Annotated in this window: 103 protein-coding genes and 1 pseudogene (2 of these 104 running past the window's edge); 49 read left to right on the top strand and 55 right to left on the bottom strand. The window is 61.8% G+C overall.

The annotated features are described in order from the left end of the window. The 5 genes and pseudogenes from HBN63_RS04575 to HBN63_RS04595 form a co-directional block, all read right to left on the bottom strand. Positions 1-995: pseudogene (locus tag HBN63_RS04575) on the bottom strand (DUF1329 domain-containing protein); it reaches 357 nt to the left of the window's first position. A gap of 183 nt (positions 996-1,178) precedes the next feature. Further along, positions 1,179-1,898, bottom strand: coding sequence for a tRNA (guanosine(46)-N7)-methyltransferase TrmB (gene trmB, locus HBN63_RS04580; protein WP_170048569.1), 720 nt, complete (start codon positions 1,896-1,898; stop codon positions 1,179-1,181). Between the two features lie 146 nt (positions 1,899-2,044). Beyond that, complete coding sequence (locus HBN63_RS04585) at positions 2,045-2,839, bottom strand: thiazole synthase (protein WP_090250159.1); 795 nt, start codon at positions 2,837-2,839, stop codon at positions 2,045-2,047. Between the two features lie 57 nt (positions 2,840-2,896). Then, positions 2,897-3,097: a sulfur carrier protein ThiS gene (gene thiS, locus HBN63_RS04590; protein ID WP_160085807.1), complete on the bottom strand. Its 201-nt coding sequence runs from the start codon at positions 3,095-3,097 to the stop codon at positions 2,897-2,899. A gap of 102 nt (positions 3,098-3,199) precedes the next feature. Then, positions 3,200-3,586, bottom strand: a complete 387-nt coding sequence (locus tag HBN63_RS04595) for a DUF423 domain-containing protein (protein WP_170048570.1) — start codon at positions 3,584-3,586, stop codon at positions 3,200-3,202. A gap of 67 nt (positions 3,587-3,653) precedes the next feature. Here HBN63_RS04595 and mtgA point away from each other — a divergent pair, with 67 nt between their 5' ends. Next, positions 3,654-4,391, top strand: coding sequence for a monofunctional biosynthetic peptidoglycan transglycosylase (mtgA, locus tag HBN63_RS04600; RefSeq protein WP_170048571.1), 738 nt, complete (start codon positions 3,654-3,656; stop codon positions 4,389-4,391). Position 4,392: 1 nt separating this feature from the next. On the opposite strand, the gene HBN63_RS04605 is transcribed toward mtgA, so the two are convergent. The 5 genes from HBN63_RS04605 to ftsY all read right to left on the bottom strand — a co-directional run bounded on the left by HBN63_RS04605 (position 4,393) and on the right by ftsY (position 9,220). After that, positions 4,393-5,004 (bottom strand): hypothetical protein, encoded by a 612-nt coding sequence (locus HBN63_RS04605; RefSeq protein ID WP_170048572.1) that lies wholly within the window; start codon positions 5,002-5,004, stop codon positions 4,393-4,395. A gap of 135 nt (positions 5,005-5,139) precedes the next feature. After that, positions 5,140-5,994 carry an RNA polymerase sigma factor RpoH gene (gene rpoH / locus HBN63_RS04610; protein ID WP_160012860.1) on the bottom strand — a complete coding sequence of 285 codons (855 nt, stop codon included), beginning with the start codon at positions 5,992-5,994 and terminating at the stop codon, positions 5,140-5,142. Between the two features lie 112 nt (positions 5,995-6,106). Continuing rightward, complete coding sequence (ftsX, locus tag HBN63_RS04615; RefSeq protein WP_090250169.1) at positions 6,107-7,126, bottom strand: permease-like cell division protein FtsX; 1,020 nt, start codon at positions 7,124-7,126, stop codon at positions 6,107-6,109. Beyond that, positions 7,123-7,791: a cell division ATP-binding protein FtsE gene (gene ftsE, locus HBN63_RS04620; RefSeq protein ID WP_090250172.1), complete on the bottom strand. Its 669-nt coding sequence runs from the start codon at positions 7,789-7,791 to the stop codon at positions 7,123-7,125. The genes ftsX and ftsE overlap by 4 nt, the downstream gene beginning before the upstream one ends. Before the next feature lies 1 nt (position 7,792). Beyond that, on the bottom strand, positions 7,793-9,220 hold the full coding sequence (gene ftsY / locus HBN63_RS04625) for a signal recognition particle-docking protein FtsY (RefSeq protein ID WP_170048573.1): 1,428 nt from the start codon (positions 9,218-9,220) through the stop codon (positions 7,793-7,795). 204 nt (positions 9,221-9,424) lie between these two features. Here ftsY and HBN63_RS04630 point away from each other — a divergent pair, with 204 nt between their 5' ends. The 4 genes from HBN63_RS04630 (at position 9,425) to HBN63_RS04645 (ending at position 13,979) form a co-directional block, all read left to right on the top strand. Further along, positions 9,425-10,780: a pitrilysin family protein gene (locus tag HBN63_RS04630; RefSeq protein ID WP_170048574.1), complete on the top strand. Its 1,356-nt coding sequence runs from the start codon at positions 9,425-9,427 to the stop codon at positions 10,778-10,780. Beyond that, complete coding sequence (locus tag HBN63_RS04635; RefSeq protein ID WP_170048575.1) at positions 10,773-12,254, top strand: pitrilysin family protein; 1,482 nt, start codon at positions 10,773-10,775, stop codon at positions 12,252-12,254. Before HBN63_RS04630 ends, HBN63_RS04635 begins: the two co-directional genes overlap by 8 nt. Beyond that, complete coding sequence (gene rsmD / locus HBN63_RS04640; protein ID WP_170048576.1) at positions 12,254-12,862, top strand: 16S rRNA (guanine(966)-N(2))-methyltransferase RsmD; 609 nt, start codon at positions 12,254-12,256, stop codon at positions 12,860-12,862. Before HBN63_RS04635 ends, rsmD begins: the two co-directional genes overlap by 1 nt. A gap of 121 nt (positions 12,863-12,983) precedes the next feature. Then, a complete protein-coding gene (locus HBN63_RS04645; protein ID WP_170048577.1) occupies positions 12,984-13,979 on the top strand; it encodes a hydrolase in 996 nt (331 codons plus the stop codon). 2 nt (positions 13,980-13,981) lie between these two features. Here the strand turns inward: HBN63_RS04645 and HBN63_RS04650 are convergent, their stop codons facing one another. After that, entirely contained in the window at positions 13,982-14,641 is a 660-nt protein-coding gene (locus HBN63_RS04650; RefSeq protein WP_170048578.1) for a TetR/AcrR family transcriptional regulator, read from the bottom strand. Between the two features lie 235 nt (positions 14,642-14,876). Between HBN63_RS04650 and HBN63_RS04655 the strand changes: the two genes are divergently transcribed. The 6 genes from HBN63_RS04655 to ggt all read left to right on the top strand — a co-directional run bounded on the left by HBN63_RS04655 (position 14,877) and on the right by ggt (position 21,293). Then, positions 14,877-16,319 (top strand): coniferyl aldehyde dehydrogenase, encoded by a 1,443-nt coding sequence (locus HBN63_RS04655; RefSeq protein ID WP_170048579.1) that lies wholly within the window; start codon positions 14,877-14,879, stop codon positions 16,317-16,319. A gap of 52 nt (positions 16,320-16,371) precedes the next feature. After that, entirely contained in the window at positions 16,372-16,917 is a 546-nt protein-coding gene (locus HBN63_RS04660) for a twin-arginine translocation pathway signal protein (protein WP_170048580.1), read from the top strand. Positions 16,918-16,960: 43 nt separating this feature from the next. Beyond that, complete coding sequence (locus HBN63_RS04665) at positions 16,961-18,556, top strand: GMC family oxidoreductase (protein ID WP_170048581.1); 1,596 nt, start codon at positions 16,961-16,963, stop codon at positions 18,554-18,556. Between the two features lie 122 nt (positions 18,557-18,678). Then, positions 18,679-19,158: a pantetheine-phosphate adenylyltransferase gene (gene coaD / locus HBN63_RS04670; protein ID WP_170048582.1), complete on the top strand. Its 480-nt coding sequence runs from the start codon at positions 18,679-18,681 to the stop codon at positions 19,156-19,158. Between the two features lie 174 nt (positions 19,159-19,332). Then, the gene (locus HBN63_RS04675) at positions 19,333-19,584 is read left to right on the top strand and encodes a YfhL family 4Fe-4S dicluster ferredoxin (protein ID WP_090250215.1); all 252 of its coding nucleotides are present in this window, start codon (positions 19,333-19,335) and stop codon (positions 19,582-19,584) included. Further along, positions 19,581-21,293: a gamma-glutamyltransferase gene (ggt, locus tag HBN63_RS04680; RefSeq protein ID WP_170048583.1), complete on the top strand. Its 1,713-nt coding sequence runs from the start codon at positions 19,581-19,583 to the stop codon at positions 21,291-21,293. The genes HBN63_RS04675 and ggt overlap by 4 nt, the downstream gene beginning before the upstream one ends. A gap of 81 nt (positions 21,294-21,374) precedes the next feature. Here ggt and HBN63_RS04685 read toward each other — a convergent pair whose 3' ends face one another. The 4 genes from HBN63_RS04685 to HBN63_RS04700 form a co-directional block, all read right to left on the bottom strand. Further along, the gene (locus HBN63_RS04685; RefSeq protein ID WP_170048584.1) at positions 21,375-21,713 is read right to left on the bottom strand and encodes a multidrug transporter; all 339 of its coding nucleotides are present in this window, start codon (positions 21,711-21,713) and stop codon (positions 21,375-21,377) included. 76 nt (positions 21,714-21,789) lie between these two features. Then, positions 21,790-22,368 carry a lysophospholipid acyltransferase family protein gene (locus tag HBN63_RS04690; protein WP_170048696.1) on the bottom strand — a complete coding sequence of 193 codons (579 nt, stop codon included), beginning with the start codon at positions 22,366-22,368 and terminating at the stop codon, positions 21,790-21,792. Between the two features lie 82 nt (positions 22,369-22,450). Further along, on the bottom strand, positions 22,451-23,263 hold the full coding sequence (gene mutM / locus HBN63_RS04695; RefSeq protein WP_170048585.1) for a bifunctional DNA-formamidopyrimidine glycosylase/DNA-(apurinic or apyrimidinic site) lyase: 813 nt from the start codon (positions 23,261-23,263) through the stop codon (positions 22,451-22,453). A 79-nt stretch (positions 23,264-23,342) separates the two neighbouring features. Beyond that, complete coding sequence (locus HBN63_RS04700; RefSeq protein WP_167144312.1) at positions 23,343-24,155, bottom strand: HDOD domain-containing protein; 813 nt, start codon at positions 24,153-24,155, stop codon at positions 23,343-23,345. A gap of 185 nt (positions 24,156-24,340) precedes the next feature. On the opposite strand from HBN63_RS04700, the gene HBN63_RS04705 reads away from it, so the two are divergent. The 6 genes from HBN63_RS04705 (at position 24,341) to ilvD (ending at position 32,318) form a co-directional block, all read left to right on the top strand. Continuing rightward, positions 24,341-25,537, top strand: coding sequence for a class I SAM-dependent rRNA methyltransferase (locus HBN63_RS04705; RefSeq protein WP_090250228.1), 1,197 nt, complete (start codon positions 24,341-24,343; stop codon positions 25,535-25,537). A 274-nt stretch (positions 25,538-25,811) separates the two neighbouring features. Next, entirely contained in the window at positions 25,812-26,927 is a 1,116-nt protein-coding gene (locus tag HBN63_RS04710; protein WP_170048586.1) for an ABC transporter ATP-binding protein, read from the top strand. A 37-nt stretch (positions 26,928-26,964) separates the two neighbouring features. Beyond that, entirely contained in the window at positions 26,965-28,038 is a 1,074-nt protein-coding gene (locus HBN63_RS04715) for an ABC transporter substrate-binding protein (protein WP_170048587.1), read from the top strand. A 54-nt stretch (positions 28,039-28,092) separates the two neighbouring features. Next, positions 28,093-29,325, top strand: a complete 1,233-nt coding sequence (locus tag HBN63_RS04720; protein ID WP_170048588.1) for an ABC transporter permease — start codon at positions 28,093-28,095, stop codon at positions 29,323-29,325. Positions 29,326-29,335: 10 nt separating this feature from the next. Continuing rightward, positions 29,336-30,190 carry an ABC transporter permease gene (locus HBN63_RS04725; protein ID WP_170048589.1) on the top strand — a complete coding sequence of 285 codons (855 nt, stop codon included), beginning with the start codon at positions 29,336-29,338 and terminating at the stop codon, positions 30,188-30,190. A gap of 280 nt (positions 30,191-30,470) precedes the next feature. Beyond that, positions 30,471-32,318 (top strand): dihydroxy-acid dehydratase, encoded by a 1,848-nt coding sequence (gene ilvD / locus HBN63_RS04730; protein ID WP_170048590.1) that lies wholly within the window; start codon positions 30,471-30,473, stop codon positions 32,316-32,318. A gap of 49 nt (positions 32,319-32,367) precedes the next feature. Here ilvD and HBN63_RS04735 read toward each other — a convergent pair whose 3' ends face one another. The 3 genes from HBN63_RS04735 to HBN63_RS04745 all read right to left on the bottom strand — a co-directional run bounded on the left by HBN63_RS04735 (position 32,368) and on the right by HBN63_RS04745 (position 34,934). Beyond that, a complete protein-coding gene (locus HBN63_RS04735) occupies positions 32,368-33,015 on the bottom strand; it encodes a YitT family protein (RefSeq protein WP_170048591.1) in 648 nt (215 codons plus the stop codon). Between the two features lie 167 nt (positions 33,016-33,182). Continuing rightward, the gene (locus HBN63_RS04740) at positions 33,183-33,695 is read right to left on the bottom strand and encodes a dihydrofolate reductase (RefSeq protein WP_170048592.1); all 513 of its coding nucleotides are present in this window, start codon (positions 33,693-33,695) and stop codon (positions 33,183-33,185) included. Positions 33,696-33,758: 63 nt separating this feature from the next. Next, positions 33,759-34,934, bottom strand: a complete 1,176-nt coding sequence (locus HBN63_RS04745) for a GGDEF domain-containing protein (RefSeq protein ID WP_170048593.1) — start codon at positions 34,932-34,934, stop codon at positions 33,759-33,761. Between the two features lie 159 nt (positions 34,935-35,093). Here HBN63_RS04745 and HBN63_RS04750 point away from each other — a divergent pair, with 159 nt between their 5' ends. Next, positions 35,094-36,500, top strand: a complete 1,407-nt coding sequence (locus tag HBN63_RS04750; RefSeq protein WP_170048594.1) for a DUF2868 domain-containing protein — start codon at positions 35,094-35,096, stop codon at positions 36,498-36,500. Continuing rightward, on the top strand, positions 36,493-37,860 hold the full coding sequence (locus HBN63_RS04755; RefSeq protein ID WP_170048595.1) for a GTPase/DUF3482 domain-containing protein: 1,368 nt from the start codon (positions 36,493-36,495) through the stop codon (positions 37,858-37,860). The genes HBN63_RS04750 and HBN63_RS04755 overlap by 8 nt, the downstream gene beginning before the upstream one ends. A gap of 35 nt (positions 37,861-37,895) precedes the next feature. Here the strand turns inward: HBN63_RS04755 and HBN63_RS04760 are convergent, their stop codons facing one another. The 3 genes from HBN63_RS04760 to HBN63_RS04770 are packed head-to-tail and all read right to left on the bottom strand — an operon-like array spanning position 37,896 to position 40,283. Further along, a complete protein-coding gene (locus HBN63_RS04760) occupies positions 37,896-38,690 on the bottom strand; it encodes a thymidylate synthase (RefSeq protein ID WP_170048596.1) in 795 nt (264 codons plus the stop codon). Continuing rightward, positions 38,687-39,490 carry a prolipoprotein diacylglyceryl transferase gene (lgt, locus tag HBN63_RS04765; RefSeq protein WP_170048597.1) on the bottom strand — a complete coding sequence of 268 codons (804 nt, stop codon included), beginning with the start codon at positions 39,488-39,490 and terminating at the stop codon, positions 38,687-38,689. The genes HBN63_RS04760 and lgt overlap by 4 nt, the downstream gene beginning before the upstream one ends. Positions 39,491-39,500: 10 nt before the next feature. Further along, positions 39,501-40,283, bottom strand: a complete 783-nt coding sequence (locus HBN63_RS04770) for a sulfite exporter TauE/SafE family protein (protein WP_160085845.1) — start codon at positions 40,281-40,283, stop codon at positions 39,501-39,503. Positions 40,284-40,404: 121 nt separating this feature from the next. Between HBN63_RS04770 and HBN63_RS04775 the strand changes: the two genes are divergently transcribed. Next, complete coding sequence (locus tag HBN63_RS04775) at positions 40,405-40,773, top strand: hypothetical protein (RefSeq protein WP_090250277.1); 369 nt, start codon at positions 40,405-40,407, stop codon at positions 40,771-40,773. A gap of 2 nt (positions 40,774-40,775) precedes the next feature. Further along, the gene (locus tag HBN63_RS04780) at positions 40,776-41,522 is read left to right on the top strand and encodes an NRDE family protein (protein WP_160085846.1); all 747 of its coding nucleotides are present in this window, start codon (positions 40,776-40,778) and stop codon (positions 41,520-41,522) included. A 6-nt stretch (positions 41,523-41,528) separates the two neighbouring features. On the opposite strand, the gene HBN63_RS04785 is transcribed toward HBN63_RS04780, so the two are convergent. The 3 genes from HBN63_RS04785 to HBN63_RS04795 are packed head-to-tail and all read right to left on the bottom strand — an operon-like array spanning position 41,529 to position 45,189. Continuing rightward, positions 41,529-42,398 (bottom strand): hypothetical protein, encoded by an 870-nt coding sequence (locus tag HBN63_RS04785; protein WP_170048598.1) that lies wholly within the window; start codon positions 42,396-42,398, stop codon positions 41,529-41,531. 13 nt (positions 42,399-42,411) lie between these two features. Then, a complete protein-coding gene (gene ptsP / locus HBN63_RS04790; RefSeq protein WP_090250284.1) occupies positions 42,412-44,691 on the bottom strand; it encodes a phosphoenolpyruvate--protein phosphotransferase in 2,280 nt (759 codons plus the stop codon). Between the two features lie 18 nt (positions 44,692-44,709). Beyond that, the gene (locus tag HBN63_RS04795; RefSeq protein ID WP_090251327.1) at positions 44,710-45,189 is read right to left on the bottom strand and encodes an RNA pyrophosphohydrolase; all 480 of its coding nucleotides are present in this window, start codon (positions 45,187-45,189) and stop codon (positions 44,710-44,712) included. A 155-nt stretch (positions 45,190-45,344) separates the two neighbouring features. On the opposite strand from HBN63_RS04795, the gene HBN63_RS04800 reads away from it, so the two are divergent. After that, on the top strand, positions 45,345-45,998 hold the full coding sequence (locus HBN63_RS04800; RefSeq protein WP_170048599.1) for an HAD family hydrolase: 654 nt from the start codon (positions 45,345-45,347) through the stop codon (positions 45,996-45,998). Between the two features lie 57 nt (positions 45,999-46,055). Here the strand turns inward: HBN63_RS04800 and HBN63_RS04805 are convergent, their stop codons facing one another. Both HBN63_RS04805 and ilvA read right to left on the bottom strand, forming a co-directional pair. Further along, positions 46,056-46,496, bottom strand: coding sequence for a DUF2269 family protein (locus tag HBN63_RS04805; RefSeq protein WP_160085849.1), 441 nt, complete (start codon positions 46,494-46,496; stop codon positions 46,056-46,058). A gap of 26 nt (positions 46,497-46,522) precedes the next feature. Next, positions 46,523-48,037: a threonine ammonia-lyase, biosynthetic gene (ilvA, locus tag HBN63_RS04810; RefSeq protein WP_170048600.1), complete on the bottom strand. Its 1,515-nt coding sequence runs from the start codon at positions 48,035-48,037 to the stop codon at positions 46,523-46,525. A 159-nt stretch (positions 48,038-48,196) separates the two neighbouring features. Here ilvA and rpiA point away from each other — a divergent pair, with 159 nt between their 5' ends. Both rpiA and HBN63_RS04820 read left to right on the top strand, forming a co-directional pair. Further along, on the top strand, positions 48,197-48,871 hold the full coding sequence (gene rpiA / locus HBN63_RS04815) for a ribose-5-phosphate isomerase RpiA (protein WP_170048601.1): 675 nt from the start codon (positions 48,197-48,199) through the stop codon (positions 48,869-48,871). Between the two features lie 117 nt (positions 48,872-48,988). Continuing rightward, the gene (locus HBN63_RS04820) at positions 48,989-50,773 is read left to right on the top strand and encodes a GspE/PulE family protein (protein WP_170048602.1); all 1,785 of its coding nucleotides are present in this window, start codon (positions 48,989-48,991) and stop codon (positions 50,771-50,773) included. Positions 50,774-50,789: 16 nt separating this feature from the next. Here the strand turns inward: HBN63_RS04820 and HBN63_RS04825 are convergent, their stop codons facing one another. After that, positions 50,790-51,458, bottom strand: a complete 669-nt coding sequence (locus HBN63_RS04825; protein ID WP_262498882.1) for a murein L,D-transpeptidase catalytic domain family protein — start codon at positions 51,456-51,458, stop codon at positions 50,790-50,792. Positions 51,459-51,618: 160 nt separating this feature from the next. Between HBN63_RS04825 and HBN63_RS04830 the strand changes: the two genes are divergently transcribed. The 3 genes from HBN63_RS04830 (at position 51,619) to HBN63_RS04840 (ending at position 54,700) form a co-directional block, all read left to right on the top strand. Continuing rightward, positions 51,619-53,205 (top strand): L,D-transpeptidase family protein, encoded by a 1,587-nt coding sequence (locus HBN63_RS04830; RefSeq protein ID WP_170048604.1) that lies wholly within the window; start codon positions 51,619-51,621, stop codon positions 53,203-53,205. 124 nt (positions 53,206-53,329) lie between these two features. Continuing rightward, positions 53,330-54,250, top strand: coding sequence for an SPFH domain-containing protein (locus HBN63_RS04835; protein ID WP_090250305.1), 921 nt, complete (start codon positions 53,330-53,332; stop codon positions 54,248-54,250). A gap of 3 nt (positions 54,251-54,253) precedes the next feature. Then, entirely contained in the window at positions 54,254-54,700 is a 447-nt protein-coding gene (locus HBN63_RS04840) for an NfeD family protein (RefSeq protein ID WP_170048605.1), read from the top strand. 59 nt (positions 54,701-54,759) lie between these two features. Here HBN63_RS04840 and HBN63_RS04845 read toward each other — a convergent pair whose 3' ends face one another. From HBN63_RS04845 to HBN63_RS04885, 9 genes are all read right to left on the bottom strand, one after another. After that, positions 54,760-55,665 (bottom strand): amino acid ABC transporter substrate-binding protein, encoded by a 906-nt coding sequence (locus HBN63_RS04845; RefSeq protein WP_170048606.1) that lies wholly within the window; start codon positions 55,663-55,665, stop codon positions 54,760-54,762. A 35-nt stretch (positions 55,666-55,700) separates the two neighbouring features. Beyond that, entirely contained in the window at positions 55,701-57,029 is a 1,329-nt protein-coding gene (gene potE / locus HBN63_RS04850) for a putrescine-ornithine antiporter (RefSeq protein WP_167143571.1), read from the bottom strand. Positions 57,030-57,102: 73 nt separating this feature from the next. Further along, positions 57,103-59,403, bottom strand: coding sequence for an Orn/Lys/Arg decarboxylase N-terminal domain-containing protein (locus HBN63_RS04855; protein WP_170048607.1), 2,301 nt, complete (start codon positions 59,401-59,403; stop codon positions 57,103-57,105). 38 nt (positions 59,404-59,441) lie between these two features. After that, a complete protein-coding gene (locus HBN63_RS04860; protein ID WP_170048608.1) occupies positions 59,442-61,748 on the bottom strand; it encodes an Orn/Lys/Arg decarboxylase N-terminal domain-containing protein in 2,307 nt (768 codons plus the stop codon). A gap of 329 nt (positions 61,749-62,077) precedes the next feature. Continuing rightward, positions 62,078-62,467: a glycine cleavage system protein GcvH gene (gcvH, locus tag HBN63_RS04865; protein ID WP_090250315.1), complete on the bottom strand. Its 390-nt coding sequence runs from the start codon at positions 62,465-62,467 to the stop codon at positions 62,078-62,080. 142 nt (positions 62,468-62,609) lie between these two features. After that, positions 62,610-63,692 carry a glycine cleavage system aminomethyltransferase GcvT gene (gene gcvT / locus HBN63_RS04870; protein ID WP_170048609.1) on the bottom strand — a complete coding sequence of 361 codons (1,083 nt, stop codon included), beginning with the start codon at positions 63,690-63,692 and terminating at the stop codon, positions 62,610-62,612. A gap of 170 nt (positions 63,693-63,862) precedes the next feature. After that, positions 63,863-65,479 (bottom strand): iron ABC transporter permease, encoded by a 1,617-nt coding sequence (locus tag HBN63_RS04875; RefSeq protein ID WP_170048610.1) that lies wholly within the window; start codon positions 65,477-65,479, stop codon positions 63,863-63,865. 210 nt (positions 65,480-65,689) lie between these two features. Beyond that, complete coding sequence (locus HBN63_RS04880) at positions 65,690-66,691, bottom strand: extracellular solute-binding protein (RefSeq protein WP_170048611.1); 1,002 nt, start codon at positions 66,689-66,691, stop codon at positions 65,690-65,692. A 111-nt stretch (positions 66,692-66,802) separates the two neighbouring features. Beyond that, positions 66,803-68,452, bottom strand: coding sequence for an acyl-CoA synthetase (locus HBN63_RS04885; protein ID WP_170048612.1), 1,650 nt, complete (start codon positions 68,450-68,452; stop codon positions 66,803-66,805). A gap of 242 nt (positions 68,453-68,694) precedes the next feature. Here HBN63_RS04885 and HBN63_RS04890 point away from each other — a divergent pair, with 242 nt between their 5' ends. Then, positions 68,695-70,605: a beta-ketoacyl synthase gene (locus tag HBN63_RS04890; protein WP_170048613.1), complete on the top strand. Its 1,911-nt coding sequence runs from the start codon at positions 68,695-68,697 to the stop codon at positions 70,603-70,605. 48 nt (positions 70,606-70,653) lie between these two features. Here HBN63_RS04890 and cysQ read toward each other — a convergent pair whose 3' ends face one another. Together cysQ and nudE are read right to left on the bottom strand one after the other, a co-directional pair. Continuing rightward, the gene (gene cysQ, locus HBN63_RS04895; RefSeq protein ID WP_170048614.1) at positions 70,654-71,475 is read right to left on the bottom strand and encodes a 3'(2'),5'-bisphosphate nucleotidase CysQ; all 822 of its coding nucleotides are present in this window, start codon (positions 71,473-71,475) and stop codon (positions 70,654-70,656) included. Positions 71,476-71,495: 20 nt separating this feature from the next. After that, the gene (nudE, locus tag HBN63_RS04900; protein ID WP_170048615.1) at positions 71,496-72,062 is read right to left on the bottom strand and encodes an ADP compounds hydrolase NudE; all 567 of its coding nucleotides are present in this window, start codon (positions 72,060-72,062) and stop codon (positions 71,496-71,498) included. 133 nt (positions 72,063-72,195) lie between these two features. Here nudE and yrfG point away from each other — a divergent pair, with 133 nt between their 5' ends. The 5 genes from yrfG (at position 72,196) to HBN63_RS04925 (ending at position 77,643) form a co-directional block, all read left to right on the top strand. Beyond that, positions 72,196-72,858: a GMP/IMP nucleotidase gene (gene yrfG, locus HBN63_RS04905; protein ID WP_170048616.1), complete on the top strand. Its 663-nt coding sequence runs from the start codon at positions 72,196-72,198 to the stop codon at positions 72,856-72,858. Positions 72,859-72,899: 41 nt separating this feature from the next. Further along, positions 72,900-73,793: a LysR family transcriptional regulator gene (locus tag HBN63_RS04910; RefSeq protein WP_170048617.1), complete on the top strand. Its 894-nt coding sequence runs from the start codon at positions 72,900-72,902 to the stop codon at positions 73,791-73,793. A 120-nt stretch (positions 73,794-73,913) separates the two neighbouring features. Further along, positions 73,914-74,756 carry a formate dehydrogenase accessory sulfurtransferase FdhD gene (fdhD, locus tag HBN63_RS04915; RefSeq protein ID WP_170048618.1) on the top strand — a complete coding sequence of 281 codons (843 nt, stop codon included), beginning with the start codon at positions 73,914-73,916 and terminating at the stop codon, positions 74,754-74,756. Continuing rightward, positions 74,753-77,074, top strand: coding sequence for an FdhF/YdeP family oxidoreductase (locus tag HBN63_RS04920; protein WP_170048619.1), 2,322 nt, complete (start codon positions 74,753-74,755; stop codon positions 77,072-77,074). The genes fdhD and HBN63_RS04920 overlap by 4 nt, the downstream gene beginning before the upstream one ends. Positions 77,075-77,217: 143 nt before the next feature. Next, a complete protein-coding gene (locus tag HBN63_RS04925; RefSeq protein ID WP_090250346.1) occupies positions 77,218-77,643 on the top strand; it encodes a hypothetical protein in 426 nt (141 codons plus the stop codon). 104 nt (positions 77,644-77,747) lie between these two features. On the opposite strand, the gene HBN63_RS04930 is transcribed toward HBN63_RS04925, so the two are convergent. From HBN63_RS04930 to HBN63_RS04945, 4 genes are all read right to left on the bottom strand, one after another. Continuing rightward, positions 77,748-78,191, bottom strand: a complete 444-nt coding sequence (locus tag HBN63_RS04930) for a thioesterase family protein (RefSeq protein WP_170048620.1) — start codon at positions 78,189-78,191, stop codon at positions 77,748-77,750. A gap of 28 nt (positions 78,192-78,219) precedes the next feature. Beyond that, complete coding sequence (locus HBN63_RS04935; RefSeq protein WP_170048621.1) at positions 78,220-79,383, bottom strand: iron-containing alcohol dehydrogenase; 1,164 nt, start codon at positions 79,381-79,383, stop codon at positions 78,220-78,222. A 71-nt stretch (positions 79,384-79,454) separates the two neighbouring features. Further along, positions 79,455-81,245, bottom strand: a complete 1,791-nt coding sequence (locus tag HBN63_RS04940) for an acyl-CoA dehydrogenase C-terminal domain-containing protein (protein ID WP_170048622.1) — start codon at positions 81,243-81,245, stop codon at positions 79,455-79,457. Next, positions 81,242-82,495, bottom strand: a complete 1,254-nt coding sequence (locus HBN63_RS04945) for a 3-hydroxyacyl-CoA dehydrogenase (protein WP_170048623.1) — start codon at positions 82,493-82,495, stop codon at positions 81,242-81,244. The genes HBN63_RS04940 and HBN63_RS04945 overlap by 4 nt, the downstream gene beginning before the upstream one ends. Before the next feature lie 120 nt (positions 82,496-82,615). Between HBN63_RS04945 and HBN63_RS04950 the strand changes: the two genes are divergently transcribed. The 3 genes from HBN63_RS04950 to HBN63_RS04960 all read left to right on the top strand — a co-directional run bounded on the left by HBN63_RS04950 (position 82,616) and on the right by HBN63_RS04960 (position 86,618). Then, positions 82,616-83,515 carry a LysR family transcriptional regulator gene (locus HBN63_RS04950; protein WP_090250359.1) on the top strand — a complete coding sequence of 300 codons (900 nt, stop codon included), beginning with the start codon at positions 82,616-82,618 and terminating at the stop codon, positions 83,513-83,515. Between the two features lie 68 nt (positions 83,516-83,583). Further along, entirely contained in the window at positions 83,584-84,228 is a 645-nt protein-coding gene (locus HBN63_RS04955) for a methylamine utilization protein (RefSeq protein ID WP_170048624.1), read from the top strand. Then, positions 84,225-86,618: an EAL domain-containing protein gene (locus tag HBN63_RS04960; protein ID WP_170048625.1), complete on the top strand. Its 2,394-nt coding sequence runs from the start codon at positions 84,225-84,227 to the stop codon at positions 86,616-86,618. The genes HBN63_RS04955 and HBN63_RS04960 overlap by 4 nt, the downstream gene beginning before the upstream one ends. Here the strand turns inward: HBN63_RS04960 and HBN63_RS04965 are convergent. From HBN63_RS04965 to HBN63_RS04980, 4 genes are all read right to left on the bottom strand, one after another. After that, positions 86,575-87,078 (bottom strand): hypothetical protein, encoded by a 504-nt coding sequence (locus tag HBN63_RS04965; RefSeq protein WP_170048626.1) that lies wholly within the window; start codon positions 87,076-87,078, stop codon positions 86,575-86,577. The two genes, HBN63_RS04960 and HBN63_RS04965, sit on opposite strands and share 44 nt — an antisense overlap. A 213-nt stretch (positions 87,079-87,291) precedes the next feature. Then, the gene (locus HBN63_RS04970; protein ID WP_170048627.1) at positions 87,292-87,462 is read right to left on the bottom strand and encodes a hypothetical protein; all 171 of its coding nucleotides are present in this window, start codon (positions 87,460-87,462) and stop codon (positions 87,292-87,294) included. A 182-nt stretch (positions 87,463-87,644) separates the two neighbouring features. After that, a complete protein-coding gene (locus HBN63_RS04975; RefSeq protein ID WP_170048628.1) occupies positions 87,645-89,135 on the bottom strand; it encodes an NAD(P)/FAD-dependent oxidoreductase in 1,491 nt (496 codons plus the stop codon). Between the two features lie 175 nt (positions 89,136-89,310). Continuing rightward, on the bottom strand, positions 89,311-89,913 hold the full coding sequence (locus HBN63_RS04980) for a nitroreductase family protein (protein WP_090250373.1): 603 nt from the start codon (positions 89,911-89,913) through the stop codon (positions 89,311-89,313). Positions 89,914-90,064: 151 nt separating this feature from the next. On the opposite strand from HBN63_RS04980, the gene HBN63_RS04985 reads away from it, so the two are divergent. After that, complete coding sequence (locus HBN63_RS04985) at positions 90,065-91,003, top strand: class I SAM-dependent methyltransferase (protein WP_170048629.1); 939 nt, start codon at positions 90,065-90,067, stop codon at positions 91,001-91,003. 88 nt (positions 91,004-91,091) lie between these two features. Continuing rightward, positions 91,092-91,745, top strand: coding sequence for a DUF3313 domain-containing protein (locus tag HBN63_RS04990; RefSeq protein ID WP_170048630.1), 654 nt, complete (start codon positions 91,092-91,094; stop codon positions 91,743-91,745). An 11-nt stretch (positions 91,746-91,756) separates the two neighbouring features. Here HBN63_RS04990 and HBN63_RS04995 read toward each other — a convergent pair whose 3' ends face one another. Next, positions 91,757-92,098, bottom strand: coding sequence for a cupin domain-containing protein (locus HBN63_RS04995; RefSeq protein WP_090250378.1), 342 nt, complete (start codon positions 92,096-92,098; stop codon positions 91,757-91,759). A gap of 189 nt (positions 92,099-92,287) precedes the next feature. Between HBN63_RS04995 and HBN63_RS05000 the strand changes: the two genes are divergently transcribed. Genes HBN63_RS05000 through HBN63_RS05025 form a run of 6 tightly spaced genes read left to right on the top strand, consistent with a single transcriptional unit; the run spans position 92,288 to position 97,197 of the window. Beyond that, positions 92,288-93,214: an exopolyphosphatase gene (locus HBN63_RS05000; RefSeq protein WP_160085892.1), complete on the top strand. Its 927-nt coding sequence runs from the start codon at positions 92,288-92,290 to the stop codon at positions 93,212-93,214. Positions 93,215-93,274: 60 nt separating this feature from the next. After that, positions 93,275-94,420: an ABC transporter permease gene (locus HBN63_RS05005; RefSeq protein WP_160085893.1), complete on the top strand. Its 1,146-nt coding sequence runs from the start codon at positions 93,275-93,277 to the stop codon at positions 94,418-94,420. After that, positions 94,417-95,205, top strand: a complete 789-nt coding sequence (locus HBN63_RS05010) for an ATP-binding cassette domain-containing protein (protein ID WP_160085895.1) — start codon at positions 94,417-94,419, stop codon at positions 95,203-95,205. The genes HBN63_RS05005 and HBN63_RS05010 overlap by 4 nt, the downstream gene beginning before the upstream one ends. Then, positions 95,206-96,123 (top strand): MlaD family protein, encoded by a 918-nt coding sequence (locus HBN63_RS05015; protein WP_170048631.1) that lies wholly within the window; start codon positions 95,206-95,208, stop codon positions 96,121-96,123. It abuts the gene before it with no gap. Further along, a complete protein-coding gene (locus HBN63_RS05020; RefSeq protein WP_170048632.1) occupies positions 96,120-96,731 on the top strand; it encodes an ABC-type transport auxiliary lipoprotein family protein in 612 nt (203 codons plus the stop codon). The genes HBN63_RS05015 and HBN63_RS05020 overlap by 4 nt, the downstream gene beginning before the upstream one ends. Before the next feature lie 28 nt (positions 96,732-96,759). Then, complete coding sequence (locus tag HBN63_RS05025) at positions 96,760-97,197, top strand: nucleoside deaminase (RefSeq protein WP_170048633.1); 438 nt, start codon at positions 96,760-96,762, stop codon at positions 97,195-97,197. Between the two features lie 3 nt (positions 97,198-97,200). Here HBN63_RS05025 and HBN63_RS05030 read toward each other — a convergent pair whose 3' ends face one another. The 3 genes from HBN63_RS05030 to hslO all read right to left on the bottom strand — a co-directional run bounded on the left by HBN63_RS05030 (position 97,201) and on the right by hslO (position 102,501). Beyond that, complete coding sequence (locus HBN63_RS05030) at positions 97,201-99,129, bottom strand: RecQ family ATP-dependent DNA helicase (RefSeq protein ID WP_170048634.1); 1,929 nt, start codon at positions 99,127-99,129, stop codon at positions 97,201-97,203. Positions 99,130-99,891: 762 nt separating this feature from the next. Continuing rightward, positions 99,892-101,433, bottom strand: a complete 1,542-nt coding sequence (locus HBN63_RS05035; RefSeq protein WP_090250397.1) for a phosphoenolpyruvate carboxykinase — start codon at positions 101,431-101,433, stop codon at positions 99,892-99,894. Between the two features lie 180 nt (positions 101,434-101,613). Beyond that, positions 101,614-102,501, bottom strand: a complete 888-nt coding sequence (gene hslO, locus HBN63_RS05040; RefSeq protein WP_090250400.1) for an Hsp33 family molecular chaperone HslO — start codon at positions 102,499-102,501, stop codon at positions 101,614-101,616. A 216-nt stretch (positions 102,502-102,717) separates the two neighbouring features. Between hslO and HBN63_RS05045 the strand changes: the two genes are divergently transcribed. Beyond that, a complete protein-coding gene (locus HBN63_RS05045; protein ID WP_170048635.1) occupies positions 102,718-103,512 on the top strand; it encodes a phosphatase PAP2 family protein in 795 nt (264 codons plus the stop codon). 68 nt (positions 103,513-103,580) lie between these two features. On the opposite strand, the gene HBN63_RS05050 is transcribed toward HBN63_RS05045, so the two are convergent. Continuing rightward, a complete protein-coding gene (locus HBN63_RS05050; protein ID WP_170048636.1) occupies positions 103,581-104,015 on the bottom strand; it encodes a S4 domain-containing protein in 435 nt (144 codons plus the stop codon). A 131-nt stretch (positions 104,016-104,146) separates the two neighbouring features. Here HBN63_RS05050 and HBN63_RS05055 point away from each other — a divergent pair, with 131 nt between their 5' ends. Beyond that, positions 104,147-104,581: an ATP-dependent zinc protease gene (locus HBN63_RS05055; protein WP_256665692.1), complete on the top strand. Its 435-nt coding sequence runs from the start codon at positions 104,147-104,149 to the stop codon at positions 104,579-104,581. Then, positions 104,578-105,483 carry a 30S ribosomal protein S6--L-glutamate ligase gene (gene rimK, locus HBN63_RS05060; RefSeq protein WP_160085908.1) on the top strand — a complete coding sequence of 302 codons (906 nt, stop codon included), beginning with the start codon at positions 104,578-104,580 and terminating at the stop codon, positions 105,481-105,483. The genes HBN63_RS05055 and rimK overlap by 4 nt, the downstream gene beginning before the upstream one ends. An 84-nt stretch (positions 105,484-105,567) precedes the next feature. Here the strand turns inward: rimK and HBN63_RS05065 are convergent, their stop codons facing one another. The 4 genes from HBN63_RS05065 to ompR all read right to left on the bottom strand — a co-directional run bounded on the left by HBN63_RS05065 (position 105,568) and on the right by ompR (position 111,884). After that, positions 105,568-109,338, bottom strand: coding sequence for an EAL domain-containing protein (locus HBN63_RS05065; RefSeq protein WP_170048637.1), 3,771 nt, complete (start codon positions 109,336-109,338; stop codon positions 105,568-105,570). Between the two features lie 67 nt (positions 109,339-109,405). After that, complete coding sequence (locus tag HBN63_RS05070; protein ID WP_090250417.1) at positions 109,406-110,719, bottom strand: ATP-binding protein; 1,314 nt, start codon at positions 110,717-110,719, stop codon at positions 109,406-109,408. Beyond that, a complete protein-coding gene (locus tag HBN63_RS05075) occupies positions 110,716-111,123 on the bottom strand; it encodes a hypothetical protein (protein ID WP_170048638.1) in 408 nt (135 codons plus the stop codon). Before HBN63_RS05075 ends, HBN63_RS05070 begins: the two co-directional genes overlap by 4 nt. A 26-nt stretch (positions 111,124-111,149) precedes the next feature. Next, the gene (gene ompR, locus HBN63_RS05080) at positions 111,150-111,884 is read right to left on the bottom strand and encodes a two-component system response regulator OmpR (protein ID WP_090250422.1); all 735 of its coding nucleotides are present in this window, start codon (positions 111,882-111,884) and stop codon (positions 111,150-111,152) included. Between the two features lie 225 nt (positions 111,885-112,109). Between ompR and HBN63_RS05085 the strand changes: the two genes are divergently transcribed. Together HBN63_RS05085 and gshA are read left to right on the top strand one after the other, a co-directional pair. Continuing rightward, positions 112,110-114,434 (top strand): Tex family protein, encoded by a 2,325-nt coding sequence (locus HBN63_RS05085; RefSeq protein ID WP_170048639.1) that lies wholly within the window; start codon positions 112,110-112,112, stop codon positions 114,432-114,434. Between the two features lie 215 nt (positions 114,435-114,649). Then, on the top strand, positions 114,650-115,343 hold the start of the coding sequence (gshA, locus tag HBN63_RS05090; protein ID WP_170048640.1) for a glutamate--cysteine ligase. 887 nt of this gene lie beyond the right edge of the window; only the first 694 of its 1,581 coding nucleotides appear in the window; its start codon is at positions 114,650-114,652; its stop codon lies off the right edge, out of view.

Genomic DNA, 115,343 nt, shown 5'->3' on the forward strand with positions numbered 1-115,343 from the left:
CACGGTATTGCTACGCAGAATGTTGTCGTATGGGATGCCTTTCTGGTGCACGGCGTAGCTGTTGTAAGGCACCAGCATTTCCTGCTTGCCTACCAGGTTCCACTCATAGCGGTCAGGTGCACCGTTGTAGGAGTCGACCACGTCGGCGGTGGCCATGCCGTTGGTGTCCGGCTGCAGGGTGTCGTAGGCCAGCATCGGCAGACGGCGCACGCGGCGCTCGCCACGGTTGAAGCGCCAGGCCTTGCGGATCGCCAACACTTGATCGAGGGTCTCCTGCACCACCAGCGCCGAACCGGCCAGCTTGGCCGGCGCGACCACCTTGTACTTGTAGTAGAACAGGGTGTTGTCCAGGTCCTGCGGGCTGACACCTTCACGGCCGTAGAGGAAGTAGATGTCACGTTCCAGTTTGAGCAGGTTATAGGCACCGTTGCTCAGTACCGCTGCCTGGTTGGTGACAAAGCTGATCTGATCGCCACGGTAACGCATGATGTGGTTCCAGATAACTTCCTGGCCGGTTTTCGGCAGCGGGAAAGGGATACCAGCAGCAGCACCATCAACACCGTTACCGCCGGAAATCAGCTCTGCGGTCTGCGCGTTGAAGCGCGTAGCATCATAGATACGCTGCGGCGCTGCGGCGCTGCGGCGCTGCGACGGGTCGGGAATACCCGCAGAAAGTAATCCGGATTTTTCTCCAGCAACGCCTTCAGGCCCGCCGGCAGCTGCGCCTGGTACTGTGCCAGGTTTTGGCTGTTGACCTGGTACAAGGGCGCATCGGCGCTGTAAGGGTCAGGGTGATGCATGCCCGGCTGGTAGTTGGCTGGCGGTTGCGCCAGGCCACCGTCCCAGGCTGGAATGGTGCCGGCGGCATTGCCCGCGCGCTCACCGCCCAGTGGCGTCAGGTCCTGGCCCAGGCGCGCAGCCTGGGTACTGTCGACTTTGGCCTGTGCCTGTAGCGCGCACGTAGCCAGCAGCAGAATTGAAAGCGTTCTCAACACAGCGATCTCCTCGCAGCCTGGCCTGAGGCAGGGCTGCTGTTTTTATGACCGGGGCAGTGCTGCCCGGGTTTATGTGCCGTCTTGGTGAGGAGCCGTCCTGGCGGGCGTCGGATTATTCCGATCTTGTGCAGTCATCCTTGTGCTTATGGTCTTGCTGCGCCGATACCTCAGCGCGTGGATCAATCAGTCAATGCGCTGGAACTTCAGATCCCATACGCCATGCCCAAGACGCTCGCCGCGACGCTCGAACTTGGTGGTCGGACGCTCCGTTGGCCGCGGCACATACTGGCCGTCTTCGGCCTGATTCTGGTAACCGGGCGCGACATTCATCACTTCCAGCATGTACTCGGCGTAAGGTTGCCAATCGGTGGCCATGTGCAACACGCCGCCGACCTTAAGTTTCTGTCGCACCAGCTCTGCAAACGCCGGCTGCACGATACGCCGCTTGTTGTGCTTGGCCTTATGCCAGGGGTCCGGGAAGAATAGCAGCACCCGATCCAGGCTGGCGTCGGCCACACAGTTGCGCAGTACGTCCATCGCATCGCAGCTGTAGACGCGCATATTGCTGAGGTTCTGCGTCATCAGACCGTTGAGCAGTGCGCCAACACCCGGACGGTGTACTTCCACCCCGATAAAGTCCTGCTCGGGCGAAGCGGCGGCCATTTCCAGGGTGGAGTGGCCCATACCGAAACCGATCTCGAAGGTGCGCGGCGCCGTGCGGCCGAATACCTGATCGAAGTCACGCAGGCCGCCCTCCAGTTGCAGGCCAAACTTCGGCCAGCCCTGATCGAGGCCGCGCTGCTGGCCTTCGGTCATACGCCCGGCACGCATCACAAAACTCTTGATCGCACGGTGCTTGGAGGTGTCTTCAGCCGGCTCAGGCTGTTGCTGCAATTCAGTCATGCTGTGCTCTTAAAGTGCTTTTACGATTTCGCGAGCTAGAGCTATGCAAGGCAGAAACAGGCGAGGAAGCGGAGTGTACTTTTGTACATGAGCATTCCGAGCCTGTTTCTAACGCAGCAGGGCCGACGCGCAGCAAATCGTAGTCCTTACTTGATTAGGCCATCCAGCGGCGAAGAAGCGCTGGCATAGAGTTTTTTCGGCATGCGCCCAGCCAGGTAGGCCATGCGCCCGGCGATGATCGCGTGCTTCATCGCCTCGCCCATCAGAATCGGGTTCTGCGCGTGGGCAATCGCGCTGTTCATCAGCACCGCCTCGCAGCCCAGTTCCATGGCAATGGTGGCATCGGACGCAGTGCCCACGCCGGCATCGACCAATACCGGAACGGTAGCCTCTTCCAGGATGATGCGCAGGTTGTACGGGTTGCAGATACCCAGTCCGGTGCCAATCAGGCCGGCCAGCGGCATCACCGCGATACAGCCCATGGCCGCCAGCTCGCGGGCAATGATCGGGTCATCGCTGGTGTACACCATCACGTCGAAGCCGTCCTTGACCAGCACTTCGGCGGCCTTGAGGGTTTCGATCACATTGGGGAACAGGGTCTTTTGGTCCGCCAGCACTTCCAGCTTGACCAGCTTGTGGCCGTCGAGCAGCTCACGGGCCAGGCGGCAGGTACGCACCGCCTCGACGGCGTCATAGCAGCCGGCAGTATTCGGCAGGATGGTGTACTTGTCCGGCGAGATCACATCCAGCAAGTTCGGCTCGCCTGGGTTCTGCCCGATATTGGTCCGGCGCACCGCCACGGTAACGATCTCGGCACCCGAAGCTTCGATGGCCAGGCGGGTTTCTTCGAGGTCCTTGTACTTGCCGGTACCGACCAGCAGACGCGACTGGTAGGTACGACCGGCCAGGGTAAAGGGCTTGTCGCTGGGCGCATGGCTCATGGGTAATCCTCGTGAAAGTGGGCGGCTGTCTGAACGCGATAAACCGATGAGCGGGGATCAACCACCGCCAATGGCGTGGACCACCTCAACCTGGTCACCCTCACGCAAAGCGGTGGTGGCGTGCTGGCTGCGCGGCACGATATCCAGATTGAGTTCGACCGCCACGCGCCGTCCGGTCAGGTCCAGACGCTCGATCAACCCGGAGACGGTTTCCCCGTCGGGCAATTCGAATGCTTCACCGTTTAACTGAATACGCATGACGGCTCGGTCACAACTGAGAAAAGGGCCGGCATTCTAGCCTGATCATGGGCGTTGACCAAGGCTGAAGGCTACCGCCCGCCCTACTTTCTGACTTATGGGTCAGGCGATACCGCGCGCGCCCAGCTTCCAGGCCGCTATGCCTAGGCATAGCCAGCCCGCGAGAAACGCCAGGCCACCGAAAGGCGTGACCATGCCCAACGCACCGATGCCGCTCAAGGTCAGGGCATACAGGCTGCCGGAGAACAGCACGATGCCCAGGGCAAACAACGCACCAGCGCAATTGACCAGTGGCGCCGGCCGTAGCAAGGCCAGCAGACCAACACCGAGCAGCGCCAGCGCGTGAATCAGTTGGTAGTGAGCACCGGTCTGGAATACCGCGAGATAGGCCGGTGTCAGCTGACTCTTCAGGCCATGCGCGGCAAAGGCACCCAAGGCGACACCGGTAAAACCGGCGCAGGCGGACAGCAATAACCACAGACGAGCCATGCATCACTCCAGCTATAAAGACAGGGCTGGCTATAATGGCCGGCAAATTCATCCCGGCCAAGCACGCATGTTTCGATCCCTCTCCCGTCGACTGCTCAAACTCCTGCTCTGGCTGAGTATCGGCTCTGTTCTGCTGGTGCTGCTATTCCGCTGGGTACCACCACCCGGCACCGCGCTGATGGTCGAGCGCAAGATTGAGTCCTGGATCGATGATCAACCCATCGATCTGCAACGCAGCTGGCGTCCCTGGAGCGAACTGCCGGATGACCTGAAGATGGCGGTGATCGCCGGCGAGGATCAGAAGTTCGCCGAACACTGGGGCTTCGATGTCGCGGCTATCCAGGCAGCTCTGGAACACAACCAACAAGGCGGTTCTCTGCGCGGCGCCAGTACCCTCAGCCAGCAAGTGGCGAAGAACCTGTTTCTCTGGTCTGGGCGCAGTTGGCTGCGCAAAGGTATGGAAGTATGGTTTACCGGCCTGATCGAACTGCTCTGGCCCAAGCAACGGATTCTTGAGGTGTACCTCAACAGCGTCGAGTGGGGCGATGGCGTGTTCGGTGCCGAAGCAGCCGCGCGGCATCATTTCAAGGTCGGCGCGCCCTACCTGTCACGCCAGCAGAGCAGCCTGCTGGCGGCCGTGCTGCCCAACCCACGCGAGTGGAGCGCCAGCCGCCCGAGTGCACACATCAGCCGCCGGGCCAACTGGATTCGCCAGCAGATGTGGCAACTGGGCGGCAGCCACTACCTCAACCGCCTGCAACCCAACCGCCCCGACTGGTGGCCGGGCTGGTTAAAGGGCGTTTAGCTCAGCGCTGTTTCAGCAGATGCCGCGGCACGGCATAGAGGAAGTACAGCTCGTCGTCCTGCAGGTGCGCGGTCATGCCCAGCTCGGGGTACACCCAGGCCTGCCCCTCGGCCAGCTCCAGGGTCAGACGCGGCTGACCGATGCTGGCAGCTAATCGCGCAACATCCAGCGGTTCCGGTGGTAACAGGGTCAAGGCAATAATCGGACGATTGGCCAAGGGCACCAGCAATTGGCTGCCCAGCGGCTGCTCCTTGTCCGTTGGTTTTAACCCTGCAGCGGCCAGCAAGCTTTCGCGCTCGCTCTTATCCAAACCGACTTCCGCCTCCAGCGACCACTTTTCATCGCCGTCCGGCAGCTCACCGCGATACAGCAGGCGTGCGCCTTCCAGATTCGGCTGCAGCCATAGCTCGCCATCCAGAGCGTCATGCAAGTGCACCAGGCTCAGGCGATCATCGGCCAGCGGCGTAAGCACCTTGGTTTGCCATTCTGCCAGCCAAGGCAAGGGTTGCGCGACCGGCTGCGGGCGCATCAGCCACGCGCCCCAGGCAAAGAATAGGGCGGCGACCACGGCAAAGATCAGCCAGTGCTGCAGACGTATGGGCGGCAATTTCATCGAGTTATTCCTTGATCAGAAAAATCGCCGGCCGCGATTTTTAACACCGAGCAGCGGCTGCCCGAAGGGTGGCCACCAGCTATGGCAAGCCATAAAAAAGCCGCACCTGGGTGCGGCTTCTGACGGTAGCGCGATTTACGCAGCGATTGAGCCCTTGAGCTTATTCATCGCGTTCTTTTCCAGCTGACGGATGCGCTCGGCCGAGACGTTGTACTTGGCGGCCAAGTCATGCAACGTGGCTTTCTCCTCGGCCAGCCAGCGCTGGTAGAGGATGTCACGGCTGCGTTCATCCAGGCCTTCCAGCGCTTCGTGCAGATTGGCGGTGGAGCTGTCGCTCCAGTCGGAATCTTCCAGCTGACGCGCCGGGTCGTAGCGGTGGTCTTCCAGGTAATGCGCCGGCGACTGGAAGGCGCTTTCGTCATCCGCTTCGGCAGCCGGATCGAAGGCCATGTCATGGCCAGTCAAACGGCTTTCCATCTCGCGCACTTCACGCGGCTCAACGCCAAGGCTTTCGGCCACGGCATGCACTTCGTCGTTGTTCAGCCAGGCCAGACGCTTCTTCTGGCTGCGCAGGTTGAAGAACAGCTTGCGCTGCGCCTTGGTGGTGGCGACTTTGACGATGCGCCAGTTTTTAAGGATGAACTCGTGGATCTCGGCGCGAATCCAGTGCACGGCGAACGACACCAGGCGCACACCCATTTCCGGGTTGAAGCGCTTGACCGCCTTCATTAGGCCGACGTTGCCTTCCTGAATCAGGTCGGCCTGGGCCAGGCCATAACCGGAGTAGCTACGGGCGATATGCACAACAAAACGCAGGTGAGCCAGCACCATTTGCCGGGCGGCTTCGAGGTCTTGTTTGTAGAAGAGACTTTCCGCCAGTTCACGCTCCTGCTCAGGGGTCAACAGCGGGATGCCGTTTACCGCATGCACGTATGCTTCTAGGTTGGCACCCGGAACCAGAGCATGAACAGGTTGCAAAGAAGTGGACATTTGAATCCTCCGACTTACGAATCGTGGAGCAGTCTAGCACTGCTCCTTGGGACTTTATACCGAGGTACAAGTTCCCTTACACATAGTCAATATCAAGCAAAACAATAACTTACTACCTAGGGGCCAGTTCGCTCAAGTGCCTTGCGACCGCCAGCCAGGCGCCAATATAGCCCAACAGGACCGCGCCGAGCAGCAGGGATAGACCATCGGCTATCGGCACACCCGCCAGGGCGAAGTCGCTGCCGTACAAACCGGCCAAGCGCACCACAGCGTCGTTCAGCCAGCCAAGGCCATAAGCCAGCAGCAGCCAGGCCAGCAGCCCAGCGCCCAAACCATACAGCGTGCCCATATAGAGGAAGGGGCGACGCACATAGCTGTCGGTACCGCCAACCAGCTTGATCACCTCGATCTCGGTGCGGCGGTTCTCGATATGCAGGCGAATGGTGTTACCGATCACCAGCAGCAACGCCATCACCAACAGTAAGGTCAGGCCAAAGACGAAGCGCTCACCCAGCTTGAGCATGGCGCTCAGGCGCTCGACCCAAAGCAGGTCCAGCTGCGCCTGCTGAACCCGTGGTAGTTCGGCCAACCGCAGCCTTAGGGCCTCCAGAGCGACCTTATCGACCTGCTGCGGTGTCACCACAATCACCCCAGGCAACGGGTTATCCGGCAGCTCCTTGAGCGCTTCGCCAAGGCCAGACTGTTGCTGGAACTCACTCAAAGCCTGCTCGCGGCTGATCCACTCGGCCTCTTCCACATCGTCCATCGCGGCGATCTGCTCACGCAATGCCTGACCTTGGGCGTCCGTGGCATCGATCTGCATAAACAGTGAAATCTGCGCCGCACGCTGCCATGACACCCCCAGGCGCTCAACATTATCCAGCAGCAAGGCCAAGCCCATCGGCAGACTGAGGGCCACGGCCATCACCAGGCAGGTAAAGAAGCTGCCAATCGGCTGTTTGGCCAGACGGCGCAGGCTGTCGACCAGGCTGGCGCGGTGGTTTTCCAGCCAGGCGTGCAGCTGGTGGGTAAAGCTTGGGCCATCGTCGCCCGGCGTTGGCGACTCGGATTTCTTCGGTGCGGCACCGACGCGCTGCGCGGGCTGAGGAGGCGGCATGCGAGTGGCGCTCATGCGGCCTCCCCGTCGCCGATCAGGCGGCCGCGCTGCAGGGTTAACATGCGGTGGCGCATGCGCGCGATCAGGGCCAGGTCGTGACTGGCGATCAGCACAGTAGTGCCCAACCGGTTAATGTCCTCGAACACGCCCATGATCTCGGCGGCCAAGCGCGGATCGAGGTTACCAGTGGGCTCATCCGCCAGCAGCAGGGCCGGCCGATGCACGATGGCGCGGGCAATGCCGACGCGCTGCTGTTGACCGGTGGACAGGTCGCCAGGCGATTGCTCGGCCTTGTCGGCCAGGGAAACCCGCTCCAGCGCAGTACGCACTCGGGTGCCGATCTCATCTTTGGACAGGCCAAGAATCTGCAGCGGCAGCGCCACGTTGTCGAACACACTGCGATCGAACAGCAGCTGATGGTTCTGGAACACCACACCGATCTGCCGACGCAGGAACGGAATTTGTGCATTGGTGATATGCGACAAATCCTGCCCAGCCAGCAGCAATTTGCCACTGCTCGGCCGCTCCATCGCCAGAAGCAAGCGCAGCAAAGTGCTCTTGCCTGCACCGGAGTGACCGGTGACGAACAGGAACTCGCCACGGCGCACATGGAAGCTCAGCTCATGCAGCCCGATGTGGCCGTTGGCATAGCGTTTACCGACCTGTTCGAACTTGATCATCCTATTTCTCCGCGAACAGCGCCTGAACAAAGGCTTCGGCCTCGAAGGTGCGCAGGTCATCAATGCCCTCGCCCACCCCGATATAGCGAATCGGCAACACAAACTGCTTGGCCAGAGCAAAGATCACCCCGCCTTTCGCCGTACCGTCCAGCTTGGTCAGCGCCAGGCCAGTCAGGTTGACCGTCTGGTTGAACTGCTTGGCCTGATTGATCGCGTTCTGCCCGGTACCAGCATCCAACACCAGCAGCACTTCGTGTGGTGCGGTGTCATCGAGCTTACCAATCACCCGACGGACCTTCTTCAGCTCTTCCATCAGGTTGTCTTTGGTGTGTAGACGCCCGGCGGTGTCAGCGATCAGCACGTCCATGCCGCGCGACTTGGCGGCCTGCACGGCATCGAAGATCACCGAAGCGGAGTCGGCCCCAGTGTGCTGGGCGATCACTGCAATCTGGTTGCGCTCGCCCCACACCTGCAGCTGCTCAACGGCAGCGGCGCGGAAGGTGTCACCGGCGGCGAGCATGACTTTCTTGCCATCCTGCTGGAGCTTCTTCGCCAGCTTACCGATGGTGGTGGTCTTGCCGGCACCGTTTACGCCGACCACCAGAATCACATAAGGCTGTTTGCTGTTGTCGATTTTCAGCGGTTGCTCAACCGGCTTGAGCAACGCCACCAATTCATCCTGCAGCGCCTTGTATAGGGCACCGCTGTCAGCCAGTTCCTTGCGCGCGACGCGTTTGGTCAGGTTACCGATGATCGCCGTGGTGGCTTCAACGCCCACATCTGCCGTCAGCAGGCGGGTTTCCAGGTCTTCGAGCAGGTCATCGTCGATGACTTTCTTGCCCAGAAACAGGCTGGCCATGCCCTCGCCAAGGCTGGCGCTGGTTTTCGACAGGCCCTGCTTGAGGCGCTCAAGGAAACCAGTACGGCTCTCCTCAGCGCTTTTAGCCGGCGCTGCGACAGGTTCTACGACAGCAGGTGCGGCCACCGGTGGCTCGACGACCGGCTCAACCACCGGTACCTCAATGTGCGCATGCAGGACTTCGCTGCCCGCGTTGATCCGAAAACGCGAGGGACGTGGCGCCGGGTTTAAGCCACTGGTGTCAGCCGGCGTAGGCAGGACGACGGCAGCTTGCTCAACGGGAGCCACTGGAGCCGGCTGAGGCTCGGGCGTATTAACCGGCGATTCAACTGGCGCGGCCACTTCGCTGATCGGCGCAGCAGGCACAGGATCAGTTCCAGTGACCTCAGCCGCAACGACAGCCGGAGTAGCAGGCTGCTCGTTCACCGAAGCTAATGGCGGCTCGGGCGTGACCGGCGCCTGCGGCTTTTTGCGCAGCCAGCCGAACAGGTCTTTCTTCTCTGCGGGTTTCTCGGCAGAGGGCGGCATAGAGGGCGCGGGCGTGTTCTTGTCGTCGTTGGAACCAAACATGGAGGACGGCTATCTCAAAGGTGCGACGCGCAGACCATGGCCTCTGAAAGCATTGCTCACGCGGCATTAAAAGCTGAAGAGTGCACGCGGAAACAATCAGAAGCCTTAGCAGGCGTGGTCGCCAGTAAAACGGATGCGTATCCTAGCACCTCCGCGCCCGCCGACGCTAAGACCAAGCGGGCCCGTCCGACAGGTCGATAACCCATGCATATGATTGCCCAACGCACTGCAGCCCTGCTGCTTGGCGTGCTCTGCACACCCCTGCTGGCCTTCGCCGCAGAAACCCAGCCGACCCACGAATTCAGCCTGGACAATGGCCTCAAGGTCATCGTGCGCGAAGACCATCGCGCGCCAGTGGTGGTCAGCCAGCTCTGGTACAAGGTCGGCTCCAGCTACGAGACGCCCGGCCAGACCGGCCTGTCCCACGCCCTCGAACACATGATGTTCAAGGGCAGCCGCAAGCTCGGCCCCGGCGAAGCGTCACGTATCCTGCGCGAGCTGGGTGCCGAGGAAAACGCCTTTACCAGCGACGATTACACCGCTTACTACCAGGTTCTCGCCCGCGACCGCCTGGCCATCGCTCTGGAGCTGGAAGCCGACCGCCTGGCCAGCCTCAAGCTGCCGGCTGATGAATTCGCCAAGGAAATCGAGGTAATCAAGGAAGAGCGCCGCCTGCGCACTGACGACAAGCCGTCGAGCCTGGCCTACGAGCGCTTCAAGGCCATGGCCTACCCCGCCAGCGGTTACCACACGCCGACCATCGGCTGGATGGCCGACCTTGAGCGCATGACCGTCGAGGAACTGCGCGCCTGGTATGAAGCCTGGTACGCGCCGAACAACGCCACCCTGGTGGTGGTCGGTGACGTCAGCGTCGCCGAGGTAAAAATCCTTGCCGAGCGCTATTTCGGCGCCATCCCCATGCGCACGGTACCGACGGCAAAAGCGCCGCGTGAGCTGGCCGCACCGGGCGAGCGCCGTATCACCCTGCACCTGAAAACCCAGCTGCCGAGCCTGATGATGGGCTTTAACGTGCCAGGCCTGGCCACCGCTGAACAACCGCGCCAGGTGCATGCCCTGCGTCTGGCTGCCGCCCTGCTAGACGGCGGCTACAGCGCCCGCCTGCCGACCCGTCTGGAACGTGGCGAGGAACTGGTATCCGGCGCATCGGCCTGGTACGACGGTTTCTCCCGTGGCGACAGCCTGTTCATCCTTTCCGCCACGCCCAACGTGCAGACCGGAAAAAACCTGGAGCAGGTCGAAGCCGGCCTGTGGCGTGAGCTGGAAGATTTGAAAAACACCCCGCCAAGCGCCGAAGAGCTGGCCCGCGTGCGCGCACAAGTGATCGCCGGCCTGGTCTACGAGCGTGACTCGATCACCAGCCAGGCTACCGCCATCGGTCAGCTGGAAACCGTCGGCCTGTCATGGAAGCTGATCGACCAGGAACTGGCCGAACTGGAGGCCGTGACCCCGGCCGATATCCAGCAGGCCGCCAGCACCTTCTTTACCCGCGACCGACTGAGCGTCGCCCATGTTCTGCCTGAGGAGAAGCGCAATGAGTGAGCGCAATGGCCTGCGCTACGGCCTGCTCGGCCTGGCGCTACTGATATTGATGGCGCTGCTGGCCCTGGTGATCAACCGCCCGGATAGCAGCCCAACCGCGGCACCGGCCGCCGAATCGACCCACATCGAATCCCTGGCCGCCCTCGGCGATCAGCCGCCCAGCCGCCGCGATCTGGACATCCAGACCTGGCAGACCGCTGAAGGCGCCAAGGTGCTGTTCGTCGAAGCCCGCGAGCTGCCGATGTTCGACCTGCAACTAACCTTTGCCGCCGGCAGCAGCCATGATAATGGCGTACCGGGCCTGGCCATGCTGACCAACGCCATGCTCAACGAAGGCGTCCCAGGCAAGGATGTCGGCGCAATCGCCGCAGGTTTCGAAGATCTCGGCGCCAACTTCGGTAACGGCGCATTCCGCGACATGGCCATCGCCAGCCTGCGCAGCCTCAGTGCTGCGGACAAGCGCGAGCCGGCCATGCAACTGTTCAATCAAGTGCTCGGCCAGCCGACCTTTCCGGAAGACGCCCTGGCGCGGATCAAGAACCAGCTGCTGGCCGGCTTCGAATACCAGAAGCAGAACCCCGGCAAGCTGGCCAGCCTGGCGCTATTCGAGCGCCTGTACGGCACGCATCCTTACGCGCACTCCAGCGACGGCAATGCCGAGTCGATCCCGACCATCAGCCGTGAACAGTTGCAGGCCTTCCATTCCAAGGCCTACACCGCCAATAACGCGATTATCGCGCTGGTCGGCGACCTCTCGCGCAGTGATGCCGAAGCGCTGGCCAACCAGGTGTCCGCCGCCCTGCCAAAAGGCCCGGCACTGCCGCGTATCGCCCAGCCGGAAGAGCCCAAGCCAGGGCTGCAACACATCGAGTTCCCGTCCAACCAGACTCACCTGATGATCGCCCAGCTCGGCATCGACCGCCGCGACCCGGACTACGCCGCGCTCTACCTGGGTAATCAGGTATTCGGCGGCGGTGGCTTCGGCACCCGCCTAATGACCGAAGTGCGCGAGAAGCGCGGCCTGACCTATGGCGTCTACTCCGGTTTCAGCGCCATGCAGGCGCGCGGCCCCTTTATGATCAACCTGCAGACCCGCGCCGAACTCAGCGATGGCACCCTGCAACTGGTCAAAAGCATGCTCGCCGACTTCATCAACAACGGCCCGACTGCAGAAGAGCTGAACAACGCCAAACGCGAGCTGGCCGGCAGTTTCCCGCTGTCCACCGCGAGTAACGCCGCCATTGTCGGCCAGCTGGGCTCCATGGGTTTCTATGACCTACCGCTGAGCTACCTGGAAGACTTTATGCGCGACGTCGACGCGCTGAGTGTCGAGCAGGTTAAAGCTGCCATGGCCAAGCACCTCAACCCGGACGCCCTGGTGATCGTCACCGCCGGCCCAAGCGTGGCGCAGAAAGAACTGCCACCGCCCACCGACAACCCTGCCGAGCAACCCACTGGCGTCCCGGAGCACTGATGAGCAAGCGACCCAAACCGCCAAAAGCCAACCCCGCCCACAGCGGCGATGGCCAGCTGCGGATCATCGGCGGGCAATGGCGCTCGCGCCAGTTCAACTTCCCCATGGCGGCTGGCCTGCGACCGACACCGAACCGCGTGCGTGAGACGCTGTTCAACTGGCTGGCGCCCTATGTCGAGGGCGCCAAGGTGCTCGACCTGTTCGCCGGCAGCGGCGCGCTGTTTCTCGAAGCCCTGTCGCGCGGCGCGGGCAGCGCCCTGGCCTTGGACCTCAATCCAGCGGCCATCGCCAGCCTGCGCGGCCACCTGCAAACGCTGAACTGCGACAACGGCCAGCTGCAGCAGACTGACGCCCTGCTCTACCTGCAGAGCCCAGCAGCCATGCCGTTCGACCTGGTGTTTCTCGACCCTCCGTTCAACCAGAACCTGCTGCTACCGGCCTGCACCCTGCTGGAGCAGCATGGCTGGCTGGCGGCCGATGCCTGGGTCTATACCGAAAGCGAGAACCCGCCTTCCAGCCTGGGCATGCCCGGCAACTGGCGACTGCACCGCGAGCAGAAGGCTGGCCAGGTCTACTACGCGCTATGGCAGCGCACAGCCGCAGCCTGAGGGAAACTCCGGGCTTCACTGCGTGAAGCCCAACCAGGTTCTGTTATTCGCCCCGCTCATATAGCTTCCGTTTCACCGCCTCAGGGCCTAGCCTGAGCGCTTTCCCAATCGATATCTGGTCATGCACACACCCTTCAAACCCGCCTGGTGGCTGCCCGGCCCGCATCTGCAAACCCTGTGGAACCCGATGTGTCGCCAACCGGCGAAACTTGAGCGCACACGCGAACGGCTGTGGCTGGAGGATGGAGACTTTCTTGATCTGGACTGGCACGGTCCGCATCAGGCCGATGCACCGCTGGTGTTGGTGTTGCACGGCCTGACGGGTTCATCCGACTCTCTGTATGTGCTGGGATTGCAGCAAAAGCTGGCGGCCCAGGGCTGGGCCAGCGTGGCGCTGAACTGGCGCGGCTGCTCCGGCGAGCCGAACCTGCTGGCCAGGGGTTATCACTCAGGCGCCAGTGAGGACCTGGCGGAAACCGTACGCCACCTGCGCGCCCAGCGGCCGATGGCGCCTATCTATGCCGTGGGTTATTCCCTGGGCGGTAATGTGCTGCTCAAGTACCTGGGTGAAACCGGGGCCGACAGCCAACTGCAGGGCGCAGCGGCAGTGTCGGTGCCGTTTCGTCTGGATCAGTGCGCCGACCGCATCGGCATGGGCTTTTCTAGGGTCTACCAGAGCCACTTTATGCGCGAGATGGTGGCCTACGTGAAAGACAAGCAACGCCTGTTCGCTCACCAGGGGATGAGCGACCGCCTGTCCACCCTGGAGAAACTCGGCCCGCTGGATAACATGCGCACCTTCTGGGATTTCGACGGGCGTATCACCGCGCCGCTGCACGGTTACGCCGATGCTGAGGATTACTACCGGCGCGCCTCCAGCCGCTACTTCCTCAGCCTGATCGAGACACCGACACTGATTATCCAGGCCGCCGACGATCCCTTCGTCTTTCCGCACAGCCTGCCCGAAGCCAGCGAGCTATCACCCAGCATCGAATTCGAACTGCACACCCACGGCGGCCATGTCGGCTTTGTCGAAGGCAGCCTTGCTAAACCGGGTTATTACCTGGAGCGGCGCATTCCGCAGTGGCTGGCCGAGCAGACGGCCAAACCCCTCTAGGCTCAGATCACCTGATCCAGCGGCACATGTAGCTTGGCGTACAGCGCTTCCACCGCTTCGCGTGATTGCGGGGCGGTGTAGCCGCCTTCCAGCGCCAGCACCTGGTAGATGCCACGACGCAGCATCTCTTGACTCAGATCGCCAGGATTGCCACGGGTGGTGCAGAGAAAGCGCACCCAGGAGGTCATGATGATCCAACTGTTGAGGGTCAGCGCCTCGATTTGCGCCGCATCCATGAGCAGGATGCCGGCCTCGACAAAGCCCTGATAAATACCCTGCGCGCGCTGTAGGCAGCGCTGCGAGAACAGCTTGTAACGTTCAGCCAGCTCAGGGTCGCTGTCGAGCAAGTGCTCCAGGTCACGGTGCAGAAAGCGGTAATGCCACATCGCCGCCAGCAGGGCTTCGAGGTAGAAGGTCTTGTCCTGCACCGTCAGCGCACGGCCTTCAGGGCGGCGCAAAAAGGTGTCCACCTGGCTTTCATAGAGAGCAAACAGCTCGGCGATGATCGCCTGCTTGTTACGGAAGTGGTAGTACAGGTTGCCCGGCGAAATCCCCAGGTGCGCCGCGATATGGTTGGTGGTGACACTGCGCTCGCCCTGGGCATTAAACAGTGCCAGGCTTTCCTGAATGATGCGTTCGCGGGTTTTCAGTGGGACGGACATAGCGGCTCGATCTCGACTCAAAAGCCCGGCAAAGGTACACGCAGAAACAGCCAAAGTGTTACCCGCGCACCAACTCGCACAAGACACCAACTGTTCGATGGGCTGCGTCCGTCGACTGACCCCGGCATCCTATTTGACAGATTAGAGCAATTGCTCTAAAAATCCAGCACACCTTTTCTGCAGCGGCTCAGACCCTCTGACGCACTGCACTGCTGGAATGCCGAGGAGCAATACCATGGTCGCCGACGTCGCTTACCTTGAACAAAGCCTGCACAACAGCCAACAACAGCTCAGTCAGCTGGAGAACAGCTTTGCCCGGCAGCGTGAGGCGTTCAAGGCAAACCCGATGCCTTCGGCTGAGCAGCGCATCCAGTGGATCAACGTGCTACGCGATCTGCTCAGCAACGAACGTGATGCGCTGATCCGTGCTATCTCCCAGGATTTCAGCAACCGCAGCGCTGACGAAACCCTGCTCGCCGAGCTGATGCCTAGCCTGCATGGCATTCACTACGCGACTAAACGCATCAAGAAATGGATGAAGCCTTCACGCCGCAGCGTCGGCATGCAGTTTATGCCAGCTGCCGCCAAGGTCATCTACCAGCCACTGGGCGTGGTTGGCGTGATCGTGCCGTGGAACTACCCGCTGTTCCTCGCCATCGGGCCGCTGGTTGGCGCGCTGTCGGCCGGTAACCGGGTGATGATCAAGATGAGCGAGTCGACACCTGCCACCTCGCAACTGGTGAAAGACCTTTTGGCCAAGGTGTTCCCTGAAGACCTTGTCACCGTGGTGCTGGGCGAAGCGGAAGTCGGCATGGCCTTCTCCAAGCTGCCCTTTGATCACCTGCTGTTCACCGGCGCTACCAGCATCGGCAAGCACGTAATGCGCGCCGCCGCTGACAACCTGACCCCTGTGACGCTGGAACTGGGCGGTAAATCGCCTGCCATCGTCAGTGCTGATGTGCCGCTGAGTGACGCTGCCGAGCGCATCGCCTTCGGCAAAACTATGAACGCCGGCCAGACCTGCGTGGCCCCGGATTATGTGTTGGTACCGAAAGACCGCGTGGAGGGCTTTGTCGAGGCTTACCGCAATGCCGTGCTGGGCTTCTACCCAACACTTGCCGACAACCCCGACTACACCGCGATTATCAACGAGCGCCAGCAGCAACGCCTGAACAGCTACCTGCAGGACGCCGAAGGCAAGGGCGCAACCATTGTTCCGCTTTATCCCGCAGCTCAGGGCCGACGCATGCCCTATGCCGTATTGCTGAATGTAACGGATGACATGAAGGTCATGCAGGACGAGATCTTCGGCCCGCTGCTGCCGATCATCCCGTACGACAAGCTGGACGACGCGTTCAGCTTTATCAACGAGCGCGACCGACCGCTGGCGCTCTACTACTTCGGCTACGACAAGGCTGAGCAACAGCGCGTACTGCATGAAACCCACTCGGGCGGCGTATGCATCAACGACACCTTGTTGCACGTGGCGCAGGATGACATGCCCTTCGGCGGCGTCGGCCCATCTGGAATGGGTCACTACCACGGCCATGAAGGCTTTCTCACCTTCAGCAAGGCCAAGGGCGTGTTTATCAAACAGCGCTTCAACGCCGCCAAGATGATCTACCCGCCTTACGGCAAGTCGATCCAGAAGCTGGTGTACAAATTCTTCGTTCGCTAACTCCATCGCGCCCTGGTTACTCAGGGCCATGGCCTGCTCGGTGAAAACAATAATGCCTGACACCACCCTTGAAACGCCCAACCTGAGCCGACGCAGCCTGCTTAAGGTTGGCTTGATGGGCTCAGCTCTGCTTGCCACAGCGGGACTGACTGCCAGCCTGAGCGGCTGTTCAGCCAGCACGCCAAAAGCCGGTTTTGCGGTGATCCGCGAGTCTGACCTGGCCTTCCTGAACGCCTTGATCCCGGTGATGCTGGCCGGCGCCGTAACCACGGAACAGCTGCCGCAAGCGGTATCAAACACCCTCGCGAACCTTGATTACAGCCTTAACCACCTATCACCGGAACTGCTCAAACTGACCGTGCAGCTGTTCGATGTACTGGCACTGCCGATCACCCGCGGCCCGCTTACCGGGATTTGGGGTAGCTGGGAGAACGCCTCAAGCGACGATGTACAGGCCTTCCTTGACCGCTGGCAGAACAGCTCCATCGGCCTGCTGAAAATGGGCCACGCGTCGCTGCTGCAACTGGTGATGATGAGCTGGTACAGCCGCCCAGAGTCATGGGCGCATTGCGGCTACCCCGGCCCACCGACAGTTTGAACTTGCGGCATCTCTAATAAGAATTCGCCTGAGAGCACCCTAAATGCCTGTACCCGACAGTTTCAAAGAAGGCTTGGCCCGTGGTTGGAAAACCTACAACGGCTCACGCCTGGACAACGACCTGACCCTGGAAGCCGACGTGGCCATCGTTGGTAGCGGAGCCGGTGGCGGCACCACAGCGGAGATTCTCAGCGCTGCCGGATTCAAAGTGCTGTTGATTGAAGAAGGCCCGCTGAAGACCAGCGACGACTTCAAGATGCTCGAAGACAAAGCCTACGCCAGCCTCTATCAGGAAGGCATCGGCCGCATGAGCAAGGACGGCGCCATCACCATCATGCAAGGCCGCGCGGTGGGCGGCACCACGCTGATCAACTGGACCTCGAGCTTCCGCACCCCTGCCCCAACGCTGGAGCACTGGGCCGCGGAACATGGCGTCAAAGGCCATAGCCCTGAAGAAATGGCGCCCTGGTTCGAGCAAATGGAACAGCGCCTCGGTGTAGCGCCCTGGGCTGTACCGCCAAATGCCAATAACGCGGTGATCAGCAGCGGCTGTGAAAAATTGGGCTATGAGTGGAACGTCATACCGCGCAACGTACGCGGCTGCTGGAACCTCGGCTACTGCGGGATGGGCTGCCCGACCAATGCCAAGCAATCGATGCTGGTCACCACCATCCCCGCCACCCTGGAAAAGGGCGGCGCGCTGCTCTATCTCGCCCGCGCCGATAAATTACTGATCGACGGCGATCACGTTACCGGGATCGAATGCCTCGGCATGGACGAGCGCAGCGTCGCACCCAATGGCCGTAAAATTACGGTCAAAGCCAAGCACTATGTCTTGTCGGGCGGCGGCATCAACACCCCTGGCTTACTTCTGCGCTCGAATGCGCCAGACCCACATCAGCGCACCGGCAAACGCACTTACCTGCACCTGGTGAACTTCTCCGCAGCCTTGTTCGAGCAGGTGATCAACCCGTTCTACGGCGCACCGCAGTCGATCTACTCCGACCATTTCCAATGGGATGACGGCACCGCTGGGCGCCTCTCCTACAAGCTCGAAGTGCCGCCGCTGCAACCGGCGCTGACAGCGACCCTGCTCGGGCGCTTCGGCATCGACAATGCCATGCGCATGGAACAGCTGCCCAACACCAACGTGATGCTCGCCCTGCTGCGCGACGGCTTCCACCCGGAGAGCGCCGAAGGCCGCGTGGAACTGCGCGGTGACGGCAGCCCGGTGCTCGACTACCAAATGACCGACTACACCTGGGATGGTGTACGCCGCGCCTTCCATACCATGGCCGAAATCCAGTTCGCCGCTGGAGCCAAGGCAGTGCTGCCGCTGCATGCCGATGCCGGTTACGTGAAAACCCTGGCCGAAGCCAAGAGCCTGATCGATAACCTCAGCCTGGAGCTGTACCGCACCCGTCTGGGCAGCGCACACGTGATGGGCGGCTGCGCCATGGGTGAGGACCCGCAGCAGGCCGTCACCGACAGCCTGGGCCGCCACCACCAGCTGAGCAACCTGTCGATCCATGACGGCTCGCTGTTCCCCACCAGTATCGGCGCCAACCCGCAACTGTCGGTCTATGGGCTGACCGCCAAACTTGCGAGCAAACTCGCCGAACGTCTCAAGTCCGCCTGATGGCGAGGTATTCACGGGCCCTTGCCGGCCCATGAATCGCCTGGATCGGTGGCACCTGACTTGGCCACGGGGAAACGCTGCGCTACCATCCGACTCCCCAACGGACCCGCCAGGACGTCACGATGAATCGAGTGTTATACCCAGGCACCTTCGACCCCATCACCAAGGGGCACGGCGACCTGGTCGAGCGTGCCGCACGGCTGTTCGACAGCGTGATCATTGCGGTCGCGGCCAGCCCGAAGAAAAACCCACTGTTCAGCCTGGAGCAACGCGTTGAGCTGGCACGTGAAGTCACCAAGCACCTGTCGAACGTTGAGGTCGTGGGGTTTTCTACTCTGCTGGCACACTTCGCCAAGGAACAGGGCGCGAATGTATTCCTGCGCGGTCTGCGCGCGGTCTCCGACTTCGAATACGAGTTCCAGCTGGCCAACATGAACCGCCAACTGGCCCCCAATGTGGAAAGCCTGTTCCTCACGCCGTCGGAGAAGTACTCATTTATCTCCTCGACCCTGGTGCGCGAAATCGCCGCGCTGGGCGGTGATATCACTAACTTCGTGCACCCAGCCGTGGCTGCCGCGCTGACTGAACGCTTCAAGCGCTGACCACTGAAGCCTCTGTTCACGACTGAAACGCTGTTGTTATCCAACTAGGGTGGCGCACTCCAGATCGTGGGCAAGGCGCGTGCATGCGCGGCCCTGATGCGGCACAATTCCTCTCATAGTCTTCCTGCACACATCTAGGCTGCGCCTGCGGGCTGCAGCAGGAGTTGTTCTGTCATGTCCTTGATCATCACCGACGACTGCATCAACTGCGACGTCTGCGAACCCGAATGCCCGAATGCGGCGATCTCCCAGGGTGAGGAAATCTACGAGATCGACCCCAACCTGTGCACCGAATGCGTCGGCCACTACGACGAACCCCAATGCCAGCAGGTCTGCCCAGTCGATTGCATCCCGCTCGATGAGAACAACGTCGAGAGCAAGGATGAATTGATGCAGAAGTACCTGATCATTACCGGTAAAGCATGAAGACCGGCCGCCTGATCCGCGGCCTGCTCCCCTGGCGCCCTCTGCTCGGTGCGCTTGCCTTACTGTGTGCCTTTGAGCTGCAGGCTGCTGCTCAGCCTCAACATATCGCCATTGCCAGCGCACACCCCGCCGCCACCGTGGCCGGGCAAGAAACCTTGGCGCTGGGTGGCAATGCTTTTGACGCAGCGGTGGCCATCAGCGCCGCCCTGGCGGTAGTTGAACCTTACGGCTCGGGCCTGGGTGGAGGCGGTTTCTTTCTGCTGCGCGAAGCCGGGGAATCGCCTACCTACCGCTTTCTCGATGCTCGCGAACGCGCCCCGCAAGCCGCCCACGCCGATCTGTACCGGGTCGACGGCGAAATCCGCAAAGACCTTTCGCTGAATGGCGCACTGGCTGCTGCTATCCCCGGCCTGCCGGCCGCACTGGTCGAACTGGCCGAACGCTTCGGCCGTCTGCCATTGCGCGATTCACTGGCCCCGGCAATCCGACTCGCCAGCAGCGGCGTCAGCATCGACCGGGTCTACCGTGAGCGCGCGGGCTGGCGCATCGAGGCCATGCGCCAGGATGTGGAAACGGCGCGGATCTTTCTCGACAAAGGCGAAATACCTGACGAATTCGGCCTGCTGCGCCAACCGGAGCTGGCACGTACACTCGAACAGCTCGGCAGCCGGGGCCGTCCAGGCTTCTACGCCGGCACGGTCGCGGAGCAGCTGGTCAAGGCCGTAAGGGATGCGGGTGGCATCTGGACGCTCAAGGACCTGACCGACTATCGCATCGTTGAACGCCAACCCCTGCGTGTCTCATTGAATCAGGGCCGCGAACTGATCAGCGCACCTCCGCCTTCTGCCGGTGGCATCGCCCTAGGACAAAGCCTGCTCATGCTGCAGCAGTTGCCCTGGCAGACAACCGACCGTGTGCAACGCACACACCTTATCGTCGAAGTACTGCGCCGCGCCTATCGGGATCGCGGCCTGCTGGGTGACCCGGACTTTGTTCATAACCCGACGCAGCACCTGCTGGCACCTGCTCATCTAAAGCAGCTAGTCAGCAGCATCGACCCTCAACGCGCTACCCCAAGTGACAGCCTACCGCCCAGCAACACCTGGCATGAAGGCGACCACACCACCCACTTCTCGGTGCTCGACACCGAAGGCAATGCCGTGGCTGCCACCCTGTCGGTCAACCTGCCTTTTGGCGCAGCCTTCACTGCACCCGGAACCGGCGTATTGTTGAACAACGAGATGGATGACTTTGCCGCCGACGTCCAAGGCAGCAATGCCTACGGCCTGCGTGGTAGCCAGGCCAACAGCATCGCCGCCGGCAAACGGCCGTTGTCGAGCATGAGCCCAAGCTTTATCGAAAGCACCGAGGATTTCGCCAGCTTCGGCACGCCAGGCGGCAGCCGAATTCCCAGCATGGTTTTGTTAGCCATGCTGGAGTACCTGGATCATCAGCCGATTGAACAGTGGCTGGCAGCTGTACGCTTCCACCACCAGTTCCGCCCAGACCTGATCGAACATGAGCCGAACACCTTCAGCCCAGTAGAAATTAGGGCGTTAGAAGCTTACGGGCATCAGTTTAAATCGACAGGCAGGCAATACGGCAATCAACAGGTGCTGTACTGGCACAAAAAAGACGGGAAAGTTTCAGCGGCAAGCGATCCGCGCGGGATCGGTACGGCGGTGATCACGCCCGCTGAGCCACGGTAATACGGGTTACTGAAAGGGGGCAGAGGGTCTACTAGGGCCGCCAAAGAAAACACTGCAGCAGCCCAGTACTAGGGAACGTTATCAGTTTTTCTTGTAACCGTTGGTGGTACAACCCAGGCAGCGCACAAATGCTGCTTCGCCAGGCTCAACAACCAGTGCTTTGCCTGCCTCACCAATATTACCGCCCGCGGCCGTAAATGGCAGGCTCACTACAAACACACCAGCCCCAATGACAGTGGCAGCAATCAACAATGGACGTGCAATGAGTAGATCGCCAACCATGGAAAAAGCTGGCGGATATCCAGTGGTATACATAGGGTCGCCACTGCTGTTCTGCTGCGCTACGTCAGCATAAGCCGGCAGCGCCAGCAGGCCAGTGGTCAGCGCCAGAGCAGCAGCGGTTGAGCGGAACAGTTTCATGGGGCGATCCTTCAGCTATTAGGAGGCGGTGAGACTAACTATAACAGTGCATTGGTAATTGTCAGCGTGACGGCCGTCAATCGCCATAAAAGGCATATTCAGGTTTTTTCGGAATAAAGGGCCGATAAAACGCCAGTATCTTCTCTAGATCGGCTGCTTCATCCCCGCTCGGCACAAAAGTCGGACCAATAAAGACGCGGCGATTTTGATAGTCCAACGCCCCGAGCACAATCGGTACGCCAGCGCCGAGGGCGATGTGGTAAAAGCCCATCTTCCACCGCTCAACCTTTTTGCGCGTACCTTCGGGTGAAAGGATCAGCATAAATTGCTGATGCTCGCTAAAGGCCCGCACCGCCTGCTCGACCGTATTCCCCTGACGCTCACGGCGAATGGCAATGCCGCCCCAGAACCGCATCAATGCGCCAAAGGGCCAGCGGAAAATCGTGTGCTTGCCGAACCAACGAGCATTCAGACGCAGCACGAACTTCACCGCGATAAAGATCACAAAGTCCCAGTTGGACGTATGGTGCGCGCCGATCACCACAAATTTATCGAGCTTCGGCAGTTCACCTTCGATGCGCCACCCCATCAGTTTCAGCGCCAGACGCCCGACCCACTCGGCCAGAGGGTTACGGGGTAAATAGTTACCGGACATCATTACCTCGGTCATTCTTATTGTTGTGTTGTTCAGCTCAAACACAGGTGCCAGCGGCCAAAGTTAACCTGGCAAAAAAGTCTTAGCGTTGGCAGCGCGGACAATACACGCTGGCGCGCTGACCCAGCTTGACTTCACGTAACGTGCTACCACAGGTCTTGCAAAACTCACCGCCACGCCCGTACACAAACAGCTCCTGCTGAAAATAACCGGGTTGTCCATCACCACCGACAAAATCGCGTAGCGTGGTACCACCGCGCTCGATGGCATACGCGAGGATGCGTTTGATCTCATCCGCCAGTTTCAGATAACGCGCCCGCGACACTGAGCCTGACTCACGGCGCGGGTCGATGCCCGCAGCAAACAGCGCCTCGCTCGCATAGATATTGCCAACGCCCACCACCACCGCGTGGTCCATGATGAAGGGTTTGACGGCCATGGCACGACCACGGGACAACTGAAACAATCGCTCGCCATCGAACAGGTCCGTCAGCGGCTCGGGGCCGAGCTTGCTGAGCAGCACATGGCTCAGCGGATCACTGCTCCATAGCAATGCACCGAAGCGCCGCGGATCGGTGTAACGCAGCGCCAGGCCCGATTCCAGCTCGATGTCCACATGTTCATGCTTGGCCGCCGGCAGGCCGCACTCGACCAGACGCAGACTGCCAGACATGCCCAGATGGCTGATCAAACTCCCGGTTTCAGCCTTGATCAGCAGGTACTTGGCACGCCGCTCGACACACTCGATGCGTTGCCCGGAGAGCTGGATATCCAAATCTTCGGGAATCGGCCAGCGCAAGCGCCGCTCGCGCACAATGACGCGACTGACGCGCTGACCTTCAAGGTAAGGCGCAATGCCGCGGCGAGTGGTTTCTACTTCTGGAAGTTCGGGCATGGCAGATCGTCAGGTGAGCCGAAAAACGGGCGCTCACCTTAGCAGGAATGGGTAAAAGCGACGAGTCAGGCAGCCCGGGCTAGCTTGCACCCATGTCACGGATGCTCTCGCGCAGGTTCTCGAAGTCATACTCCGACAACCCGACATATTCCAGCACCAGCTGTTCGATGCTCTGCCATTCAAAATCATCGGGCTGGTTACCCAAGACGCGATAGCTCGAGCAAATGTGCTCGGCCATTTTGAGAATCGCCAACAGGGTTTTCAGCTGCGCATCCCGACTGGAGTCTTCTGTGAAAATTGCCAGCGCATTGTGGTGACTGGCAATGGCTTCGCACAGGTGCAGCGGCAAGTTCCATGATTTCGCCGTGAAGTACCCCACTACCGCGTGGTTGGTGTTCAGCAGGCGGTTCTCGGTATCCACCACACGGCGCTCATCGGTCGCACTGGCATAGGCTTCTTCAAGTACGGTCATGTAATTGGGGAAGCGCTTGATCATCAGCGGGATGCCACAGTTGTGGAACAAGCCGAGGGTGTAGGCCTCATCGGGGGAGTGATAACCGATGCGCTTGGCCAGCGTCAGGCAAGTCATGGCCACATCCTGAGCGGTGTCCCAGAACCGGTTGAGGGTGACGATGGCCTCATCCGTCAACTCACCACGGATCGACTGAGCGTTGATCAGGTTGATCACCGTGTTGCAGCCCAGCAGGTTGACCGCCTGCTGAATCGAGGCAATGCGATTGGTCAGGCCGAAGAACGGTGAGTTCACCAATTTCAGTAGCGCACCGGACAGCCCCGGGTCGTGGCTGATCAATTTGGCGATCGTCCGCAGATCCGGGTTCGGCATCACCTGCTCCATCTGCAAGTCCACCATGATCTGCGGCTGCGGTGGCACGCTGATGCCCTGCAGCACCTGCTGGATATATTCGGCGGAGAGCTCTTGAGACATGACGGACACAACCGGTATGAGAGGTATTAGACAGTCTAGCTAAACCCACAACACTTCCACAGACGACTTTTGTAACCGACCCAAGGCGGCGCAACCCGCTATAATTCCGCTCTTTTTTCGGAGTTCCCAGCATGTCCATGCCCAGCCTGCGCCTGAAAGCCAACGCCGATCGACGCCTGCGCGCCGGCCATTTGTGGGTGTACAGCAACGAAATTGACGTTGCCGCCACACCGTTGAGCGGTTTTGCCGCTGGCGATCAAGCCGTGCTCGAAGCCGCAGGGGGTAAGCCGCTGGGTATTGTCGCAATGAGCCCGAACAACCTCATCTGCGCGCGCCTGCTCTCGCGTGACGTCAAGCACGTGTTGGACAAATCCCTGCTGGTGCATCGCCTGAACGTCGCCCTGTCGCTGCGTGAGCGGCTGTTCGATAAACCCTGCTACCGCCTGGTGTATGGCGACTCCGATCTGCTGCCGGGCCTGGTGGTCGACCGTTTCTTTGACATTCTGGTGGTGCAACTGGCTTCCGCCACCATGGAACGCCACAAGGACGACGTGCTCGCCGCCCTGATCCAGGTGTGCAAACCCAGCGGCATCCTGCTCAAGAACGACTCCGCTGCCCGCGATGCAGAAGGCCTCGCGCGTTATGTGGAAACCCCATTCGGCGTGGTGCCGGAGTGGGTTGCCCTGGAAGAGAACGGCGTGAAGTTTGAAGCGCCAGTGATCGAAGGGCAGAAGACCGGCTGGTTCTACGACCACCGCATGAACCGCGCGCGCCTGGCGCCTTACGTCAAAGGCAAGCGCGTACTCGACCTGTTCAGCTATATCGGCGGCTGGGGCGTGCAGGCTGCCGCCTTCGGTGCTAGCGACGTGATGTGCGTGGACGCCTCCGGTTTCGCCCTCGACGGCGTGGAGCGCAACGCTGCACTGAATGGTTTGACCGACCAGGTTGCCTGCGTCGAAGGCGATGTTTTTGAAGCGCTGAAACAGCTCAAGGCCTCGGAAGAGCGCTTCGACGTGATCGTCGCCGACCCACCCGCCTTTATCAAACGCAAGAAAGACCAGAAGAACGGTGAAGGCGCGTATCGCCGTCTTAATGAACAGGCAATGCGCTTGCTCAACAAGGACGGCATCCTGATCAGCGCCAGCTGCTCCATGCACCTGGAAGAAGACAACCTGCAGAACATCCTGCTGACCAGCGCGCGCCATCTGGACCGCAATATCCAGCTGCTCGAACGCGGCGCTCAAGGCCCAGACCACCCGGTGCACCCTGCCATCGCCGAAACCCGTTACATCAAGAGTCTGACGGTGCGTCTGCTGCCCAACAGCTGAGCACCTGCACCTGCCGAGTGCATGTCGGCAGGTGCTTCTTTCTCTCCCGCGCTGTTACCACTCCCCACACCCGTCTGGCGCAACCCCGCGCCTGGGCTAGGCTTGCCCCCAGCACTGCGGCGTCCGCGATGAACCACAGCGGACTGGCACAGTGCTTGCCTAACTTGAACATTCAAACAAGTTCCCGCCGCTACAGAGAAGCGGGGCTGCGAATTCAAGCATTCAGATAACGGCCACAAGCTGCTGTCTGTTCAGAGCACATTTGGGGAGGGGTATGGCTGACCTGGCTGGGGACAAACCGTTCCTGCAATTCACCAACGTAAAGAAGACTTACGACCACAAGAATCTAGTGGTCAAAGATTTCAATCTGGATGTGGCCAAGGGCGAATTTATCACCCTGCTCGGCCCTTCCGGCTCGGGTAAAACCACCTGCCTGATGATGCTCGCCGGGTTCGAGGACGTGACCAGCGGCGAGATCCTGATCAACGGCCGCTCGGTCACCAGCATCGCGCCCTACCAGCGCAATATCGGCATGGTGTTCCAGCAGTACGCGCTGTTCCCGCACATGACCCTGCGTGAAAACCTCGCCTACCCGCTGAAGATCCGCAAGCAGCCCAAAGAGGTGATTCGCGCCAAGGTCGATGAGTACCTGTCGCTGGTCGAGCTGCTGGATTTCGGCAACCGCTTCCCCGGGCAACTCTCCGGCGGCCAGCGCCAGCGTGTAGCTCTGGCTCGTGCACTGATCTTCGCCCCCGACATCGTATTGATGGACGAACCCCTCGGCGCGCTGGACAAGAAGCTGCGCGAGCAGATGCAATTCGAGATCAAGCGCCTGCACGAGCAACTCGGTTTTACCGTGATCTACGTGACCCACGACCAGACCGAAGCCCTGACCATGAGCGATCGCATCGCCGTGTTCAACAACGGCATCGTCCAGCAGTGCGCGCCGCCCCATGTGCTCTACGAGCGCCCGGCCAACCTGTTCGTCGCCGACTTTATCGGCGAGAGCAACAAGCTCAAGGGCGTGATCGAAAGTGTCGGCGAGGACAACGTGCAGGTGCGTTTGGAGGATGGCGGCCTGGTCAGCACCCTGAAAGCCAACTGCACCGAAATCGGCCAGCCCACCACCGTGTCCATTCGCCCGGAAAAGCTCAGCTTTACCGAACGCCTCGGCAGCACCGGCAATCAGGTGATGGCGCGCTTCGTCACCCGGCATTACGTCGGCGAATACATCCGCTACCACTTCGAGACCGGTGACGGCACCGAGCTGGTGGTGAAGAACATGAATGACAGCAGCGCCCCGCAACTCAGTGCCAAGCAAGAAGTAGCCCTTGCCTGGCTGCCGCAAGACAGCCAGGCACTGGATCGCCCAGTCGTCACACCAACCTGACCCTCATAACTAGAAGCAGAAGCAATGGAGCACAGCAATGGCTAGAACACTGACCACCCGCTTTTCCACCTTCGCCCTCGCCGCCGCCCTGGGCACGGCAAGTTTTGCCGCCAGCGCCGAGGAAACCCTGACCGTGGTGTCATGGGGCGGCTCCTACGGTGCAGCCCAGCAGAAACACGTGATTGACCCGTTTATGAAAGACACCGGCAACAAGGTGCTGTTCGAGGACTACACCGGTGGCGTAGCCGAGATCAAAGCCCAGGTCGAGTCCGGCAATATTCAGTGGGACGTGGTCGACTTCGAAGTGATCGACCTTGAACGCGCCTGCTCCGAAGGCCTGCTGGAAAGCATCCCGCGTGACATCCTGCCGCCAGGCGTGGACGGCGTACCCGCCGTGAAGGACTTTATCCCCGAAGCACTGGCCAGTGAGTGCGCAGTCGGCAACATCGTCTGGTCGGTGGTGTTCGCTTATAACGAGAAAACCATCGGCGGCACCAAGGCCGCGAGCATCGCCGACTTCTTCGACACCAGCAAAATCCCTGGCAAGCGCGCCATGCGCAAACGGCCGCAGGTGAACATGGAGTGGGCCTTGCTGGCTGACGGCGTGCCGCCAGGCGAAGTCTATGACGTGCTGTCGACCCCAGAAGGCCAGGCCCGCGCCTTCGCCAAGCTGGACACCATCAAGAAGGACATCGTCTGGTTCGACTCCTGGTCCCAGGCTCCACAACTGCTCAACGATGGCGGCGCGGTGCTGGTGCAATCGGCCAACGGTCGTTTCTATGACGCCATCCGCCAAGAAAACAAACCCTTCGTCATCGTCTGGGACGGCCACGTCTACGACCTAGACGCCTGGGCCATCGTCAAAGGCTCGCCGAAAAAAGACCTGGCACTGAAATTCATTGCCTACGCCACTGGCTCCACCCCACTGGCCGGCATGCCGGACGTGGCTTACGGCCCGACGCGCAAATCCTCCATGCCGCTGGCTGACCAAAGCGCCGCACCGCACCTGCCGACCGCTCACCTGAGCAAAGGCATCCAGGCCGGCTCGGACTTCTGGGCTGACTATGGCGAATCCCTCGGTGAAAAATTCAACGAGTGGCTGTTGAAGTAACCCGCTATGACCCCTCTCCTGCCGGAGAGGGGTCAGGATTTTCGGAGTAACGCCTTGTCCTCCCTCACGTCTACCGAAGCCAGCCAAGCCTCCAGCGCCCGCAACAAGAAGCGCCTCACCGCCTTTCTGTTTGTCGTGCCGCTGCTGGTGTTTATCCTGCTGACCTTCGTCGCACCGATTGCCAGCATGCTCTGGCGCAGCGTCCATCACCCAACGGTGGCCGCCCTGATTCCGCTGACCCTGCACGAGCTGCAACGCTGGGACGGCAAAGCGATTCCTGATGATAAAACCCTGAGCGTGTTCGCCCAGGAGCTGCATAGCCTGGCCAAAGAGCGCCAGTCCGGCAAATTGGCCGAAGAGTTCAACCGTGCCTCGGCGGGCATGTCCAGCGTGGTCAAGTCCAGCGCACGCAAACTCGGTCGACTGCAAGGCGAACAACTGCAGCAGCAGGGGGCCGAGGTCCTGCTCAAGTCGCACCGCAACTGGAGCAAGCCGGAAATCTGGTACGCCATCCAGCGCGCGGGCAAGCCTTACACCTATGACTACTACCTGACTGCGCTCGACCTGGAACTGCATCCCGAGCAGGGTATTCAGGTACGCGAAGACACACAGATCTACCTACAGCTGTACAGCAAGACCCTGACTATGGCGCTGGTCATCACCCTCTTCTGCGCGCTGCTCGGCTACCCACTGGCCTACTACCTGGCCGGTCTGCCGGAGAACCGCGCCAACCTACTATTGGTACTGGTGCTGCTGCCGTTCTGGACCTCGCTGCTGGTACGTACCACGGCCTGGATCGCCCTGCTGCAGACCAACGGGGTGATCAACTCCTTCCTGCTTGGCACCGGCCTCATCGGCCAACCCATCGAAATGCTCTACACCTCGTTTGCCACCGTGGTGGCGATGACCCATATCTTGCTGCCATTTATGATTCTGCCGCTCTACAGCGTGATGCGCGGGATTGACCCCAGCTATCTGCGCGCGGCGCTGTCACTGGGTGCACGACCGATTCCAGCCTTTGCGCGTATCTACTTCCCGATGACCCTGCCGGGCCTGAGTGCCGGCGCGCTGCTGGTGTTTATCATCTCGGTTGGCTACTACATCACCCCGGCACTGGTCGGTGGCACCGATGGGCAGATGATCAGCAACATCATCGCCTTCCATATGCAGCGTTCGAACAACTGGGAACTGGCTGCCGCGCTGGGCTCCCTGCTGCTCGGCCTGATCCTGCTGCTGTACTGGCTGTACGACCGCTTTGTCGGCGCCAGCAATATCAAACTGGGCTAAGGAACTGACCATGAAGATTCCCGCCTACTACGGCTTCTGGCATCACCTCGGCGCCTGGTTACTGAAGACCAGCTCCTGGCTGGTGCTGCTGTTTCTGATCCTGCCGATCCTGGTGATCATCCCGCTGTCGTTCAACGTCGAGCCGTTCTTCAGCTTTACCGAGGGCATGCTCACCCTGCAGCCCGAGGCTTATTCGCTGCGCTGGTACACGGCCCTCTTCAACGAAGACAAATGGCTGCTGGCGATCAAGAACAGCTTTCTGATTGGCATCTTCGCCACCCTGATCGCCACTGTACTGGGCACCTGTGCGGCAGTGGGGCTGGCGCGTGATGACATGCCGATGCGCCGGCTGATCACCGCGTTGCTGCTGTCACCAATGATCGTGCCGCTGATCATCACCGCCGCCGGGATGTTCTTCTTCTATTCGGATCTGGGCCTGGCCGGCAACTACCTCGGGGTGATCATCGCTCACGCCGCGCTCGGCACGCCGTTCGTGATCATCACCGTCACCGCGACCCTCACCGGCTTCGACTACAGCCTGGCCCGCGCCGCGCTGAACCTTGGTGCCACGCCGCTGCGGGTGTTCTTCGACATCATCATGCCGCTGATCCGCCCTGGGGTGATTTCCGGCGCGCTGTTCGCCTTTATCACCTCGTTCGATGAGGTGGTGGTGATCCTGTTTATGGCCGGCCCACAGCAACGCACCATCCCCCGGCAGATGTTTTCGGGCCTGCGCGAGCAGATCAACCCGAGCATCCTGGCCATCGCCACCCTGCTGATCCTGGTGTCCATCGCCCTGCTGGTGACCATCGAACTGCTGCGCCGCCGCGCCGAGCGCATGCGCGGTATCGAGCTGATCGAGTAACCCCCCGATCAAGGCGTGCTCACCACCGAGCGCGCCGGCCTTCCTTGCGAGCGCGCCGAAGGATTAGAATCGGCGCTCTCCTGCCCTATCCAGGCGGACCTTGTAGCCCAGCCACGCCAGCGCCCACCCCGCGCCAGGCAGCGCCCCGGCCCGACAAATGCGCACTTGCGTTTGCCTTGGGCCTGAACCCGGCTCAACATACGCATCAACAGCCCGTTGCCCGCACAGCGTTATCGCCTGTGCACGCGTGACCTGAATAGCCTTTGCAGGATTTATCGCCATGCCTGACTACCGCTCGAAGACCTCCACCCACGGCCGCAATATGGCCGGCGCCCGTGCCCTGTGGCGTGCCACCGGGATGAAGGACGAAGACTTCAAGAAGCCGATCATCGCCATCGCCAACTCCTTCACCCAGTTCGTGCCCGGCCACGTGCACCTGAAGGACATGGGCCAGCTGGTAGCCCGCGAGATCGAGAAACACGGCGGCGTGGCCAAAGAATTCAACACCATCGCGGTCGATGACGGCATCGCCATGGGTCACGACGGCATGCTCTATTCGCTGCCGAGCCGCGAGATCATCGCCGACTCCGTGGAGTACATGGTCAACGCCCACTGCGCCGACGCCATCGTCTGCATCAGTAACTGCGACAAGATCACCCCCGGCATGCTGCTGGCCTCGCTGCGCCTGAATATCCCGGTGATTTTCGTTTCCGGCGGGCCGATGGAAGCGGGCAAAACCAAGCTGGCCAGCCACGGTCTGGACCTGGTCGACGCCATGGTGATCGCTGCAGACGACACGGCCAGTGACGAAAAAGTCGCTGAATACGAGCGCAGCGCCTGCCCGACCTGCGGCAGCTGCTCCGGCATGTTTACCGCCAACTCGATGAACTGCCTGATGGAAGCCCTGGGCCTGGCCCTGCCGGGCAACGGTTCGACCCTGGCCACCCACAGCGACCGCGAGCAGCTGTTCCTACAAGCCGGGCGCACTGCCGTCGAGCTGTGCAAACGCTACTACGGTGAAGGCGACGCCTCGGTGCTGCCGCGCAACATCGCCAACTTCAAGGCGTTCGAGAACGCCATGACCCTGGACATCGCCATGGGTGGTTCAACCAATACCATCCTCCACCTGCTGGCCGCCGCACAGGAAGGCGAAGTCGATTTCGACCTGCGCGATATCGACCGTCTGTCGCGCAAAGTACCGCAGCTGTGCAAAGTCGCGCCGAACATCCAGAAGTACCACATGGAAGACGTGCACCGCGCCGGCGGCATCTTCAGCATCCTCGGTTCGCTGGCCCGTGGCGGCCTGCTGCACACCGACCTGCCGACCGTACACAGCAAGTCCATGGCCGAAGCCATCGCCAAATGGGACATCACCCAGACCGACGATGAAGCCGTGCATACCTTCTTCCGTGCAGGCCCGGCCGGCATCCCGACCCAGACCGCGTTTAGCCAGAGCACCCGCTGGGACACCGTGGATGATGACCGTGAAAACGGCTGCATCCGCAGCGTCGAGCATGCGTACTCGCAAGAAGGCGGCCTGGCCGTGCTCTACGGCAACATCGCTGTCGACGGCTGTGTGGTGAAAACCGCGGGTGTGGATGAGTCCATCCACGTCTTCGAAGGCACCGCGAAAATCTTCGAGAGCCAGGACAGCGCCGTGCGCGGCATACTCGCCGACGAAGTGCAGGCTGGTGACATCGTCATCATCCGCTACGAAGGCCCGAAAGGCGGCCCGGGTATGCAGGAAATGCTCTACCCAACCTCGTACCTGAAATCCAAAGGCCTGGGCAAAGCCTGCGCCCTGCTCACTGATGGCCGCTTCTCCGGTGGTACCTCGGGCCTGTCCATCGGCCACGCCTCGCCGGAAGCCGCAGCGGGCGGTGCCATCGGCCTGGTGCGCGAAGGCGACAAGATCCTGATCAACATCCACGAGCGCTCGATCAACCTGCTGATCAGCGATGAAGAGCTGGCCGCACGCCGCGTGGAACAGGACAAGAAAGGCTGGAAGCCGGTGGAAGTGCGCCCGCGCAAAGTCACCACGGCGCTCAAGGCCTATGCCCTGCTCGCCACCAGCGCCGACAAGGGCGCAGTGCGTGACAAGGCCCTGCTGGACAAACTGGTACCGTAAGCCAGCACGCAGCAGACACAAGCCCGGCCTAGTGCCGGGCTTTTTGTTTTCAGCTGACGCCCATGTAGCGCCCGGCGCGGTGATTGATCGCCAGCACCATATTCAGCGCCAGGGCGCCGAGTATCGACAGCGCCACCTTGTCCAGCGGCACAACCATTACCGCGCCCAGCACGATCAGCACATCGATGGCCATCTGCACCTTGCCGGCGCGCAGGCCGAAACGTTCCTGCAGATACAGCGCGAGGATATTCACCCCACCGAGGCTGGCGCGGTGACGGAACAGCATCAGCAGCCCCAGGCCCATGGCGAAACCACCGAACAGCGCGGCATACACCACGTTCAGGTGGGTGAAACCGATCCAGTGCGGGGTTAATTCGGCCAACAGCGAGACCATCCCCACCGCACAGAAGGTGCGCAGGGTGAACGGCCAGCCCATGCGCCAGATGGCCAGGGCGTAGAACGGCAGGTTGATCAGAAAGAACATCAGGCCGAAGGGCCAGCCGAACAGATACTTCATCAGAAATGCCAGACCCACCGTGCCGCCTGTGAGCAACCCGGCCTGGCTGTACAAGGTGATGCCCAGCGCCACCATGGCGGTGCCCAGCAGCAGCGCCAAGCCGTCCTCCCAGAGCGGGTGGCGAATAAAGAGCGCGGCAATACGATCCGGCTCGGCGTGATCGGCATCAGCGTCATGCATGGAGAACAACCTGTAGAGGGCAAACGACAAGAGACAGCGTAGCGGCCAGCAAGGCAGCGCCTGGCATGGATTAACGCGGCACAACAACGATGCGCAGCGTGACACGCACGACCGGCGGCCACCCTGGCGGAGATCAATGCTGCACAGAAAAACTCAGCCCGAACGGGCTATTTGCGATCCCACACTTCAAACACATAGCCCGGCGTTTCCAGGCCTTCGGGGTGTTCGATGGCGGAAGACAGGTGCCAGCCAGCCTCATCCACGTCAGGGAAGTAGGCATCGCCCTGAGGGCTGATGCCGACGCGGGTCAGGTACAGGCGATCAGCCTGGGCCAGACCCAGCTCATAGAGTTGCGCACCACCGATCAGCATCAGCTCCTCGGCATCCTCTTCGCGCGCCCAGGCTTCAGCCCGCTCAAGCGCGGCGTCGAGGCTGGCGAACACTTCTGCACCTTCCAGCTGCAAGCCAGGCTGACGACTGACCACCAGATTAAGCCGACCCGGCAAGGGGCGACCGAGCGAGTCCCAGGTCTTGCGACCCATGATGATCGGCTTGCCCAAGGTCAGCGCCTTGAAGTGCTTGAGGTCCGCCGGCAAATGCCAGGGCAGTTGGTTATCGCGGCCAATGACGCGGTTTTCCGCGAGGGCGGCGATCATGCAGAGAGGCAGAGAATTTTTCATAGACGCGAGAATACCGTCTGCGTAGCGATCATTGAAGCCTTCCCCGGAACAGACTCAGTACCCTTAACCATCCTGGCGCTTACCCACCACGCGGTTGCGCCCCTGCTCCTTGGCCAGGTAGAGCGCGACATCTGCCAGGCGCAAGGCATCGCCCAGACTCTGATGCGGCTGCGGGGTCAGGTAGGCCATGCCGATGCTCAGCGTGACCACGCCGGCGGCATCCGAATGAGCATGCGTCAGGCCTAGACCTTCGATGGCGCTGCGAATGTCCTGCAGAATCGCCAGCAGTTGCGCTTCATCCAGGCCATACCAGACGCCGACAAACTCCTCACCGCCATAACGCGCCGCGCAATCCAGCGGCCGCCGGGCATGCTCGCCGATCACCCGTGCTACCTGGCGCAGCGCCTCGTCGCCGGCCGCGTGGCCATAGTGGTCGTTGTAACGTTTGAAGAAGTCCACATCCATCATCACCACGCCCAGGGCCTGCTTATCGCGCTGCGCCTGACGCCAGCTGCGCTCGGCACGCTCACTAAAGGCGCGACGGTTAAGCAGTCCGGTGAGGAAATCCTTCTCGGCCAGGTCCTGCAGCAGCCCATTGGCCAGGAAGTTCTGCCGCGTGGCGTACTCGAGGGAATAGCAGCCCACCGAGCCAATGATGTTGGCCAGCGCCAGGAAAAGGGCGTTGCTCAGCAGCAATTCGCCTGCCAGCCCCAGGCTCAATTCCACCGCCAGATAGGCGAAGAAAGTCAGCCAGCCGCACAACACCGCAGTGGTGAAGCGCAACCCGGTGAGGAAATAGAAGAACACCGTGACCAGAATGATGCCCTCATAGGGCAGCGCAAAGTGGTGATAACGGGCCAGGCCAATAATGCCCGCCACGGCCAGGCCGGAGAGCAACGCCACAATGCCGCCAATCAGCTGTAAATGATCACGCAAACCCGGTCGGTAGGTGGCCAGCCAGGCCAGGAGCAGCATCGGCTGAATGACTCCCAAGCGTAGGGCGAGTATCCGGCCGCGCAGTGGGTCCGGCAGGTTGATCGCATCCAGCAGCACAAACAGCAGCGCCAGCAGCGTCGCCACCAGCAATGACCAGCGCATACGCCGCAGAAACACGTTGGCGTGATAACGCTTGAACGCCTGCTCCAGTTCATCGTCAAAACTCAGCGCACGAAATCCCTGCTGATGCTGACGCAGGTAGGGCGAATCCTGATTGACCCAATCTAGATGCGGTAACTTCACGATGGCACTCGCTTTTATTGTTATGCATTCAGGGGCTGGTGATCGATACATGCAGCCGCCCGCTGACGACAGACTAGCTGGACTGGCCACAGTAGTACACGCATGCACCGCGGTGCCATGTACCGGCCGCTACGGTTATGCTCTGGCTTCCACTCAGCTATGGAACACCGCGTGAGCCCACTCAACACCCCCACGCCCAGCCGACTGCAGCGCCTCTGGCTCAGTGAAACCATTCGCTTGCGTGAGGAGCATGCCGGCCCGCTGGACGACAGCGAAGCCAACCGCCGCGCCCAGGCCAAAGGTGGGGCACTCGCTGAGCGCATCCAGAATCGTGCCTGGCTGCTCGCCGAACGCGACGGCCAGGTATCGGCGCTGCAGCATTGGTTACACGGCGCACGCCTGGCTGGGTTATTGCTGGTGCTGCTGGCTATCCTCAGCGGCAGCGGCTTGGCGGTGGCAGCGTTGGGCGATGGTTTGCGCCCGGTCAATGTGTTCTGGGCCCTGGGCAGCCTGCTCGGGCTGAACCTGCTTCTGCTGCTGGGCTGGGCGCTGGGCTTGCTGCTAAGCCGCGACAGCGCGGGCGCCCTCGGCCATCTGTGGTTATGGCTGAGCGCCAAGCTCGCCCGCGACGCCCAAGCCGCACAACTGGCCCCTGCCCTGCTGTTGATGCTGCAACGCCAACGCCTCAGCCGCTGGGGCCTGGGCGTACTGGTGCAGGGTTTGTGGCTGCTAACCCTGCTTACCGCACTGCTGACCCTGCTGGCCCTGCTGGCCACCCGCCGCTATGGCTTTGTCTGGGAAAGCACCCTGCTTGGCGGCGACAGCTTTATCGCCATGACCCAAGCCATCGGCAGCCTGCCGGCGCTACTGGGTTTTAGTCTGCCGGATGCTGAGTTAATCCGCGCCAGCGGCGACAGCGCTCTGGCCAACGAAAGCGCGCGGCTTAGCTGGGCCGGCTGGCTGGTCGGCGTATTGGTGGTCTATGGCCTACTGCCGCGCCTGGGCCTGCTGCTGCTCTGCCTGTGGCGCTGGCGCCGCGGTTGTGCGGCGCTGAGCCTGGACCTCAGCTTGCCGGGCTACAGCCTGCTGCGCGAACGCCTACAACCGAGCAGCGAACGCCTTGGGGTGTGCGATGCAGCACCAACGCAGCTGCATCAACCGCAGGCCGGCAGCCTTACCGAAGGTAGCCAGGGCGCGTTGCTGGTAGCCGTCGAGCTGGACCCGCAACGCAGCTGGCCACCCTCGCTACCCAAGGGCATCGGCGATGCCGGCGTGATCGACAGCCGAGAACAGCGCAACCAGCTGCTCGACCAGCTCAACCGCTTCCCGCCGGCGCGCCTGCTTATTGCCTGCGACCCGCGCCGCTCGCCGGATCGCGGCAGCCTGGCGCTGCTCGGTGAACTGGCGCGTACGGCCAGCGCTACGCGGATCTGGCTGCTGCCCCCACCGCCCGGTGAAGCGCTGGACAGCGCCCGTTTGGGCGACTGGCACCGCGCACTGGAGCAATTGCAGCTGAGCTACAGCGACAGTGCGCCGTTCAGCTGGCTGGAGCATGGCCATGACTAAAGCCCTCAAGCTGGCCGTGGTCGGCCATACCAATGTCGGCAAGACCTCGCTGCTGCGCACCCTGACCCGCGATGTCGGCTTTGGTGAGGTATCCCATCGCCCCAGCACCACCCGCCACGTCGAAGGCGCACGGCTGTCGGTAGACGGCGAGGCGCTGCTGGAGCTGTACGACACGCCCGGCCTGGAAGACGCCATCGCCTTGCTCGACTATCTCGAACGTCTGGATCGCCCCGGCGAACGCCTGGACGGTCCGGCAAGGCTGGCGCGCTTTCTCGACGGCAGCGAGGCGCGCCAGCGTTTCGAGCAGGAAGCCAAGGTGCTGCGCCAGCTGCTGGCCTCGGATGCCGGACTCTATGTGATCGATGCGCGCGAACCTGTGCTGGCCAAATACCGTGATGAGCTGGCCGTACTGGCCATGTGCGGCAAACCCTTGCTGCCGGTGCTGAACTTCGTCAGCAGCAACCAACACCGCGAACAAAACTGGCGCGATGCCCTGGCGCGCCTTGGCCTGCATGCGCTGGTGTGTTTCGACAGCGTGGCTCCGCCGCTGGATGGCGAACGCCGCCTGTACGACAGCCTGGCGCTGCTGCAGGAAAAGGCTCGCCCGCAACTGCAACGGTTGATCGACGATCACCTGACACAGCGCCAATTACGCAAAAGCAGCGCTGCGCGGCTGATCGCCGAACTGCTGCTGGACTGCGCCGCCTGCCGCCGTAGCGTGGCCGCGCAAGCGGTGCTGGAACAGGGTGCAATCCGCGACCTGCATCAAACCATTCGCCAGCGCGAACAACGCTGTGTGGAAGCCCTGCTGCGCCTGTATGCCTTCCGTCAGGATGACGCCAAGGCCGGCGACCTGCCCTTGCTCGACGGACGCTGGGGCGACGATCTGTTCAACCCAGAAACCCTCAAGCAACTCGGCATCAATATCGGCGGAGGCATGGCGGCGGGCGCGGCCACCGGGGTGGGCGTCGATCTGTTGGTCGGCGGCATTACCCTCGGCGCGGCGGCGCTGATCGGCGCCGTGCTCGGCGGCAGCGCGCAGACCCTGCGCGGCTATGGCGCGCGGCTGAAAGGAAAACTCAAGGGCCAACGCGAGCTGACCGTGGACGACGCCGTGCTGCGCCTGCTTGCCCTGCGTCAGCAGCTGCTACTGCAAGCGCTGGAGGCCCGCGGCCATGCCGCGGTCGAGGCCATCAACCTGAGTACGCCGCAGGACACCAGCTGGCGCGAAGGCAAGCTGCCGGAGGCCCTGCACAAAGCCCGCGCCCATCCCGAATGGTCATCGCTCAACCCCGGCGCGACGCTGGAAGACGGCGAGAGGCAAGAGCAGGTGCAGCAGTTGGCGGCAGAGTTGCTCTAGCTCTGAGACATCGCGGCCATGGCCGCGATTAACGATCAGACAGCGACAGGCGCCGGAATATGCGGATGCGCCTGGTAGCCGACCAGCTCGAAGTCCTCAAACTTGAACGCCAGCAGGTCCTTCACCTCGGGATTGAGCTTCATCACCGGCAGCGGCAGCGGCTCACGGCTCAGCTGCAGGTCGGTCTGCTCGATATGGTTGGCGTACAGGTGGCAGTCGCCGCCAGTCCAGATGAAGTCACCGGGCTGCAGACCGCAGACCTGCGCGACCATCAGGGTCAGCAGCGCGTAGCTGGCGATGTTGAATGGCACGCCGAGGAAGATATCCGCGGAGCGCTGGTACAGCTGGCAGCTGAGTTTGCCGTCGGCCACATAGAACTGGAACAACGCGTGGCACGGCGGCAGGGCCATCTGCTCGACCAGCGCCGGGTTCCAGGCGGAGACGATCAGCCGGCGCGAGTCCGGGTTCTTCTTGATCATCTCGATCAGCTTGCTGATCTGGTCGATCGACTCGCCGTTCGGCGCCGGCCAGCTGCGCCACTGGTAGCCATAGACCGGGCCGAGGTCGCCGTTCTCGTCGGCCCACTCGTCCCAGATGCGCACGCCGTTGTCCTTCAGGTACTTGATGTTGGTGTCGCCCTGGAGGAACCACAGCAGCTCGTGAATGATGGATTTCAGGTGGCACTTCTTGGTGGTCACCAGCGGGAAGCCGTCGGCCAGGTTGAAGCGCATCTGATGGGCAAAAATGCTGTAGGTGCCGGTGCCAGTACGGTCACTTTTGAAGGTGCCGGTGTCGCGCACCAGGCGCATCAGGTCGAGGTACTGTTTCATTGCACGGCCTCCTGCGCCGCCTGGCGTTTGTAGGCATAGGCAATCAGCCCCAGGCCGCCGAGCACCATCGGCACGCAGAGCACCTGGCCCATGGTCAACCAGCCGCCTGCCAGGTAACCGAGCTGGGCATCTGGCACGCGGACGAATTCGACGATAAAGCGGAAGATCCCGTAGCACACCGCGAACATGCCGGACACGGCCATGGTCGGCCGCGGTTTACGCGAGTAGAACCAGAGAATGGCGAACAGCGCCACGCCCTCCAAGGCAAACTGGTACAGCTGCGAGGGGTGGCGCGCCAGTTGCTGCGGGTCGGTGGGGAAGATCATTGCCCATGGCACGTCGGTCGCCTTGCCCCACAGTTCGGCGTTGATGAAATTGCCGATACGCCCGGCGCCCAGGCCAATCGGCACCAGCGGGGCAATAAAGTCCATCAGCTCAAAGAAGCTCTTGTTGTTGCGCTTGCCGAACCACCAGGTGGCCAGCATTACGCCGATCAACCCGCCGTGAAACGACATGCCGCCTTCCCAGATGCGCAGCATGCGCACCGGTTCGGCGATATAGGCGGCCAAATCGTAGAACAGCACGTACCCCAGGCGGCCACCGAGGATAACGCCCATGGCGACCCAGAACACCAGATCGGAGAGCTTCTCCTTGTTCCAGGTCGGCGCGAAGGCGTTGACCCGGCGCGAGGCCAGCCACCAGGCGCCGCCGATGCCGATCAGGTACATCAGGCCGTACCAATGGATTTTCAGCGGGCCAAGGGCCAGCGCAACTGGGTCGATCTGCGGGTAAGGCAGCATCAAAAACTCCTTAAACGAGGAAACTCAGACCCACGCTAAACAACAGCAGGGCAAACAGACGCTTGAGCAGGCGCGGCGACAACTTGTGCGCCAAGCGTGCGCCGACACGAGCAAAGTACATGCTGGGGATCGCAATACCGACCAACGCCGGCAGGTAGACAAAGCCAATGCTCCACTCTGGCAGCGCGGGTTTATCCCAGCCCAGCCAGATAAAACTCAGGGCGCTGGCTATCGCAATCGGCAAACCGCAAGCCGAAGACGTGGCCACCGCCTGCTGCATCGCAACGCTGCGCCAGGTCAGGAACGGCACAGTCAGCGAACCGCCGCCAATCCCGAAAATCGCCGAGGCCCAGCCAATCACGCCACCGGCCAGGGTCAGCGCCGGCTTGCCTGGGACAGTGCGGCTGGCTTTGGGTTTCAGTTCCAGGGCCATTTGCACGGCAATAATGATCGCGAACACGCCGATGATCTTCTGCAGCAGCGGCCCCTGAATCGCTGCTGCAGTCATTGCGCCCAACCCGGCACCGAGCAGAATGCCCAGGGTCATCCAGGCAAATACCGGCCACAGCACCGCGCCTTTGCGCTGATGTTCTAGCACCGAGTTGATCGAGGTGAAGATGATCGTCGCCAGCGACGTACCGACCGCCAGGTGGGTCAGAATCATCGGATCAAAGCCCTGCGCAGCAAAACTCAACACCAGCACCGGCACGATGATAATGCCGCCGCCCACCCCGAATAACCCGGCAAGCGTTCCGGCGGCAGCCCCCAGGACCAAATACAGCAGCAGTTCCATCAGCACCCCCGCAAACAATCCGGCATGGTAACGGATGCACAGGGCCGGACTCTACTTTGGGCGATGGATGTCCGTCCTGGCTTTGCGTAAAGTGCCTGCATCGCCTGTGGAATAGACCAGCATGCGCCCGACCCTGTACCTGAAGCTGAGCTGTAACCAGATGCACCTGACGCATCTGCAGAGTGGCCGCGTACTGCACTTGCAAGCGGACCCTGCGTTCAGCAACCCACGCCTATTGGTGGCAGATTTTGCGGCAGCACAACACCTGCTGCTGGGCGGGATCACGGCCCTGCTGCCCCATCGCTTCCTGCGCCTGAGCCGACCACCACAACTGCTGATTCAACCGCTGGAACGCCTGGAGGGCGGTTTGTCTCAGGTTGAAGAACGCATTCTGCTGGAGCTTGGCCTCGGCTGCGGCGCGCGCAAGGTGCGCCTGCACCTGGGCCAGGAGCTGGACAATGCCGGCGTGCTGGCGAAATTAGGGAGCTGATCATGTGCCTGATCGTCCTGGCCTGGCGACCGGGTCATGCGCAACCGCTGCTGGTGGCTGCCAACCGCGATGAGTTCTATGCCCGCCCGAGCCAACCCCTGGCCGAATGGCCCGACAGACCGGGACTGATTGCCGGGCGCGATCTGCAAGCCGGAGGTACCTGGCTGGGTGTCGGTCCGGGCGGACGCTTTGCCGCACTGACCAATATTCGCGCCCCCGGCCAGGCATTAGGCAGCCGCTCTCGTGGCGAGCTACCGGCGGCCTTTCTCAGTGGCGACCGCAGCATCGAAAAATTTCTACAAGACCTGCACGAGCAGCGGCACCACTACAGCGGCTTTAACCTGCTGCTGGGTGACCCTCAGCAACTCTGGCACTTCAACTCCCATACCGGGAACGCAACGCCTTTGGCGGAAGGCATACACGGCCTGTCGAATGCCGACCTGAATACGCCCTGGCCCAAGCTGCAGCGGGCCAAGCAGGCCCTGAGCGATGGCCTGCATGAAGCCAACCCACAGATATTGCTCAAACTGTTGGCCGACCCCACCGGTGCGGCGGACGCGGAGCTGCCGCAAACCGGTATCGGCCTAACCGGCGAACGCCTGCTTTCCAGCGTGTTTATTGCCAGCGCCAGCTACGGCACGCGCGCCAGCACCGCCTTGATTGTGAATGCCGACGGCAGCCGCACGCTCACCGAACGCACGTTCGGCAGCCATGGCAGTTATCTGGGTGAGGTGCTCGTTCCCTGTTGAGGCCGCTCAGTCGCTGCGCACAGGTTCGCTGAGTTCATCCAAGGTAAACAGCGGCGCGGCAATCGCCGGGTCGTCGGCATCCGCCACCAGCAGGGGTCGACCATCGGCCTGAAAGGTCAGCCCTTCGATCTTCACCACTGGCGCCAAACGGCTCAGCGCGACGATATTCAGTTGCGCGTCCAGCCGCCCAAGTACGCTGCCAACGCAGGCACCGTCCAGGTAGCTGGAATCAGTAGCTTCCGCCGATGCCGTGAAATACAGCGAGCCACTGGGCGCCACGCTGAGATCGGTGAGGCTCAATTGCACACCGTCCAGCTCCGGTAATTGCAGCGGCACAATGCGTTGCAAAGTGGCTGCACTCAACTGCCCGTCTTCTAGATCGCGCAGCACCTGCGGTAAATCGAGCAGCACCAGGGCGTTTTCTCGGCTACGACCATTGCCGCGCTGCGCCAGCAGCACTCGCTCGTGATAGACCACGCAGCCTTCGATATTCAGGTCCTGAAAGTGCTCAGCGAGCGCCCGGTACAAGGGATTAAGGTCGATCACGCGCACATTCCCGGCCTCAATCAGACAACCGCGACAGCGGCGTTCGGTGGAACCGGAACCTAACGCCAACAGGCTGTCAGCGGGCAATGACATCAAGGCTTCGAAGTCGGGCTTTAGGCGCTTGCGCAGCTTGGCATCGCTGGGTAATTCGCCGGGGAGCAGAGTCAGCTCGACCTGCCAGTCGCCGCTCAGACTGTAGCGCTGCAGCACCAGCGCATCGTCGGCCAACACCCAGAAACTATGCCCCTGACAGACCAATGCGCTGGCTGCCGACAGCCGCAGCGTGGCCAGTTGGCGCAATTGCAGGGGGGTTGCGGCAAGCGTCAGCATGAGCCGCGAGCACTCACGCCTGAATATCTGACGCCGGATTGATCATCCGACCCAGGCCGAGGTTGCGCAGGGCCAGCTGCAGGGTGCTGTGAATCACCTGTGGGTTGTCGATGTTCATCACTTGACCCAGCAGCTCCTGGGCTTTGCCCAGACTGATCTGCCGCAGCAGCCATTTCACCTTGGGCAGGTTGGTGGCGTTCATCGACAAGCCGTCGAAGCCCATCGCCATCAGTAACACGGCGCACGCCGGATCACCGGCCATTTCGCCACAGATACTCACCGGTTTGCCTTCGGCATGGGCGCCGGCCACTACCAGGCGCAGCGCCTGCAGCACCGCCGGGTGAAGGAAGTCATAGAGGTCGGCGACGCGCGGGTTGTTGCGGTCTACGGCTAACAGGTATTGGGTCAGGTCATTCGAGCCGACCGAGAGGAAGTCGACTTGGCGTGCCAGTTCGCGCACCTGATAGACCGCTGCGGGAATCTCAATCATCACCCCGACCGGCGGCAGTGGCACGTCGGTGCCTTCATCGCGCACTTCGCCCCAGGCACGGTGAATCAGGTGCAGCGCCTCTTCCAGCTCCTGAATCCCGGAAATCATCGGCAGCAGAATGCGCAGGTTATTCAACCCTTCGCTGGCCTTAAGCATGGCGCGGGTCTGCACCAGGAAGATTTCCGGGTGGTCGAGGGTGACGCGGATACCGCGCCAGCCGAGGAAGGGGTTGTCTTCCTTGATCGGGAAATAGCTCAGCGCCTTGTCACCGCCGATATCCAGGCTGCGCATGGTCACCGGCAGTGGGTGGAAGGCGGCCAGCTGCTCGCGATAGATCGCCAGCTGCTCTTTCTCGCTGGGGAAGCGCTCCTTGATCATAAACGGCACTTCAGTGCGGTACAGACCAACGCCTTCGGCACCGCGCTCCTGGGCGCGCTTTACATCAGCAAGCAGGCCGGTGTTGACCCACAGCGGCATACGGTGGCCGTCGAGGGTTTCGCACGGCAAGGCGCGCAGTGCATCAAGACCCTGCGCCAACTGGCGTTCTTCCTCGACTACTTCGGCGTATTGCTTGCGCAACACTTCGCTGGGGTTGGTGAACACCTCGCCGTGGTAGCCGTCGACGATCAGCTGAATGCCGTCGATCTTCGAATACGGCAGGTCAACCACGCCCATGACCGTGGGAATACCCATGGCCCGCGCAAAGATGGCCACATGCGAGTTACCCGAGCCCTGCACCGAAACCAGGCCAACCAGCTTGCCTTCCGGCACTTCGCCAAGCATCGCCGGCGACAGCTCTTCGCTGACCAGAATGCAGTTGTCCGGGTACACCAAGGTCTGCTGACGGGCCTGCTGCAGGTAGGCGAGCAGGCGTCGACCGAGGTCTTTGACATCGCTGGCGCGCTCACGCAGGTAGGCGTCGTCCATCAGTTCAAAACGATTGATGTGCTCGCCAATCACCTGACGCAGTGCGCCCTGGGCCCACTGGCCGGTGCGAATGACCTTGACCACCTCGTTACCCAGGGCGGCGTCTTCCAGCATCATCAGGTAGACGTCGAACAGCGCGCGCTCTTCCGGGCGCAGCTGCGTGGCCATTCTCGCCGACAACGCGCGCATGTCGCTGCGTACGCCTTCCAGAGCATCATTGAACAGGGCCAGCTCGGCGGCGATGTCGTCGACGGTCTTATCCGGCACCACTTCCAGATCAGCCGGCGGCAGGACCACCACTGCGGTGCCCACGGCTGCGCCAGGCGAGCCGGGTACGCCGATGAACTTGGCTTCCTGAATGCCCTTGCCCTGCCGCCCCAGGCCGCGGATCGAACCGGTAGCCTCGGCGTGGGCGATAACCCCGGCGAGCTGGGCGCTCATGGTCACCAGGAAGGCTTCTTCGCCTTCGTCGAACTGGCGCTGTTCTTTCTGCTGGATAACCAATACGCCCATCACCTTGCGGTGGTGAATGATCGGCGCACCGAGAAAGGAGGCATAACGCTCCTCGCCGGTTTCGGCAAAGTAGCGGTAGCGTGGGTGTTCGGACGCGTGTTCGAGGTTGAGCGGCTCTTCGCGGGTGCCGACCAGGCCAACCAAGCCTTCGTTGGGGGCCATGCTGACCTTGCCGATGGCTTTCTTGTTCAAGCCCTCGGTGGCCATCAGCACAAAGCGATTGCTTTCCGGGTCGAGCAGGTAGACCGAGCAGACCTGGCTGCCCATAGCCTCGCGCACTCGCTGCACGATAATGCCCAGCGCCGCCTTGAGGTCCTTGGCGGCATTTACTTCCTGGACAATCTTGCGCAGCGTATTGAGCATACTTGGCTCTAGCCTGTGTCAGTCCCGCGCCAAGAGGCGCGGAGCGAGTTCCTTGAGGGCGCGACGGTAAACCTCGCGCTTGAATGTCACCACCTGGCCCAGCGGGTACCAGTAACTGACCCAGCGCCAGCCGTCGAACTCCGGCTTACCGGTCAGGTCCATGCGCACCCGATCCTCTGCGCCAGTCAAACGCAGGAGGAACCACTTCTGTTTCTGCCCGATGCACAGCGGCTGGCTGTGCGTGCGCACCAGGCGCTGAGGCAGACGATAACGCAACCAGCCCCGGGTGCAGGCGAGAATTTTCACATCCTGCTGTTCAAGGCCAACTTCTTCGTTCAATTCGCGGTACAGCGCTTCTTCCGGCGACTCATGGTCATTGATCCCGCCCTGCGGGAACTGCCAAGCGTCCTGGTTTATCCGACGCGCCCACAGCACCTGGCCGACATCATTGGTCAGAATGATGCCGACATTCGGGCGAAAACCATCGGAATCGATCACGGCACACAACCTCGTAAACGCCTGAATTTAAGACATGCGGGCATTGTTCCACAAAGGCCGCGGCAGCAGCAACGCGAGCGGGGCGCGTAATAGGAATGACCTATAAAAGCCGTTATTCTGGCCGCCTTTCGTAGCTGGCAATCAAAGGTGCTCCCGTGCGTTTGGCTTTATTCGATCTCGACAACACCCTGCTCGGCGGCGACAGCGATCACGCCTGGGGGGACTACCTGTGTGAGCGCGGCATCCTCGACGGGATTGCCTATAAGGCGCGTAACGATGACTTCTATCAGGACTACCTGGCGGGCCGTCTGAACATCACCGACTACCTGAACTTCAGCCTGGAAATCCTCGGCCGCACAGAAATGGCGCAGCTGGAGCAGTGGCACCGCGAGTTTATGCGCGATTGCGTCGAGCCGATCATCCTTGCCAAAGGTGAAGCGCTGCTCGCCGAGCACCGCGAAGCCGGCGACAAGCTGCTGATCATCACCGCCACCAACCGCTTCGTCACCGCGCCGATTGCTGAGCGCCTTGGGGTCGACACCCTGCTGGCCACCGAATGTGAAATGGCCGACGGCCGCTACACCGGACGTACCACCGACGTGCCGTGCTTCAAGGAAGGCAAGGTCACCCGCCTTAACCGCTGGTTGGCGGAAAGCGGCCTTAACCTCAACGACAGTTACTTCTACAGTGACTCAATGAACGACCTGCCCCTGCTGGAGCAAGTCACTCACCCCTTCGCCGTCGACCCCGATCCAAACCTGCGCGCCGAAGCAGAAAAGCGCGGCTGGCCGGTGATCTCGCTGCGCTAAACTGGCTGCAAATAAAAACGCCGCCTGATCAGGCGGCGTTTTTTATTGCGGTATAGATCAAGCTGGCTTGGCGCCCATCAACCCCATGATCACCAGCAACAACAACACGATCAGCCCGGCATAGGCCGCGCAGAACCCCAGCAGGCGCTTGGGTGCTGGCGCGCCATTAAGGGCTTGCCAGGTGCTCAGGCGGCCCGCCAGCAGCAACCCGGCAACCATCAACACACCAAACAGCACGCTGCTAAGCAGCAGCCAGGTTTGGCTCAGCGGCAAACCGATCAGGTCAACCAGCAACCAGCCGGTTACCGGCAGGCTCAGGGCCAGCAGGCCGAGCACCGGCATGCTGATCAAGCGGGTGCGCTTAAGCTTGCGCTGCAAGATGGCGGCATCACCGCCACGCGAGGCCTTCCATAACATAAACAGATGCACCAGCACCCCAACCAGCAAGAGGATGCCGGGCAGCATGTGCAGCATTTTCAGCAATGGGTAATGTTCCATTGTTTCAGTCCTACCGGGTTTCCGGCTTATCCAAGAAAGAGTTTGTACGCCGGGTTATCGCTCTCATCCCAGTAGGGATAGCCGATGGCTTCCAGCGCCGCTGGCACCAAATGGCGCTCGGCCTGCGGCACCTGCAGGCCCGCGACCACTCGACCATCGGCCGCGCCGTGATTGCGGTAGTGGAACATCGAGATGTTCCAGCGCCCACCTAATTTCTGTAAGAAATTGAACAATGCACCCGGACGCTCAGGAAACTCGAAGCGGTAAACGCACTCATCCGGCACCGCTGCCGCATGACCGCCGACCATATGGCGGATATGCAACTTGGCCAGTTCGTTGTCAGTCAGGTCCAATACCGGGAAGCCCTGGCCGCGCAGCCCCTGAACCAGCGCGGCACGCGGGTCACTTTCCGGGTGGGTTTGCACGCCGACAAAGATGTGCGCCTCCTTATCTTCGTGATAGCGGTAGTTGAACTCGGTGATCTGCCGCTTGCCGATGGCTTCGCAGAACGCCTTGAAGCTACCCGGTTGCTCGGGGATGGTCACGGCGATGATCGCTTCACGCTTCTCGCCCAGTTCGGCGCGTTCAGCAACGTGGCGCAGACGGTCGAAGTTGACGTTGGCCCCCGAGTCGATACCCACCAGCACCCGCCCACTGCAGCCTTCACGCTCCACATACTTTTTGATCCCGGCCACGCTCAGCGCACCGGCCGGTTCGGTGATCGAACGGGTATCGTCGTAAATGTCCTTGATCGCCGCACAGATTTCGTCGGTGCTGACGGTGATCACCTCATCAACATGGTCCTTGCACACATCAAAGGTGTGCTGACCGATCTGCGCCACGGCCACGCCATCGGCAAACAGCCCAACCTGCGACAGCACAACACGTTCACCGGCGGCCATCGCGGCCTGCAGACAATTGGAATCGTCCGGCTCAACACCGATGACCTTGATCTCTGGACGCAGGTATTTGACATAGGCGGCGATACCCGCAATCAGCCCGCCGCCGCCCACCGGCACGAAGATCGCGTCGATCGCCCCCGGTTGCTGCCGGAGGATTTCCATCGCAATGGTGCCCTGCCCGGCAATGGTGTGCGGGTCATCATAGGGATGGATATAGATGTAGCCCTTCTCATCGACCAGCTTCAGCGAGTAAGCCAATGCTTCCGGGAAGCTGTCGCCGTGCAGCACCACCTTGCCGCCGCGCGAGCGCACACCCTGCACCTTGATTTCCGGGGTGGTCTTGGGCATCACGATGGTCGCCTTGACCCCCAGCACCTTGGCCGCCAGCGCCAGGCCCTGCGCATGATTGCCGGCCGAGGCGGTCACCACACCGCGCGCCAGCTCCTCAGTCGAAAGCTGCGCCAGTTTGTTATAGGCACCGCGAATCTTGAACGAGTACACCGGCTGCAGGTCTTCACGCTTGAGCAGAATCTGGTTGCCCAGGCGCTCGGAAAGCTGGTTAGCGGCTTGCAGCGGGGTTTCCACCGCCACGTCATAGACGCGCGAGGTGAGGATTTTCTTGACGTACTGTTCGAGCATGGCGGGATCGCAGGCGGCTTTTCAGAGAGTCAGCGAGTCTACCCCAGCGCCGCGCCGAACGACCATACAAGCCACAGGGTTTTCCCGGCCAGCGGCCCCCTGGCGCCTCAGTCAGGCTATAATTCGCGCCTTTCAATCACTCCCACTCCAGGCCTAAAGATGAATCAGGATCAACTCAAGCAAGCCGTCGCCCAGGCTGCCGTCGACTTTATTCTCCCCAAACTCGACGCCAAGAGTGTGATCGGTGTCGGCACCGGCTCCACTGCCAACTGTTTTATCGATGCCCTGGCCAAGCACAAGATGGAATTCGACGGCGCTGTGGCCAGTTCCGAAGCCACCGCCGCACGCCTCAAGGGCCATGGTATTCCGGTGTATGAGCTGAACACCGTCAGCGACCTGGAGTTCTATGTGGATGGCGCCGATGAAAGCGACGAGCACCTCAACCTGATCAAGGGCGGTGGCGCGGCTCTGACTCGCGAGAAGATCGTTGCGGCCGTGGCGCAGACCTTTATTTGCATCGCCGACGCCAGCAAGCTGGTGCCAGTTCTCGGCGCCTTCCCACTGCCAGTGGAAGTGATCCCGATGGCACGTAGCCATGTCGCCCGCCAACTGGTCAAACTCGGCGGCGACCCGGTGTACCGCGAAGGCGTGGTGACCGACAACGGCAATATCATCCTCGATGTGTTCAACCTGTCGATCACCAACCCCGTGGAGCTGGAAACCCAGATCAACGCCATCGTCGGCGTGGTCACCAACGGCCTGTTCGCCGCACGACCGGCTGACCTGCTGCTACTTGGCACCGCAGAAGGTGTGAAAACCCTTAAGCACGCCTGACATCCGTAACGGTAAGGGCTGGCGGCTGTGCAAAAATGGATCAAGTCGGCAGACAGCTCGCCCCCTTGGCGTCATGCTGCCGGCATTGCTTAGTTATCAGGATAGTCAGGGAGTTTTATGTCCGCATTCGTCTCGTCCGCCCATGACCGCCAGCTAGAGCTCGCCGATCTGCTGCGTGAGCTGGTCGCCCAGGGCCGGACCAATCAGGACAATGCCGAACAATGCCTGGCAATCCGCCGCAGCGCGGTGAACAACCAACAGCACCCGCTGGAGTTTCTCGCCGCTCAGCAACTCGATGACCTGAAAAGACCCGGCAAGAAACTTGAGCTGGAAGACCTGACTGCCTGGCTGGCGGAGCAATGCGGCCAGCCATTTCTGCGCATCGACCCACTGAAGATCAATGTCGCGGCCATCACCCCGCTGATGTCCTATGCCTTCGCCCAGCGCCACAAGATTCTTGCTGTGGCGGTGGACAACGACAGCGTGACCATCGCCAGCAGCCAGCCCCTGGTGCACAGCTGGGAAGCCAATCTGATCCATGTGCTCAAGCGCCCGATCAAGCGAGTGGTGGCCAGCCCAACGGATATCCAACGCTTTACCGTAGAATTCTACCGCCTGGCCAAATCGGTCACTGGTGCTTCCGCGGGCGACATGAAGATCAGCGGGGCCGGTAACTTCGAGCAACTGCTGAATCTCGGCGCCCAGGATCAGGAGCCCGACGCCAACGACGCGCATATCGTCAATATCGTCGACTGGCTGTTCCAGTACGCCTTTACCCAACGCGCCAGCGATATCCATATCGAGCCACGACGTGAACAGGGCAGCGTGCGTTTTCGCATCGACGGCGTGTTGCACACCGTCTACCAATTCCCGCCACAGGTGACCATGGCCATCGTCAGCCGCCTGAAAAGCCTAGGGCGGATGAACGTCGCGGAAAAGCGCAAACCTCAGGACGGCCGGGTGAAAACCAAGACCCCGGACGGAGGTGAAGTCGAACTGCGCCTGTCGACACTGCCCACCGCCTTTGGCGAAAAAATGGTGATGCGGATTTTCGACCCAGAAGTGCTGCTGAAAAGCTTCGATCAACTGGGTTTCTCCGCCGATGACTTAAAGCGCTGGCAGAGCATGACCAGCCAGCCCAACGGCATCATCCTGGTAACCGGCCCCACCGGCTCCGGCAAAACCACCACGCTCTACACCACGCTCAAACAACTGGCCACGCCTGAGGTTAACGTTTGCACCATCGAAGACCCGATCGAGATGATCGAAGGTGCCTTCAACCAGATGCAGGTGCAGAGCAATATCGACCTGACCTTCGCCAGCGGCGTGCGCGCGCTGATGCGCCAGGACCCGGACATCATCATGGTCGGTGAAATCCGCGACCTGGAAACCGCCGAGATGGCGATCCAGGCAGCGCTCACCGGGCACTTGGTACTCTCAACCCTGCACACCAACGACGCGCCCAGCGCCATCACCCGCCTGCTCGAACTGGGCGTACCGCATTACCTGCTCAAGGCCACCTTGCTCGGTGTGATGGCTCAGCGCCTGGTGCGCACTCTATGCCCGCATTGCAAGGCGCCACAGACGCTGGATGAAGACGGCTGGCAGAGCCTGACCAAACCCTGGAGCGCGCCGCTGCCGACTCAAGCCTGTAGCGCCGTCGGTTGCCTGGAGTGTCGCGACACCGGCTACCGCGGCCGCGCTGGGGTGTATGAAATCATGCTGATCAATGACGCGATGAAGCCGCTGATTACCGCCGATACCGACCTGATCGCGCTGCGCCGGCATGCGTTCAAGGAAGGTATGCGCAGCCTGCGCCTGTCCGGCGCGCAGAAGGTCGCCGCCGGCCTCACCACCATTGAGGAAGTGCTGCGGGTCACCCCGCAGAGTGAGCAGAAATAATCGCGGCCATGAAGTTTCAGCTGCGCGGCAAACGCTGCTGACGGGCGAGGATGCTCGCCACCCGCTGCGGCTTGCACTGCAGGTAAGCCGAGGCTTGCAGCAAGCGCTGATTGGAATGCCAGGCAAACAGAAACTGCCCGCCCTTGAGCTGATCGACCACCATCCGCGCCACTTCCGGACGCACCGCCGGGCAACCCAGGCTGCGGCCGATACGACCATGTTTCTCTGCCCAGCGTGGGCTGACATAACCGGCGCCATGAATCACGATGGCACGCTCGCGGGCCAGGTCGTTCAGCCCAGGCTCCAGGCCATCCATACGCAGGGAATAGCCATGCTTGCCGCGGTAGCTTTCCGCCGTGCGGAACAGGCCCAGACTGGATTGGTGGCTGCCCAAACGATTGGAAAACGCCTCGGCAAAATTCTCCCCAGACTTGCGACCATGGGCGACGAAATCGCGTAATAGCAGACGCTTGCGCTGCAGATCGAATATCCACAAGCGCCGCTCGGTGGAAGGCCGCGAATAGTCGATCACTGCAAGGCGGCGAGCCGGATCCGCACCGTGATTGACCGCACACTGCATGGCCGCCAGCGCATGCTGCAGCGCCTGCTGATTAAGCCCGGGGGCAATCCGCGCCAGGTCCCTGAGCAAGCCATCCTGCTCGGTTGCAGTCGCCGACAAGGGCATGCAAGAAAGCCAAAATCCGATCAGGCAGAACCTGCCAAGACGTCCAAACATTGCGCAAATACCTCGAGTACCGTCGGACGTCCTGTCACAAGATCCGCCCCTAGCCCGCCTATACTGGTTGCGGCTAACCCGCTTTTCGGCCAAGGACTGGAGCAGTAGATTGTTCAAAAAACGTACACTCTACCTGAGCGCTGCCCTGCTCACCCTGCCATTGGTCGCCAACGCCACCGATGCGCCCTTCGCCACCAGCGTCGATCTGCGCCCATTGCTGGCTCAATTGACGCAGCGCTGCAGCCCATTACCGACAAGCCTAGACGAGAATGCTCAGCACCTGCTGCAGGCTTTTTATGCGCAACGCGACGGCCAGCCGGCCTGGCAGAACAGCGAACAACTGCTGCAATTGCGCGAACAGCTGGCGCAATTGGAAGATGACGGCCTGCAGCCCAGTGACTATCTGCTGCCCAGCCTGGTCGCGGAAAGCTTCGCCAAGCAGCGCGACTGCGCGGAACTGCTGACCAGCCACAGCTACCTGCAGGCCCTGCTGCACCTGCGTCGCGGCCGCTTGCTGCAACAGCGCATGGAACCGCTGTGGCAGGCGCCAGGGCAAACCAACCCGGACCCGCAACTGGCGACCCTCTCACTGGCCCTGCTGCATCTGCACACCCCGTCCCTGGCCTTTGCCAGCGCACGGCCGGCCACCGTGCAATACCAGCGGCTGCGTAGCGCTTATGCGCAACAACGCCTGCAGCCGCTGCAGGAGTGGACGACACTCGCCAGCGGCGCACAGCTCAAACCCGGCGGCAAGGATGCGCGACTGCCAGCATTGCGCACACGCCTGATCGCCCAGGGTTACCTGGCTGTACCACCAGAAGAACTGGGCAACACCTATGATCTGGCCACACAAAGCGCCCTGGAGAATTTCCAACGCGACCACGGCCTCAACCCGGATGGCATTCTCGGCACCGCCAGCCTGACCGAGCTGAATGTCAGCCCACAGCTGCGCCGTGAGCAGCTGCGCGCCAACCTTGAGCGCCTGCGCTGGCTGGCCGACTCTATGGGCAAGGCCGAAGTGCTGATCAATGTTGCGGCCGCCGAAATCCAGGTGCAGCGCGATAACCAGCTGCTTTGGCGCAGCCGCACCCAGGTCGGCCGCGCCGAACGGCAAACGCCGCTGCTCGCCTCCAGCATTATGCGGCTGACGCTCAATCCAACCTGGACCGTGCCGCCGACCATTCTGCGTGAAGACAAATTGCCGGCTATTCGCGACGACATCAGCTACCTGGAACGCCACCAGATGAGTGTGCTCGACCGCGACGGCAATCTGCTCGACCCGCAGAGCATTGACTGGGAAAGCCCCGGAGCGATCCGCCTGCGGCAGTCGGCCGGTAGCCATAACCCGCTCGGCCGCGTCGCTGTGCGCTTCGACAATCCATTCGCGGTCTACCTGCATGACACCCCCAGCCAGCAGCTGTTCAGCAAAGCCCCGCGTGCGTTCAGCTCGGGCTGCGTAAGGGTCGAGGCGGTCGACACCCTACTCGCCTGGCTGCTCACCCCGGATGAGCTGAGCAGCGTGCAGACGCGTATCGCCAGCGGCGAAACCCAGCAATACCGCCTGCAACATCCGGCGCCGCTGCTGATTGCCTATTGGACGGTCGAAGCCAGCAAGGACGGGGCCCTGCGCTACTACCCGGACATCTACGCGCGCGACATGCGCCTGGTCAAAGCCCTGGCGCCAAACGTGCACTGATCGGCCGCCATGACCGTTGATCGGCACACTCTGCAACGCCATCGACAGCAGTGCCAACGCCAACTGTGCTTAGATAGCTGAACAGCTAATCCGCAGACTAAAACCCACCAAGGAGCTACACCACATGGAAATCGGCAGCGTCATCTTTCTCTTTGTCGGCCTCGCCGTCGCCATCGTTTTTATGGGCTTCAAGGTCGTGCCGCAGGGTTTTGAATGGACGGTGGAGCGCTTCGGTCGCTACACCAACACCCTTAAGCCGGGCCTGAACATCATCGTCCCGGTAATGGACAAAGTCGGCCGCAAGCTCAACGTAATGGAAAACGTGCTGGATATTCCGCCACAGGAAGTGATCACCGCCGATAACGCCACGGTGCAGATCGACGCCATCTGCTTCTTCCAGATCATCAATTCGGCCCAGGCCGCCTACGAGGTGAACAACCTCGAACACGCCATCCGCAACCTGGTGATGACCAATATCCGTACCGTGCTCGGCTCCATGGAGCTGGATGCCATGCTCGGCCAACGCGACGCAATCAATGAGAAGCTGCTGCGCACCGTTGATGAAGCCACCGCACCCTGGGGCATCAAGATCACCCGTATCGAGATCAAGGACATCAGCCCACCCGCCGACCTGATGGCCGCCATGTCCGGGCAGATGAAAGCCGAGCGGATCAAGCGCGCACAGATTCTCGAAGCCGAAGGCCTGCGCGCCGCCGCTATCCTTACCGCCGAAGGGCAGAAGCAGGGCGACATCCTCAAGGCCGAAGGCCAGCGCCAGGCTGCCTTCCTCGAAGCCGAAGCGCGCGAACGTGCCGCCCAGGCAGAAGCTGAAGCCACGCGCATGGTTTCCGAAGCCATCGCCCAGGGCAACGTGCAGGCGGTTAACTACTTCGTCGCGCAGAAATACATCGAAGCCCTCGGCCAACTGGCCAGCGCCAATAACAGCAAAGTCATCCTGATGCCGCTGGAAGCCAGCCAGGTGATCGGTGCAGTCGGCGGTATCAGCGAAATTGTCAAAGCCACCTTCGGCGAGAAGAAGGGTTAAACCATGTGGGACTTTTTACAGCACCTGTCGTACTGGAACTGGCTAGCGTTCGGCACCCTGCTGCTGATCCTCGAAGTGTTCGGTGCCGGGGGCTATCTGCTGTGGATCGGCCTGGCCGCCGCCAGCGTCGGCCTGCTGACCTTTATCTTTCCGGGCCTGCCGTGGGCTGCGCAGTTCATCCTGTTCGGCCTACTGTCGATACTCACAGCAGTGTTCTGGTGGCAGCGCCAACGCAGCGCCGCAAAGCCATCCGACCAGCCTGGGCTGAACCAGCGTGGCAGCGAATTCATGGGACGCACCTTTACCCTGCATGAAGCCATCCATGAGGGGCGTGGCAAGATAAAAGCCGGAGACTCGTTGTGGTTGGTCAGCGGCCCGAATCTACCAGCGGGCACGCCGGTGCGCGTGGTGGGTCAGGACGGTGTGGTGCTGCGGGTCGAAGCCGAGTAATCGGCCTAACAGGCAAACCGGCACTGGCGAAAAATGCTCAGTGCCGGCTAAGCTGCCTGTCACTCAGGCAAGGCGTACACCTTGAACAGCGCCTTGACCATATCCCCCGGCTCACCGAAGTAGCGACCGTAAATCTGCTCCAGCTCACCTGAGCGCTGCGCCTTGCTAAGGGCCGTGTCGACCAACAGGCGGAAGTCTTCGTCACCACGCGTTAAGGCCATCGCCACCGGGGCGAATTCGTAGATTCGCTCCAGAACCTGCATATCACTGGCATCATCACGCTTGGCCAGGTAATTCTTCAGGACCATGCGCTCAGAAAAGAACGCATCGGCCTTACCCTCGGCCACCAACTGCACACCTTCCTCCTGGCTGCTGACGGTCACCACCGTAGCGACAACACCCAGCATGCGTTGCTGCTTGCGAATCCAGGCTTCTGTCGCTTCGCCCTGTTTAACCGCATAGGTATGGTTAGCCAAGCCGCGATTGACCGTGGCGCGCCAAGTCGGTCCGCTGTGTGCCACCTCACCGTTGAGCGCGTTGAGCAAAGCCTCGGGCGCATCCTTGCGCACCAAGACCGCCAGCCCGGCGGTGTAGATGGGCAGGGAGAAACTGACGTGCTTACGCTGACTGAGGCTTTCCACACTGGGCGAGCAGAGCAGGTCTAGCGAACCATCACGCACGGCGCTCAGCCCTTGTGTCGCCTTCACAGACTGATAGCGCACCTGCAGCGCAGGCAGGTTCAGTTCGGTTTTGACCTGTTCGACCACCTTCTCGCACAGCTCAATCGCATAGCCGCCGACTTCACCGTTTTGCAGGCTGCTAAACGGGGCAATGTCGTCGATATAACCCAGATTAAGCGTGTTGCTGCTTTCGATGCGCTGCAACGTATCGGCGTGGGTTACAGGCGACAGCGCAAGGAGGCAGGCCAGCAGCAGGTTGAACGGATTACACAGGTGAATATTCATATCCATATCCCCAGATTCAAAGGGTTTACCGGCCATTACGCCTTACCGGGCGTGGGTTGCTCGGCAACAAAGCGCTTGGCGATAAAGCCGTACAGCAGATAACCCAACGCCAGCACCAGCATCGCGCCGAACACCGCATCCTTGCCCGAGGCATACAGGGCGTAGAAGCAATAAACCATCGCCACCATCAGCACCACCACGTTGCGGGTATAGATCGCCGCGCTGACGCGGGCCTTGTACATGATCACCAACAACCCGGAGAGCGCCGTGACATAGGGAATCAGGTTGGTAACGGCCGCCAGATTGACCAACTTACTGAACTGCGCGCTGGCGTTCGGCGAGATAGTCGAAAGCGCCAACAGGGTTTGCAGCACCCCGCACACGATCATGCCGATCACCGGTGCATTGGCCGCCGTCACCTTGCCAAACAGCTTGAGGAACATGCCCTGATCCGCCGTGACCTTAGCCGTTTGCGCCAAAGTGAACTGCCAACCCAGCAGCGAGCCGATACAGGCCATGACAGCCAGGCCCATGATGATGTTGCCGATAAAGGGGTTGAACATCTGCGCATAGACATAGGCAAATGGCGCGCTGGAGTTGGCCAGCTCGGCATTCGGTACGATGCCCTGAATCACCGTGGTCGACAGCACATACACTACGGCTGCGCCGAGGGTGCCGAACAGGCAGGCCAGCGGCACATTGCGCTCTGGATTTTCCACCGCATCGGAGTTCTGCGCCGCCGATTCCATGCCGAGGAAGGCCCACAGAGTCAGCGGAATACTCTGCGCAATGGCGTCGCTGATCTTCAGGCTGTGCGGGTTCCAGGCATCCTTCAACACCGCAGGGTCAAACCAGAACCAGCCGATCAGGCTGAGCCCCGCCACCGGGATGATCACGCCCCAGACAGTGATCGCGCCAATTCTGCCGGTGATACGCGGGCCGCCGAAGTTGGCCACTGTGGTCAGCCAGATCAGCCCGACCGTGCCGACAAACAGCGGAATCGCGCCACTGCCCAGCCAGGGGAAGAACGGCGTGAGATAACCCACTGCAGAAATACCGATGGCCACGTTGCCGATGGCCAGCGAAAGAAAATACAGAAACGAACAGAGAAAGAACGCCGACTTGCCGTGCGCTTCCTCGGTATAGGCCGACATACCGCCCGAGCGGTGGCAGTAGATGCCGCATTGGGCGAAACAATAGGCAATGGCCATGGAGCCGACTGCCGTGATGATCCACGACAGCAACGAAACCGCGCCCAACTGGGCCATGCTCGACGGCAACATGATGATGCCGGAACCCATCATGTTGACCGACACCAGGGTGGTGAGCCCCACCAGGCTCATCTTCTTGCTTGACTCAGCCATCGACCTCTCCTTGTTCTTTGCGTGGCACTGGCGCGGCCAGCAGACAAGGCTGCCGGCCCGGAGTGGCTAAGCGTTACTGTTTGACCACATAGACCTTGTACGTCAGCCCACCCTGGCCATCGCGCTCAATCTCGACGCCATGGTTGTCGTGCTCGAAACCGGGGAAATGGCTATCGAACAGCTCCATCGCCAGCAGGTAATCGATGATCGCTTGCTTGTCCGCGCCAGCCTTCTCGCCCGGCATCATCAGCGGGATGCCCGGTGGATACGGCACAACCTGTACGGCCACGGTGCGGTCCAGCATGTCACGCACTGCGATCTGCTCAATCTGGCCTTTCACCAGCTTGGCAAACGTCGCCCGCGGTGATGACACCACATCCGGCAACAGGCTGAAGGCAGCGTCCATGTTGTGCAGCAGCTCGGAGGCGAGCATGTCCTGGTGCATCGCGTCGGCCAGGTCCTTGAGGCCCATGCCGGCGTAACGCTCGCCATGGTTGGCGACCAGCTCAGGCATCACCAATTCCAGCGAGGCATTGCTGTCGTAGTGCTTCTTGAACTCCATCAGCCCAGCGACCAGCGAGCCCCACTTGCCCTTGGTCACGCCCAGGCTGAACAACAGCAGAATCGAGTACGGCTCGGTTTTTTCAACCACAATGCCGCGGCTGGCGAGGAAGGACGACACCAGCGGTGCCGGAATGCCGCTGTCCTTCATCTGCCCTTCAAGCGTCTGGCCGGGCGTCAGTACGGTGACTTTGATCGGGTCGAGCATGCAGTAATCGCTGCCCAAATCGCCGAAACCATGCCAGTTGGCCGTTGGCTTGAGTACCCAGGCATCGCCATGGTGCAGGGTCTGTGGGTCAATTTCAGCAAAAGGTACACCGTTGACTTCATCCGGCTGCCACACGCCAAACCACCAATCCTGCGGGTTGCGTTTGCGTACTTCGGTGCCCAAACGAACCATGGCCTGGCGAAAGCTGATGGCCTCACTGATCGACTCATCGGTGAGGTACTCGCCAGCATCGTCCATCATCTTCGCCGATACATCGGTGGAGGCGATGATGCTGTATTGCGGCGAGGTCGAGGTGTGCATCATGAAGGCTTCGTTGAACAACTCTGGTTTGACCGGCACCTTGCCCGAGCGGATATGGATCATCGACGCCTGCGACAGCGCCGCCAGCAGCTTGTGGGTGGAGTGGGTGACGGTCACCGTGGCGTCATCGGCATGCCGTTCGCCGCGGTGCATGCCGTAACGGCCTTCATACAAGGGGTTGAAGCGCGCGTAGGCGTACCAGGCTTCGTCGTAATGAATCCGGTCGACGCTGCGGCTCAGCTCGCGGGTGGTGGTCTGCACGTTGTAGCAGAGGCCGTCATAGGTCGAGTTGGTCAGCACGGCCAAGACCGGACGCGCCTGTTTGTCAGCCATCAACGGGCTTTCGACGATTTTCTGCGCCACCGCCTCGGGCGTCAGCTCGCTGCGCGGCACCGGGCCGATCAGCCCGCGTGCGTTACGCCGTGGCCGCAGGTACAGCGGCACCGCGCCGGACATATTCAGTGCGTAGTTCAGCGACTTGTGGCAGTTGCGATCGACCAGCACCGCATCGCCATCGGTGACCGCCGAGTGCAGGACGATCTCATTGCTGGCTGAACTGCCACCGACCGAGAAGAAGGTGTAATCGGCGCCAAACACCCGCGCGGCATTCTTTTCCGCTTCGGCAATCGGCCCGGAGTGATCATTCAGCGAGCCCAGCTCACCCACCGATACGCTGAGGTCGGAGCGCAGCATCTGCTCGCCGTAGAAGTCGAGAAAACTGCGACCCACTGCGGTCTTCATAAAGGCGGTGCCGCCGGTATGCCCTGGGGTGTGCCAGGAGTATTCGTGGGTGTCGGCGAAGTTCACCAAAGCGCCAAAAAACGGCGGCAGGATGCTGTCCAGGTAGCGCCGGGCAGCGGCTTCGATGCGGCCGGCGACAAACGCCGGGCTGTCTTCCGGCTGCCAGATAAACCCGTCGATATTTTCAACAAACTCCAGCGGCACCCGGCTCTGATGCGCCTGGCTCATGCCGAGCATGATCGGCAGCTGTGCGGTGCGCTGGCGGATCAGCCGAATTAGGTGCAGCGCTAACGGCAAGTTCTCCTCGCACAAGCCCCAGCCGAGAATGACGCAGCAATAGGCTGGGTCGGCGCGAAAGGCGATTTCCGCGTCATCCAGCGAGCTGACTCGCTCAACCTCCAGGCCATGTTGCTGCAAGGCCCGACCCACCTCCTCGGCGCTGCGCAGAACGATGCTGTCCGGGTGCTCCAGGGTGTTGACCACAATCAGCACCGGGTAACGCTGGGCTAGGGATGCCGGCAACGGCACTTTCGCGTGACTCATGATGAACTCCTTGTAATAGACCTGATGGGTGCCAGCCCTTAGCGCTTGAGGCACCAGAAGTGGTAACCGCCGTCCTGATGCACGGCGCCCTCTACCTCTTTCTCGAAACCGGGGAAGTGATTGCCCCAATCCTGCAGGGCCTGGATGTAACGAATCCACGGGCCATCCAGCGGACCGAGGTTCTCGCCGGGCATGACAATCGGGATGCCAGGTGGATACGGCATGATGCCGACCCCGGTAACCCGCCCAGCCGCCTGTTGCAGCGGCAACAGTTCGACTTCGCCGGTTTGCAGCGCCTGGAACGCAGCGCGCGGGGTTGTTTCGATCAACGGCAGGTTGCCGAAGGCTTCGGCCTGCAGGGCGTCCATGCGGCTGCTGCGCATGTACTCGAACATCTCGCTGCTGAGGTCACGCAGGCCCATGCCGCGGTAGCGCTCAGGCGCCTTGGCGACCAGATCAGGCAGCACCCTTTCCAGCGCCACATTGCCGTCGTAGTGGCGCTTGAAGGCCAGCAGCACGTTGATCAGCGTGCCCCACTTGCCCTTGGTTACGCCGATGCTGAACAGGCACAGCACCATAAAATCGGTGATACGCGACGGCACAATGTTGTTGCGGTAGAGAAAGGCACCGAGGATGGGCGCGGGGATGCCCTCCGCCAGCAGCTGGCCGTCGGCGCCCATGCCCGGCACCATGATGCCGACCTTGATCGGGTCGAGCATGCACCAGCCTTTTTCCAGGCCTGCAAAGCCATGCCATTCGGCGCCTGGCTCCAGCTCCCAGCAGGCGGGATCGCTGGCCAGTTGCTCGGCATCGGCGTCGGCAAAATCAACCATCTTGCCGGTTTTGCTATCGCAGACCTGCGGCGCGTTCCATGGCTGGAAGAACCAGTCGCCACGGCTGGCAAACTCGCGATGGGTTCGCGCCAGCGCCTGACGGAAATCCACCGCCTCGCGAAGCGAATCCTGAGTCAGGCTATAGCCGCCGTTGCCATCCATCATCGCCGCACCCACCTCGTTGGAGGCGAACAGTGCATACAACGGCGAGGTACTGGCCTGAATCACGAAGGATTCATTGAAGCGGCTGTGCTCGACCGGATTGCGACCGTTGCGGATATGGATAAACGAGGACTGCGACAGCGCCGCCAGCAGCTTGTGGGTCGAGTGGGTGGCAAACACCGTAGGGCCATCGGCCGGGTGGCTGGCGGGATCGCCACGCATGGCGTAACGCCCCTGGTACAGCGGATTGAAGCGCGCGTAGCCGTACCAGGCCTCATCGAAGTGAATGCGCTCACTGCTCTGCGCCAGCATGCTCTCGGCGCGTTCGGCGTGCAGGCACATGCCGTCATAGGTGCAATTGGTGACCACGGCATACACGGGCTTGCTGCCCTTGGCCTGGGCACGCAGCGGGTGGTTGGCGATGGCGGCCTGGATGCGCTGCGCATCGAACTGCGCAGGCAGCAATGGGCCGATAATCCCGTAGCGGTTGCGTGTCGGCGTCATATACAGCGGCAGGCCGCCAGTCAGCACCAGGCCCTGTTCGATGGATTTGTGGCAATTGCGGTCGCACAGGGCGAACTGGTTTTCACCGACACAGGCCATAAAGATCGCCCGGTTGGAGCCAGAGGTGCCGTTGAGTACCGAATAGCTGGCGTGGGCGCCAAAGATCCGCGCCACATAGGCTTCGGAGTCTGCCACCGGGCCGCTGTGATCGAGCACTGAACCAAGGCTGCCGCGCTCGATACCGCTGTCGGTGCGAAACAGGTTTTCCCCGAAAAAGTCGAAGAACACCCGGCCCACCGGCGACTTGGTAAAGGCAATCCCACCCTGATGCCCCGGCGCAGCCCAGGAGTGCTCATCTTTCATGGTGTAGCGCAGCAGTGCATCGGTAAACGGCGGCAGCAGGTGCTCAAGGTAGCGGTTGATCGCGGCAATCACCCGACCGACGACAAAGGGCGCCGTGTCTTCGAGCATCCAGACGAACTCGTCGGCCAGCCCCATGGCTTCCACCGTGATGCTCTTCTTGGCATTGCGGTCGGCCATTAGAAATACCGGAACGTTTTCGTTGCGCTGGCGAATGCTGCGCAGCAACTCCAGCGCCTGGGCGTGGGAGCTGTCGTCATTCTTGCCCAGGGTCCAATCGACGCAGATGCAATGCAGCGCCGCATCGGACATCACCGCCGCCAACCCATCCTCGTAGGAGGTGGCCTTGATCAGCTCGGCATTGCGGCTGGCAAATTCGTCGACCAGCTCGTTGAGTACGCGCCCACGCATGCTAGTGGGGCTGCCGAGGTCATCGTCGACCATCAGCACGCGCATTTTCAGGGGTTTGTTGGTTCGTCCAATCATCAACCTGCCTCCATCGTCCTTTTGCGCAAATGCAGTCGCACTGCCTATACCCTGACATCCATTAACCGTGCGGGGGTTAGTGCATAGAAACTGGGGAATTGATGCATGCGCACTCAACGCACTATGCACCGAGCAGCGAAACATCTTGTGACATGGATCAACAGCCTAGTCAGCATCGCGGGCCGCGCAAACTTTCTGACCGAACAAACAGCTGAGTGCGACGAATAGCCGTGCTAGAGCGGCACAGTGCCATTACGAGGGGCAAGCAAAGACGCAGAAACAACAAAGCCCCGCGAGGCGGGGCTTTATTTTGCAGCTAAGCGGGAGGCTTAGGCGTCGCTATCGGCTGTGGCCTTGTAAGCGGCCGCATCCAGCAGCTTGTCCAGCTCGCTGGCATCGCTTGGCTTGAGCTTGAAGAACCAGCTGCCGTACGGATCGCTGTTGACGCTTTCCGGGCTGTCGGCCAGGCCGTCATTGATCGCGATGACTTCACCGGAGACTGGTGCGTAGATGTCGGACGCGGCCTTGACCGATTCCACCACCCCGGCTTCCTGACCGGCATTCAGGCTCTTGCCGACTTCTGGCAGCTCGATGAATACCACATCACCCAGGGCTTCCTGCGCGTGATCGGAAATACCTACGGTAACGCTGCCATCGGCTTCCAGGCGCGCCCACTCGTGGCTGGCGGCATAACGCAGATCGGCGGGGATATTGCTCATGTGTCGTTCCTCATCTGACATGACGGCGACCACGCCGTCATGGAAATTTAGCAGGCCTTGGCCATACCGAAAGAAAGTCTTTAAAAACCTAGCGAGCCGCTCCAAAACGGGCGCTCTCGACCATCCATGGCTAACTCAAGGCTTAGATAAGCGCCTTGCCGTTTCGCACAAAACTCGGCTTGACCACCCGCACCGGGTACCACTTGCCGCGAATTTCTACCTCGGCACGTTCGTTGGTAGCCGCCGGCACACGGGCCAGGGCAATGGATTTACCCAGAGTCGGCGAGAAGCTACCACTGGTGATCTCACCTTCGCCCACGCCCTCAACCCGAACCACCTGATGCGCACGCAGCACGCCGCGCTCTTCCAGCACCAGGCCCACCAGCTTAGAGGGAACGCCTTCGGCCTTCTGTTTCTGCAGCGCGGCACGGCCAACGAAACCACGGCTGGCCGGCTCCCAGGCGATGGTCCAGGCCATGTTGGCGGCCAGTGGGGTAACACTTTCGTCCATGTCCTGGCCGTAAAGGTTCATCCCGGCTTCCAGGCGCAGGGTATCGCGCGCGCCAAGACCGATCGGGGAAATACCGGCACCGACCAGTTCATTAAGGAAGGCCACCACTTCGCTGGCTGGCAGCATGATTTCCAGGCCGTCTTCGCCGGTGTAACCGGTGCGGGCGATAAACCACTCGCCATCGGGCTGGCCTTCGAACGGCTTGAGGCTCTGAATCAGGTTGGCGCGCGACTGGCTGACCAGCTCAGCGGTCTTGCTGCGCGCATGCGGGCCTTGAATGGCCAACATTGCCAGTTCGGATCGCTCGTGCAATTGCACGTCGAAGTCGACGCTCTGCAGGCGCATCCAGGCCAGGTCCTTGTCACGGGTCGAGGCATTCACCACCACGCGGTAACCAAAGTCGGTCAGGTAGACGATCAAATCATCCACCACCCCGCCCTGCTCATTGAGCATGCCGCTGTAGAGGGCTTTACCGATACTTTGCAGGCGCTCGATGTCGTTGGCCAGCAGGTGTTGCAGATAGGCCTTGGCCTGGCTGCCACTGACATCCACCACGGTCATGTGCGACACATCGAACACCCCGCAGTCGCGACGCACCTGATGATGCTCCTCGACCTGCGAGCCATAGTGCAACGGCATGTCCCAACCGCCGAAGTCGACCATCTTGGCACCCAGAGCGAGGTGCAGGTCATAGAGCGGTGTGCGCTGTCCCATAAGTGTCTCCTTGCGGGCTGGGCAGTGCAGCGGCAACCCGGCTGAGCCCACACAATCGGGCACTGGCACGGGCTATCAAGATGATCGGCCGCTGCGAATGGCGCGCATTGTAGCCGCAACACCGGGGGCGGTCATCCCAACGTAGCAGCCTGTCGCGCAGGCCCGTTTGGCTAACCGTGACGGCGCGCCGAACGGCGGATAAGCAAAATCACCGGCAGCAGACCGACCAGCACCAGGGTCAGGGCCGGCAGCGCAGCGCGTGCCCACTCGCCTTCACTGGTCATTTCAAACACCCGCACCGACAGCGTGTCCCAACCAAAGGGGCGCATCAGCAGGGTGGCAGGCATTTCCTTGAGCACGTCGACAAACACCAGCAACGCCGCCGACAGCGCACCCGGCACCAGCAGGGGCAGGTAGACCTTGAAGAACAGCCCGACGCCGCCAACACCGAGACTGCGCGACGCTTCCGGCAAGGAGGGGCGGATGCGCGCCAGACTGTTTTCGAGCGGCCCGTAGGCCACCGCCATAAAGCGGATCATATAAGCCAACAGCAGCGCCGAAAGGCTGCCGAGCAGCACCGGCTTGCCTGCACCGCCCAGCCAGCTGGACAGCGGGATCACCAGCTCACGGTCCAGGTAGCTGAAGGCCAGCATGATCGCCACCGCCAGCATTGAACCCGGCAAGGCATAGCCGAGGTTGGCCACGCCGACAGTGCCGCGCATCAAACGGGTCGGGGTTAAACGTCGAGAGAACGCCAGCAGCAAGGCCACACTGACGGTAATCAGCGCCGCCATCGCGCCCAGATACAAGGTGTGCAGGATCAATGCGCTGTAGCGTTCATCCAGATCGAAACGGCCGCGCTGCCAGAACCAGACGATCAGCTGCAGCACCGGGATAACAAAGCCGCAGGCGAATACCAGACCGCACCAGGCACTGGCGGCTAGTGCCTGGCCGCCCTTGAGGTGATACAGCGCCTTGCCGCGCGGACGTTCATTCACCGGACGCACCGCACCGCGGGCGCGGCGCTCGCCGTAGAGCACCAACATCACCGCCAGCAGTAGTAGGCTGGCCAGTTGCGTGGCGCTGGTCAGGCTGTAAAAGCTGTACCAGGTCTTGTAGATGGCCGTGGTAAAGGTATCGAAATTGAACACCGAGACCGCGCCGAAATCCGCCAGAGTTTCCATGATGGCCAGCGCCAGACCGGCGCCAATCGCCGGGCGCGCCATCGGCAAGGCTACGCGCCAGAACGCTCGCCAGGGGCTCAGACCAAGCACCCGTGCCGCTTCCATCAAGCCCTTGCCCTGGGCCAGAAAGGCATTGCGCGCGAGCAGGTAGACGTAGGGGTAGAACACCAGCACCAGCACGATGATCACCCCGCCGGTGGAACGCACCCGGGGAAAGCGCACGTCACTGCCGAACCACTCGCGCAGCAGGGTCTGCAGCGGGCCGGCGAAATCCAGCAGACCGACAAACACGAACGCCAGCACATAGGCGGGAATGGCAAATGGCAACATCAGCGCCCAGTCCAGCCAGCGCCTGCCGGGGAACTCACAGAGGCTGGTAAGCCAGGCCAGGCTCACGCCAAGCAGCGTCACACCCACGCCCACACCGAGGACCAACACCAGGGTATTACCGAGCAGACGCGGCAACTGGGTTTGCCACAGGTGCGCCCAGATCTGCTGGTCGACCTCGTGCCAACTAAACATCAGCACGCTCAGCGGCAGCAGCACCAGCAAGGCAACTGCAAAGGCGATGGGGTACCAGCGGCGCTGGGCAGGATGGGCCACGCAGAGTCCTCAAAACTGGAAAAGACAACGCCCCGGACTAAGCCGGGGCGTCGAGTATAACGGCGTAGGCCGTAGAACCTGTTTACGATTTCGCGAGCTAGAGTCCTGCAAGGCAAAAACAGGCGAGGAAGCGGAGTGTACTTTTGTACATGAGCATTCCGAGCCTGTTTTTAACGCCGCAGGGCCGACGCGCAGCAAATCGTTAAGTTCTTAGTTCCAGCCAGCGCGATCCATCAACATGGTCGCTTCAGCCTGGCGCTTGCCGGCCACTTCGGTGGCGATCGAGTCAGCCTTGAAGGTGCCCCAAGCAGCGACTTCCTTGGACGGTGCAACCGCCGGGTTGGCCGGGAACTCTTGGTTAACGCCGGCAAAGATGGTCTGCGCTTCTTCGGTGGTCATCCACTCCAGCAGCTTGCGCGCGGCTTCGGCGTTTGGCGCATACTTGGTCACACCGGCACCGGCTAGGTTGACGTGCACGCCACGGTCGTTCTGGTTCGGCCAGTACGGCTTCACTTTCAGGTCAGGCTGCTGCTGGTGCAGGCGGCCGTAGTAGTAGGTGTTGGTGATGCCAACGTCGCACTGGCCGGCGTCGATGGCTTGCAGCAGCGCGGTGTCATCGGCGAACACGTCGGTGGCCAGGTTGTTGACCCAGCCCTTGACGATTTCTTCAGTTTTGGCCGCGCCATGGGTTTCGATCAGGGTGGCGGTCAGCGACTGGTTGTAAACCTTCTTGCTGGTACGCAGGCACAGGCGGCCTTCCCAGTTCTTGTCAGCCAGGGCTTCGTAGGTGCTCAGCTCGCTCGGTTTAACCCGCTCGGTGGAGTAGAAAATGGTCCGCGCGCGCAGCGACAGGCCGGTCCAGCTGTCAGTGCTGGAGCGGTACTGGGCCGGGATATTGGCGGTGATCAGCTCGGATTTGGTCGGCTGCAGCACGCCTTCCTGCTCGGCTTGCCAGAGGTTGCCGGCGTCGACGGTGATCAGCAGGTCAGCCGGGGTGTTGGCGCCTTCAGCCTTCAGACGCGCGATCAGCGGCGCTTCCTTGTCGGTGATGAACTTGACCTTGACCCCGGTTTTCGCGGTGTAGGCATCGAACACCGGCTTGATCAGCTCGTCGATACGCGAGGAATACACCACCACTTCATCGGCGGCCTGCGCAGTGCTGGCGAGCGCAGTGAGAGAGAGTGCGGCGAACAAGCCTTTGCTTACCTGCATGGTGTAATGCCTCTTGGTATAGACGAGTTAAGGTGCCAAATAGTAGTGAATGACATTTAGGTTCTCAACTCGTTATCTATTTAAACCTGTAACAAGTGCCTTCAATCCTCCTTATGCCACCGCCTGCTGCGCGGCCAATTGCTTGGCTTGCTCACGCAAAACAAACTTCTGCACCTTGCCGGTGCTGGTTTTCGGCAGGCAGGTAAACACCACGCAGCCCGGCACCTTGAAGCGCGCCATACGCTGCTGACAGAAGGCGATTACTTCCTCGGCCGTCAGCTCTGCACCTGGCTTGAGGGTGACGAAGGCGCAGGGGGTTTCGCCCCACTTGGCATGGGCCATCGCCACCACGGCAGCTTCCAAAATAAGCGGATGGCGATACAGCACGTCTTCCACCTCGATGGAGGAGATGTTCTCGCCGCCGGAAATGATGATGTCCTTGCTGCGATCCTTGATCTCGACATAGCCGTCGGCGTGCCACACCGCCAGGTCGCCGGAGTGGAACCAGCCACCGGCAAAGGCCTCGGCGGTGGCAGAGGGGTTTTTCAGGTAGCCCTTCATCACCACGTTGCCGCGCATCATGATTTCGCCGATGGTCTGGCCGTCTTTCGGCACCGGTTGCAGGGTGTCCGGGTCGGCCACCATCAGGCCGTCGAGCAGCGGCGCTCGCACGCCCTGGCGGGATTTCAGGCGCGCACGCTGTTCCGGGCTTTCGCTATCCCACTCGCTTTTCCATTCGCAGGCCACGCTGGGGCCGTAGGTTTCGGTCAGGCCGTATACGTGGGTCACGCGAAATTCCAGGGCTTCCATGGCCTCGATTACCGCTGCGGGTGGTGCGGCGCCGGCGGTGAGCACTTTCACTGGACGGGTTTTCAGGACTTTCAGCGCGTCATCGGCGTTGGCCAGCATATTCAGCACGATCGGCGCACCGCAGAAATGGTCGACGCCATGCTCGGCGAGCAACGGGTAGATGGCCTCGGCGCGTACATGGCGCAGGCACACATTGACGCCGACATAGGCGGCCAGCGCCCAAGGGAAGCACCAGCCATTGCAGTGGAACATCGGCAGCGTCCACAGGTACACCGGGAAGCGGCTCATGTCCCAGCACATGGCGTTGGACAGGGCATTCAGGTGTGCGCCGCGGTGGTGGTAGACCACGCCCTTGGGGTTGCCGGTGGTGCCGGAGGTGTAATTGAGGGAGATCGCCTGCCACTCATCCGCCGGCAGCTGCCAGGCATAGTCCGGGTCGCCTTCGGCCAGCAGCGCCTCGTAATCCAGCTGACCGATCAGCAGACCCTCGGCATATTCCGGGTCGTCGATACCAATCACCAGCGGCGGTTGCGGCAGGTGACCGACCACACGCTGGGCCAGCTCGCCGAACTCCTTGTCCACCAGCAGCACCTTGGCTTCGCCGTGCTGCAGGATAAAGGCGATGGCTTCGGCATCCAGACGGGTGTTGATGGCATTCAGCACCGCGCCACACATCGGCACGCCAAAATGCGCCTCGAACATCGCCGGGCCGTTGGGCGCAATCACTGCCACGGTATCGCCCAAACCGATGCCGCGCTGAGCCAAGGCCGAGGCCAAACGAATACTGCGGCTATAGGTTTCGCCCCAGGTCTGCCGCAGGCTGCCGTTAATCAGCGCCAGGCGCTGCGGGTAGACGCTGGCGGCGCGCTCAAGAAAGCTCAGCGGGCTGAGCGCCTGAAAATTTGCCGCATCACGGGGCATGCCGTATTCGTAAGGATTGACGCTGTGCATTGTTGTTCTCCAGCTGGGCGTTGTGCGCAGAGACCATAGCAGCCGTAAGGTTTTAGCGATGCGCGACCTTGGTCGAAACCGTGACTCGCAAGTCAGCAATCACGTCAGCATAGGCATCCGAACAGCCATGCTGGGCGCTTGATCGCGGCGCAATAACCGCCGCAGAGCGTTCCAGACTGCGTGACAAGCCTCCATAGCCTTATCTCGGTTTGTCTGGCGTTATCTTTTCAAGGAGTTATCGAGTGACCTCACGCTTACCTGTGATAGTTGGTTTTGGTGGCTATAACGCGGCTGGACGCAGCTCCTTCCACCATGGTTTCCGCCGCACCGTGATCGAGTCCATGGACACGCCTGCGCGCCAGCAGACCCTTGCCGGTCTGGCAGTGATGATGAAACTGGTCAAGGTGGTTGATGGCCACTATCAGGATAACGCCGGCAACACCCTGAGCCTGGCCGAGATCGACAGCCGCTTCGCCGAGCAGATTCTCACCTCGACCCTGGTGCGCCGTATCGAGAAACAGCATCTGGATGTCGACGCCGCGCACTGGCAGAAGACCATCGACATCAGCGCCACAGCCGGTCAGCCGCTGAGCTTTATCACCCTGCGCAAGCACCTGCCAGAGCCGCTGCCGAGCGACTGGACGGTGGACGAGCTGAACGCCAGTGAAGTGCTGGTGACCCTGCATGACAACTGCGAATTCAAGGTCGACAGCTACCGCGCCCTGCCAGTGAAATCCGCCGGGCAGCTGCCCAGCGGCTTCGAGCCGAGCGAGCTGTACAACGCACGATTCCACCCGCGTGGCCTGGCCATGACCATCGTCGGCGTCACCGATGCGCTGCGCGCCACCGGCATCGACTGGCAGACCATCATGCAGCACGTGGCGCCGGACGAAGTCGCGGTGTTTGCCGGCAGCATCATGAGTCAGCTGGATGAAAACGGCTTCGGCGGCCTGATGCAGTCGCGCCTCAAGGGTGGTCGTGTCACCGCCAAGCAGCTGGCCCTGGGCCTGAACACCATGCCGGCGGACTTTATCAACGCCTATGTGCTAGGCAGCGTCGGCACCACCGGCAGCGTCACCGGCGCCTGTGCCACCTTCCTCTATAACCTGCAGAAAGGCATCGAGCTGATCAGTTCGGGCAAGGCGCGGGTGGCCATCGTCGGCAACAGCGAAGCACCGATCAATCAGGAATGCATCGAGGGCTACGGTGCCATGGGCGCGCTGGCCACCGAAGACGGCCTACGCCAGATCGAAGGCAAGGACTCGGTCGACTTCCGCCGCGCCAGCCGCCCGTTTGGCGAGAACTGCGGCTTTACCCTAGCCGAAGCCTGCCAGTTCGTCGTGCTGATGGACGATGCCCTGGCCCTGGAGTTGGGTGCAGACATCCACGGCGCGGTGCCGGATGTGTTTATCAACGCCGACGGTTTCAAGAAGTCCATCTCCGCCCCGGGCCCCGGTAACTACCTGACCGTGGCCAAGGCCGTGGCCAGCGCCGTGCAACTGTTGGGCATCGACGCAGTGCGTGAGCGCAGCTTCGTGCATGCCCACGGCTCCAGCACCCCGGCCAACCGCGTGACCGAATCAGAAATCCTCGACCGCATCGCCAGCGCCTTCGCTATTGAGCAATGGCCGGTCACCGCAGTGAAAGCATTTGTTGGCCACTCCCTGGCCACTGCCAGTGGTGATCAGGTGATCTCCGCTCTGGGCAGTTTCAAATACGGCATCATCCCCGGCATCAAGACCATCGACGCCGTAGCCGACGACGTGCACCAGCAGCACCTAAGCTTCGCCACCGCCGACCGTACCCGCGCGCCCGAGCAGCTGGATCTCTGCGTAATCAACTCCAAGGGCTTTGGTGGCAACAACGCCAGTGCCCTGCTGCTGGCCCCGCATGTGGCCGAACGCATGCTGCGCAAGCGCCATGGCGAAGCGGCCTTTGCCGCCTACCTGCAGCGCCGCGAAGCCACGCGCCACGCCGCTCAGGCCTACGACGCGCAGGCGCTGCTGGGGGATTTGGGGATTATCTATAACTTCGGCAACGACCTGATCGACGATAAGCAGATCGAGATCAGCGCCGAGCAGATCAAGGTGCCGGGCTTCGCCCAGCCGCTGCTGTTCAAAAAGGACGAACGCTACGGCGATATGCTCGACTGAGCATCAGTGATGGGTTGGCCTGCGGCTAACCCATCCTACGGCCACGTCTTAATCCAACGCGCGAGCCAGCTGAATCAGCTCGGCGCGCCAGGGAGCGTCGGCCGGCAGCGCCAGAAAGTACGGATTGAGCAACGACTCACGCGCCTCATAGGTCAGAGTCTCGCCCTTTAGCGTCAGCACTTCACCACCCGCGCCCTCCAACACGCCCTGCGCCGCGGCGGTGTCCCACTGCGAGGTCGGCGCCAGGCGCGGGTAACAATCGGCATTGCCTTCGGCCAGTTGGCAGAACTTCAGCGAGCTGCCGACATTGGCCAATTGCAGATCACCAAAACGCTCGCTCAACCCGGTCAACAACGCTTCCTGCGCCGGGCTGGAATGACGGCGGCTGGCCACCAGAGTAAAGGCTTCCTGTGGGGCCAGACGCACACGAATCGGCTCAGCCTTGCCCGCCGCATCAGCGCGCCAAGCACCAAGACCGGCACCGCCGTAATAGCACTGGCCGGTGGCCGGAATACCCACCACGCCAAACACCACGCGGCCCTGCTCAATCAGCGCGACGTTGACGGTGAACTCTTCGGAGCCGGCGATAAATTCCTTGGTGCCATCCAGCGGGTCAACCAGCCACCAGCGCGACCACTGCGCACGGGTGCTCAGGGCAATATCGGCCGCTTCTTCGGAGAGCACCGGAATATCAGCCGCCAAGACCAGCAGACCGTCATTAAGAATATGGTGCGCGGCCATATCGGCAGCGGTCACCGGCGAGGCGTCGGCTTTTTCATTCACCGTCACATCGGCGCGCCAATGCGGCAATGTTGCCGCGCCAGCCTGGCGCACCAGTTCAATCACAGCGGGAATAAGGGGATGGGGCATTGTTTGGCTCATGGCTTGGCTCATCCCTTGAAAACCCCACGCTGAGTCAGTACATCGCGGGCCAGGTAAAGCGCAGCGAGGGCGCGACCTTCGGTAAATTGCGGGTGCTGGATTAGGCTCGACAGTTCGCGCAGGCTGGTCTGATCGACGCGCATCGGTTCCGGTTCATCGCCGGGCAGGCGTTCTTCATAGAGATCCGAGGCCAGCACCACCTGAATCTTCTGGCTCATATAACCCGGCGACAGGCTCAGCTCGGCCAGCAACTCAAGCTTGTGCGCGCCAAAGCCGGCTTCTTCTTTCAGCTCGCGGTTGGCCGCGTCCAGCACGTCCTCGCCCGGCTCGATCAGCCCTTTGGGCAGCGACAGCTGATAATCATCGGTGCCGCCGCAGTATTCCTCGATCAGCAGCGCGTGCTCGTCATCAACCATCGCCACCACCATCACCGCACCATAGCCGGAACCCTTGCCCACCAGCCGCTCATAGGTGCGTTCCACGCCGTTGCTGAAGCGCAGTTGCAGCTCCTCAACGCGGAACAGGCGGCTGCTGGCGACAATTTCGCGAGCGAGTACGGTGGGTTTCTGACGCATGGGGCGGCTCCTGGGCAGGACATAGCGGGTTATCATAGCGCGGCTTTTCCTATTATCTGCGTAGGAGATTGCGCGATCACGACGCCTGTGGCGCAAATCGCGACCGCCTGCGCATCTACCAGAAGAACTGCGCATGCCTGCCTTGCCCTGGAACGCCATCGACACCGTCCTGCTGGATATGGACGGCACCCTGCTCGACCTGCACTTCGACAACCACTTCTGGTTGCAGCACCTGCCGCAGCGCTATGCCGAGCACCATGGTGTCAGCCGCGCGCTGGCCGAAGCCGAACTGCTGCCGCTGTTTCGCGAGCATGCCGGTACGCTCAACTGGTACTGCACGGATTTCTGGAGCCGCGAGCTGAACCTGTCGATCCGCGACCTCAAGCGCGAAGTCGCGCACCTGATCGCCCTGCGCCCGGACGCCGACACCTTTATCCAGGCCCTGCGCCAAGCCGGCAAGCAGGTGGTGCTGATCACCAACGCGCACCGCGATTCGCTGTCGCTGAAGCTGGAACGCATCGAACTGGCGCCCTACTTCGACCGGCTGATCAGCTCCCACGACTATGGCTTCCCCAAGGAAGACCAGCAGTTCTGGCACGCCCTGCAGCAGGACATCAGCTTCGAGCCGGCGCGCAGCCTGTTTATCGACGACAGCCTGCCAATCCTGCGCAGTGCCGGACATTTTGGCGTCGGCCACCTGCTTGCCGTGCGCCAACCCGATAGCCAAGCGGGGCCAAAGGACACCGAGGAGTTTGCAGCCGTCGAAGACTACCGCGCACTGGTGCAGGGGCTTTAACCTCACACCCGTTGGCCGCCCCAGGACGTTGAGGACGCATCATGGATATCAAACAGCTGAAGTTCCTCATCGCCCTGGATGAAACCCGCCACTTCGGCCAGGCCGCCGCGCGTTGCCATATCACCCAGCCGACCCTGTCGATGCGCCTGCGTCAGTTGGAGGACGAACTGGGTCTGGAGTTGGTGCGCCGTGGCCAACGCTTTGAGGGGTTCAGCGCCGAGGGTGAGCGCATTCTGGCCTGGGCGCGAAGCCTGATGGCCGCGCACGATGGCCTGTATGCCGAAGCGGCCGCCTGCCGTGGCCAGTTGGTCGGCACCTTGCGTTTGGGCGTGGTGCCACTGGCAGGTTTCGATCCGATGCGCCTGGTGCAGTTTTTCGCTGAGCAGCATGCCGGGCTGCGCTTTCAGTTGTTCGCCCTGAGCAGCGAGGAAATTCTCGAGCGCCTGGGGCGTAATCAACTCGACCTTGGCCTGTCGTATCTCGACCGCCTCAACCCGGAACACTTCGACAGCCTGGAGTTGGCGGAAACGCGCATGGGCCTGCTGCATGACCGTCGACATTTTCACTTCACCGACCCGTCCCTGCGCTGGGAAAGCCTGACTGATCTGCCGCTGGGCCTGCTCTCGGCCGGCATGCACTTTCGCCAGTCCATCGACCACAGCTTTCGCTCCCGTGGCCTGACGCCCAATCCACGGTTGGAAACCGATGCCGTGCATCAACTGCTGCAAGCGGTCAGCGCCGGGCTGTGCTGCGCGATCATGCCGCTCAACGGCGGCCTGGCCGAGTTCACCGAGCACTTGGCGCTCACGCCGATTGAGGATGCCCACACCCTCGCCCCGCTGGGCCTGATCCTGCGCCGCAGCGCCCCACGCTCAGCCCTGGCCGAAGCCTGCTTTGCTGAAGCGCAGAAACTTTTACCGGGCGCGACAGGCTGAAAGGCTCAGGCTTGAAGCCTTGATAGATACTGTCGATCACAAGATCGGCAACAGCGATTAGACGCACCCGTTAGAGCGGCCTAGGCTGGCGCTATTGCCTCGCTGCCGGGAAGCCTGCTCATGCCACGTCACGCCCCGACCATCGCTAAAGATTCCGCGCCGGTGCTGCTGCCAGCGCCCACCTACAGCTACGTCGAGCTGGCGGACGCACAGCAGGATGGCGCTGCCGCGCTGGCCAGTGAAACGGCGCTGGCGATCAGCTACAACGGCATCAGCCACAGCGTGATGATGGTCTCGCCCAGCGACCTTGAAGACTTTATCTACGGTTTCAGCCTGAGTGCCGGCCTGATCGATAGCTTCGATGAGATCTACGATATCCGCCTTCAGCAACAGGCCAGCGCCATCAGCGCCGAGGTGCAGGTCAGCAACCGCGCCTTTTGGGCGATCAAGCAGCAGCGTCGCACCCTGGCCGGCAACAGCGGCTGCGGCATGTGTGGGGTCGAAGCGCTGGAACAAGCCCTGCCGCAATTGCCCAGCCTCATGCCCAGCCCACTGCCAGCAGCCGCCCACTTACAAGGTTTGCGTACGCGAATTCAGGCCGTACAAACCATGGCCCGCCACAGCGGCGCGGTGCATGCCGCGCTGTTTGTTGATGGCCAGGGACAGATTCGCCTGTGCCGCGAAGACATCGGCCGGCATAACGCCCTCGACAAGCTGCTCGGTGCCTCGCACCGCGAAGGGGAAACCCCGCGCCAGGGTTTTGCCGTGGTCACCAGCCGTTGCAGCCTGGAGCTGATCCACAAGGCCCTGCGCGCTGGCATCGGCACTCTGGTCAGCCTATCCGCGCCGACCACCCTCAGCGTGCAGTGGGCGCGCCAGCACAACCTCAACCTGATTCACCTGCCCCAGCACAGCGCGCCACGGGTCTACAGCCCGGCCGCACCCGGAGTCGCCCAGCCATGAGCCTGCAACCGATCAAGCCACGCTATCAACCCTACACCGGCGCAGCCGCCGGTTGGGGCGCGCTGCGCAGCGTGACGCACTTCTGGCTGGACAGTAAGCAGCCGTTCAAAAACCTGCGCGCCCTGCTCAAAACCAACCAGCACGGCGGCTTCGACTGCCCCGGCTGCGCCTGGGGTGATTCACCGGAAGACGGCCATATCAAGTTCTGCGAGAACGGCGCCAAAGCGGTCAACTGGGAGGCCACCAAACGCCGTGTGGACGCCGCCTTCTTCGCCCGTTACAGCGTCAGCCAACTGCGTGAGCAAAGCGATTACTGGCTGGAATACCAGGGCCGCCTGACCGAGCCGATGCGCTATAACCCCGCCAGCGATCATTACCAACCGATCAGCTGGGACGCCGCCTTTGCCCTGATCGCCGAACATCTGAGGGCGCTGAAAAGCCCCAACCAGGCCGAGTTCTACACCTCCGGTCGCGCCAGCAACGAAGCGGCCTACCTGTATCAGCTGTTCGTCCGCGCCTTTGGCAGCAACAACTTTCCCGACTGTTCAAACATGTGCCACGAAGCCAGCGGCGTGGCCCTCGGGCAGAGCGTGGGCGTCGGCAAAGGCAGCGTGACCTTCGCCGATTTTGAGCACAGCGATGCGATCTTCGTGCTCGGGCAGAACCCCGGCACCAACCACCCACGTATGCTTGAACCGCTGCGCGAGGCGGTCCAACGTGGCGCGCAGGTGGTGTGCTTCAACCCGCTGAAAGAGCGCGGCCTGGAGCGTTTTCAGCATCCGCAACATGCGCTGGAGATGCTTAGCAACGGCTCCGAACCGCTCAACACCGCGTTCTTCCGCCCGGCTCTGGGCGGTGATTTAGCCGCCCTGCGCGGCATGGCCAAGTTCCTCCTGCAATGGCACCGCGAAGCGCTGGCCCAGGGCGAGCCAGCGGTGTTCGACCTGACCTTTATCGCGGAACACACCCACGGCGTGGACGACTATTTAGCGCTGCTGGATACCAGCAGCTGGGATTCGCTGGTCGAGCAATCCGGCCTGAGCCTGGACGAACTGCAGCATGCCGCCCTGCTCTACCGCCGTGCCGAGCGGGTGATCATCTGCTGGGCCATGGGCATCACCCAGCACCACAACTCGGTTGCGACCATTCAGGAAATCGTCAACCTGCAACTGCTGCGCGGCAACCTCGGCCGTCCCGGTGCTGGCCTGTGCCCGGTGCGCGGCCACAGTAACGTGCAGGGCGACCGCACCATGGGCATCAATGAGCGCCCGCCAGCAGCCTTTCTCGATGCGCTGGAGCAACGCTTTAACTTCCAGGTGCCGCGCGCGCAGGGCCACAACACCGTCGAGGCGATCAACGCCATGCTCGACGGAAAGGCCAAGGTGTTTATCGGTTTGGGCGGCAACTTTGCCCAAGCCACCCCGGACAGCCCGCGCAGCCATGCCGCGCTGAGCCGCTGCGCGCTAACCGTACAGATCAGCACCAAGCTCAACCGCAGCCACCTGACCACCGGAGCCAACGCGCTGATTCTGCCGTGCCTGGGACGCACCGACATCGACCACCAGGCCGGCGGCCTGCAGGCGGTAACCGTGGAAGACTCGTTCAGCATGATCCACGCCTCCTACGGCCAGCTCGAACCGCTGTCGCCGCAAATGCGCTCGGAGCCGGCGATCATCGCCGGTATCGCCAAGGCCACCCTGGGTAACCATCCGGTCGACTGGGACGCGCTGATTGCCGATTACCGGCGCATCCGCGAACTGATTGCCGAGACCATTCCCGGTTTCAGCGACTTCAACCAGCGCCTGCAACACCCCGGTGGCTTCTACCTGGGCAACGCCACCGCCGAACGACGCTGGCTGACCGCCAGCCACAAGGCCAACTTCAAGGCCAACCCGCTGCCCGCCGACCTGCTGCCGCCGCAGGTGCGCAGCAGCGGGCAAACGCCGGACTTGATCCTGCAGACCCTGCGCTCCCACGATCAGTACAACACCACCATCTATGGCCTGGATGACCGCTACCGTGGGGTCAAAGGCCAGCGCCAGGTGCTGTTCGTCAATGAAGCGGACATTCTGCGCCTGGGCTTTCAGCTGGGGCAGCAGGTTGATATCCAGTCCATCTGGGATGACGGCATCGAGCGCAAGGTTGCTGGCTTTACCCTGCTGGCTTTCGACATTCCCGCTGGCCAAGCCGCCGCCTACTACCCGGAAGCCAACCCCCTGGTGCCGTTGCAGAGTTTCGGCACGGGCAGCTTTACCCCGACCTCGAAATACGTAGCCATCCGCTTGCAGGCCCATCAGGCCACTGCGCGCATTCTTTAAGCGAATGTGTGGCGGCGATCACAGCGGCGACCAGCGGCAGGGAATTTTTCGGCAAATCGCTCTCTAAGACTGTGCGCGGAGTAATCATCCTTTAAAAACAAAGGCCTAGGTCCGCACCCTGTTCAATCGAGAAGGTCTGCCGTATGCGTACATTATTTTCTGCGCTGGTATTCAGCGCCCTGGCTTCGCCCCTGGCCCTGGCGGGCGATACCGGCAAGGTCGCCATCGGCGGCGGTATTGGTGGCGCCCTGGGCAACGTAATCGGTCAACAAGTCGGTGGCAGCACCGGCGCGGCGATTGGTGCAGGCCTGGGTGGCGCGGCAGGTGGCGTCATTACCGCACGCGACGGTAACAAGACCGAAGCCGCATTGGGCGGCGGCCTGGGCGCAGCCGGTGGCTCGGTACTGGGTAACAAGGTCGGCGGCAGCACCGGTTCAACCATCGGCGCCGGCCTGGGCGGCGCAGCCGGTGGCGCATTGGCTAATGAATACGCCGGTGGCAGCGAACGTGATCGCGGCCACTACAACGGCAAGAAACACAAGAAGCATAAAAAGCACAAACACCACTAAGTGCCGAGTACTGACAGCAAAAAGCCGCCTAACAGCGGCTTTTTGTTTGTGTGGCAAGCGCCTTAGCCGCGACACCAGCCTGGCGGCGCGCAGTTCAAGCGCAGCTACACAGCCGGCTCCATCAGTAGCACCGTCAGCGCCGCCCGCAGGTTCTCAGGAATGCTCGTCGGGCGGTTGCTGCTGCGGTCGACGAAGACATGCACAAAGCGCCCGGCCGCGCAGGCTTCGTCTTCATCTGCTTTGAACACCGCCAGCTCGTACTGCACCGAACTGTTGCCCAGCTTGCCGACGCGCAGGCCGATCTCGATGCGTTCGGGGAAGGCGATGGAAGCGAAGTAGTCGCAGCTGGAGCTGACCACAAAACCCACCACCTCGCCGTGATGGATATCCAGGCCGCCGACTTCGATCAGGTAGGTGTTCACCGCACTGTCGAAGAAGCTGTAGTAGGTAACGTTGTTGACGTGACCGTAGACATCGTTGTCATGCCAGCGCGTGGTGATCGGCTGGAAGTGCCGGTAATCGCTGCGCAAGTGTTGGGGTTGGCTCATCGGAAGTCCTTGAGGTTGGCGAGGCGGCTTAATAGGCCACCTGGTAGATGGCCAGGGCATGGGCCTCGGTCATTTCCCGTGGGTTGTTCACCAGCAGGCGCTGTTGCTGCATGGCGTCGCGGGCCAGGGTCGGCAGCATGTCTTGCGGCACACCGGCATCACGCAGGCGCGTGGGCAGGCCGCTGCGCACACTGAAATCGGCCAGAGCGCCGATAAACTGTTCGGTCTGCTGCAAAACACTGCCGGCGCGCAGCTGATCGCCCAGCACCAGCGGCGCCAGCTCGGCATACAACGGCGCGGCCGCATTGCCGTTGAAGCCCAGCACATGCGGCAGCACCAAGGCGTTACTCAAGCCGTGGGGAATATGGAAATGCCCGCCCAGCGGATAAGCCAGCGCATGCACCGCCGCCACCGGCGCGTTGGCAAATGCCTGACCCGCCAGGCAGGAGCCCAGCAGCATGGCCTGACGCGCCTCGCGGTTGCCGCCGTTGTGCACCACTTCATCCAGATTGGCCGCAAGCAGGCGCAACGCTTCGCGGGCCAGCAGGTCGGACAGTGGATTCTTTTTCAGCGCACTGGTATAGGCCTCAATGGCATGCACCATGGCGTCGATTCCGGTAGCGGCGGTCACAGCCGGCGGCAGGCCGAGGGTCAGCTCGGCATCGAGCAACGCCAGGTCCGGCAGCAGCAGCGGCGAGACCACGCCCATCTTGGTGGTTTCGCCGGTGGTGATGATGGAAATCTGCGTGACTTCCGAACCGGTGCCGGCGGTGGTCGGCACCAGAATCAGCGGCATTCGCTGGCCCCGGGCATTACCAACGCCGTAGACCTGCGCCAGCTCCTGGCCGCACTCTGGATGGGCCAGCAACGCCACCAGCTTGGCCACGTCCATCGAACTGCCGCCGCCAAAGCCGACGATCAGCTGCGCCTTGAGTGCGCGGGCCTGTTCCACCGCCGCCAACAGAATGGCCTCGGGCGGGTCGGCGACCACCTGATCGAATACCTCGACGGTCAGCTCGGTGCGGGCAAAACCTGGCAGCACATCCGCCAGCAGGCCGAGCTTGCTGATGCCCGGGTCGGTGACGATCAGCACCCGTTGCGCGCCGCGCTCGCGGCACAGCTCGGCCAACCGCCGGGAGGCGCCGATCTCGCACAAAATCTGCGCCGTGGTGGCAAAGCTAAAGGGCAGCATGGGGGGGATCCTCTTGTTGTAATGATTGGCGCGCGCCGCAGCGTGGCTTGTACCCACGCTACGCGCTTCGGTCAGAAGGCGAAACTCGCCTCATCCATGGCCATCAGGCACTCGGCACCGCCCAGCAGGGACTCGCGATGGGCGCTGGCCCGTGGCAACACCCGACGCAGGTAGAAGTCGGCAGACTGCAGCTTGGCCTGATAGAACGCCGCCTCGCCGCTGCCCGCCTCCAGGGCATCCTGCACCCGCGCCGCCGCTTGCAGCCAGAAACCGGCCAGCAGCACGTAGGCCGAATACTGGAGGAAGTCCACCGACACCGCGCCGATCTCCTGCACATCGCGCTGGCTGGCGGCGATCACCGCGCTGCTCAGCTCACGCCACTCGCCCAGACGCGCCTGCACCGTTTGAGCCAGCGCGGCCAGCGCCGGGCGGCCAACCTGAGCGTCGCACAGCTCGCTGAACTCGGCCTGCAGCGCCGACAGTTCCGCTCCGCCGTCACCGAGCACCTTGCGGCGGATATAGTCCAGCGCCTGAATGCCGTTGGTGCCCTCATACAACTGGGTAATACGGCTGTCGCGCATCAGCTGCTCAATGCCCCACTCGCGGATAAAACCGTGGCCGCCATACACCTGCACGGCATGGCTGGCGACTTCCTGGCCCATATCGGTAAAGAAGGCTTTGACGATCGGGATCAGCAGCGCCGCGCGCTTGCCGGCGGCCTTGCGCGCGGTGGCGTCGGGATGACCATGCTCAAGGTCGAGCTGACGCGCGCAGTAGACGGCGAGCATACGACTGCCTTCGACCAGGCTCTTCTGCGTCAGCAGCATGCGCCGCACATCGGGATGGACAATGATCGGATCAGCCGCCTTGCTTGGCTCGGCTGGCCCGCTTAGGGCGCGCGACTGCAGGCGCTCGCGGGCATAGCGCAGCGCGCCCTGGAACGCCGCTTCGCCGATGCCTAAGCCCTGCAAACCGACCTGAAAGCGCGCGTCGTTCATCATGGTGAACATGCAGGCCAGGCCCTGGTTGGCTTCACCGATCAACCAACCCGTGGCGCCGTCGAAGTTCATCACGCAGGTGGACGCACCCTTGATGCCCATCTTGTGCTCGATGGCGCCGCAGGACAGCGCGTTACGCTCGCCCGGCGTGCCATCGGCGGCAGCGATAAATTTCGGCACCAACAGCAGGCTGATGCCCTTCACCCCGGCTGGCGCATCCGGCAAACGGGCGAGCACCAAGTGGATGATGTTTTCCGAGAGGTCCTGCTCGCCGCCGCTGATAAAGATCTTGCTGCCGCTGACCTTGAAGCTGCCGTCCGCCTGAGGCTCAGCCTTGGTGCGCAGCAGGGCCAGGTCGGTGCCGGCCTGCGGCTCGGTGAGGCACATGGTGCCGGCCCATTGGCCACTGACCAGTTTGTGCAGGTAGGTGTCTTTCAGCGACTCGCTGCCGTGCTTGTACAGCGCCAGCACCGCGCCTTCGGTGAGCCCGGAATACACGCGGAACGACAGCGAAGCGCCCATCAGCATCTCGTGGAAGTTGCACGCGAGCATCTGTGGCAGCGCCTGGCCGCCGTATTCGCTGGGCCCGGTCATACTCGCCCAGCCGTTATCAACGTATTGCTGATAGGCCTCGGCAAAGCCGTCCGGCGTGCGCACCTGGCCTTCGCTCAGCTGGCAACCTTGCTCATCACTGTTGCGATTCAGCGGCGCCACCACCTCGGCGGCGTAACGCGCGCCCTCCTCAAGCACGCCGTCAATCAGCTCGCGATCAAGGCCGTTGCCGAGCAGCTGACAGTGGTCGCTGATATCAAACAGCTCATGCAGCACAAAGCGCATATCGCGCAGCGGAGCCTGATAACTCATACCCGGCCCTCCTGCACGTCGGATACCCGCACGTCGGCGAAGCGCTGGCCGCTACTGGTCAGTTTTTCAATCAGACGTGCCGGCAGCCAGTGCTCACCGAACGCCGCCTGCAGCGCCTTCAAGCGGTCATGAATCGCCGCTACACCCTGGCAATCCGCCCAGCTCATCGGCCCGCCTTTGTCGGCGGGGAAGCCGTAGCCGTTGAGATAGACCAGATCGATGTCGTGGCTATTGGCGGCGATGTTCTCTTCGAGGATTTTCGCCCCCTCGTTGACCAGCGCCAGCAGGCAGCGCTCGAGAATCTCAGAAGGATCAATGTCGCGGCGCGTGAAGCCCAGCTGCTCGGATACCTGCAGCACCAGCGCATCCACTTCAGGATCGTGCTCGGCCTGGCGACTGCCTTCGGCGTAGCGGTAATAACCCATGCGCGCCTTCTGGCCGAACCGACCAAGGCCGCACAGGCGGTTATCCACCTGCACCGCCGGATCATCCTGGCCCTTGCCGGCCAGCTCGCGGGCGCGCCATTCCAGGTCGATACCGACCACGTCATACATACGGAACGGGCCCATGGCGAAACCAAAGCCCTGCAGCGCGGCGTCGACCTGATGCGGATAAGCCCCTTCGAGCAGCAGCATGCGCGCCTCGCGGACATAGGTGTGCAGCATGCGGTTGCCGATAAAACCGTCGCAGTTACCCGCCACCACGCTGACCTTGCCGATACGCTGACCCAGGGCCAGTGCCACGTCCAATACCGCCGGCGCGGTTTTGGCGCCACGCACGATTTCCAGCAGTTTCATGATGTGCGCAGGGCTGAAGAAGTGCAGGCCGAGCACGTCCTCCGGGCGCGCCGTGACGGCGGCAATGGCGTCGATATCCAGCGCCGAGGTGTTACTGGCGAGGATCGCACCAGGCTTCAGGGTGGCGTCGAGCGTGCGGAAAATCTGCTGCTTGAGTTCCAGGTTCTCGTACACCGCTTCGATCACCAGATCGGCATCTGCCAGCGCGGCATAGTCGCCCACCGGTGTGACGCAAGCCAGTCGCGCGTCCGACTGCTCGGCGCTGATCCGCCCCAGTTTGAGGTTGTGGGCATTGGTCTCGGCCACCACCTTCATGGCCTGCTCGAGCATCTGCGGGTTGTTGTCCAGCCACAGCACTTGAATGCCGGCGTTGGCCAGGCTCATGACGATACCGCGCCCCATGGTGCCCGCGCCGATCACGGCGGCCTGTCGAACCTCGAATGCCTTGCTCATGCCCACTCCTCTGATTAGTGCCGAACGAAATGCCTGTGCTGCAAAGAAAATTCGCCAGCCACCTTAAGCAAGGCGCTACTATTTTTGAAATTTAGTCTTGTGATAAGTCGTATTCAGCAGATGAATTTCTCTACCTTCGACCTCAACCTGCTGCGCGTGTTCGATGCACTGATGCGCGAGCAGAACGTTTCCCGCGCGGCCGAGCGCCTGGCCCTGAGCCAGCCGGCGGTGAGCAACGCACTGAATCGCCTGCGCGAACTGCTCGATGACCCGCTGCTGGTGCGGGTGGGCCGCAGCATGCAGCCCACGCCGCGCGCCCAGGCGCTGGAAACGCCGATCCGCGCGGCCCTGCAGCAACTGGAACAGAGTCTCAGTGCCGGCGACGTGTTCGATCCGGCCAGCAGCCGTCAGCACTTCAGCATCGCCGTTACCGACTATGTCGAGCTGATCTGCATGCCAAGGCTGCTTGAACAACTCAGCCAGCAGGCACCCGGCATGCGCATCGACATCCGCCACCTGAGCCCCAGCCTGCCGGCCGAAGCGCTGGACAAGGGCGAGCTGGACCTGGTGCTGGGGCGCTTCGAGGACATCCCTGCGCGCTTTGCCCGCCAGCACTGGATGAGTGAAACCCTGCAACTGGCGCTGCGCCGCGACCATCCGCTGGGTAACCAACCGATGGACCTGCCGACCTTTCTGCAGCTGCGCCACCTGTGGGTACACGGCGGTCAGACGCGCGGCATGGTCGACCAATGGCTGGGCGAACAGGGCCTGTGCAGGGAGATTCGCTACACCACGCCCAATTACCTGCAGGCCGCGCATATCGTCGCCAGCAGTGAACTGGCTGCCGTGCTGCCGACCCAGCTGGCGCGCCACTTTGCCCGCCTGCTGCCGCTGCAACTGTTCGAGCTGCCGTTCGCCCTCGGCCCGTTTCACCTGGAAATCGTCAGCCTGGCCCAGCGCCAACGTGACCCGGCGCTGCATTGGCTGATTGAGCAGATCCAGCAGATCGATCAGCGCTGATCACCCGGCAGTCGGACAAAGCCTTCCTATACTGACGGCTACTGTCGTGCGGTCGCGGGGGATCAATCATGCTGAAATCGGCGTTGGCACTGCTGTTGGTGCTGCTGGGCACACTGGCGCAGGCCCAGAATCTGAAGATCGTGCTGCTCGATAATCAGGGCAAACCGCTCAGTGACGCCGTGCTGTGGATCGAACCCGGTCCGGCGCAAACCCAACCCGCTACTGCAGTGATGGACCAGCAGAAGCGCCAGTTCACCCCCTATGTCCTGCCAGTACAGGTCGGCACCACGGTGAGCTTCCCCAACGCCGATCCGATCAACCATCACGTTTACTCCTTCTCGCCGGCCAAGCGTTTCGAGCTGCGCCTGCACCAGCAGAAAGCCGCACCGCAGGAGATGCGTTTCGACCAGCCAGGCCTGGTCACCCTGGGCTGCAATATCCATGACTGGATGCTCGGCTTTATCCTCGTACTCGACACCCCCTGGTTCGCCCAGACCGACATCCAGGGCAAAACCCGCCTGGACTTCGATGCCGCCGCCGGACAAACCCTGCACATCTGGCACCCACGCATCGCCGATCCGCAGGAAGCCATGAGCCGCGCCGTACCCAGCGACGGCACGTTGACCTGGCAACTCACCGGCGCGCTGAAGCGCGACCCTCGACCGAAAGAGCCGAAAGCCCGCCCCATGGCCAAAGATGACTACGCCTCATGACCCTGCGCGGCAAGATTCTCGGCTTCTTCCTGCTGTTGCTGCTGGCGGTCATGGTGCTGCTATTGGCACTGGTTTATCGCTCCACGTATCAACACACCCTGAGCCAGGTGGCAGGGCAGCTGAACTTCGCCCATGCGGTGCTGAGCAACGAGCTGCAGAGCCGCCGTCAGGCGCAGAGCGCCATGGCCGATCTGATCGCCAAGGACTTCACCCTGCTCGGCGAAATCGCCGACCTGATCGCCAGCCCCCAGCAGGAAGCGCAATCACTGTCCGCAGCACTGGAATCGTTTGCCTCGCGCAGCCAGGCCAGCTTTGCCCTGGTCAGTGCGCCCGAGGGGCTGATCCTGGCGGGCACCAGTGGCGAACTGTTGCCGGGCGCGCAATTACCCTGGAATGACCTGCTCGACACAGCAGATGCACAGAGCAAAGAACGCCTGGTGGTGTTCGGCGAACGGGTGCTGCATATCAACGCCACGCCAATCTTCGCCCCGCGCCCCAACCTGATGGGCTGGCTGCTGATGGCTTTTGAACTGGACGATCAGGCAACCGCGCACCTGGCCCGTCTCAGCGGCGCCGACGTCGCGCTGCTCGACGGCCGCCCTGGGCAATACCGGGTATTGGCCAGCAACCTGCAGGCGTTGCCCCGGGCCGAGCTGGCCAGCCAGCTGCTGCCAAATGCTGAGGGCGTGTTCCGCTTCGACTTACAGGGCCTTGAGCAGGTGGCCCTACGCGCACCTCTAGTGGATACCAGTAGCGAACTGCAGGTGCTGCTGATGCGCTCGCTGGCCGCCGAGCTGGCTGATTACCAGCCGCTGCAATGGCAGCTGGCAACCATCTTTACCATCGCCCTGCTGCTGGCCGGGCTCGGCGCGCTGTGGATTGCCAACACCGTCAGCCGGCCGCTGAGTCAGATGGTCGACAACGTGCGGCGCATCGCCAGCGGCGACTATCAGGTACCAATGGAAACGCAGGCGAGCGGCGAAGTCGGCTTACTCGCCCGCGAATTCGTCGCCATGCAGCAAGGCATTGCCAAGCGCGAAACCACCATCAGCTTTCTCGCTTACCGCGACCCGCTGACCGAACTGGCCAACCGCAACCGTTTTGTCGCCGAGCTGCAACAGGCCCTGACGCAGTGTCCGCCAGGCGCAGGTATCGCCGTGCTGCTGATGGACCTGGATAACTTCAAGGACCTTAACGACACCCTCGGCCACGACGCCGGTGACCAGCTGCTCTGCCAGCTCGCCGCACGCCTGCAGGCGCTGCTACGCCCCGGCGAGCAACTGGCGCGTCTCGGTGGTGACGAGTTTGCGCTGCTGATCAGCCCCTGCCAGCCGGGCTGGCTGATCCCTGCCGCCGAGCATTACCGCGACGCTCTGCACGAGCCATTCGCCGTACGCGGCATCAGCATGACCCTCAACGCCACGGTTGGCATCGCCCTGTATCCAGACCACGGTGAAAGCGCCGGCAGCCTGCTGCAGCATGCCGAAGTGGCGATGTATCTGGGCAAACAGCAGCGCTCGCCCTACGCCCTCTACCGCCCAGAGCTGGACCGCCACAGCCTGCTGCGCCTGGCATTGATGAGCGAATTGAAAGGTGCGGTGGAAGGCGGCCAACTCAGCCTGTATTTCCAACCGAAGCTGAATATCCGTACGCGCAGCCTGTATGGCGTGGAATGCCTGGTGCGCTGGATTCACCCGGTGCATGGGTTTATTCCGCCGGACGAATTTATCCCCCTGGCCGAACAGACCGGCAACGTTTGCGCCCTGACACGCTGGGTGGTGCGCACAGCCGTGGCGCAGAGTCGCGCCTGGCAGGAACAGGGGCTGGCGCTGAAGACCGCGATCAATATCTCCGCACTGGATCTGGCTGATCCCGGCTTTGCTGGCTTTATCGCCGCGCAACTGGCCGAGCATGGTGTGCCGCCATCCGCACTGATTGTGGAAATCACTGAAAGCGCGGTGATGGCCGACCCGGAACTGGCCATGGGTCAATTGCAGGAGTTGTGCGAATTGGGCGTGAAACTGTCGATCGACGACTACGGCACGGGTTACTCAAGCATGGCCCAACTCAAGCGCCTGCCGGTGCATGAGCTAAAGATCGACAAGTCCTTCGTGCTCGACCTGTTGAGCAACCCCGATGACGACATCATCGTCCGTTCGACCATCGAGTTGGGCCACAACATGGGCCTGAAGATCGTCGCCGAAGGGGTGGAAACCGAGGCCATTCTCGACCGTCTGGATCAGCTCGGTTGCGATATCGCCCAAGGCTACTTGCTGAGCAAACCGCTGCCACCTGCCGCGTTTGCCAGCTGGCTGAAAAACTGCCAGTGGCACTTGCCTGTCGCAACTACTGAAGGCGCTGCTCGCCAACCGCGACCACCGGGCAATTAACGATAATCCCACTGGCTCTCACACTGACCAAGCCTTGCTCCTGCGCTTGCAACACGGCATCAGCCGAGCGCAATGGACTGCCTGGCGTACCACTCAACCAGCGCACCTCATAGACATGCCACAACGGGCTGTAGGCCATGTCCTGGTTATCCCCACCTAATGGCAGCGGGATAGACGGGAATACGCTGGCCTGGCTGTCATCAACAAATTTGTAGACCCGATCATAAGTCGCCAACGGATGCGGTCCGGGCTCATCGGGCAGTGCATTGGCCAGTCTCGGCACATAATTGGCCTGCATCACTGTCGCCATCTGCGCATCCGAAATATCGGTGGTCAGGTAGTAAACCTGCTCACCGTTGTACCAACCCGGCAACACCGGCAGGCTAATATGAGTGACGTGCGACCGGCTACAACCGCTCAGCAACGCGGCTAACAACAACACACCAAGCAAATCACGCATGCACATTCTCCTCAGACTTACGATGCTCAGGCCAGTAGAGTCTGATCACCCAGCGTTATTACAGATCCCGCATAGCCTGACTTGGCGCGCGTCAGCGGTACTCAGGGTACAGGCAGACCTGCCGCACATTAGTGCATGAAAAATTCAACGCGCACAAAAAAGGCCACTGCCGATCGAGATCGACAGTGGCCTGGGAAAACGATAGGGCGGACGCTAGAACGCGGCATCACCAATCAACATGCCGTGCACAACCATATAGGTCTTGCGTCCGGACTGCAGGGTCAAGGGGTTGCGATCAGCGATCACCCAGCCCTTGGCCAGCAACTTGTCGATATGCGCCCGCAGTTCAGGCAGATAGCGTTGTTCTTGCTGAAGCGATTCCATTCTGCGCATCCTCTAGAGGACTCCTCTGTGACAGCAGCCAGGTACACCGGCCCGTTCATCCGTGAAAGCTGCCACAGAAGCATAGTGGCCTTATGCCAACCTACCAAAGCGGCAAATGGCCACATCTCTGTAGGCATAACGCACCAGGTCGCTATAGCGTTTGGCTTACATTGCATTCAAGTCTAGACCGCTGTAGCCGGCGCTGTGGTTTCGCCGACATGCGGTGAGCTGAACTCCAGGTAGCCGTCTTCCACCTTGCCATAGCGCAGCAGCGCCAGGTCCAGCAGGTAGTTCTGGTAAAGCTTCCACGGCGCGCGATCCCCCTGGCTAGGGATCTTGTCAGCAGCGCGTTTGATATAACCAGAGGCCAGGTCAAGGAACGGCGCATTCTTGACCTGCCGCGCCGTGTCGCGCGGGGTGCACTGGCGCATGCCGTTGGCATCCATATGGTTGATCAGGCGGCAGAAGTACTCGCTGGAAAGGTCCGCCTTGAGCGTCCAGCTGGCATTGGTATAACCCAGCACCACCGCCGCATTCGGCAGGTCGCGCAACATGATGCCGCGATAGCCCATGCTCTTGGCCGCATCGAAGGGCACCCCATCCACCGCCACCTGCATGCCGCCAAACAGCTGCAAATCCAGGCCGGTGGCACTGATGATCACATCCGCAGGCAGCTCCTGACCCGACTTTAGGCGGATGCCCTTGGCGGTGAACCCGTCGATAAATTCAGTCACCACCGAGGCCTTGCCCTCGCGTAGCACCTTGAACAGGTCGCCATTGGGCACTGCGCACACACGCTCGTCCCACGGTTTGTAGCGCGGGCTGAAGTGACGCATGTCGAAGTCCTTGCCCAACTGATGACGCGCCAACCCGAGCAACGCCTTGCGTACCAGGTTGGGGAAGGCCTTGGACAGTTTGTAGAAGCCCAGTTGCACCGCCACATTGCGCGTGCGCGCCAGGCGGTAGACCCAGGTTTCCGGCAGGAACTTGCGCAGCACGTCGGAGATCGGATCGCCCTGCGGCAGGCTCACCACGTAGGTGGGCGAGCGCTGCAGCATGGTCACGTGCTTGGCCTTATCGGCCATCGCCGGCACCAGGGTAACGGCTGTCGCGCCGCTGCCGATCACCACCACATTCTTGCCGCTGTAATCGAAGTTTTCCGGCCACAGCTGCGGGTGGATAAATTCGCCCTGGAACAGTTCACGGCCTTTGAACTCAGGGGTGTAGCCCGCTTCATAGCGGTAATAGCCGGTGCACATCAGCAGGTGCTGACAGCTCAGTTTGATCGGTTCGGACTCATCGCCGCGCTGTACCTGCAGCGTCCAGGTGGCGCGTTCACTGCACCAGTCGGCCTTGAGTACCTTGTGCTGGAAGCGGATGTGCTGCTGGATGCCGTTTTCCTCGGCCGTTTCTGCGATATAGCTGCGGATCGACGGGCCGTCAGCGATCGCCAGCGGGTTGGTCCAGGGTTTGAAGTTGTAGCCAAGGGTGAACATGTCCGAGTCGGAACGGATGCCTGGATAACGGAACAGATCCCAGGTACCGCCCAGCGCTTCCCGGCCTTCGAGAATGGCGAAGCGCTTGCCGGGGCAATGCTTCATCAGGTGATAGGCCGCACCAATGCCGGACAGGCCGGCACCAATGATCAAGACATCCAGGTGTTCGACAGACATGGGGGCTCCTCAGGCTTCTTGTTATGGCTGCAGGTCGATAGATCGATCCGTAATGCCCGCCAGATTCACCCGCAATAGCGCGTTTGTCATCCAACCTTTAGTGGTGTGATCAGGCGCAGGCTGACCACAGTTATGGCTGAAGAATGACCAGAGCGCTCAACCACCTGACCAGCGATCAGAAACGGTCGCGCAACACCACTTCGGTGTACGGCAGTTTGCCGATACGCGGCTTGGGCTCAATGGTCTTCTTGCCTACCGCGACCATCAGGGCGATGACATGGTTTTCAGGCAGGTTGATCAACTTTCCCACCGCATCGAAATCAAAGCCGTCCATCGGGCAGGAATCCAGACCCTTGCCGCGCGCGGCGAGCATCAGGGTCTGCGCCATCAGGCCACAGCTGCGCATGGTTTCATCGCGCTGCACCTGCGGTTTGTCGCGGTAATAGGTGTCGATGGCACCGGCCATATAGGCCTGTACTTCTTGCGGAGCGCCTTCCCAAACGCGGCCGACATCTTCCTGCCAGCTGTCGAGCTTGGCGCACACCACCACCAGCATCGAGGCGTCGGTCACCTGCGCCTGGCCCCAAGCCACGTCACGCAGTTGCTGGCGCAGTGCCGGATCGCTGACTTCAACCAAACGCACGTGCTGCAGGTTGAACGCTGAAGGTGCGAGCAAGGCCAGTTGCAGCAGTTCATCCTTCTCAGCATCACTCAGGGTAAATGCCGGGTCATAGCCTTTGACGGCGCGGCGGCTGCGGATGGCTTCGTCGATATGCATGGGGGATCCTTCTATGCAGGTGTGAAAGAGAGCAATGCTAGGCACTTGCCGGGCGTAACGCCAAACGCCTTTACCGATAACAATGATCGATACAGACGATTCTAGGCGGCCGCCTGTTAAAATCGCCGCCTCACCAAATTGACCACAGCCCATGACACCAGCCGCACTCATGACCCTCCAGCAACACCTGCTCGACGCCCTAACTGCGCCGCCCAGTGAAACTCGCCGGCTGTTTCACGGCAGAGGCCGCTGCTGGCCGGGGCTGGAACAGATCACCGTGGATTGGTTGCAGGGCGTGCTGCTGGTGGCGCTGTTCAAGCCGGTGAGCGATACCGAACTGGCAGCACTGCAGCAGATGCTGCTCGACCTCGGGCAATCCACCGCCTGGCAGCAAAGTGGCGCACACAGCCTGTTGCTGCAGCAGCGCTACCTGCCAGAAAGCCCCACACAGTGGCTGCTGGGCGAACCGGTTGAGCACTGGGATATCTGTGAGCACGGCCTGCACTACCGCCTCGACCTGGGCAAAAAGCAAAACAGCGGGCTGTTTCTCGATATGCGCTATGGCCGTCAATGGGTGCAGACGCAGGCAGCGGGCAAACGTGTGCTCAACCTGTTCGCCTACACCTGCGGGTTTTCCGTGGCTGCACTGGCCGGCGGCGCGCATCAGGTAGTCAATCTGGACATGGCCAGGGCTGCCCTCAGCCGTGGCCGCGATAATCATCGGCTGAACCAGCACGACCTCAGCCAGGTGGTATTTCTCGGCCACGACCTGTTCAAATCCTGGGGCAAGGTGGCCAAGTACGGTCCTTATGACCTGATCATCATCGACCCACCGTCGTTTCAGCGCGGCAGTTTCGTGCTGAGCAAGGACTACCCGAAGGTGCTGCGCCGCCTGCCCGAATTGTTGAGTGCAAACGGAACGGTACTGGCCTGCAGCAATGAGCCGGAAATCGGCCCCGATTACCTGATCCAGGCCATGGCCGCTGAAGCACCAAGCCTGCACTTCAGCGAACGCCTGGATAACCCGCCAGAGTTTCCCGACAGCCAGCCAGACAGCGCCCTCAAGGCCCTGGTGTTTCAGCGGCACTGAACCCGCTCGCAGGGCGCCGACTAAGGACGATATTGCCTGTTGCAGGCTGGTCTACAGTTAGGCGACCACCCCTCGCGAGATCGCCGCAATGACGCTAAAAATCCTTGGCCTTGCCCTTTCCGCCACGCTGTTACTGACCGCTTGCGCCAGCAACACCCCGCAACCGTCGCAGTATTCGGGCTTCCTCAGTGATTACTCACAGCTACAGCCCGCACAGTCGGCCAGCGGCGCGCCGGTGATGCGCTGGGTATCACCGGACTTTAAGCCCGAGAACTACCGCTCGGTATTGGTCGAACGGCCAGTGTTTTACCCCGCACCGACGCCCACCGCCCAAGTTAGCCAGCAGACCTTGGACAGCATTGCCCTCTACTTGCAGCAGGCCATACGCCTTGAACTGGCTGGACGATTCAAGGTTGTCGAATATGCCGACCGTGACACCCTGGTACTGCGCTCGGCCATAACCGCGGTCAACCTGTCGCCGGAAGGGCTGAAAGTCTATGAAGTGGTGCCGATTGCCCTGGTTGCCGCGGCCGCCAGCACCGCCGCCGGTACTCGCGATCTCAACAGCAGCATTTATGTTGAGCTGGAAGCCATCGACGGGCGCAACAGCCAGCCGATGACCCGCGTGGTACGCAAGGGCCATGGCCTGCAGCTGGAAAACGACAGCACTCAACTCAGCCTCAAGGACATCAAGCCGGCGCTGGATGAATGGGCCAAGGATGCGCGCAACTTCAAACCCTAAGGTCTGACGGCTTAGGCAAATACAAAGTATTTGCGCACCGTCTCGACCACCTCCCAGGTGCCTTTCATCCCGGGCTCGACGATAAAAATGTCGCCGGCCCGCAGATGAATCGGCGCCTGACCCTCAGGGGTGATGATGCAGTAACCCTCCTGGAAGTGGCAGTACTCCCATTTTTCATAGGCCACCTGCCATTTACCGGGCGTGCAGATCCAAGTGCCCATTATCTTGCTGCCGTCCGCCGAGGTGTAGGCGTTGAGGTTGACGGTGTGCGGCTCGCCGGCGATGCGCGTCCACTTGCAGGCATCCAGCAGCGGAATCGGCTGGGTATCACGCAGTACGGTAATCGGTGACATGAGTGGCTCCTAAGGTCGGTAGAACATCACCTGCAGCCTACGGCCGCCCACCTGTCGCGACTGTCCTGAGGTCGACCTGCAACTGCCTGGAAGCGCAGCCCCTCCACTCAGGCCGACGTACCAACCGCGTGCTACTTTGAAGAGGGCCTGTTGGCTTATTCAGCCGTTTGCCCGATCCGGAGATGCTCTATGTCCAGTCTTTACCGCTTGGTCACCCGCAGTGATTTTGACGGCCTGGTGTGCGCCGCCCTGCTCAAACACCTGAACCTGATCGACGACATCCTCTTCGTCCACCCCAAAGACATGCAGGACGGCAAAGTGGCGATCACCAGTCACGACATCACCACTAACCTGCCGTATGTCCCCGGCTGCCACCTGGCCTTTGACCATCACCTCAGCGAGACCCTGCGTAACCAACCGGCGAGCAATCACCTGATTGATGCGGATGCGCCTTCCGCAGCCAGGGTGGTGTGGAAGCACTACGGCGGTCACGACGCGTTCCCACGGGACTGGGACGAAATGATGGAGGCCGTGGACAAGGCGGACGCCGCACAATTCAGCCGCGAGGACATCCTTGATCCACAGGGCTGGGAGCTGCTGAGCTTTATCATGGATGCGCGCACCGGACTCGGCCGCTTCCGTGATTTCCGTATTTCCAATTACCAACTGATGATGCAGCTGATCGACTTCTGCCAGACCCACGGCATCAATGAAATTCTCCAGCTGCCCGATGTTGAAGAGCGTGTGGCGCTGTACCTAGATCACCAACGCGAGGCCAAAGCGCAGATCCAGCGCTGTGCCACGGTCTACCACAACCTGGTGGTGCTTGATCTGCGCAATGAAGAAACGATCTACGCGGTCAACCGCTTCGTCATCTATGCCCTCTATCCGCAGTGCAATATCTCGATCCACGTGATGTGGGGCGTTAAACAGCAGAACACCGTGTTCGCCATCGGCAAATCGATCCTCGACCGCAGCTCCAACACCAATGTCGGCGAGCTGTGCCTGAGCTACAACGGCGGCGGCCATGCCAATGCCGGCACTTGCCAGCTGACCAACGAGGACGCTGAAGCCGCCTTGCGCGAGCTGATTGCCGAAATCACTGCCGACGGTTAGGCAGCACTTCGCTCTAAGCAGGCTGGGCGTAGCCTCTGCTAGAGGGTTAAGCTGTGCCCTATGAGCACAGCCCCTTTTATCACGCCGCTTGAGTCCAGCCGCACGGATGCGCCTTCTGGGTTGCGCATCGGCGGCGACTGGACACTCGCTCACTACGCCGACCTGGAAGCCCAGGTCCGGCAACTGCACGGCACATTGAGCAGCACCGCCAGCGTCGACTTGCAAAGCCTTGGCGCCCTGGACACTGCGGGTGCTGCCTTGTTGGTGGAGTTGCTCGGGAGTCAGCGCTTAGCGCAACTGGCTCAGGATGCGCCCGGGCTACCCAGCGAGCGCCGCGCCCTGTTGCAAACCGTGGGCACAGCGATTGCCGACGCCGGCGATGCGCTATCCAGCAAACACATCCCCGCCTGGCGTGAATTCTTCGGGCAGATCGGGCAGGCCGTCGATGAGCTCTGGCAACAAGGCATCGCCCTGCTCGGCTTTATCGGCATGACCCTGGCGGCGATGTTCGCCATCCTTCTGCGCCCCGGCCGCTGGCGCATCACCTCACTGGTCGCGCATTTGCAGCAGAGCGGCCTGAATGCCGTACCCATCGTCGCCCTGCTGACGTTTCTGGTCGGCGCGGTGGTGGCCTTTCTCGGCGCGACGGTGCTCGCCGACTTTGGCGCGAGCATCTACACGGTCGACCTGGTGGCGTTTTCCTTCCTGCGTGAATTCGGCGTGCTGCTCACTGCCATTCTGATGGCCGGACGCACCGCCAGCGCCTTTACCGCACAGATCGGCTCGATGAAGGCCAACGAGGAAATTGACGCCATCCGCACCCTGGGCCTGAGCCCCATGGAGCTGTTGGTATTGCCGCGGGTATTCGCCCTGCTGATCGCCCTGCCGATCCTCACCTTTATCGCCATGCTCAGCGGCATCCTCGGCGGCGCGGTGGTCTGCGCCCTGAGCCTGGACATCTCACCGGCCATGTACCTGGCCATGCTGCAGGAAAATATCGCCCTCAAGCACTTCCTGGTGGGCATGGCCAAGGCGCCGATATTTGCCTTCCTGATTGCCGTGATCGGCTGCCTGGAGGGCTTCAAGGTCACTGGCAGCGCGCAGTCGGTGGGCGAGCGCACCACCTCCAGCGTGGTCCAGTCGATTTTCGTGGTGATCGTACTGGATGCCCTGGCGGCGCTGTTTCTGATGGAGATGGGCTGGTGAAGGGCGAAGCGATTATCGAAGTGCGCAACCTGGTCAACCGCTTCGGCGCGCAGACCGTGCACCAGGACCTGGCGCTGGACCTGTATCGCGGCGAAGTGCTCGGTGTGGTCGGCGGCTCAGGCACCGGTAAATCGGTGCTGCTGCGCAGCATCCTCGGCCTGCGCCGCGCCAACTCAGGCACAGTACGGGTGTTCGGTGAAGAACTGCTGAGCCTGCCTCCCGAGCGTCGCTCGCAGCTGGAACGTCGGTTTGGTGTGCTCTACCAGCGCGGTGCGCTGTTCTCCTCGCTGACGGTGACCGAGAACACCGCCTTGCCGCTGATCGAACATGCCGGCCTCACGCGCGCCGCCGCCGAACGCCTGGCTCAGGTCAAGCTGGCACTGGTCGGTCTGCCACGTGGCGCGGGCGACAAATACCCGACCGAACTGTCCGGCGGCATGATCAAACGCGCGGCGCTGGCCCGCGCCCTGGCCCTGGAGCCGGACATCCTGTTTCTCGACGAACCCACCGCCGGGCTCGACCCGATTGGCGCGGCGGCCTTCGACCAATTGATCCTGACCCTGCGCGACGCCCTGGGTCTCAGCGTGTTTCTGGTCACCCATGACCTCGACACCCTCTACACCATCTGTGATCGGGTGGCCGTACTGGCGGAAAAACGCGTGCTGGTGGCCGACCGCCTGGACGTTGTAGCCGCCACCGACAACCCTTGGATTCACGAGTATTTTCACGGCCCGCGCGGACGCGCAGCCGAACAGGCCGCCAGCGGCGCGCCAGGGAGCAACTGAATGGAACCGCGTGCCCACCACGTGTTGATTGGCCTGTTTACCGTGCTGATGGTTGCCGCGGCCTTGGGCTTTGCCCTGTGGCTGAGCAAAGCCAGCTCGGACCAGGAAACCCATGACTTTGACGTGATCTTCAACGAAGCGGTCAGCGGTCTGTCAGCTGGCAGCGCGGTGCAGTACAGCGGCATCAAGGTCGGCGACGTGATCAGCCTGCGCCTCGACCCGAACGATCCGCGCAAGGTTCGCGCGCACATCCGCGTCAACGCCAACACACCGATCAAACAGGACACCCGCGCTCGCCTGTCGATCACCGGGATCACCGGCGCCTCACTGATCCAGTTGCACAGCGGCACCCCGGAAAGCCCGGCATTGGAAGGCAAGAACGACCAACTGGCGGAAATCATCGCCGATCCCTCGCCGCTGACCCGCCTGATGTCCAACGGTGAAGACCTGGTTGTCAGCGTCACTCGCCTGCTCGACCGCGCCAACCAGCTGTTCTCGCACGAAAACATCGGGCGTATTTCCCGCACTCTGGACAACATCGAACAAACCAGCGCCAGCGTGGCCGAACAGCGCGACGAACTGCGCCAGGCCCTGCAACAGATGACCCGCGCCAGCCAGGAAGCCACTGACCTGATGCGCAACGCCAACCAGCTGCTCAGCGGCCCAGGCCACGACGCGGTCAACAGCGCCAATCGTCTGATGGCCTCATTGGAGCGCAGCAGCAGCAGCGTCGAACGCTTGTTAGCGGATAACCACAGCACCCTTAACAACGGCATGCAAGGCATCGGCGAACTGGGCCCAACCATTGTCGAGCTGCGCGAAACCCTCAGTGCCCTGCGCTCCTTCGCCCGCCGCCTGGAAGAAGACCCGGCCGGCTACCTGCTACGCAGCGACACCATCAAGGAGTTTCAACCATGAGTCGTCTTCGCCTGCTCGCCGCCCTGCTGCTGATCGGCAGCCTGGCCGCCTGCTCGGTCTTGCCGAAAAGCCAGGTGCTGAGCATCTACCGCCTGCCGGCCAGCAGCCTGCCCAGCCATGACACAAGCGCCGGTTGGGCGCTGCGGGTGAACAAGCCCTACAGCAGCCAGCTGCTCGACAGCACGCGAATTGCCGTATTGCCGCCGGGCGACCAGATCAGCGCCTACCAGGGTGTGCGCTGGAGCGACCGCGCACCACTGCTACTGCGCGACCGACTGATTGACGCCTTCCTCGACGACGGCCGCCTCAAGGCGGTGAGCAGCGATGAAAGCCGCCTGCAGGCCGACCTGGAGCTGGACGGCGACCTGCGCGCTTTCCACAGCGAATACCAGAACGGCCGCCCAGCCGCGCGCATCCTGTTCGAAGCCCGCCTGGTGCAGAGTGGCAGCCTGCGCATCCTCGCCAGCCGGCGTTTCGAAGTCAGCCAGGCGGCCAGCGACACCTCTGTGCCGGCGGTGGTCAACGCCTTCGGCCAGGCCGGCGACCAACTGGCCCGCGAGGTGCTGGAGTGGACTCTGACCCAAGGTCAGACCGCGCAGCAAAAATGAACTGAGTTGTTCCAGCGAGGGGCGAACCATGGACAAATTTATGCAAGCGGCCATCGACGAAGCCCGCCAGGGCCTGGCCGAAGGCGGCATCCCGATCGGCTCGGTGCTGGTGCATAACGGCCAGATTATCGGCCGTGGCCATAACCGTCGCGTACAACAAGGCAGCGCCATCCGCCATGGTGAAATGGACGCCCTGGAAAACGCCGGCCGGCAAAGCGCGCAGACCTACCGCAAGTCGGTGCTCTACACCACCCTTTCACCCTGCGCGATGTGCAGCGGCGCAATCCTGTTATACGGCATCCCCAAGGTGATCATCGGCGAGAACCAGACCTTCCTCGGCGAAGAAGCGCTGCTGCGCGAGCGTGGCGTGCAGCTCGATGTGCTGCACAACAACGAATGCCTGCACCTGATGCAGGACTTTATCGCCGCCCAACCGACGCTGTGGAACGAGGATATTGGCGAGTAGCGGCTAGCCGCGCTGGGCGATCAGCCACTCGCGTACCGCCGCATAGGGGTAGGCGTCCAACGCGGCAAAACCACTGAACTGACGCGCTTTGAGCTTGGTGAACAGCGGCACGCTGATGCCACAGAGGTAGCGCGCCAGGCATTCAGTGCTCGGCTCAACGCCCTTGAGTTCCTGATGCTTGCGCACAAAACCGTCACAGAGTGCCTGCATATCCAGCTCCGCCAGCGGCGGCAACGCTGGCGGCTCGGGTAGCCGGGCAACCTGTCCCCGGCACACCGAACAATGCTCACACTGCTGCGGCGCGTTGGCGTCACCGAAATAGGCGGCCAAACGCTGACTCAGGCACTGCTCGCTGGCAAACAGCGCGAGCATGGCGTGAATCCGGCTGATCTCGCTGGCCTCCTGCTGGCTGAAATAGCCGTGCAGTTCGACGCTCAAGGCCGCGGGATCGAAGCCCGGGTCGAGCAGCGCGTAGACCTCAGTCATCTGCTTGCTTTCCAATTCGACCCAACCCTTTTCCTGGAAGTAATCCAGGGCTTTGATCACCCGACCGCGCTCGGCCTGGTGCTGCTGGTAGAGCTGGTCGAAATCCACCGTGCACCAGGTACGGGCGCGCTGCGAGGTGCTGATCAATGCCTCGACAAACTGCCGCCGCTCGCCCTCAAACTTCTCCAGCAGCGCCTCAGGCTCCAGGAGGAACTTGAAGCGGTATTCGGCGAAATAGGCGTAACGCGGGGCGATGATGCTGCGCAGTTCCAGTTGCACCAGCAGAGTTTTCAGCGGCAACTGGCGGATATTGCTTTGCTCGGAAAGCTGGTTGAGCATCAGCTCCCATTCACCGTTCTGGCTGCTGTTCAGCAGTTCGTCGAGCACACAGCGAATGCCGTCCAACTCCGGCGTATCGCCATACACGAAGTTTTCCAGCACGTTTAAGCTGTCGCGATTGGCCAGCACCAGGCAGTCGGAGGGCTGGCCATCGCGGCCAGCACGACCGATTTCCTGGCTGTAATTCTCGATGGATTTCGGCAGGTCGAAGTGCAGCACATTGCGGATATCGGCCTTGTCGATGCCCATGCCGAAGGCGATGGTGGCGACGATGCAGTTAATCGTCCCGGCCATAAACTGACGCTGAATCGCTTCGCGCGCCTCGTGCGGCATACCGGCGTGGTAGGCGCTGGCGGGAAGGCCACGCTGGCTCAGGCGTGCGGCCACTTGTTCAGCAGTCTTCTGTTGGGTGACGTAAACGATGCTTGGCTGCCCGGCTTTGGCATCCAACCACTGCTCCAGACGACGCTGCTTGTCGGCGCCGCTGACTGGCTCGACTAGCAGGTTGAGGTTGGCGCGATAGAAACCTGTGGTGACCACATCATCAGCGGCGATGGCGAACTTCTGCTGCATATCGGCAATCACCGGCGGCGTGGCCGTGGCCGTGAGCAGCAGCACCTGCGGGATGCCGAACTGGCGCTGGTAGTCCGGCAGCTTGAGGTAATCCGGGCGGAAGTTATGGCCCCACTCGGAGATGCAATGAGCCTCGTCAATCACCAGCAACGAGATCGGCACCTGGGCGATAAAGTTGCGAAAGCGCTCGTTTTTCAGGCGTTCGACCGAGATCATCAGAATCTTCAGCTCGCCAGATTTCGCCCGGGCCATCACCGCACTGGCCTCCTCGCGGCTTTGCGCCGAATCGATACTGGCGGCGCTGATGCCGCGGCCATGCAGGAACACCAGCTGGTCCTGCATTAACGCCAGCAAGGGTGAGACCACCAGGGTCAGATGCGGCAGATGCAACGCCGGCAGCTGATAACACAACGACTTGCCCGAACCGGTGGGGAAGATCGCCGCCGCCGAACGGCCCGCCAGCACGGCCGTGACCACACGCTCCTGACCGGGGCGCAATTGCTTGAAGCCGAACACACGTTCCAAGGTACTCATGGCTGTCACTCCATTGACCGCCGCGGCGGTAAACAATGATTAATTCCTACAGGTCGCACCGCTATTGCCAATCCAACTAACACCACGGGCAACACAGGCGTACATTCAAACCATGCCAATAAAAAAGGAGATGAGTATGCAGGTATCTGGTTTCAGCGGCAGCTTGCCGGTTATCCATTAGATCGCTCACCACCCAGGCCAGATGGCCGCGCAGCAAAGACCCCGGCGGAACCGGAGTAGCTGATGCGAACCACAGGCCGATGCGCAGTCTGGCGGGAAACTCAGGTTCGCCGTGAGGTGTGCCAAACCATAGCCCTGACGCCGCCACACAACTCGAAAGCACCAGCGGCCACCCGCGGCATATCGACACCTACCTGGCACTCGCCAGTCATGCTGAAGTCGACAGCTGCAGACAATTGCCCTGGAAATCGCCTGAGTTGCCAACCCCGTTAGCGCTGTGGCCCGAGACAGCCATACAGCAACAGTCAAGGCCGTGCAGAGCGGCCACCTGAGCAAGAGTGCAACGCGCGACACCCGCAAACGTGCCTGATCTGCTAGCAGATACGCACCCAAAGCCGCCTCCGGGCGGCTTTTCCGTTTCTTACTGTGCCTGCCAGTGCACAGCGAGAGGGGCTCTAGCCGCGACAACTCGCTCATTAACGAAAGTTCGCCGCTAAAGCGCCTCCTACAGATTGATGGTTAATTTCCCATGCATAAAAAAACCGCCGATTTCGGCGGTTTTTTCAACGCGACAGTTACAACTTAAAGCTGCGGGCCGGCGTTCTTGATGGCATCGCTGACATCGAACTTCTTGAAGTTCTCGATGAACAGACCGGCCAGGCCTTTGGCGGCTTCGTCGTAGGCGTTCTTGTCTTCCCAGGTGTTGCGTGGGTTGAGCAGATTGGTTTCAACGCCCGGTACCGACTTCGGCACGCTCAGGTTGATGATCGGCAGCAGCTCGGTCTCGGTACCAATCAGCGCACCGCTCTGAATCGCTGCAATCACGCCACGGGTGGTCGGGATGTTGAAGCGCTTGCCAACACCGTAGCCACCGCCGGTCCAGCCAGTGTTGACCAGGTAAACCTTGGAGCCGAAGCCGCGGATACGCTTGATCAGCAGCTCAGCGTATTCGCCAGCCGGACGCGGGAAGAATGGCGCGCCGAAGCAGGTGGAAAAGGTCGATTTGATGCCGCCGCCCGAACCCATTTCGGTGGAACCGACCAGCGCGGTGTAACCGGAGAGGAAGTGGTAAGCCGCTTGCTCTTCATTGAGGATCGACACCGGCGGCAGTACGCCAGTCAGGTCGCAGGTGAGGAAGATCACGGCGTTCGGCTCACCGCCGAGGTTCTTCTCGCTGCGCTTCTCGACCAGTTCCAGCGGGTAAGCCGCGCGGCTGTTCTGGGTCAGACTGTCGTCGGCGTAGTTCGGTACGCGGTTCTCATCGAGCACCACGTTTTCCAGCACGGCACCAAACTGGATGGCTTTCCAGATTACCGGCTCGTTCTTCTCGGACAGGTCGATGCACTTGGCATAGCAACCGCCTTCGATGTTGAACACCACGCCCACGCCCCAGCCGTGCTCGTCGTCGCCGATCAGGTAGCGGCTTTCGTCAGCCGAGAGGGTGGTCTTGCCGGTGCCGGACAGACCGAAGAACAGAGTCACGTCGCCTTCTTCACCGATGTTGGCCGCGCAGTGCATCGGCAGCACATCGGCGTCCGGCAGCAGGAAGTTCTGCACGCTGAACATGGCTTTCTTCATTTCACCGGCGTAACGCATGCCGGCGATCAGGACTTTCTTGGCGGCGAAGTTGAGGATCACGCAGCCATCGGAGTTGGTGCCATCACGCTCCGGTACGCACTCGAAGTTGGCGACGTTGAGCACTTGCCACTCGTCCTTGCCAGCCGGGTTGTACTGCTCCGGGTTGATAAACAGGCAACGGCCGAACAGGTTCTGCCAGGCAGTGGCGGTGGTCATTTTGACCGGCAGGTAGTGCGCGTCGGCAGAACCTACATGAACGTAGGACACAAAGCTGTCCTGCGCGTCGGAGAACGCTTGTACGCGGTCCCACAGAGCATCGAACTTGTCAGCCGGAAACGGACGGTTGATTGCGCCCCAGGCGATTTTCGCCTCGGTGCTCGGCTCTTGCACGATGAAGCGATCAGCCGGCGAACGACCAGTGCGATGGCCTGTGCGTACGACCAGCGAGCCGTTGGCGGCCAGCTCGCCTTCACCGCGACGAAGGGCTTCTTCGACCAGTTGGGCAGCGCTGATGTCGGTGTACACGGCGTTGTTGGCTTGCGTCATGTGGGTCCCCGTCGGCCACGTGGCCGAGTCTTCCGAACGTTTTGTAGTAGAAATCTGATCACTACTACAGCGAAAAAAGTGCGCCGGATTATGCCAGAAAAAGCCAGCTGCGGGTGCAGCCTCTGATCAGATCATTCCGACACGGTTTAGGGGCTGTGTGCCCCCGAATCTGCTTGAAACTCAGTGGCGCGTATCCGATGGCGCTTCGATGCTGCCATCGATAAACAGTTGCAGCACATCGGCGGCATCGAACAGATAGCGCTCGTTGCAGAACTGGCAATCGATTTCCACGCTGCCGCCGTGCTCCTGCACCAGCGCTTCGGCGTCGGCTTGGCCAAGGCTGATCAGCGCGCGGCTGGAGCGCTCACGCGAGCAGCTGCAGCGAAACAACAAGGCACGTGGGTCGAACAGGCGCAGCGCTTCCTGGTGATACAGGCGATGCAACAGGGTTTCGTTATCCAGGCCCAGCAGTTCTTCAGCCTTCAGCGTATCGGCCAGGGCCATGGCGTGCTGCCAGCTGGCTTCACGCTCATCGGCCTCCTTCAGGCGGTCGGCCGGCAGCTGCTGCAACAGCAGGCCGCGAGCACGCTGGCCATCGGCGCTGAGCCAGAAACGCGTCGGCAGCTGCTCGGACGTGGCGAAGTAATTGGTCAGGCAATCGGCCAGGGTATCCCCTTCCAGATCGACGATGCCTTGATAACGCTGCCCGGACTTCGGGTCAACGGTCATGGCCAGCACGCCATCGGGCATCAGCTCGCGCAGGTTGGCATCGGCAGTGATCTGTTCAGCGTGGTAGCGGGCGATACCGCGCAGCTCACCTTCGCTGGAGCATTCGACCATCAGCAGGGGCACAGCACCGGAGGAGCGCGCCTGGAGGATCAGCAGGCCTTCAAATTTCAGGGTGCCAATCAGCAAGGAGGCGGCAGCAAGCAGTTCACCCAACAGCTGAGCGACCGGTTGCGGGTAGGTGTGTTTGGCCAGCACGTGGCTGTAGCTATCGGTCAGACCGACCAGTTCGCCACGGATATCGCTGTCGTCGAACAAGAAGCGTTGGGAAAAATCAGACATGCCAACTTCACTGAATGTGACTCGGCCCGCGATTTTAGGCGCAAACGCCCATCCGACCAAGCGCCTCTTATCTATCAGCGCTGCGGGTGGAAGCTATCGATACAAAACCGGGTCACAGTTGTCGACAAAAGACTGGGAGAAACTTTGCATTCTCGGGACCAACTCCCTGGGATGCCGGCCGCTTTAAACCCCTACAGATGACAAGGATGCCTCTGCATGACCCCTTCTTTTCTTAACGATCAGTGGCGTATTCGCCCATTGGTTGCCAGCCATTTCGTCGCTCTGCTGCTGCTTGCCAGTTGGTTGTGGGCACCCAGCCGCGCGCTGTGGGACCAATTCGACCTGCAGCTGTTTGCCCTGCTCAACGAGCCCGTGCACAGCGCCGGGCTGTGGGCGCAAACCTGGGCGATTGGCAGCATGCGCCCGGTGGACATGGGTGTTGGCGTGCTGATGCTGGCCGTGATGCTCAAGGCCGATCTGGTGCTCAGCGACGCCCAAGTGCGCAAGGCGCTGTATGCCTTTCTCGCGGCGCTGATCGTGATGCTGCTGTTTCGCGTCGGTTTCGCCGAGCTGGTCAAACTGATGGGTTGGCAGCGCCCGAGCGCATCCCTGGTAGTGGAAGGCGCCGCACGGCTGACCGAACTGTTCCCTGACTGGGAAGAACGCTGGGATATGAAGGACAGCGCCACCCGCAGCTTCCCTGGCGATCACGCATCGGTGCTGTTGATCTGGGCGATGTTTATGAGCTTCTTTGCACGCAACTGGCGTTTGCTGCTGGTCTGGAGCATGGCGGTTATCTTTATGCTGCCGCGTCTGGTGGCGGGTGCGCACTGGGGTTCGGATGCTCTGGTAGGCGGCCTGTTCCTCGCCTTGCTGGGCCTGGCCTGGTCCTGCTTTACCCCGTTTGCGTACAAGACCAGCGAATGGCTGGAATATGTTACCCAGCCGCTGCTCAAGAGCCTGGCCGCCCTGCCAATGCTGGACCGACTGAACGTTATCAGCGGCCGCTAGGCGTGGGCTGTGCAGTGCGCAGCTGAACAGTGCAGCGCTGCTGAGCACGACGGTCGGCGACACGCGGCCTAGAACTCGTCATCAGACCACGGATGGCGCAGGCCGCCATCCTGCCGGTCATTGAAGTCGTGAATCTGCCGCCGTTGCTTTTTGCTGGGCCGACCCTCGGTCTGCATGCCCAGTGCCCCGGCCTTACGCTGTGCGGCGGCCTGTTCGCGGCGCTCAATGCTTTCGGCTGTCTCGGTGTACAACGCCTGCGCTTCAGGCGCACCGCGACGCACCACGGACAGTGCCTGCACCACTACACTGCGCTCCTCAAAGCCAGTGCGAATCACATAGACATCGCCCACCCTCGGCTCCTTGCCGGGTTTGCAGCGCTCACCGCGATGATGCACCTTGCCACCCTCAATGGCCGCCTTAGCCAAGGCGCGGGTTTTATAGAAACGCGCAGCCCACAGCCATTTATCCAGGCGTACCTTGTCGTCGTCTTTTTTCTCGCTCATCCGGCCCTCGCTGATCACACCGTGCAGGCGGACATTTTGCCTGATGCAGTTGTCACACGTGCCAACTAGAATGCCCGCACATAACCCGGAACTGCCCTTTGAAGACTTTCGACCAACTTGGCGTAATCGGTTTGCGCGAATGGATCAACCTGCCGGAACTGGGCATGGTCGGCCTGCGCGCCAAGATTGATACCGGGGCCAGTACCTCCAGCCTGCATGCCAGCGATATTCAACCGTTCGACCGCGACGGCGAGCCTTGGGTGCGCTTTACCGCCCACCTCGGCACAGTGGTGCAGCGTCGGCATCGCTGCGAGGCACAACTGGTGTCAGTGAAAACCATCAAAAGCTCCAACGGCCACAGTCAGTCGCGCTATGTGATTCGCACCCCTCTGACGCTAGGCGAACGCGAATGGCCGGTCGAATTCACCCTGACATGCCGCAAAACCATGCGCTACCGCGTGTTGCTTGGCTCCAAGGCGCTGATTGCCGGTCAGCTGCTGGTCAACCCGGCGCTGACTTACGTACAGAACAAACCCACCCTCGCTGACTCCCCTGGTGCCCCATGAAGATCGCCGTGCTGTCGCGCAACCCGCGCCTGTATTCCACCCGTCGCCTGGTCGAAGCCGGGCAACAGCGGGGCCATGAGATGGTGGTGATCGACACCCTGCGTGCCTATATGAACATTGCCAGCCACAAGCCGCAGATCCATTACCGCGGCAAGCCGCTGGAAGGCTTCGATGCAGTGATTCCACGCATCGGCGCCTCGGTGACGTTCTATGGCTGCGCGGTGCTGCGCCAGTTCGAGATGATGGGCGTGTTCCCACTCAACGAGTCGGTGGCCATCGCCCGCTCGCGGGACAAACTTCGCTCCCTGCAACTGCTGTCCCGCCGTGGCATTGGCCTGCCGGTGACCGGTTTCGCCCACTCTCCGGATGACATCGCCGACCTGATCGATATGGTCAATGGCGCGCCTTTGGTGATCAAGGTGCTGGAAGGCACCCAGGGCATTGGCGTGGTGCTGTGTGAAACGGCGACGGCGGCCGAGTCGGTGATCGAGGCCTTTATGGGCCTCAAGCAAGACATCATGGTGCAGGAATACATCAAGGAAGCCGGCGGCGCGGACATCCGCTGTTTTGTGGTCGGCGACAAGGTGATTGCGGCGATGAAGCGCCAGGCCAAGCCCGGCGAATTCCGCTCCAACCTGCACAGGGGCGGCAGCGCCAGCCTCATCAAGATCACCCCGGAGGAACGCATGACCGCCATCCGTGCGGCCAAAGTGATGGGGCTGAGCGTAGCCGGCGTGGATATCCTGCGCTCCAATCACGGCCCGCTGGTGATGGAGGTGAACTCATCGCCCGGCCTGGAAGGCATCGAAACCACCACCGGCAAGGATGTCGCCAGCCTGGTAATCCAGCACCTGGAGAAGAACAGCGGCCCAAACCTGACGCGCACCAAGGGCAAGGGTTGAGCCGGATATAGGCGAACGCACGGCCAAACATGACCTGGCCTGTATGGCAGGACGCCGCAGAGGTACCGAAACACAGACTCAAGCCTACAGCTGATGCCGCTCCATCCAGGCCTGGAAATCCGCTTCTTTCAGCGGGTGACTGAAGTGATAGCCCTGCCCCAACGAGCAGCCATGCTGGCGCAGGCAATCAAGTTGCCACTGGCTTTCAATGCCTTCGGCCACGCACTCCAACCCCAGGTTGCGGGCGATCACCAAGATGGTCTGCACCAATACCAAGCCGCTGCCGTCTTCAGCGTCCATGTCCCAGGTAAAGCTGCGGTCAATCTTCAAACGATCCAGCGGCAGGCGCTTGAGGTAAGTCAGCGAAGAGTAGCCAGTGCCGAAATCATCAATGGCAAACCGCACGCCCAGCGTCTTGAGCGCCTGCATATTGCTGATGCACTGCTCGACTTCTTCCAGCAACACGCCTTCGGTGATTTCCAGCTCCAGCGCCGTGGCCGGCACCTGATGGCGTGCTAAGCACTCACTGATGCGTGCGACACAGTGACGCTGGCGCAGTTCACGTGGGCTCAGGTTGACTGCCAATACCAGCTGCGGCCACTGCGGTAACCAGCGTGCCAGCGCTGCGCAGGCCTGTTCCAGCACCCAGGCGCCGAGTTCCTCGATCAACCCCGTTTCTTCGGCCAACGGGATAAAGTCGCCGGGCATGACTTCGCCGCGCTCCGGGTGCACCCAACGCAACAGCACTTCTGCGCCGGCAATACGCTCGCTGGCCAACGCCAGTTGCGGCTGAAACACCAGGTACAGCTGGTTGCGCTGCACCGCCTGGCGCAATTCGCTTTGCATCTGCAAGCGCTGGTCGATGGCCGCCTGCATCTCCGGGGCAAAGAAATGCAACGCGTTGCGCCCGCCTTGCTTGGCCCGGTACATGGCGGTGTCCGCCTGTTTCAGCACGTCGGAGGCCACCTGACTGCCGAAAGGATGCAGGGCGATACCGATACTGGCGCTGATCGACAGCTCGTGGCCATCAATCCAGCAGGTGCCCACCAGGCTTTTCAGCAGCTTCTCCGCCGTAATAGCCGCCGCTTCAGCTGCCAGTTGCGGGTTGCTGTCGAGCCCTTCGAGCAGCACCACAAATTCGTCCCCGCCCATTCGCGCCAGGGTGTCTTCGGCACGTAAACCACTGGCCAGTCGCGCCGTCACCTCACGCAAGAGGCCGTCGCCGACCAAATGGCCAAGGCTGTCGTTGACCGTCTTGAAGTGATCCAGGTCGATGAACAACAGGGCGCCCAGGGTATTTTCGCGCTGTTCACGGTCCATCGCATGCTGCAGGCGGTCGAGCAGCAGACGCCGATTGGGCAAACCGGTGAGTTCATCGCTGAACGCCAGTCGCTCAATTTCACGCTGATAACGCTGACGTTCGGAAATATCGGTGACGCTGCCGCGAATCAGCACCGGCTCACCGGGCATGCGCACCAGGCGTACCTCGCACGGAATCTGTCGCCCTTTACTGTCGCGGTGCAACCAGTCGAATACTGGCGCTTCACCGTTCATTGCCCGCTTCAAGTAAACCTTACCCAGCTCAGCCGTAAGCTGGCCATCGGCCTGTTTGTTAGGGCTCAGATCAAACACACGCTTGCTGGCGATTTCCTCGCGGCTGTAACCCAGCAAACGTAGGGCATTGTCGTTGCACTCGACCAGCGTTCCGTTGAGATCGAACAGCAGGATCGCTTCAGGTGCATTCTCGACGATGGTGCGGTAGCGCGCCTCGGCCTGCAGGCGCTCGCTGATGTCTTCGACCAGCAACAGAAACATGCGCACCCGACCGGTGCTGTGGCGCACCGCACGCAGGCTGACACGGGTGTGCACCAGGCTGCCGTCGGCCCGACGGAAGCGCTTTTCCAACTCGAACCCTTCACGATGCCCGCTGAGTACCTGGTCGAGCAGCGGCTGTTCGTTTCGCAGGTCATCGTCCTGCGACAGCTCTTCCCAGCTGGCCGCCAGCAGCTGTTCGCGCGAGCGCCCAAGGATGCTGCAGAGCTTATGGTTGACCTCTTCCCAGGCAAAGCTCGGGCTGGTCAGGGCCATACCGATCAGCGGCGCTTCGAAGAACAGGCGCAGCCGCTCATCACGTTCGCGCAGTTGCTGCTCGGCGTATTTGCGCGCACTGACATCCTGCAACGCGCCATACACCCTGACCAGTTCGGCGCCATCACGCTCGGTAATACCGCGGATACGCAGCCAGCGCGTCTTGCCCTTGGCAGTCAGCAGGCGCACCTCAATGTCAAATTGCTCCAGCCCATCAATTAGCTGCTGCAGCACCTGCTCGGCCAATACTCGGCCGCTGGCATCCAGGTAGCTCAGGGCACCACTGAGGTCCGGCGTGCCGTTTTTCGGGTCCAGCTCGTAAATACGAAAGCAGCCGGCGCTCCAGTCCATATTCTGCTCGGGCATGTTCAACACCCAGCCGCCCAGGTTGGCAATGTGCTCGGTCTGGCTGAACAGGTAGCTTTGCTTGAGCAGCTCGTCGCTCTGCGAACGCACCTGGGTGGCCAGCTGCTCGCGGGCAGTGACATCACTTTGCAGGGCGACGAAATGGCTAATGCCCTGGTCGTCACGCATCGGCGCAAGGGTAAATTCATTCCAGAACTGCTGACCATCCTTGCGGTAGTTACGCAGCACCACATCGCAGCCCATGCCCTCGCGCACCGCCTGCTGCAAACGGCTCAAGCCCTGTTGCTGCTGATCATCACGCAGCAGGAAGTTCCAGTTGTTGCCCAGGGCTTCCTCGCGGCTGTAACCGGTAATCTGCTCGAACGCCGGGTTGCAGTAGATCAGCGGCAACGCCGGCTGGCGGGCATCAGCAATGATCACCCCCAGTGGGCTGGCCTCCAGCGCCAGGTTGGCCAGGGCCAGTTGCTGCTGTATCTGCGCACTGCGCGCCAGGGCCTGGCGCAGGTCACTCAGGCTGCGCCCCACCAGCAGCGTGGCGAGCATAAATAGGAGTACGCTGAAATGCAGTTCCAGACGCTGCGGGTCGAGCCAGGCTGAACTGTTCACCAGGCCGCGCAACAGCGGCAGAATCAACACCATCAATACACTGAGCGCCGCGCCACAGAGGCCGCCGGCAAAGCCCCAGACCAAGGCCAGGCCCAGCATCATCACGCCGATCAACGGCAAATTAAGGGTTAGCGGCAATACACCGAGCAGCCAAGGCATGCCGATTAACAGCACCAGCAGCAGCGGCCATGGCGGTAACTGGCGTAGCACCTCGGGCACATGCTCGCAGCCGCTGCGCACGGGGCCCGCCAGCCAACCGCGGCGGCGCAACCAGGGCGTCAGGTAGACCAATAAGGGGATGGCTAGGGCCAAGGCTGTGAGGCTGTCAGCCAGCCATAGCGTCATGCTGCCCGAAAGCAAAGCCTCAAGCGGTATGTGGCCGAACAGCCAGAGATTGCCCTGTAACCCCAGCACCATGGGCGCAATTGGCAACAGCACACCGAGTAGCATAAAGCGCAGCAGATGACTGAGATCGGGCAAGGCCGGGTCAAACGGCCGCAACCGTAGCAACAGCCAGGCCAGCGCTACACCCAGGGTTTCCGGCAGGGCATAGAGCGCAGCCCATTGCCACTCCAGCCCCCACAGTGGAATCGACACCGCTGCATTGAGGTAAACCGCCAGCAGTACGCGCGGCCCCCACCACAGCGCAAACAGCAGCGCCAAGGCAAACGGCGGATACCACAGCGCCGCCCCGTCGGTGAACTGAGTCGCCAGGGACAGCCAGGTGGCCAGATGGAGCAGTGGCAACGGCAGCAGCCAAGTCCATAGAGAGAGGCGGTGGGGAACTGCAGGCATGCTGACCTCATGTCATCGCGCTGATAAAGCATAGTTCAGCGCAGTGATGACAGTATGCCAGTGCGGTCTAGACGGCGTCGCGCGGTAACAACAGACCCAACGGCAGGCACACCCGCGCCTCAAGGCCGCCGCCAGAGCGGTTGCGCAACTCGACGCTGCCGCCGTGCAAGGCGGCAATCCGCTTGACGATGGCCAAACCCAGGCCGGCACCTTGCCCGCCCCGGGCGCGGTCACCACGAATAAAGGGATTGAAAATACTGCCCAGCTCCGCCGGATCAATCCCTGTCCCACGGTCCAGCACGCTCAACACCACATACGGCGCGCTGTGGTCACCCGACAGGGAAACCGCCACCTCCACCGCATTGCCGCCATAGCGCAGGGCGTTTTCGATCAGGTTGACCAGCAACCGCTTGAGCGACACTCGGCGCAATGGGAACGCTGGCACGGACTCCAGGCACAGCCGGACCATTTCCTGCTTCTGGTTATACGGCGCAACCACTTCACGGATCAGCTCCAGCAAATCCAGCTGCTCCAGCGGCTCGTCACGCCCGTCGCGGATAAAGGCCAGGAACTGATCGAGAATCGCATCCATGTCTTCAATATCGCGCACCATGTCTTCGGTCAGTTCCGAGTCGGTGTGCAGAAACTCCATGGACAAGCGCAGGCGAGTCAGCGGCGTGCGCAGGTCATGCGACACCCCGGCGAGCATCAGCTCCCGCTCGCGGGCTGCCTGTTCAACGTCTTCGGCCATCTGGTTGAAGGCGCGGTACACCTCAGTCATCTCGCTCGGCGTATCGCTGACCGGCAGCCTGACGCTGCGGCCTTTACCGATCTGCCGGGCAGCGAAAACCAGGCGCTTGAGCGGTGCACTGAGCTGACGCACAAAAATCCACGCGGCGGCGGTGGACAGTAAGCCAATGGCCAGGAACCAGCCCAGCACACTCCAGATCCGCTGGCCGCGCAGCGGGTGCGGATACAGCGGCACCCGTAACCAATCGTCACCCAGCGCCGGTGCATGCACCCAAAGCGCCGGCGGGCTCTTGGCGCGCACCCGTACCTCGGTGTCAGGGCCCAGCTCGGTGCGCATCTGACGCTCGAAAATCTCACTGTAGGGCCAGTGCTGTTCGGTGGCGGGCACCTGCTCGTAAGGCACCCGTTTGAGCCCGGCAGCCTCGGCGATGGTGGCGCGGTCTTCCGGGTCCGCCGCCCAATAGGCGCGCAGGGTCAATGCGGCGCCGTGGCTGTACTGACGGTCGACCAGCACATCCTCGTTCATCATCAGATAAACCAGGGTCAGCGCCTTGGAAAACAGCACCACGATCAGCACCAGCCACAGCGTGCGGGCGAAAAAGCTTTGCGGGAACCAGAGAGGGGTTTTCATGCATCAGACCGTAAGCGAACAGTGAAACCGCGCCGCTGTATAAGCGGCCATACATTCTGGCCAGCCAGAGACAAGGCAAAACCTGCCGTGGCGCAAAAGAGTAAAAGTGCCCAACGATAAGGATGAGCCCAAGGTGCAAAGGGGTTCGCCAACAGCGTTAAAAACCCCGCGAAGATCAGCCAAACCAGCACCGCCACCCTGATTCGTCTGGCGGGCCAACGCACTGCAGCGGCATTTTGCAGCACCGACAGGGCAACAAAAACATACAGCGCGAGGTGCAGCGCAATGCCCCAGCTGATCCCGCCACGCAGGCTCAGCCCGCGTGACGCTGCCATTGATACAGCGGTTTCATGCAGATACACGAATAGCAGAACAGCCGACGCGCTTAACAGCAGTACCTGCAAGCACGCCGTGAGCACCACCCGCCATGTCACTTATTACCATCCGGCACAAACACGTAGCCAACACCCCAGACGGTCTGGATATAGCGCGGCTTCGACGGATCCGGCTCAATCAGCCGGCGCAGACGGGATATCTGCACGTCGATGGAACGCTCCAGGGCGTCCCACTCGCGGCCACGGGCTAGATTCATCAGCTTGTCACGGGTCAGTGGCTCACGGGCGTGCTGCACCAGCGCCTTGAGTACGGCGAACTCGCCAGTGGTGAGCATGTGCACTTCCTCACCTTTCTTCAGCTCGCGAGTGGCCAGAGACAGTTCGTACTCGCCGAAACTCACGCTTTCGTCTTCGCTGCCCGGCGCGCCTGGCACTACCGGCGCCTGACGGCGCAGCACAGCCTTGATCCGCGCCAGCAGTTCACGCGGGTTGAACGGCTTAGCCAGGTAATCGTCGGCGCCCAGTTCCAGGCCTTGAATACGGCTGGCTTCATCGCCCTTGGCGGTGAGCATGATGATCGGCACTTGGTTGTTCGACTCACGCAGGCGACGGCAGGCAGACAGCCCGTCCTCACCCGGCAGCATCAGGTCGAGCACCACCAGGTTGAACAGCTCGCGGGCCAGCAGGCGGTCCATCTGCTCGACGTTTTCCACCGCGCGCACACGGTAGCCCTGCTCGTCGAAGAAGCGCTCAAGCAGGCGACGCAGGCGAGCGTCGTCGTCGACGATCAGGATTTTTTCGCCTTCAACAGGAAGTGCAGTGCTGCTCATTCAGGGCTCCTTGACCAGACCTCCGCCGGGCGCGGACGCGCTGGCAGTATGCAATGGCCGGCATTATGGCTCAGGTGCCACAGCCGACGTGCAGCCCATTGTTAGCAGATTTTTCCCGGACGGGTTCCCGGCGCATTGCCGGGCAATGTTTATAATGCGCGGCTTTCGTGTCTGGCCCGTGGTCTGCGTGGCTGGTTTTTCGTTTCCGTGTGGGTAGCTTTTTCTATGCTCAGCATCAACAACCGCATCGCCGAAGAACTGGGCGTACGCCCGCAACAGGTCGCCGCCGCCGTGGCGCTGCTCGACGAAGGCTCTACCGTGCCGTTTATCGCGCGCTACCGCAAAGAGGTTACCGGCAGCCTCGATGATACCCAGCTGCGCACCCTGGAAGAGCGCCTGCGTTACCTGCGCGAACTCGACGAGCGCCGCGCCAGCATCCTCGCCAGCATCGAGGAACAGGGCAAACTGACCCCTGAGCTAACCCGCGACATTAACTTGGCTGACACCAAGACTCGCCTGGAAGACCTCTACCTGCCGTTCAAACAGAAGCGCCGCACCAAGGGCCAAATCGCCCTGGAAGCCGGCCTCGGTGAGCTGGCCGACGCCCTGTTTAACAACCCCGAGCTGAATCCCGAAAGCGAAGCTGAGCGCTTTATCGACGCTGAAAAAGGCTTTGCCGACATCAAGGCCGTGCTCGAAGGCGCCAAATACATCCTGATGGAGCGCTTCGCCGAGGATGCCAACCTGCTGGCCAGCCTGCGCAGCTACCTCAAAGACAACGCCATCCTCAGCGCCCGCGTGGTCGCCGGCAAAGAGAACGAAGGCGCCAAGTTCCGCGATTACTTCGAGCACGACGAAAAGCTCAAGGGCGCACCGTCGCATCGTGCCCTGGCGATTTTCCGTGGCCGTAACGAAGGCATCCTCAGCGCCAGCCTGAAAGTCGGCGACGAGCTGCCCGGCAGCATGCACCCGTGCGAAGGCATGATTGGTGAGCGCTTCGGCATCAGCGCCCGTGGCCGCGCCGCCGATAAATGGCTGGGCGAAGTGGTGCGCTGGACCTGGAAGGTCAAGCTCTACACCCACCTGGAAACCGACCTGTTCGGCGAGTTGCGCGAAGCGGCGGAAGACGAAGCGATCAACGTGTTCGCCCGTAACCTGCACGACCTGTTGCTGGCCGCACCGGCCGGCCCGCGCGCCACCCTGGCGCTGGACCCGGGCCTGCGTACCGGCTGCAAGGTGGCGGTAGTGGATGCCACCGGCAAGGTGCTGGAAACCTCCACGGTGTACCCCCACGCACCACGCAACGACTGGGACGGCACCCTGGCGATCCTCGCCAAGCTGTGCGCCAAGCACGCGGTCGACCTGATCTCCATCGGTAACGGCACCGCCAGCCGCGAGACCGACAAACTGGCCGCTGACCTGATCAAGAAGTTACCAGGCCTGAATCTGACCAAAGTCATGGTCTCCGAGGCTGGCGCCTCGGTTTACTCCGCCTCGGAGCTGGCCGCCAAAGAATTCCCGGACATGGACGTGTCGCTGCGTGGCGCCGTATCCATCGCTCGCCGCCTGCAGGACCCGCTGGCCGAATTGGTGAAGATCGACCCGAAATCCATTGGTGTCGGCCAGTACCAGCACGACGTCTCGCAGCTGAAACTGGCGCGCTCGCTGGATGCGGTGGTCGAGGACTGCGTAAACGCCGTCGGCGTCGATGTGAACACCGCCTCCGCCGCCCTACTGGCGCGCATCTCCGGGCTGAATACCACTTTGGCGCAGAATATCGTCGCCTTCCGTGACGCCAACGGCGCGTTCAACAGCCGCGCCGACCTGCTCAAGGTGCCGCGCCTGGGCGACAAGACCTTCGAACAGGCCGCTGGCTTCCTGCGAGTGATGAACGGTAGCAACCCGCTGGACGCCTCCGCCGTGCACCCGGAAACCTACCCGCTGGTGCAGCGCATCGCTGCCGACACAGGCCGCGATATCCGTTCGCTGATCGGTGATTCGGGCTTCCTCAAGCGCCTCGATCCGAAGCAGTTCACCGACGATAAATTCGGCCTGGTGACCATCGGCGATATCCTGAGCGAGCTGGAAAAACCCGGCCGCGACCCGCGTCCGGAGTTCAAGACCGCCGAGTTCCAGGAAGGCGTGGAAACCCTTAACGACCTCAAACTGGGCATGATGCTCGAGGGCGTGGTGACCAACGTGACCAACTTCGGCGCCTTCGTCGATATCGGCGTACACCAGGACGGTCTGGTGCATATCTCGGCGCTGTCGGAGAAATTCATCAAAGACCCGCACGAGGCGGTCAAGGCCGGCGACGTGGTCAAGGTCAAGGTCATGGAAGTCGACATCCCGCGTAACCGCATTGCCCTGTCGATGCGCATGGGCGATACACCTGGCGAGAAAATCGAAGGCCCGCGTGGCGGCGCTCGGGGCGGCAAGCCGGCCGGTAATGCGCCGCGCAGCGAACGCCACTCCAGCCAGGACAAGCCGGCTCCTGCCAGCGGCGGCATGGCGGCGCTGTTTGCCAATGCCAAACAACTGAAGAAATAAGCCAACGCCCACGGACATAGGCGCTATGTCCGTGGGCCGCGCGCCTGCACCTGCCGCGTCGCCCAGATGCAAAAGCACAGCGCCCAGCTATAACCTTCTTCATCCGCGCCGGGTTATAAAGCGCTATCGACCGCTGAACGCGGTTTTCTCGCCCCCTTGTAGAGCGTGCGTGTCGTCCCCATATTGAGGCGACCGATGCGTGAAGGAATGCAATCTTGAGCGACCTGTTACCCCGCCGCCTGGCCCAGCTTGGCGAGCGCGCCAACCTCTCCCTGCTTTCCCAATGCCTGCACGGTATCGAGCGCGAATGCCTGCGCGTCGACGGCGATGGCCAGCTGGCCCTCACGCCGCACCCAGCCGCCCTCGGCTCGGCGCTGACCCATACGCAGATCACCACTGACTACTCCGAGTCGCTGCTGGAGTTCATCACCCCGGCCGAGCCTGATCCGGCGGCGACCTTGGCCGATCTGGAGCAGATCCACCGCTTCGCCTACAGCAAGCTGGACGGCGAATACCTGTGGAGCCCGTCGATGCCCTGCGCCCTGCCGGACGAGGAGACGATTCCAATCGCCCGTTATGGCAGCTCGCATATCGGCGAGCTCAAGTACGTGTACCGCAAGGGTCTGGCCCTGCGTTACGGCAAGACCATGCAGTGCATCGCTGGTATTCACTACAACTTCTCCCTGCCGGAAGCGCTGTGGCAGCTGCAGCAGCAGGCCGAAGGCGATACGCGCAGCGCGCGGGATTATCAGTCGGCGCGTTATATCGCGCTGATCCGCAATTTCCGCCGCTACAGTTGGCTGCTGATGTACCTGTTCGGTGCCTCACCAGCGCTGCACAAGGGCTTTATGCGCGGCCGCCCGCATCAGCTGCAGGAACTGGACGCAGAAACCCTCTACCTGCCCTACG

Source organism: Pseudomonas sp. WS 5011, from assembly GCF_012985775.1.
Taxonomy (GTDB): domain Bacteria; phylum Pseudomonadota; class Gammaproteobacteria; order Pseudomonadales; family Pseudomonadaceae; genus Aquipseudomonas; species Aquipseudomonas peli.

Bases quoted from the DNA above. Each gene is read 5' to 3' on its own strand.
- HBN63_RS05020 (WP_170048632.1), top strand. From the start codon at position 96,120: ATGAGTCGTCTTCGCCTGCTCGCCGCCCTGCTGCTGATCGGCAGCCTG.
- HBN63_RS05025 (WP_170048633.1), top strand. From the start codon at position 96,760: ATGGACAAATTTATGCAAGCGGCCATCGACGAAGCCCGCCAGGGCCTG.
- HBN63_RS05015 (WP_170048631.1), top strand. From the start codon at position 95,206: ATGGAACCGCGTGCCCACCACGTGTTGATTGGCCTGTTTACCGTGCTG.
- HBN63_RS04885 (WP_170048612.1), bottom strand. From the start codon at position 68,452: ATGCACAGCGTCAATCCTTACGAATACGGCATGCCCCGTGATGCGGCA.
- HBN63_RS04990 (WP_170048630.1), top strand. From the start codon at position 91,092: ATGACGCTAAAAATCCTTGGCCTTGCCCTTTCCGCCACGCTGTTACTG.
- HBN63_RS04650 (WP_170048578.1), bottom strand. From the start codon at position 14,641: ATGTCCGTCCCACTGAAAACCCGCGAACGCATCATTCAGGAAAGCCTG.
- HBN63_RS04780 (WP_160085846.1), top strand. From the start codon at position 40,776: ATGTGCCTGATCGTCCTGGCCTGGCGACCGGGTCATGCGCAACCGCTG.
- HBN63_RS04975 (WP_170048628.1), bottom strand. From the start codon at position 89,135: ATGTCTGTCGAACACCTGGATGTCTTGATCATTGGTGCCGGCCTGTCC.
- HBN63_RS05030 (WP_170048634.1), bottom strand. From the start codon at position 99,129: ATGAGTACCTTGGAACGTGTGTTCGGCTTCAAGCAATTGCGCCCCGGT.
- HBN63_RS04770 (WP_160085845.1), bottom strand. From the start codon at position 40,283: ATGGAACTGCTGCTGTATTTGGTCCTGGGGGCTGCCGCCGGAACGCTT.
- HBN63_RS04785 (WP_170048598.1), bottom strand. From the start codon at position 42,398: ATGCTGACGCTTGCCGCAACCCCCCTGCAATTGCGCCAACTGGCCACG.
- HBN63_RS04715 (WP_170048587.1), top strand. From the start codon at position 26,965: ATGGCTAGAACACTGACCACCCGCTTTTCCACCTTCGCCCTCGCCGCC.
- gcvT (WP_170048609.1), bottom strand. From the start codon at position 63,692: ATGGGACAGCGCACACCGCTCTATGACCTGCACCTCGCTCTGGGTGCC.
- HBN63_RS04710 (WP_170048586.1), top strand. From the start codon at position 25,812: ATGGCTGACCTGGCTGGGGACAAACCGTTCCTGCAATTCACCAACGTA.
- HBN63_RS04675 (WP_090250215.1), top strand. From the start codon at position 19,333: ATGTCCTTGATCATCACCGACGACTGCATCAACTGCGACGTCTGCGAA.
- HBN63_RS05070 (WP_090250417.1), bottom strand. From the start codon at position 110,719: ATGAAAACCCCTCTCTGGTTCCCGCAAAGCTTTTTCGCCCGCACGCTG.
- HBN63_RS05085 (WP_170048639.1), top strand. From the start codon at position 112,110: ATGCTCAGCATCAACAACCGCATCGCCGAAGAACTGGGCGTACGCCCG.
- nudE (WP_170048615.1), bottom strand. From the start codon at position 72,062: ATGCGTCAGAAACCCACCGTACTCGCTCGCGAAATTGTCGCCAGCAGC.
- ggt (WP_170048583.1), top strand. From the start codon at position 19,581: ATGAAGACCGGCCGCCTGATCCGCGGCCTGCTCCCCTGGCGCCCTCTG.
- HBN63_RS04605 (WP_170048572.1), bottom strand. From the start codon at position 5,004: ATGAAATTGCCGCCCATACGTCTGCAGCACTGGCTGATCTTTGCCGTG.
- HBN63_RS04970 (WP_170048627.1), bottom strand. From the start codon at position 87,462: ATGGAATCGCTTCAGCAAGAACAACGCTATCTGCCTGAACTGCGGGCG.
- HBN63_RS04980 (WP_090250373.1), bottom strand. From the start codon at position 89,913: ATGCATATCGACGAAGCCATCCGCAGCCGCCGCGCCGTCAAAGGCTAT.
- rpoH (WP_160012860.1), bottom strand. From the start codon at position 5,994: ATGTCCACTTCTTTGCAACCTGTTCATGCTCTGGTTCCGGGTGCCAAC.
- HBN63_RS04685 (WP_170048584.1), bottom strand. From the start codon at position 21,713: ATGAAACTGTTCCGCTCAACCGCTGCTGCTCTGGCGCTGACCACTGGC.
- HBN63_RS05050 (WP_170048636.1), bottom strand. From the start codon at position 104,015: ATGAGCGAGAAAAAAGACGACGACAAGGTACGCCTGGATAAATGGCTG.
- HBN63_RS04930 (WP_170048620.1), bottom strand. From the start codon at position 78,191: ATGAGCCAACCCCAACACTTGCGCAGCGATTACCGGCACTTCCAGCCG.
- HBN63_RS04910 (WP_170048617.1), top strand. From the start codon at position 72,900: ATGGATATCAAACAGCTGAAGTTCCTCATCGCCCTGGATGAAACCCGC.
- HBN63_RS04985 (WP_170048629.1), top strand. From the start codon at position 90,065: ATGACACCAGCCGCACTCATGACCCTCCAGCAACACCTGCTCGACGCC.
- cysQ (WP_170048614.1), bottom strand. From the start codon at position 71,475: ATGCCCCATCCCCTTATTCCCGCTGTGATTGAACTGGTGCGCCAGGCT.
- rsmD (WP_170048576.1), top strand. From the start codon at position 12,254: ATGAGCAAGCGACCCAAACCGCCAAAAGCCAACCCCGCCCACAGCGGC.
- HBN63_RS04955 (WP_170048624.1), top strand. From the start codon at position 83,584: ATGCTGAAATCGGCGTTGGCACTGCTGTTGGTGCTGCTGGGCACACTG.
- HBN63_RS04845 (WP_170048606.1), bottom strand. From the start codon at position 55,665: ATGAATATTCACCTGTGTAATCCGTTCAACCTGCTGCTGGCCTGCCTC.
- ptsP (WP_090250284.1), bottom strand. From the start codon at position 44,691: ATGCTCAATACGCTGCGCAAGATTGTCCAGGAAGTAAATGCCGCCAAG.
- HBN63_RS04595 (WP_170048570.1), bottom strand. From the start codon at position 3,586: ATGGCTCGTCTGTGGTTATTGCTGTCCGCCTGCGCCGGTTTTACCGGT.
- trmB (WP_170048569.1), bottom strand. From the start codon at position 1,898: ATGACTGAATTGCAGCAACAGCCTGAGCCGGCTGAAGACACCTCCAAG.
- ilvD (WP_170048590.1), top strand. From the start codon at position 30,471: ATGCCTGACTACCGCTCGAAGACCTCCACCCACGGCCGCAATATGGCC.
- HBN63_RS05065 (WP_170048637.1), bottom strand. From the start codon at position 109,338: ATGCCTGCAGTTCCCCACCGCCTCTCTCTATGGACTTGGCTGCTGCCG.
- HBN63_RS04835 (WP_090250305.1), top strand. From the start codon at position 53,330: ATGGAAATCGGCAGCGTCATCTTTCTCTTTGTCGGCCTCGCCGTCGCC.
- HBN63_RS04860 (WP_170048608.1), bottom strand. From the start codon at position 61,748: ATGATTGGACGAACCAACAAACCCCTGAAAATGCGCGTGCTGATGGTC.
- rpiA (WP_170048601.1), top strand. From the start codon at position 48,197: ATGAATCAGGATCAACTCAAGCAAGCCGTCGCCCAGGCTGCCGTCGAC.
- HBN63_RS04655 (WP_170048579.1), top strand. From the start codon at position 14,877: ATGGTCGCCGACGTCGCTTACCTTGAACAAAGCCTGCACAACAGCCAA.
- HBN63_RS04760 (WP_170048596.1), bottom strand. From the start codon at position 38,690: ATGAAACAGTACCTCGACCTGATGCGCCTGGTGCGCGACACCGGCACC.
- HBN63_RS04805 (WP_160085849.1), bottom strand. From the start codon at position 46,496: ATGGAACATTACCCATTGCTGAAAATGCTGCACATGCTGCCCGGCATC.
- ftsY (WP_170048573.1), bottom strand. From the start codon at position 9,220: ATGTTTGGTTCCAACGACGACAAGAACACGCCCGCGCCCTCTATGCCG.
- HBN63_RS04645 (WP_170048577.1), top strand. From the start codon at position 12,984: ATGCACACACCCTTCAAACCCGCCTGGTGGCTGCCCGGCCCGCATCTG.
- fdhD (WP_170048618.1), top strand. From the start codon at position 73,914: ATGCCACGTCACGCCCCGACCATCGCTAAAGATTCCGCGCCGGTGCTG.
- HBN63_RS04660 (WP_170048580.1), top strand. From the start codon at position 16,372: ATGCCTGACACCACCCTTGAAACGCCCAACCTGAGCCGACGCAGCCTG.
- HBN63_RS05045 (WP_170048635.1), top strand. From the start codon at position 102,718: ATGACCCCTTCTTTTCTTAACGATCAGTGGCGTATTCGCCCATTGGTT.
- HBN63_RS05000 (WP_160085892.1), top strand. From the start codon at position 92,288: ATGTCCAGTCTTTACCGCTTGGTCACCCGCAGTGATTTTGACGGCCTG.
- potE (WP_167143571.1), bottom strand. From the start codon at position 57,029: ATGGCTGAGTCAAGCAAGAAGATGAGCCTGGTGGGGCTCACCACCCTG.
- HBN63_RS05035 (WP_090250397.1), bottom strand. From the start codon at position 101,433: ATGACGCAAGCCAACAACGCCGTGTACACCGACATCAGCGCTGCCCAA.
- coaD (WP_170048582.1), top strand. From the start codon at position 18,679: ATGAATCGAGTGTTATACCCAGGCACCTTCGACCCCATCACCAAGGGG.
- HBN63_RS04880 (WP_170048611.1), bottom strand. From the start codon at position 66,691: ATGCAGGTAAGCAAAGGCTTGTTCGCCGCACTCTCTCTCACTGCGCTC.
- HBN63_RS04840 (WP_170048605.1), top strand. From the start codon at position 54,254: ATGTGGGACTTTTTACAGCACCTGTCGTACTGGAACTGGCTAGCGTTC.
- mtgA (WP_170048571.1), top strand. From the start codon at position 3,654: ATGTTTCGATCCCTCTCCCGTCGACTGCTCAAACTCCTGCTCTGGCTG.
- rimK (WP_160085908.1), top strand. From the start codon at position 104,578: ATGAAGATCGCCGTGCTGTCGCGCAACCCGCGCCTGTATTCCACCCGT.
- HBN63_RS04855 (WP_170048607.1), bottom strand. From the start codon at position 59,403: ATGAGTCACGCGAAAGTGCCGTTGCCGGCATCCCTAGCCCAGCGTTAC.
- HBN63_RS04635 (WP_170048575.1), top strand. From the start codon at position 10,773: ATGAGTGAGCGCAATGGCCTGCGCTACGGCCTGCTCGGCCTGGCGCTA.
- hslO (WP_090250400.1), bottom strand. From the start codon at position 102,501: ATGTCTGATTTTTCCCAACGCTTCTTGTTCGACGACAGCGATATCCGT.
- lgt (WP_170048597.1), bottom strand. From the start codon at position 39,490: ATGCTGCCTTACCCGCAGATCGACCCAGTTGCGCTGGCCCTTGGCCCG.
- HBN63_RS04725 (WP_170048589.1), top strand. From the start codon at position 29,336: ATGAAGATTCCCGCCTACTACGGCTTCTGGCATCACCTCGGCGCCTGG.
- ftsE (WP_090250172.1), bottom strand. From the start codon at position 7,791: ATGATCAAGTTCGAACAGGTCGGTAAACGCTATGCCAACGGCCACATC.
- HBN63_RS04690 (WP_170048696.1), bottom strand. From the start codon at position 22,368: ATGTCCGGTAACTATTTACCCCGTAACCCTCTGGCCGAGTGGGTCGGG.
- thiS (WP_160085807.1), bottom strand. From the start codon at position 3,097: ATGCGTATTCAGTTAAACGGTGAAGCATTCGAATTGCCCGACGGGGAA.
- HBN63_RS04705 (WP_090250228.1), top strand. From the start codon at position 24,341: ATGTCCATGCCCAGCCTGCGCCTGAAAGCCAACGCCGATCGACGCCTG.
- HBN63_RS04775 (WP_090250277.1), top strand. From the start codon at position 40,405: ATGCGCCCGACCCTGTACCTGAAGCTGAGCTGTAACCAGATGCACCTG.
- HBN63_RS04665 (WP_170048581.1), top strand. From the start codon at position 16,961: ATGCCTGTACCCGACAGTTTCAAAGAAGGCTTGGCCCGTGGTTGGAAA.
- yrfG (WP_170048616.1), top strand. From the start codon at position 72,196: ATGCCTGCCTTGCCCTGGAACGCCATCGACACCGTCCTGCTGGATATG.
- HBN63_RS04820 (WP_170048602.1), top strand. From the start codon at position 48,989: ATGTCCGCATTCGTCTCGTCCGCCCATGACCGCCAGCTAGAGCTCGCC.
- HBN63_RS04825 (WP_262498882.1), bottom strand. From the start codon at position 51,458: ATGCCCTTGTCGGCGACTGCAACCGAGCAGGATGGCTTGCTCAGGGAC.
- HBN63_RS04950 (WP_090250359.1), top strand. From the start codon at position 82,616: ATGAATTTCTCTACCTTCGACCTCAACCTGCTGCGCGTGTTCGATGCA.
- HBN63_RS04925 (WP_090250346.1), top strand. From the start codon at position 77,218: ATGCGTACATTATTTTCTGCGCTGGTATTCAGCGCCCTGGCTTCGCCC.
- HBN63_RS04945 (WP_170048623.1), bottom strand. From the start codon at position 82,495: ATGAGCAAGGCATTCGAGGTTCGACAGGCCGCCGTGATCGGCGCGGGC.
- HBN63_RS04940 (WP_170048622.1), bottom strand. From the start codon at position 81,245: ATGAGTTATCAGGCTCCGCTGCGCGATATGCGCTTTGTGCTGCATGAG.
- ftsX (WP_090250169.1), bottom strand. From the start codon at position 7,126: ATGAGCGCCACTCGCATGCCGCCTCCTCAGCCCGCGCAGCGCGTCGGT.
- HBN63_RS04935 (WP_170048621.1), bottom strand. From the start codon at position 79,383: ATGCTGCCCTTTAGCTTTGCCACCACGGCGCAGATTTTGTGCGAGATC.
- HBN63_RS04735 (WP_170048591.1), bottom strand. From the start codon at position 33,015: ATGCATGACGCTGATGCCGATCACGCCGAGCCGGATCGTATTGCCGCG.
- ilvA (WP_170048600.1), bottom strand. From the start codon at position 48,037: ATGCTCGAACAGTACGTCAAGAAAATCCTCACCTCGCGCGTCTATGAC.
- HBN63_RS04740 (WP_170048592.1), bottom strand. From the start codon at position 33,695: ATGAAAAATTCTCTGCCTCTCTGCATGATCGCCGCCCTCGCGGAAAAC.
- HBN63_RS05005 (WP_160085893.1), top strand. From the start codon at position 93,275: ATGAGCACAGCCCCTTTTATCACGCCGCTTGAGTCCAGCCGCACGGAT.
- mutM (WP_170048585.1), bottom strand. From the start codon at position 23,263: ATGCCCGAACTTCCAGAAGTAGAAACCACTCGCCGCGGCATTGCGCCT.
- HBN63_RS04585 (WP_090250159.1), bottom strand. From the start codon at position 2,839: ATGAGCCATGCGCCCAGCGACAAGCCCTTTACCCTGGCCGGTCGTACC.
- HBN63_RS04960 (WP_170048625.1), top strand. From the start codon at position 84,225: ATGACCCTGCGCGGCAAGATTCTCGGCTTCTTCCTGCTGTTGCTGCTG.
- HBN63_RS04755 (WP_170048595.1), top strand. From the start codon at position 36,493: ATGACTAAAGCCCTCAAGCTGGCCGTGGTCGGCCATACCAATGTCGGC.
- HBN63_RS04920 (WP_170048619.1), top strand. From the start codon at position 74,753: ATGAGCCTGCAACCGATCAAGCCACGCTATCAACCCTACACCGGCGCA.
- HBN63_RS04995 (WP_090250378.1), bottom strand. From the start codon at position 92,098: ATGTCACCGATTACCGTACTGCGTGATACCCAGCCGATTCCGCTGCTG.
- HBN63_RS04965 (WP_170048626.1), bottom strand. From the start codon at position 87,078: ATGCGTGATTTGCTTGGTGTGTTGTTGTTAGCCGCGTTGCTGAGCGGT.
- HBN63_RS04750 (WP_170048594.1), top strand. From the start codon at position 35,094: ATGGAACACCGCGTGAGCCCACTCAACACCCCCACGCCCAGCCGACTG.
- HBN63_RS04630 (WP_170048574.1), top strand. From the start codon at position 9,425: ATGCATATGATTGCCCAACGCACTGCAGCCCTGCTGCTTGGCGTGCTC.
- ompR (WP_090250422.1), bottom strand. From the start codon at position 111,884: ATGAGCAGCACTGCACTTCCTGTTGAAGGCGAAAAAATCCTGATCGTC.
- gcvH (WP_090250315.1), bottom strand. From the start codon at position 62,467: ATGAGCAATATCCCCGCCGATCTGCGTTATGCCGCCAGCCACGAGTGG.